This is a genomic window from Streptomyces palmae (assembly GCF_004684805.1).
In the GTDB taxonomy this organism is placed as follows: domain Bacteria; phylum Actinomycetota; class Actinomycetes; order Streptomycetales; family Streptomycetaceae; genus Streptomyces; species Streptomyces palmae.
Window position 1 is genome coordinate 1 of sequence record NZ_SRID01000001.1, and the last position, 98,564, is coordinate 98,564.

General features: G+C 70.0%; 68 protein-coding genes, 1 tRNA gene and 5 pseudogenes. 46 read left to right on the forward strand and 28 right to left on the reverse strand.

Features of this window, described 5'->3' with window-relative positions; genetic code table 11:
• Window positions 1-31: 31 nt before the first annotated feature.
• From E4099_RS00005 to E4099_RS00015, 3 genes are all read right to left on the reverse strand, one after another.
• Window positions 32-436 carry a DUF7144 family membrane protein gene (locus E4099_RS00005; protein WP_135336772.1) on the reverse strand — a complete coding sequence of 135 codons (405 nt, stop codon included), beginning with the start codon at window positions 434-436 and terminating at the stop codon, window positions 32-34.
• A 51-nt stretch (window positions 437-487) separates the two neighbouring features.
• A complete protein-coding gene (locus E4099_RS00010; RefSeq protein ID WP_135336773.1) occupies window positions 488-901 on the reverse strand; it encodes an SHOCT domain-containing protein in 414 nt (137 codons plus the stop codon).
• Between the two features lie 607 nt (window positions 902-1,508).
• Entirely contained in the window at window positions 1,509-3,707 is a 2,199-nt protein-coding gene (locus E4099_RS00015) for an MMPL family transporter (RefSeq protein WP_135336774.1), read from the reverse strand.
• 88 nt (window positions 3,708-3,795) lie between these two features.
• On the opposite strand from E4099_RS00015, the gene E4099_RS00020 reads away from it, so the two are divergent.
• Entirely contained in the window at window positions 3,796-4,503 is a 708-nt protein-coding gene (locus E4099_RS00020) for a TetR/AcrR family transcriptional regulator (RefSeq protein ID WP_135336775.1), read from the forward strand.
• A 51-nt stretch (window positions 4,504-4,554) separates the two neighbouring features.
• On the opposite strand, the gene E4099_RS00025 is transcribed toward E4099_RS00020, so the two are convergent.
• Window positions 4,555-6,189: a fatty acyl-CoA synthetase gene (locus E4099_RS00025; RefSeq protein ID WP_135336776.1), complete on the reverse strand. Its 1,635-nt coding sequence runs from the start codon at window positions 6,187-6,189 to the stop codon at window positions 4,555-4,557.
• Between the two features lie 320 nt (window positions 6,190-6,509).
• On the opposite strand from E4099_RS00025, the gene E4099_RS00030 reads away from it, so the two are divergent.
• The 3 genes from E4099_RS00030 to E4099_RS00040 all read left to right on the forward strand — a co-directional run bounded on the left by E4099_RS00030 (window position 6,510) and on the right by E4099_RS00040 (window position 9,340).
• Window positions 6,510-6,728: a hypothetical protein gene (locus E4099_RS00030; RefSeq protein WP_135336777.1), complete on the forward strand. Its 219-nt coding sequence runs from the start codon at window positions 6,510-6,512 to the stop codon at window positions 6,726-6,728.
• Between the two features lie 468 nt (window positions 6,729-7,196).
• Window positions 7,197-7,946 carry a calcium-binding protein gene (locus tag E4099_RS00035; protein ID WP_245244431.1) on the forward strand — a complete coding sequence of 250 codons (750 nt, stop codon included), beginning with the start codon at window positions 7,197-7,199 and terminating at the stop codon, window positions 7,944-7,946.
• A 368-nt stretch (window positions 7,947-8,314) separates the two neighbouring features.
• Entirely contained in the window at window positions 8,315-9,340 is a 1,026-nt protein-coding gene (locus E4099_RS00040; protein ID WP_135336779.1) for an alcohol dehydrogenase catalytic domain-containing protein, read from the forward strand.
• A gap of 136 nt (window positions 9,341-9,476) precedes the next feature.
• Here E4099_RS00040 and E4099_RS35100 read toward each other — a convergent pair whose 3' ends face one another.
• Window positions 9,477-9,746: a hypothetical protein gene (locus E4099_RS35100; RefSeq protein ID WP_386388910.1), complete on the reverse strand. Its 270-nt coding sequence runs from the start codon at window positions 9,744-9,746 to the stop codon at window positions 9,477-9,479.
• Between the two features lie 265 nt (window positions 9,747-10,011).
• Between E4099_RS35100 and E4099_RS00050 the strand changes: the two genes are divergently transcribed.
• Complete coding sequence (locus E4099_RS00050; protein WP_135336780.1) at window positions 10,012-11,148, forward strand: LUD domain-containing protein; 1,137 nt, start codon at window positions 10,012-10,014, stop codon at window positions 11,146-11,148.
• A 207-nt stretch (window positions 11,149-11,355) separates the two neighbouring features.
• On the opposite strand, the gene E4099_RS00055 is transcribed toward E4099_RS00050, so the two are convergent.
• On the reverse strand, window positions 11,356-12,069 hold the full coding sequence (locus E4099_RS00055) for a hypothetical protein (RefSeq protein WP_135336781.1): 714 nt from the start codon (window positions 12,067-12,069) through the stop codon (window positions 11,356-11,358).
• A 440-nt stretch (window positions 12,070-12,509) separates the two neighbouring features.
• On the opposite strand from E4099_RS00055, the gene E4099_RS00060 reads away from it, so the two are divergent.
• Both E4099_RS00060 and E4099_RS00065 read left to right on the forward strand, forming a co-directional pair.
• Complete coding sequence (locus E4099_RS00060; protein ID WP_135336782.1) at window positions 12,510-13,613, forward strand: glycoside hydrolase family 113 protein; 1,104 nt, start codon at window positions 12,510-12,512, stop codon at window positions 13,611-13,613.
• Window positions 13,614-14,059: 446 nt separating this feature from the next.
• Window positions 14,060-14,133, forward strand: a tRNA-Pro gene (locus E4099_RS00065).
• A gap of 195 nt (window positions 14,134-14,328) precedes the next feature.
• Here the strand turns inward: E4099_RS00065 and E4099_RS00070 are convergent.
• Entirely contained in the window at window positions 14,329-15,546 is a 1,218-nt protein-coding gene (locus E4099_RS00070) for a tyrosine-type recombinase/integrase (RefSeq protein WP_135336783.1), read from the reverse strand.
• Window positions 15,546-15,812: a helix-turn-helix transcriptional regulator gene (locus E4099_RS00075; protein ID WP_135336784.1), complete on the reverse strand. Its 267-nt coding sequence runs from the start codon at window positions 15,810-15,812 to the stop codon at window positions 15,546-15,548. Before E4099_RS00075 ends, E4099_RS00070 begins: the two co-directional genes overlap by 1 nt.
• A gap of 1,932 nt (window positions 15,813-17,744) precedes the next feature.
• On the opposite strand from E4099_RS00075, the gene E4099_RS00085 reads away from it, so the two are divergent.
• Window positions 17,745-18,368 carry a hypothetical protein gene (locus E4099_RS00085; RefSeq protein WP_135336785.1) on the forward strand — a complete coding sequence of 208 codons (624 nt, stop codon included), beginning with the start codon at window positions 17,745-17,747 and terminating at the stop codon, window positions 18,366-18,368.
• 70 nt (window positions 18,369-18,438) lie between these two features.
• On the forward strand, window positions 18,439-18,570 hold the full coding sequence (locus tag E4099_RS34750; protein WP_280923461.1) for a hypothetical protein: 132 nt from the start codon (window positions 18,439-18,441) through the stop codon (window positions 18,568-18,570).
• 16 nt (window positions 18,571-18,586) lie between these two features.
• Here the strand turns inward: E4099_RS34750 and E4099_RS35105 are convergent.
• Window positions 18,587-18,736, reverse strand: a pseudogene (locus E4099_RS35105) (hypothetical protein); the annotation flags it as partial.
• Between the two features lie 216 nt (window positions 18,737-18,952).
• Here E4099_RS35105 and E4099_RS00090 point away from each other — a divergent pair.
• Window positions 18,953-21,286 carry an ATP-binding protein gene (locus E4099_RS00090; RefSeq protein ID WP_135336786.1) on the forward strand — a complete coding sequence of 778 codons (2,334 nt, stop codon included), beginning with the start codon at window positions 18,953-18,955 and terminating at the stop codon, window positions 21,284-21,286.
• Window positions 21,287-21,813: 527 nt separating this feature from the next.
• Here E4099_RS00090 and E4099_RS35110 read toward each other — a convergent pair.
• Both E4099_RS35110 and E4099_RS00100 read right to left on the reverse strand, forming a co-directional pair.
• A pseudogene (locus tag E4099_RS35110) lies at window positions 21,814-22,732 on the reverse strand (IS110 family RNA-guided transposase); the annotation flags it as partial.
• A gap of 379 nt (window positions 22,733-23,111) precedes the next feature.
• Window positions 23,112-23,435, reverse strand: coding sequence for a hypothetical protein (locus E4099_RS00100; protein ID WP_135336787.1), 324 nt, complete (start codon window positions 23,433-23,435; stop codon window positions 23,112-23,114).
• Window positions 23,436-24,089: 654 nt separating this feature from the next.
• Between E4099_RS00100 and E4099_RS00105 the strand changes: the two genes are divergently transcribed.
• From E4099_RS00105 to E4099_RS00150, 9 genes are all read left to right on the forward strand, one after another.
• Entirely contained in the window at window positions 24,090-26,213 is a 2,124-nt protein-coding gene (locus E4099_RS00105; RefSeq protein WP_135336788.1) for a hypothetical protein, read from the forward strand.
• A 14-nt stretch (window positions 26,214-26,227) separates the two neighbouring features.
• The gene (locus tag E4099_RS00110; RefSeq protein ID WP_135336789.1) at window positions 26,228-27,811 is read left to right on the forward strand and encodes an L-threonylcarbamoyladenylate synthase; all 1,584 of its coding nucleotides are present in this window, start codon (window positions 26,228-26,230) and stop codon (window positions 27,809-27,811) included.
• Window positions 27,812-27,887: 76 nt separating this feature from the next.
• Window positions 27,888-28,817 (forward strand): hypothetical protein, encoded by a 930-nt coding sequence (locus E4099_RS00115; protein WP_167828238.1) that lies wholly within the window; start codon window positions 27,888-27,890, stop codon window positions 28,815-28,817.
• A gap of 343 nt (window positions 28,818-29,160) precedes the next feature.
• Complete coding sequence (locus E4099_RS00125; RefSeq protein ID WP_135336792.1) at window positions 29,161-31,977, forward strand: DUF6603 domain-containing protein; 2,817 nt, start codon at window positions 29,161-29,163, stop codon at window positions 31,975-31,977.
• Window positions 31,978-31,985: 8 nt separating this feature from the next.
• Window positions 31,986-34,208, forward strand: coding sequence for a hypothetical protein (locus E4099_RS00130; protein WP_135336793.1), 2,223 nt, complete (start codon window positions 31,986-31,988; stop codon window positions 34,206-34,208).
• Entirely contained in the window at window positions 34,208-37,726 is a 3,519-nt protein-coding gene (locus E4099_RS00135) for a hypothetical protein (protein WP_135336794.1), read from the forward strand. The genes E4099_RS00130 and E4099_RS00135 overlap by 1 nt, the downstream gene beginning before the upstream one ends.
• A gap of 41 nt (window positions 37,727-37,767) precedes the next feature.
• Complete coding sequence (locus E4099_RS32720) at window positions 37,768-40,716, forward strand: hypothetical protein (protein WP_167828240.1); 2,949 nt, start codon at window positions 37,768-37,770, stop codon at window positions 40,714-40,716.
• A 30-nt stretch (window positions 40,717-40,746) separates the two neighbouring features.
• Entirely contained in the window at window positions 40,747-42,093 is a 1,347-nt protein-coding gene (locus E4099_RS00145) for a hypothetical protein (RefSeq protein ID WP_135336795.1), read from the forward strand.
• A gap of 669 nt (window positions 42,094-42,762) precedes the next feature.
• A complete protein-coding gene (locus tag E4099_RS00150) occupies window positions 42,763-43,029 on the forward strand; it encodes a hypothetical protein (RefSeq protein ID WP_135336796.1) in 267 nt (88 codons plus the stop codon).
• Here the strand turns inward: E4099_RS00150 and E4099_RS00155 are convergent.
• Complete coding sequence (locus tag E4099_RS00155) at window positions 43,021-43,674, reverse strand: IS5 family transposase (protein WP_342451889.1); 654 nt, start codon at window positions 43,672-43,674, stop codon at window positions 43,021-43,023. The genes E4099_RS00150 and E4099_RS00155 overlap by 9 nt on opposite strands.
• Window positions 43,675-44,219: 545 nt before the next feature.
• On the opposite strand from E4099_RS00155, the gene E4099_RS00160 reads away from it, so the two are divergent.
• The 6 genes from E4099_RS00160 (at window position 44,220) to E4099_RS00185 (ending at window position 49,243) form a co-directional block, all read left to right on the forward strand.
• Window positions 44,220-44,717: a sigma-70 family RNA polymerase sigma factor gene (locus tag E4099_RS00160; protein ID WP_245244434.1), complete on the forward strand. Its 498-nt coding sequence runs from the start codon at window positions 44,220-44,222 to the stop codon at window positions 44,715-44,717.
• On the forward strand, window positions 44,714-45,379 hold the full coding sequence (locus tag E4099_RS00165) for a hypothetical protein (RefSeq protein ID WP_135336798.1): 666 nt from the start codon (window positions 44,714-44,716) through the stop codon (window positions 45,377-45,379). The genes E4099_RS00160 and E4099_RS00165 overlap by 4 nt, the downstream gene beginning before the upstream one ends.
• Before the next feature lie 565 nt (window positions 45,380-45,944).
• The gene (locus E4099_RS00170; protein ID WP_135336799.1) at window positions 45,945-46,946 is read left to right on the forward strand and encodes a YncE family protein; all 1,002 of its coding nucleotides are present in this window, start codon (window positions 45,945-45,947) and stop codon (window positions 46,944-46,946) included.
• Between the two features lie 1,337 nt (window positions 46,947-48,283).
• A complete protein-coding gene (locus E4099_RS34755) occupies window positions 48,284-48,487 on the forward strand; it encodes a DUF397 domain-containing protein (protein ID WP_135336800.1) in 204 nt (67 codons plus the stop codon).
• Window positions 48,488-48,612: 125 nt separating this feature from the next.
• A complete protein-coding gene (locus E4099_RS32725; protein WP_167828233.1) occupies window positions 48,613-48,765 on the forward strand; it encodes a hypothetical protein in 153 nt (50 codons plus the stop codon).
• A gap of 127 nt (window positions 48,766-48,892) precedes the next feature.
• Window positions 48,893-49,243, forward strand: a complete 351-nt coding sequence (locus E4099_RS00185; RefSeq protein WP_135336801.1) for a hypothetical protein — start codon at window positions 48,893-48,895, stop codon at window positions 49,241-49,243.
• Between the two features lie 12 nt (window positions 49,244-49,255).
• On the opposite strand, the gene E4099_RS00190 is transcribed toward E4099_RS00185, so the two are convergent.
• A protein-coding gene (locus E4099_RS00190; RefSeq protein WP_386388995.1) for an IS5 family transposase occupies window positions 49,256-50,106 on the reverse strand; the annotation gives its coding sequence in 2 pieces (ribosomal slippage) (window positions 49,256-49,761 and window positions 49,761-50,106; 852 coding nt in all).
• A 37-nt stretch (window positions 50,107-50,143) separates the two neighbouring features.
• Between E4099_RS00190 and E4099_RS00195 the strand changes: the two are divergent.
• Window positions 50,144-51,168 (forward strand): annotated as a pseudogene (locus tag E4099_RS00195) (glycoside hydrolase); the annotation flags it as partial.
• A gap of 73 nt (window positions 51,169-51,241) precedes the next feature.
• Here E4099_RS00195 and E4099_RS00200 read toward each other — a convergent pair.
• Together E4099_RS00200 and E4099_RS00205 are read right to left on the reverse strand one after the other, a co-directional pair.
• Window positions 51,242-52,471, reverse strand: coding sequence for a sensor histidine kinase (locus E4099_RS00200; protein WP_135336802.1), 1,230 nt, complete (start codon window positions 52,469-52,471; stop codon window positions 51,242-51,244).
• Between the two features lie 8 nt (window positions 52,472-52,479).
• Window positions 52,480-53,136 (reverse strand): response regulator transcription factor, encoded by a 657-nt coding sequence (locus tag E4099_RS00205; protein ID WP_135336803.1) that lies wholly within the window; start codon window positions 53,134-53,136, stop codon window positions 52,480-52,482.
• A gap of 283 nt (window positions 53,137-53,419) precedes the next feature.
• On the opposite strand from E4099_RS00205, the gene E4099_RS00210 reads away from it, so the two are divergent.
• The 4 genes from E4099_RS00210 to E4099_RS00225 are packed head-to-tail and all read left to right on the forward strand — an operon-like array spanning window position 53,420 to window position 56,971.
• Window positions 53,420-53,953, forward strand: a complete 534-nt coding sequence (locus E4099_RS00210) for a hypothetical protein (RefSeq protein WP_135336804.1) — start codon at window positions 53,420-53,422, stop codon at window positions 53,951-53,953.
• Window positions 53,950-55,077, forward strand: coding sequence for a peptidoglycan-binding domain-containing protein (locus tag E4099_RS00215; protein WP_245244436.1), 1,128 nt, complete (start codon window positions 53,950-53,952; stop codon window positions 55,075-55,077). The genes E4099_RS00210 and E4099_RS00215 overlap by 4 nt, the downstream gene beginning before the upstream one ends.
• Window positions 55,074-55,766 (forward strand): ABC transporter ATP-binding protein, encoded by a 693-nt coding sequence (locus E4099_RS00220; RefSeq protein ID WP_135336806.1) that lies wholly within the window; start codon window positions 55,074-55,076, stop codon window positions 55,764-55,766. The genes E4099_RS00215 and E4099_RS00220 overlap by 4 nt, the downstream gene beginning before the upstream one ends.
• A complete protein-coding gene (locus E4099_RS00225; RefSeq protein ID WP_135336807.1) occupies window positions 55,766-56,971 on the forward strand; it encodes an ABC transporter permease in 1,206 nt (401 codons plus the stop codon). The genes E4099_RS00220 and E4099_RS00225 overlap by 1 nt, the downstream gene beginning before the upstream one ends.
• Before the next feature lie 235 nt (window positions 56,972-57,206).
• Here the strand turns inward: E4099_RS00225 and E4099_RS00230 are convergent, their stop codons facing one another.
• Complete coding sequence (locus E4099_RS00230) at window positions 57,207-57,731, reverse strand: RICIN domain-containing protein (RefSeq protein WP_135336808.1); 525 nt, start codon at window positions 57,729-57,731, stop codon at window positions 57,207-57,209.
• Between the two features lie 210 nt (window positions 57,732-57,941).
• On the opposite strand from E4099_RS00230, the gene E4099_RS00235 reads away from it, so the two are divergent.
• Complete coding sequence (locus E4099_RS00235) at window positions 57,942-58,970, forward strand: winged helix-turn-helix domain-containing protein (protein ID WP_135336809.1); 1,029 nt, start codon at window positions 57,942-57,944, stop codon at window positions 58,968-58,970.
• 14 nt (window positions 58,971-58,984) lie between these two features.
• Here E4099_RS00235 and E4099_RS00240 read toward each other — a convergent pair whose 3' ends face one another.
• Entirely contained in the window at window positions 58,985-59,665 is a 681-nt protein-coding gene (locus E4099_RS00240) for an NAD(P)-binding domain-containing protein (protein WP_135336810.1), read from the reverse strand.
• A gap of 96 nt (window positions 59,666-59,761) precedes the next feature.
• On the opposite strand from E4099_RS00240, the gene E4099_RS00245 reads away from it, so the two are divergent.
• The 4 genes from E4099_RS00245 (at window position 59,762) to E4099_RS33850 (ending at window position 63,416) form a co-directional block, all read left to right on the forward strand.
• Window positions 59,762-60,145 (forward strand): winged helix-turn-helix transcriptional regulator, encoded by a 384-nt coding sequence (locus E4099_RS00245; protein WP_245244437.1) that lies wholly within the window; start codon window positions 59,762-59,764, stop codon window positions 60,143-60,145.
• Window positions 60,146-60,349: 204 nt separating this feature from the next.
• A complete protein-coding gene (locus E4099_RS00250; protein WP_135336811.1) occupies window positions 60,350-60,841 on the forward strand; it encodes a hypothetical protein in 492 nt (163 codons plus the stop codon).
• A gap of 280 nt (window positions 60,842-61,121) precedes the next feature.
• Window positions 61,122-61,577, forward strand: a complete 456-nt coding sequence (locus E4099_RS00255) for a GNAT family N-acetyltransferase (protein ID WP_135336812.1) — start codon at window positions 61,122-61,124, stop codon at window positions 61,575-61,577.
• Between the two features lie 1,143 nt (window positions 61,578-62,720).
• Window positions 62,721-63,416 (forward strand): DUF1266 domain-containing protein, encoded by a 696-nt coding sequence (locus E4099_RS33850; RefSeq protein WP_342451890.1) that lies wholly within the window; start codon window positions 62,721-62,723, stop codon window positions 63,414-63,416.
• Window positions 63,417-63,614: 198 nt separating this feature from the next.
• Here E4099_RS33850 and E4099_RS00265 read toward each other — a convergent pair whose 3' ends face one another.
• The 4 genes from E4099_RS00265 to E4099_RS00280 all read right to left on the reverse strand — a co-directional run bounded on the left by E4099_RS00265 (window position 63,615) and on the right by E4099_RS00280 (window position 70,532).
• Window positions 63,615-67,337, reverse strand: a complete 3,723-nt coding sequence (locus E4099_RS00265; protein ID WP_167828241.1) for a WD40 repeat domain-containing serine/threonine protein kinase — start codon at window positions 67,335-67,337, stop codon at window positions 63,615-63,617.
• A 336-nt stretch (window positions 67,338-67,673) separates the two neighbouring features.
• A complete protein-coding gene (locus tag E4099_RS32730; RefSeq protein WP_167828234.1) occupies window positions 67,674-68,147 on the reverse strand; it encodes a hypothetical protein in 474 nt (157 codons plus the stop codon).
• Window positions 68,148-68,173: 26 nt separating this feature from the next.
• Window positions 68,174-70,042, reverse strand: a complete 1,869-nt coding sequence (locus E4099_RS00275; RefSeq protein ID WP_135336814.1) for an alpha/beta hydrolase — start codon at window positions 70,040-70,042, stop codon at window positions 68,174-68,176.
• 4 nt (window positions 70,043-70,046) lie between these two features.
• On the reverse strand, window positions 70,047-70,532 hold the full coding sequence (locus tag E4099_RS00280; RefSeq protein WP_135336815.1) for a hypothetical protein: 486 nt from the start codon (window positions 70,530-70,532) through the stop codon (window positions 70,047-70,049).
• A 1,015-nt stretch (window positions 70,533-71,547) separates the two neighbouring features.
• Here E4099_RS00280 and E4099_RS00285 point away from each other — a divergent pair.
• Both E4099_RS00285 and E4099_RS00290 read left to right on the forward strand, forming a co-directional pair.
• Window positions 71,548-73,173: an nSTAND1 domain-containing NTPase gene (locus E4099_RS00285; RefSeq protein WP_135336816.1), complete on the forward strand. Its 1,626-nt coding sequence runs from the start codon at window positions 71,548-71,550 to the stop codon at window positions 73,171-73,173.
• A gap of 270 nt (window positions 73,174-73,443) precedes the next feature.
• Window positions 73,444-73,588 (forward strand): annotated as a pseudogene (locus tag E4099_RS00290) (IS5/IS1182 family transposase); the annotation flags it as partial.
• A gap of 285 nt (window positions 73,589-73,873) precedes the next feature.
• Here the strand turns inward: E4099_RS00290 and E4099_RS00295 are convergent.
• Complete coding sequence (locus tag E4099_RS00295; protein WP_135336817.1) at window positions 73,874-74,884, reverse strand: LysR family transcriptional regulator; 1,011 nt, start codon at window positions 74,882-74,884, stop codon at window positions 73,874-73,876.
• 116 nt (window positions 74,885-75,000) lie between these two features.
• On the opposite strand from E4099_RS00295, the gene E4099_RS00300 reads away from it, so the two are divergent.
• Together E4099_RS00300 and E4099_RS33480 are read left to right on the forward strand one after the other, a co-directional pair.
• Window positions 75,001-76,122 carry a diaminopropionate ammonia-lyase gene (locus E4099_RS00300; RefSeq protein WP_135336818.1) on the forward strand — a complete coding sequence of 374 codons (1,122 nt, stop codon included), beginning with the start codon at window positions 75,001-75,003 and terminating at the stop codon, window positions 76,120-76,122.
• A 171-nt stretch (window positions 76,123-76,293) separates the two neighbouring features.
• A pseudogene (locus tag E4099_RS33480) lies at window positions 76,294-77,248 on the forward strand (transposase).
• Window positions 77,249-78,544: 1,296 nt separating this feature from the next.
• Here the strand turns inward: E4099_RS33480 and E4099_RS33855 are convergent.
• Complete coding sequence (locus E4099_RS33855; protein ID WP_245244438.1) at window positions 78,545-78,958, reverse strand: hypothetical protein; 414 nt, start codon at window positions 78,956-78,958, stop codon at window positions 78,545-78,547.
• Between E4099_RS33855 and E4099_RS00315 the strand changes: the two genes are divergently transcribed.
• From E4099_RS00315 to E4099_RS00335, 5 genes are read left to right on the forward strand one after another with little or no spacing between them, the layout of a single operon-like run.
• Window positions 78,935-85,306: a type I polyketide synthase gene (locus tag E4099_RS00315; protein ID WP_245244439.1), complete on the forward strand. Its 6,372-nt coding sequence runs from the start codon at window positions 78,935-78,937 to the stop codon at window positions 85,304-85,306. The two genes, E4099_RS33855 and E4099_RS00315, sit on opposite strands and share 24 nt — an antisense overlap.
• A gap of 8 nt (window positions 85,307-85,314) precedes the next feature.
• Window positions 85,315-89,847 (forward strand): type I polyketide synthase, encoded by a 4,533-nt coding sequence (locus E4099_RS00320; protein WP_135336819.1) that lies wholly within the window; start codon window positions 85,315-85,317, stop codon window positions 89,845-89,847.
• Complete coding sequence (locus tag E4099_RS00325) at window positions 89,837-90,172, forward strand: acyl carrier protein (RefSeq protein WP_135336820.1); 336 nt, start codon at window positions 89,837-89,839, stop codon at window positions 90,170-90,172. The genes E4099_RS00320 and E4099_RS00325 overlap by 11 nt, the downstream gene beginning before the upstream one ends.
• 2 nt (window positions 90,173-90,174) lie before the next feature.
• Window positions 90,175-90,981, forward strand: coding sequence for an alpha/beta fold hydrolase (locus tag E4099_RS00330; protein ID WP_135336821.1), 807 nt, complete (start codon window positions 90,175-90,177; stop codon window positions 90,979-90,981).
• Complete coding sequence (locus E4099_RS00335) at window positions 90,982-92,265, forward strand: glycosyltransferase (protein ID WP_135336822.1); 1,284 nt, start codon at window positions 90,982-90,984, stop codon at window positions 92,263-92,265. It abuts the gene before it with no gap.
• Between the two features lie 377 nt (window positions 92,266-92,642).
• On the opposite strand, the gene E4099_RS00340 is transcribed toward E4099_RS00335, so the two are convergent.
• From E4099_RS00340 to E4099_RS00350, 3 genes are all read right to left on the reverse strand, one after another.
• Entirely contained in the window at window positions 92,643-93,938 is a 1,296-nt protein-coding gene (locus tag E4099_RS00340) for a DUF1266 domain-containing protein (RefSeq protein WP_135336823.1), read from the reverse strand.
• Between the two features lie 46 nt (window positions 93,939-93,984).
• Window positions 93,985-94,482: an RDD family protein gene (locus E4099_RS00345; protein ID WP_167828242.1), complete on the reverse strand. Its 498-nt coding sequence runs from the start codon at window positions 94,480-94,482 to the stop codon at window positions 93,985-93,987.
• Window positions 94,483-94,842: 360 nt separating this feature from the next.
• Window positions 94,843-95,406: a TetR/AcrR family transcriptional regulator gene (locus tag E4099_RS00350; protein WP_135336832.1), complete on the reverse strand. Its 564-nt coding sequence runs from the start codon at window positions 95,404-95,406 to the stop codon at window positions 94,843-94,845.
• 112 nt (window positions 95,407-95,518) lie between these two features.
• Between E4099_RS00350 and E4099_RS00355 the strand changes: the two genes are divergently transcribed.
• Together E4099_RS00355 and E4099_RS32745 are read left to right on the forward strand one after the other, a co-directional pair.
• Window positions 95,519-95,797 carry an antibiotic biosynthesis monooxygenase family protein gene (locus E4099_RS00355; RefSeq protein WP_135336825.1) on the forward strand — a complete coding sequence of 93 codons (279 nt, stop codon included), beginning with the start codon at window positions 95,519-95,521 and terminating at the stop codon, window positions 95,795-95,797.
• A 19-nt stretch (window positions 95,798-95,816) separates the two neighbouring features.
• Window positions 95,817-95,984 carry a hypothetical protein gene (locus tag E4099_RS32745; RefSeq protein ID WP_167828236.1) on the forward strand — a complete coding sequence of 56 codons (168 nt, stop codon included), beginning with the start codon at window positions 95,817-95,819 and terminating at the stop codon, window positions 95,982-95,984.
• Between the two features lie 216 nt (window positions 95,985-96,200).
• Here the strand turns inward: E4099_RS32745 and E4099_RS00360 are convergent, their stop codons facing one another.
• Window positions 96,201-97,124 carry a hypothetical protein gene (locus E4099_RS00360; protein WP_135336826.1) on the reverse strand — a complete coding sequence of 308 codons (924 nt, stop codon included), beginning with the start codon at window positions 97,122-97,124 and terminating at the stop codon, window positions 96,201-96,203.
• The gene (locus E4099_RS00365; protein WP_135336827.1) at window positions 97,121-98,539 is read right to left on the reverse strand and encodes a phenylacetate--CoA ligase family protein; all 1,419 of its coding nucleotides are present in this window, start codon (window positions 98,537-98,539) and stop codon (window positions 97,121-97,123) included. The genes E4099_RS00360 and E4099_RS00365 overlap by 4 nt, the downstream gene beginning before the upstream one ends.
• Between the last annotated feature and the right edge of the window lie 25 nt (window positions 98,540-98,564).

Consider the following 98,564-nt stretch of genomic DNA (forward strand, 5'->3'; position numbering starts at 1 on the left):
GACCGGGACCCCGCCCCCGCCCCCCGCCTGGTCAGCGGGGGGCCCGGACCACGCAGATGGCCCAGATCACGAAGCCGTAGAAGGCGATGGCCACGATGGACCACAGCGGGAAGTAGGGGATGGAGAGGAAGTTGATGAGGATGAGCACCGCGGCCACGATCACCCCGAGGACGCGTGCCCACAGGCTCACCTTGAACAGCCCCACGCCCACCAGGATGGCGACCGCCCCGGCGATCAGGTGGATCCAGCCCCAGCCGGTGGTGTCGAACTTGAACAGGTAGTCGGGGGTGCTGACGAAGACGGCGTCCTGGTGGATGCCCATGATGCCGCGGAGGATGTCGAGGATCCCTCCGACGATCAGCATCACTGCGGCGAAGACCAGCAGGCCGTAGGCCACGGCCGGCGCGCTCTCGCCGTGTCGGGTGGTGGAGGACATGATGTCGCCTCGTTTCGGTCTGCGGCCCCGGCGGGGCCGGCCGCCTCCCGCTCAGTGCAGGATCTTGGCCTTGGCCCGGGCGAACTCCTCATCGCTGATGTCGCCCCTGGACCGGATCTCGGAGAGTTTCGCGAGCTGTTCGGCCTCGGACATGCCCGGGGCGCCGGCGGTCTTGCGGATGTAGGAGTTCACCGCCTCCTGCTGGGCCTGGGCGTGCTGGTACTCGCGCCGGCCCATGCCGTCGCCGCGGGCGAGCAGATAGGCGAGGACACCGATGAAGGGGAGCACGATCACGAGGACGATCCACCCCGCCTTGCCCCAGCCGCCCAGGTTGTCGTCGCGGAAGACGTCCGCGATGACACGGAACAGCAGGATGAACCAGAGCACCCACAGCGAGATCCACAGGATGGTCCAGAAGGCGCCGAGGAGTGGATAGTCGTAGGCCAGGTTCACGGAGCCGCTCATTGGTCTCTCCTTGTTCTGTGGGGTCTCCCGTGCCGCGTCGGCGCTCCGCCTTCCTGCGGGGCGCTGTCGGTCTCGTCGGGGCTGGTCCGGCGCCACTGGCCGGGGAAGGGGGCCGGCGCGGGTGGCCGGCCGGGCCGGGAGGTGCGGCCGATGCGCTGCCGGCGGTGACGGCGCGTCACCGGCGACGTCCGCCGGCAGGCCCGGCGCGCACGCCCGGAAGGCGTTCGGGATCTCGTCCACCGGCCCGGAGGCCGTGCCGGGCCGTCGCCCTGGGCGGCGGCGGGAAGCGACCTGCCGGTCGGAAAACCGATCCCATACCATCCTTACCCGCACGTGCCGGACACCGCCATACGAGGCATCGCCGGCCTTCTCCCCGGCCCTGCGCCCGGCCTTGTCCCCGGCCTTCCTCCGACCGCGCACGGCCCCGTGCCCGGTCCCGCTCACGGGCCCTGTCCGAGACTGCCCTCCGTCCCGGCACGGCCCGTCCTCCGCCCCCGCCTAGGGCCCCGCACAGGTCCGCAGCGCGGCCCGCCACCATGCCGAAGCCGGCCCCACCACGAGGGTGAGGCCGGCTCGGCGGAGTGCGGAGTGCGGTCACGCGCTCCGGTCAGACCCCCGCGGGGACCCGCTGGGGCTCGGCCGGGGTCTCGGACAGGCCGGCCCGGTCGTGTAGGGCCCGCAGCCGGGGCGGGGCGTACCAGGCGGTGCTCCCCAGCAGCCGCATCGCGGCCGGCACCAGCACACCGCGCACCAGCACCGCGTCGATGACGATGGCGAGCCCGCTGCCGAGGCCGAAGAGCATCAGGAAGCTGATGTCGCTGGTGCCGAAGGCGAAGAAGCTCACCGAGAGCAGGCCCGCGGCCATGGTGACGATCCGGCCGGTGCGGGCCAGGCCCTGGGTCACCGCCTCCCGCTGCCCGGCCCCGGCGTCATGGAGTTCCTTCATCCGGCTGGTGACGAAGACCTCGTAGTCCATGGACAGGCCGAAGACCACGCAGAACAGCAGCACGGTCATGGAGGTGTCCAGGGGCTGCGGGGTGAAGCCGAGCAGCGCGGACAGATGCCCGTCCTGGAAGATCCACACCATGGCGCCGACCGCGGCGGCCAGACTGATCGAGTTGAGCAGCAGAGCGCGCAGCGGCTGGACCACACTGCCGGTGAACAGGAAGAGCAGGACGAAGGTGGTCACCGCGATCAGTCCGGCCGCCACCGGCAGCCGCACGCCGATGGTGTGCTTGGCGTCCACCAGCCGGGCGTCCTCACCGCCGACCAGGACCCGGCTGCCCGCCGGCGGGTCCGTGGCGCGGATGGCGCGCACCAGGTCCTGGGCCCGGTCGGACTTGGCCTCCAGCTCGGTGACCACGGTGAGCCGCTGGGCGTCCGGTCGGCCGAGCGCCGCCGCCGTGGGCCCGGGGTGCCCGGGCGTACCGTCGCGGTAGCTGCCGGCGCTGGTGTCCACCCGGGCCACGCCCGGCAGGCGGGACAGCTCCTGGGCGTAGGCGCGCAGCGGCGCGGCGGCCACCGGGCCGGTGGTGACGATCTGCACGGCGCCGCTGTCGTCCTGGGCGAAGTCCCGATCCAGCTGGGTCGCCACGCTGCGGCTGGCCGCGTCCTCGGGCAGTACCCGTTCGTCGGGGGTGCCGAAGGAGACCCCCAGCAGGGGGCTGGCGAGCAGCAGCAGGGCCGCCAGCACCGGGAGCGCGGTCAGCGCCGGGCGGCGCATCACGGCGCCGGCGAGCCGGCCCCACAGCGGCGCGTCGGATCCGCGGGCCCAGGCGGCCCAGGGCAGCCGCCCCTTGTTCACGCGGTGGCCGAGCACGGCGAGCAGCGGCGGCATCACGAACAGGGCGCTGAGTACGGCCACGATCACCACCCCGATACCCGCGTAGGCGAAGGAGCGGAGGAAGTACGGCGGGAAGATCAGCAGCGCGGCCAGCGCGGCCACCACGGTGGCGGCGGAGAAGACGATGGTGCGGCCCGCCGTCGCCACCGTGTGACGCACCGCGTCCGGTACCTCGAAGCCGGCGGCCAACTGCTCGCGGAAGCGGCTGACCAGCAGGAGCGCGTAGTCGATGCCCAGGCCCAGGCCCAGCGCGGTGGTCAGGTTGATGGAGAAGACCGACACATCGGTGAGGCTGCCGAGGACGGACAGCTCGGCGAAGGTGCCGGCGACCGCGATCAGGCCGATGGCCAGCGGCAGCAGAGCCGCCACCAGGCTGCCGAAGACCAGCACCAGCAGGAGCAGGGTCAGCGGTACCGCGATGCTCTCGGCCACCGCGAGGTCCTTGCCGACCTGGGCGGTGACGTCGTGCTGGACGGCCGCGGCCCCACCGGCCCGTACGCTCACTCCGTCCCGCTCGCCGGTGAGGCGGTCGACCAGCGCGGTGGTCCGGTCCGCCCGCTCGCTCTCGTCGCCCTTCACATGGGCCAGCACCAGCGCCTTGTCGCCGCGCTGGGAGCGCAGTGCCGGGTTCCGGGCGTCCCAGTAGGAGACCACCCCGGAAACATCCGGGTCCTTGCGCAGGTCCGCGGTGAGGGACTGGCCGCGCTCCCGCACGGCCGGGGCGTCCAGCCGGCCGCCCTCCTCGGCGCGGACCAGGAAGACCAGGTCGTGCTCCCCGCCGAACTTCTCGTCGATGATCTTTTGCGCGCGGCTGGAGGGAGCGTCCGGATCGTCGAACCCGCCGCCCTTCAGCTTGCCGAACGCCCCGGCGCCGAGCACTCCCATGGCCACGACGGCCAGGGTGCCGAGGATGAGCAGGAGCTTGGCCCTGCGCAGGGCGAGCTCCGTGATCCGGGTGAGCATGATCCCCCATAGAGTTTTATGTTTACGGCATTAACATCGAGCATGGCAGGGGAATGTTAATGCTGTCAACATGGGGCAGGATGGAGGCATGGTCACGAAGCCGGGAAGCAAGTCGGGATACCACCACGGCGACCTCCGCAACGCGTTGGTCGCCGCGGCGGTCGAGCTGGCCACCCAGGGCGGCCCGGAGCGCGTGGTGCTGCGGGAGGCCGCCCGCCGGGTCGGTGTCTCGGCGACCGCCGCCTACCGCCACTTCGACGGCCAGGCCGACCTGCTGTGGGAGGTCAAGGCGCACGCCCAGGTGGTGCTCGCCGACCGCATGGAGGAAGCCGCCCGGGCGGTCGCCGAGAGCACCGACCCGGGAGCGGCGGCGACCTCGCGCTTCCTCGCGCTGGGGCGCGGCTACATCGGCTTCGCGGTGGAGTGCCCCGGCCTCTTCCGCTCGGCCTTCTGCCCGGTGCCCGCGGCCGCGGCCGCGGACGAGGACGAGGGCGGGGACGGGGACGGTGACGGGGATGGGGGCGGTGACGGTGACGGACCCGGCACCGTGAACGGCGGCCGGGAACCCCAGGCCCGCTCCTTCGAGCTGCTCGTCCAGTCCCTGGACCAGCTGCTCGCCCATGGCCGGATGGCCCCCGGTCGGCGGCCACTCGCCGAGGCCGTCGCCTGGTCCGCGGTGCACGGTGTGGCCGAGCTGATCCTGGAGGGACCCTTCGCCCACCTGCCCGCCGAGGAACGGGACGCGGTGATCGAGAGCACCCTGTCGGTGGTGCTGGCGGGCCTGGCCGCCCCCTGACCCCCGGCGGGCGGCCAGGGGGGCGGCCAGGCCCGTCGCGTCAGGCCGGCCTCACGGTGCCGGGGCCGCGGCGGCGCCCGCGGTCAGCAGCCGCGCGTACCGCTGCCGCAGTTCCCGCTTGAGCACCTTGCCGCTGGGGTTCTTCGGCAGGGCGTCGACGAACTCGAACGCCTTGGGCACCTTGAACGGTGCCAGCCGACCGCGGAGGTGGCGGTCCAGCTCCGCGGCGGTCGGCGCGGCTCCCGGCCGGGCCACCACGACGGCCACCACCGCCTCGATCCACACCGGATGCGGCACCCCGATGACCGCGGCCTCGGCGACCCCGGGGTGCTGGTAGAGCGCCTCCTCCACCTCACGGCCGGAGACGTTCTCCCCACCGCTCTTGACCATGTCCTTGATCCGGTCGACGACGGTGAGATAGCCCTCCTCGTCCAGCACCCCCAGATCGCCCGAGTGGAACCAGCCGCCGCGGAACGCCTCCGCGGTCTTCTCCGGGTCGTTGTAGTACCCCAGAGCCGCGTGCGGGCTGCGGTGCACGATCTCACCGACCTCGCCCACCGGCACGTCCGCTCCCGCGGCGTCCACCACACGGGTCTCCACGTGCAGCGCGGCCCGGCCCGCCGCGCCCGCCTTGCGGACCTGGTCCTCCGGTTGCAGCATGACCGCGACCGGCGCCATCTCGGTCTGGCCGTAGAAGTTCCACAGCCGCAGCTCCGGCAGCCGGTCGGAGAGCTCCCGGAGTACCTCGACCGGCATGATGGCCGCCCCGTAGTACCCCTTGCGCAGCGAGGACAGGTCGCGGCGGGCGAAGTCCGGATGGTTGAGCAGCGCGATCCACACCGTCGGCGGCGCGAACAGCTTGGTCGCCCGATGCCGCTCCACCGCCGCCAGAAGGGCCGCCGGATCCGGCCCGGGCAGGATGACGCTGCGGGCACCCAACTGGATGTCGGGCACCAGGAAGCAGTGCTGCTGGGCGCAGTGGAAGAGCGGCATGGCATGGATCTCGACGTCATGGCGGTCCATACCGCCGTCGATGACGCAGCTGGCGTACTGGGTGATCAGTGCCGCGTGCGAGAGCACCGCGCCCTTGGGCCGCGACTCGGTGCCCGAGGTGTAGAGGATCTGCGCCGGATCGTCCGGGCCGATGGCCACCTCGGGCTCGGTGGCGTCGGGGTGGGCCAGCAGCGCGCCGAAGGGCTCCCACCCCGCGGCCCCACCCGCATCACCCAGCACCGAGCGCACCCGCGGCCGGCCGCCGGGCCCGGCCGCCTCGATCGCCTGCTCGGCCACCGGCCGCAGCGCGTCCTGCACCAGCAGCGCGGTCGGCGCGCAGTGCCGCAGGACGAAGCCGACCTCGGCGGCGCCGAGCATGAAGTTCACCGGGACCAGCACCGCTCCGCAGCGGGCGACACCGAAGATGGCGCGCACATAGTCCAGCGAGTTGCGCGACAGCAGCGCCACCCGGTCCCCGGGCCGCACCCCGCGCTCGATCAGGGCGCCCGCCACGGCGCCGGCGTCGGCGTCCAGTTCGGCGAAGGTACGGGAGGTGTCGCCCTCGATCACCGCGACCCGGTCGGGATGCCGGCGGGCCGATCGGCGCAGCAGATCCGCCAGCGACTGCCGTCGGGCAAGGGCGACGGAGGGTTGCGGATCGGCGTCCGGGAGGTGGTGGTCGGGTTCGGGCATGCGCTTCCTCGTCTCTCGTCCGCCGCGGGACGGTACGGCGTGCCGTCCGGCCCCGGCCGTCTTGGGCAGGAGGGGACCGGTGGGATCCGGTCCGCGGACGGCACGACAGGCCGACTGGCTGGTGGCCGACAGAGTACGAGTGCACCCCCCGAGTTTGTCGATGGTCAGGCGGGGGCCAAAAAGCCGGACCGGCGAGGGCCCGGCCTGACCGAGACGCACGCCCCGTCCCGAGCCGCCGGGGCGGACTCTGGGGCGTACGTCCCGCTTCAGGGGCGTACGGCCGAGCTGCGCGAGCCGGTCTTCCGGCGCACGCTGGGCTCATGGCCGTGCATCCGCCCGTGGTGATCTACCCGCCGTCCGCGTCCGGTGGGCGCCGGGTGCGGGTGGACGGGGAGATCCTGGGCACCGCGTACGGCATGCGGGACCTGGCGGAGTTCCTCCGCCGGGCGGGGCTCGACCCCGAGGTGCTCGACCTGGAGACCACCTGGCTGATCGAGTGGCGCGGTGGGGGGCCGGACGAGTGGTCCGAGGCCGGTTAGGGGCGGTCCGCCGTTCGACGAGAGTACGCGGCGCTCGTTCGGAAGACCCCGACCATCGGCGAGATATACACCCTGCGTTAGCATCTCGTTCACCTCGCACCGTCCGAGCCGATCGGTGAACCGGCGCGCGCGGCAGGAAAATCCGTCGAACACGCGACCCGGCCCAGCGGTGCGGCACTCAGGCGTCGACACGCTGTTCCAGCAGTTCAGAGGGGATCTCTGGGGCATTGGCGGGGGAGAGTTCGCCAGACCTTCCCCGGCCATCCGGCGAGCGTTCGGGGGTGCGGTGGCGTGAAGCGACGGGCAACCAAGAGCTGGGGTCGGTCGTCACATGTAGTAGTCATATCGGCAACTCCCGTTGGAGATCATGCGATGCCCACCCACCTCACAAGCCGCCGGGTCTTACACGCCTCGGCACTGGCCCTGGCGCTCGGCACATCAATCGGCCTGGCCGGCACGGCTGGTGCCGTGACACCGGCGGCCACTGCCCAGGTCAGCGACAACGGCCGCGAACTCGCCTACACCGCAGCGGCCGGCCAGACCAACAAGGTGATCGTCCACGAGTCGTTCGACAGCGGCCGCACCCACATCGTCTATGTGATCGACGATGTCGTGCCGATCACCGCGGGACACGGCTGTTCCTACCCCGACGCCGCGGACCGCACCAAGGTCTCCTGCGCGGTCGAAACCGTGGAGAGCCAGGACCCGTACGTCACCCTGCAGATGGACCTGGCCGACGGCAACGATGTGGCCACCGTGCACAATGCCACCGACCAGGCCTACTACGGCAACAGGATCCAGCTGGGATCTGGCAAGGACACCCTCACCGATACCGGCAGCGTCGACGGCAGTTACGTCCTCGGCCAGGGAGGCGACGACTCCATCACGGTGGGCGTGGCCGCCATGGTCTGGGCCGGTGACGGCAATGACCGGGTCGACGCCAGTGGCGACAGCGCCCTGGTGGAGGGCGGCAAGGGCAACGACGTGCTCCGCGGCGGCCCCGGCGAACAGACCCTGTCCGGTGACGACGGCAACGACAGGATCTACGGTGGGCCCGCCGATGACACGCTGAACGGCGGCAAGGGCAACGACGTCCTGTACGGCAACAGCGGCAGGGACCGGCTGAGCGGAAACAGCGGCGACGACAAGCTGTACGGCGGCCCCGGCACGGACACGCTCTCCGGCGGCCCCGGCCGGGACGTCGTCCGCCAGGACTGAGGACTCCTCACTCACCGCCCGGGGAGCCACGAGTGCCACAGGTTCCCCGGGCAACCCGCTCCGGCCCCGGCCGCCCCGGGGATCTCCATCGTGTTTTCGGGCAGGGCCTGGCGATCACGGCAGGGTTGCCGCCGAGTGCCGGGTTGCTAGGCTGGTAGATGATGAAGAGTTAGCCCGTTCATGGGTGCGGGCGGCAGGAATGCGCTGGTCACGGATACCGCATCCGTAGAGACTCGGGCGCACACCGCCCAGGCCAAGGGCCCGACCACTACAGACGGGCCTGAAGGGCACCGTCCCCGGCGGCCTGGCGTCGCGAGTGCGATCAGGCCGCACCCGTGCTCCCACTCCCCCAGGGGAGGCAGTTGAGTATGAGCACCTATCGAGTCGTGCAGGTGACCGGCCCGAACGGCCCGTTCGAGCTGACCGAGCGTGCGGTGCCGCAGCCGGGATTCGGCCAGGTCAGGATCGCCGTGGAAGCGTGCGGCGTCTGCCACAGTGACGCGCTGTTCGTGAGCGGTGGACTGCCGGGCGTGTCGTTCCCCGAGGTGCCGGGGCACGAGATCGCGGGCCGCGTCGAGGAGCTCGGCGAAGGCACTCGGGACCGTGGTTGGCAGGTCGGTGACCGAGTCGCGGTCGGTTGGTTCGGGGGCAGCTGCGGACACTGCAAGCCCTGCCGGGAAGGCGACTTCATCGCCTGCCGGGCCCTGAAAGTCCCGGGATGGGCATACGACGGAGGATTCGCCGAGAAGGTGATCGCACCCGTCGACGCCCTGGCCCGGATCCCCGACGCCCTGGCGATGGCCGATGCGGGGCCCATGGCCTGCGCGGGCGTGACCGTCTTCAACGGCCTGCGGCGGAGTTCCGCCCGGCCCGGCGATCTGGTGGCGGTGCTCGGCCTTGGCGGCCTCGGGCACCTTGGGGTGCAGTACGCCGCCGCGATGGGATTCGAGACCGTGGCCATCGCCCGCGGCCCCGAGAAGGCAGACTTCGCCCAGCAGCTCGGCGCCCACCACTACATCGACAGCACCTCCGGCACGCCGGTCGCCGAGGCCCTGCTGTCCCTTGGCGGCGCACGGGTCGTACTGGCCACGGCCGGCAGTTCCGAGGCCGTCACCTCCACCGTGGACGGCCTGGCCCCGCGCGGGGAACTGGTGGTCATCGGGGTGGACACCGCACCGCTGGGCATCACCCCGGCACAGTTGATCATGGGTATCCATGTCGTCCGGGGCCACGCGAGCGGCACCTCGCAGGACGTGGAGGACACCATGGCGTTCAGCGCCCTGCGGGGCATCCGCCCACTGACCGAGACCGTGACGCTGGACCGTGCGGAGGAGGCGTACCAGAAGATGCTTGCCGGCAAGGCACGCTTCCGGATGGTGCTCACGACCGGGTGACACCCATGTGCCGTAGGCCGCGCCGGATGCACTGGACGAGGTGTTCGGCGTGCTGAAGGCGACGTTGGAGAGCCGGCCGCGTCCTGGGAGCGACCGGATCGGGTCGACCGGGTCGAGGTCGGGGTGTAAGGCGCAATCAGTAGATGGTCAGCCAGTCCCGGGCCGCCGGCCGCCGCCGTAGCTTGGCGGCTTCGTGGACCCTGAGGTTGTCCCAGACGAGCACGATCGGGCCGCCGAGCTGCTGGTGGGCTGCGGTCGGCAGGTCCCGATGCTCGCGCCAGGAGAAGCTCTTGCGGTCACAGCGGGGCCGATGGATCAGCCGGTAGCCGGCCGCCAGATTTGCAAGCAGTCCGGCCGAGCGCCTCCCCGCTGCGCCGGCACCGGGCCGCCGCAACCGGCGTCTCACCCGCGGGCATACCGACGTACCTTCCGGGGGCGGGGCCGCGGCCTGACTGCCTGAGAGCCGGCCAGCGCTGCCGACTGGCCCCGGTTTCCCTGCTCTGTTCCTCGGCGAGCCTGCCGAAGCCGATCAGTCGACCGCGCACGCAAACTCCGGCGTGCAGGTGGTCATGGTGAGACAGCGGCCGGCGGCGGCTCGCCTCACATTCGGCGGGGCCGCGTTGTCGGACTGGTGAAGAGGAACATGCCATCCGCAGGACGGGACGCTGAATATGAACGACTTCCAGGAGATCGCCGACCGCGTCGAGATCGAGGCGCTGCGCGGCGAGTTCACCGACGCGGCGATGATGCGAGACCGCGCCCGCCTTGCCGGGCTGTTCACCCCCGACGGTGTTCTGCGCATGCCCAACATCCCGGTCGAGTTCATAGGCCGGGAGGAAATCCGAACCGGAGGCGAACAGCTGCAAGACCAGTGGGACTTCTTCGTGCAGAACAGCCACCCGGGCATCATCCGGGTCGACGGCGACACCGCCACCGGTCGCACCTACATGCAGGAGATCGCGCGTGTGCTCGACGGCCGCTCGGGCCTGAACTTCGCCATCTACCACGACACCTACCGGCGTACATCGGAGGGATGGAAGTTCGCCGAGCGGGTCTACGAGGTCCGGTACCTCGACACCACCCCGCTGGCGGGTTCGGCGCCCGGTCCCGACGCTCAGGCCCACGGCTCCGGCGAAACCGGGGACACAGGCCGGACAGCGGTTGCCGGTGAGGCGAGCACGTCGGCCACGGAGCGGGCCGACGACTTCAGCGCGCCGGCGTCCGCCGAACGGTTGGACCGGGTGATCGCGGCGCTGCGGGCGAACGGCTTCACCGCCGAACTGCTCGACGACGCCGCGGCGGCCCGCGCCCGCATCAAGGATCTGATCCCGCACGGCGCGGACGTGTTCACCGGGGCCAGCGAGACGCTGCGGCTCTCCGGCATCGCGCAGGACATCGAAGCGAGCGACCGCCACCAGGCCATCCGGCCGCGGGTGCTGAAGATGGACCGCGCCACCGAGTCCGACCAGATCCGCCGGCTGGTGGCCACCCCCGACGTCTTCGTCGCCAGCGTCACGGCCGTCACCGAGACCGGCTCGCTCGTCATCGCCTCGGGCAGCGGCAGCCAACTGCCCGCATCTGCCGGCGGCGCCGCACGGGCGATCTGGGTCGTCGGGGCGCAGAAGGTGGTGCCCGACCTGAGCACCGCACTGCGCCGGGTCGAGGAGCACGCCCTTCCGCTGGAGACCGCGCGCAGCCAGGAGGCCTACGGGCATCCGAGCGCGGTCAACCGTCTGCTCGTCCTCAACGCCGAGCCGCATCCTGGGCGCGGCACCGTCCTGCTGCTGCGCGAGGCCATCGGATTCTGACCTCCCACGCGGCGAGGATGCCGGAACGCCACAGAGGGCTGGCCGCTCGCCCCCGCCTGCCTCGTGAGGAACGCGGACGGCCGGGCCCAGGGGAGCACGCAGCCACCCCTTCGGCCGGCGCGGGCCACAGACCGGAAACGGCGAAGGACCCGGCCACTGAGCGGTCGGGCCCTTCGCCTGCCCTGACCGGGGCGACGGTCCCGCGGGTCACGGGATGCCGTGCAGGCCGTGGGCGGGGCTGGCGTTGATGAAGCGGTGGTCCTTGCACGTCGCGGTGAAGGGTGCGAACTTCTCGGTGGGGTGCGCGGCGTGGAAGGTGTACGTGCCGGTCGGCACGTTGGTCCACATCACGCCGCCGTCCGTGGAGGTCTGCGACAAGGAGATGTCGGGCAGCACGGAGTCGTTGAAGTAGAGCGGGCCCCGCAGTGCGGGGGAGGCCGAGGCGGTGGCGCCGGGTACGCCGTGCGGGGCGAAGCCCATCAGCTCCTCGAAGGACATGCCGACCGCGCGCTTGTCCACGACCGTGGAGACGATCACACAGCCGCCCGAGAACGGGTCCTTCCCCGTCTGGACGGCGACGAGCGCCCACAGCCCGGCGGTGGTCGCCAGATCCGGCGTCTGGAGAAAGACATCGGGGATGTCCTGCTGCACGTTCCGGAAGGTCTGCGTGTACATCGGGTACCAGCCGAGCTTGGTGATGTGCACGGTGGCGTCCGAGCCGACCGGGACGTCGAGTGACCACCGGCCGTTGTCGTCCGACTCGACTGCGGCGCCTGTCTCCTCGACGGCGATGCGGGCATGGGGAATGGGCTTACCCGTGGTGAAGCTGTAGGCGACACCGCCCAAGATGACCGACGACCGCTCCTCGGCGGAGGCCGGCCCCGTCAGTGACGCCCCCACGAGCAGGCCGGCAGTCAACACAAGTGCGGCTGTGTTCGCGTGTCTCGCTCTCTTCGTGCGCATGTGTCTTCCCTCCTTCTCGGGAATCGTCGCGAGTAAAGGGGAGGTCAATGACGAAGTCAAGGCGCTTGCATGCCCTTTGGGGGCCGAGGTGAACAGCCTCGGGCATCGGTTGACCAAGGCCGCTGGACGGGGAAGGCCGCAAGCAGGTCAAGCACGACCTCGACCTCTTCGCGGTCGATTACTTACCGCTCTTCAGGCACTACCGTGGTGTGATCCGCCGCCGTGGGACGCGCACCGAGATGCCGCCATCCGGTGCCAGGATCCGCACCGAAGGTCGGATGCGCAGCGACTTCGGTCGAGGATCGGCGTCAAAGATCGGGTGCGGCAGAGACTTTGGTCGAGGGATCCGCGCCTTTCGGCCGACGCGCCGCCGACCGCACTCCGGACAGGCTGTCCGTATGACATCAGCACCGATCGCCCGCCGAACCCTGCTCGCGGCCACCGCCGCCCTTTCCACCGCCTGCGCCGCCGACAACGCACGTGCCCGTACCACGGCCACCGACGCGGCAGCGTCGCCGCGGACCGCCGAATCGCTCACGTACCAGGGCGTCAACTTCGACACCGACCGCGAAACCTGGCGGACGGAGTATGTCCGCCGGGAGATCGCGGCCATCAAGGAGCAGCTGCACTGCAACGCGATCCTGCTGCTCGGTCACGACCTGGACCGGTTGACGGAGGCCGCGTCGATCGCGGCCGCGCACGGCCTGTTCGTCTGGTTCGAACCGCGACAGTTCGACAAGGACGCCGAGCAGACCCTCGCCTTCCTCGGCTCGGTGGCGCGCGCCGCCGAGCGACTGCGCGCGCGACACCCCGATGTGGGCATAGCGGTCGGCACCGAGCTGACCATCTTCATGTCCGGGTTGGTGCCAGGCAAGGACTACAACGAGCGCGGTCAGGCGCTGGGGCGCCCCGAGTCGGCCGGGTTCCAGGAACGGTTGAACGCCTTCCTGGACCGGACGCTGAAGACCATACGGCCGCTGTTCAAGGGGCGGATCACCTACAGCTCCGGGGAATGGGAGGAGGTCGACTGGCGTGGATTCGACGTCGTGGGGGTCAATCTGTACCGGAACGCGGAGAACAGGGCCACCTACACCAAGGAGCTGCGCGCCCTGCACCGGCACGGCAAGCCCGTGGTCATCACCGAGTTCGGCTGCTGCACCTTCACGGGGGCCAGGGAACAGGGAGGTGCAGGCTTCAACGTGGTGGACTGGCAGCATGAGCCGCCGGTGGTCAAGGACGGCTATGTCCGTAACGAACAGGAACAGGCCGACGAGCTCGGGGAACTGCTGGACCTCTACGCGGCCGAGCGGGTGCACGGCGCGTTCATCTACAACTTCATCGCGCCCGACTCGCCCTACTCGCCACAGCGCCGCAACGACCTGGACATCGCCAGCTTCGCGCTGGCCAAGACATTCCCCACCGGGACGCGGCGCGGCTACGCGGAAACCGGCCAGTGGGAGCCCAAGCAGTCCTTCCATACGGTGGCCCGCCGGTTTCAGTGACACGTGCCGCCACCAGAGCCCGGGCAGCCGACGGCCGGCCTGCCGGGCTGGTCCGGGCTGGTAGACCCGAGGCCGGGGCCGCCAGCAGAGTGGTGCCGGACCACCCCGGGCCCGTCCCGCCGAGGGTCGAGTCTTCGATGTGGGCCGGCGTCGGCCGGAAGCCCTGACGGCCCCGGATCGTGCTGGAGATCTCCCCTTGGGCAGTCCCATGCTGGTTCCGGCACTGCGCGACCCCTCTGAGGAGACAACGTCGTCGTAGCTCTGCTGCCTGGCCCGAGAAGCCCCTGGTCGTTCTGGGAGAGAACAGAGAGAAAGCAGCAGGATCAAGAGGTATCTCGGGGGTACGCCAGAAGCATGCCCGAGGTCGGGACAGGGGGAGCCGGGGGTGCGGAGAATTCGGCACTGACCTGCAGGTATGATGAGGGTGTCGCAGGTTCGCTGGGCACCGGGACGTGGCGCAGCTTGGTAGCGCACTTGACTGGGGGTCAAGGGGTCGCAGGTTCAAATCCTGTCGTCCCGACGGTGCGAAAAGGCCCTCTGGCCGGGAGAAATCCCAGGCCAGAGGGCTTTTTGCGATTCTCTGACGTGACATCAGTTTGATGCTGCGTCAGGCAATCGGGGACCGCTTGGGGACCACGGATCGAAAAATGCCCTGATCAGAGGCTGTTTCTTGGGGACCAAGATCGTTTCTGATCCGCGGGGCGTTGTCCGGTTTCTACAGGGCCCGGAGCGTCGCCGCCAGAGCCTCCGATGGGGCCGGGGCGCCGGACAGATGGGCGCTGAGTGACCGCCCAGCCTCCGCCAGAGCCCGAAGGTCGGGGTGCAGGTACCGCTGGGTGGTCATCAAGGAGCCGTGTCCGGCGATGACTCGCAGGACGTGGAGGGGGACTCCGGCGTCGGCCATCCAGGTCAGGCCGGTGTGGCGGAGGTCGTGCCGGCGTAGGTGTTCATAGCCGAGTTGGGTGACGACCTCGTCCCAGTGGGTGGCGTCCCGCAGTACCGCGGTGGAGATCCGCCCGCCGCGCGGCCCGGTGAACAGCCGCGCGTTGGGGTCGGGTCCGGCTGCCAGGAGGCGTTGGGCGACGATGGGCCGCACCTCCTCGATCAAGGGGATGCGGCGGGCCATCTTCCCCTTGGTGCCCTTGTCGACCAGCCCGCCGGGCGCCGGGGTGGTCTGGCGGCGGACTGTCCAGATCCAGTTGACCGGATCGATGTCCCTCACCCGGACACCGGAGACCTCGCCGATCCGGGCGGCTGTGGCGGCGGCGAAGAGCACCACGCTGCCCCACCCGGCGAACTCCTGGTACGAGCGTGCCACCAGTGCGTCGGCCAAGGTCGTGAGGGTGCCCCAGTCCGGCAGAGCTAGCGAGCGGGGATCATCGAGTTCGTCCTCCGCCTTGTGGTACTCCGCCTGCCAGCCGGTCACCCGAGCGGGGTTGCGGTCGATGATGCCGTCTCGGACGGCCTGCTCCATCACCCGCACCAGCACCGCCAGGCTGTTCTTCACCGACGACAGACCCACCCCGTCGGCGATCCACCCGTACACACTGCGGTCCACCGCACCATTGCTGACCATCGGCACAGTGATGTGTCCCAGGCTGGGCACCACGCGCAGCTTCCACCCCGCCCGATACGGGTCGTGCGTCTTGGCCTCCAGGCCGCGCATCGCCAGCTTCATATTGGCATCGCCGTAGACGGCCAGCGGCTGCGTGGACGTCGCCGGATCGATACCGCGCACAGCGGCGGCGGTCAGGGCGTCGATCCAATCCTGCGCCTCGTCCTCCGTGGGACGGGCCTCAGAGACCGACCGGCGCTCCTTGGTGAGCGGATCAACCCAGCGGACCCTGGCCCGGTAGGACAGGGGTCGGTCCGGACGGTGCTCGATATCGGTGGACAGCGGGACGGCGATGGGGAGCCGCTCTATGTGTGCCATCAGGCGGCCTCACCGGGGTCGACCCGGCGCTGCTCCAGCCACTGATGGACGTCAGCCGCTCGGTAGATGGTGTGGCGCGCCGAAAGCGATATGAAAGGCGGTCCCTGCGGTGGCTGGGCAGTACGCCAGCGGCGAATGGTGGACGGATCGACCTTCAAAAGGCGAGCCAACTCCCTGGTGGTGTAGGTGGCATTAGCGGGAACGGGGAGAGCCGTGGTGGCATCCGCTTCGGCAGCGGATATATGCGGTTGCACTCGGTTGGGCATCGGGATCCTGTTGCGGGTTGTACTGGGCTTGGGGGCTATCGAAAGGGCCAGGGTCGCGGCGATGCCTTACCTGATTGATCACGGCGGACCACACAGCATTGAGGCAAAGGGACTGGAAGTCCACTCCAGTTGGCTAAGTTCTCTGACCGAGAACGCGGCGTTGCTCTGCCGCAGGAGGCGAAAGCGCTCATAACGCATGACGGCCCCCGCTCGCACGCCGGCGGCTCCGGCGCTCAAAGGAACCACTCGATCCCGCTTTCGCTAACCGGAGATCAGCTGTTATCTGTCCTCCGGAGCGCTTCGGTACAGGGGGAGCGCCTGGTGAATCCGGAGCCATGGCCGTGGAACGGGAAGTGATCACGGCGCTTGTGGACACTCCTCTCTGGAAGCTTCGGCAGCGATCCTGCTCGGCTTGAGACGGTCGCCTCCGTCAGCTGCCGGGGAGCCGGCCCCATGGCAGGTTCGCCGACAGGCGGCCGTGCCTGCAGTCGGCACCGGGCAGAGCGCGGTGCCGGCAGATCTTGCAGAAGCGGTCGACGAAGGTCGACCTCGTGCCTGGGTTTACCCGGGACGTGAGAGGGAGCGGTCATCACAGAACCGGCGACTTGAAGCTGCAGCTGCGCACCTCGAAGGACGTAAAGCACGCCCAGGACCTGTTCCGCACGAGCTACGCGGGGGCGTGGAAGATTATCGGTCACCCGGGCCGTGACCTTTCGTGCTGGGATTGGCGATGCCTTTCGATGTGCGGGCAGCTAGTGGCGGTGGACTATCAATGATGCGCGGGATCACCGGTTTGGCTAACCGGCGATCCCGCGCTATATTGCCTCGCTTTTGCACGGCCAAGATGTCGCGGCGGGCTGCCCGTTGTCTGACCCGGGTGCCACCCTGACGCCATAGGCGAGCGGCTTCTCCGGCGCCGATCGCGACGTACCGCACGAAGTCGAGTCTGGGCATACGTACGCCGAGCCAGTGACGAGGGTCCGCTCGACGGCCTCCTGCTCCACATCACGGGCTGGTGCGACGAGGACATCGCCACAGGCGCCACCCTTCCAACGGACTCGGCCAGTTCGGCCCGGGACGGACAGGACATCCACAACCCACGCCCGGGAAGCCAGCTCGGGGACTGGAGCGGGGATACTTGTGCGTCACGACCTTGGGGCACCCGGCGGTCAGTGGGCGCGTGCCAGAGACTGCGCGGTTCATCGGCAGCTTGTGCAGGCGCTCCGCCCCCTCCGGCAGCGGGAGGGTGCCCACGGCCAGCAGCTTCTTGGTCTGCTGGTGGTACGTGGGTCGCACGCCCACTGACCAGGGGAAACGAGTGTCGAGTGATGAGCGATGTCGAGGCTGGACCGTGAATGGTCCGGATCTTGGTCGTCGTTGGCCGTCTGGGTCGGACCCGGCAGGCGCATCACGGGCGTGAATCAGCTGAGGTCGCTCAGGGCTGTTCGCGGGCTTGTGGCCAGGGGGGTGGCGTCGCATGCTCCTGGTCGACACTGCTCGGCGAGCGGCCCCAGGGCAGGACATGGAGCCCTGTGCTGTGGATGAGGCCGGCGTCGAGTTACAGGAGCTGGATGGGGGAGTGGCCGTGCCTGTGCAGCCACATGAGGCGGCGTTGGCGTTCGGCTTGGCTCAGTGTGAGCCAGTGGTCGTAGTGGACGCCGGGGACAGCGCCGGGGTTCTCGTGGGCCCAGGCGCGCACGAGGGCGGTTTTGTCCGGCGCACTGTGCAGGGTGATCAGGGCTTAGGCGGTGTCGTACGCCAGGGTCGGTCCGTCGAGACCGACCCCGACCTGGCCACCGAAGCCCGCGCCCGCCTGAACGCGGCCGGCGCCGACGTCGAGGTCCACGTCGGCGACGGCAACGCCGGCTGGCCGGCGCGCCCTACGGCCGGGTGCTGGCCACCTACACGGTGGAGGAAGTCCCCTGGGCGTGAGTGGCGCAGACCCGCCCCGGCGTCCGGATCGTGCTGCCCTGGGGACGGCTGGGCCACGTCGCGCTCACCGTGGCCGACGACCACCGCAGCGCCACCGGCTGGGTACAGGGGCTGGCCACCTTCATGGGCGAGCGCGCAGCGCACCTGTCGGAGAACCTGCCGACGGAGCAGGAACTGGCCGGCACCGAGGGCGGCTTCGACCATGACCTGGCCGCCCTCCAGGACGGAAGCCTGCTCTTCGCTGTCCGGGTGGTGCTGCCGGATGTGCACATCACCACCACCCAGGCCGGGGACGGCATCACAGTACGCCTGCACGACGGGGTGTCGTCCCGGGCCGTCATCCATCAGCCTGCTGCCGGCCCCGCCGTTGCCCGCCAGGCCGGGCCCCGCCGCCTGGCCGACGAGGTCGGACAGGCGTGGCGCTGGTGGGAGAAGCAGGGGCGTTCCCACGTCTACGACTTCGGCATGACGGTCCGGCGCGATGGCGGCAGGTCGTGTGGTGCCGGGACCCGGCGACGGGCCCGTACTGGAGGGGATGAGTCCCGCAGAGTCCACTGCTCCGCGGCGGCCCGGCCTCTCACCCTCCCCGGCCCGGCCCAGGCCAGTGCCCATGTCGGCGGCTAATCGTAAGGTGGTACCCATGCCCATCGGACCGACCGCTGCACTGTCATCTCCCCTGTCGTGCGCTGACGTTGTGGACTCGGCGATACGCCCACTGATGATGGGGCCGCCGGCCAGCGCCCGGCGCGCTGCCGAGTACACCCGCCTGCTGCGACTGTGGGCCGAAGCAACCCGGGCCCGGGCCGACTGGGTGCAGGCCGCCTGACACCACGCACGCCCGGCTCACCCGGCACACGCCGCACCGGGCCGGTGCCGGACGTCGCCCACAACCGGTCCAGGGCGTCCATCACCGTGCGGGCGGTCACCTCGTCGGCGGCCGCGATGTTCCAGGACGACGAGGCTCGGCTCGTGCCGGGCTGATCGCTGCTCATACCCGTGCCACGAACCGGCGCGGCGGCCGGTTCGGGCGTCTGGTCCACCCGAACGAGCGACACGGCGGCCGAACATACAGCCGCCTGGGCGCGCAGGTGAATTCACCACCGGGCCGCAGCCATCACCAGGCGGATTTACCCGGCAGGAGCGCGGCCGGTGATACTTCTGCCGGAACGACGTGCCCCGACCAGGCACGGGCAAGGGGGAGACGGACCATGACGCGCGAGGAGCCCGACGGCTTCGGGGAGCTGCTGCGGCGGCTGCGGACAGGGGCCGGGTTCAGTCAGGAGGAGCTGGCCCATGCCGCGGGGGTGAGCGTGCGGGCCGTGGCCAACATGGAGCGCGGACGCACCCGGGGACCGCAGCGCCGTACCGTGCAGGCCCTCGCCACGGCGCTGCGGCTCCCGCCGGAACAGGCCGCGGAGCTGGAGGCGAGCGCCGCCCTGGGCCGCCCCCGCCGGATCCGCGCGGCATCCGCCGAGAACCCGGGGCCGGGGCCCGTCGTGCCGGGATGCCTCCCCTTGCCCAGGGACACCCGCGACTTCACCGCCAGGGCCCCGGCCCTCGCCACGCTGCGCCGCCTGGCCGCGCCGCTGGAGTACGGCCAGGCACCGGAGCACACCGTCGCCGCCGTCGCCGTCGTCTCGGGCGCACCGGGCCTCGGCAAGACCGCCTTCGCCGTGCACTGCGCGCACCAGCTCGCGCCCCGGTTCCCCGACGGGCAGTTCTATCTGGACCTGCGCGGCATGGACCCCGAGCCGATCCGCCCCGCGGACGCCCTGGCCCAGCTCCTGAGCGCCCTCGGCGTGACCGGAGGTGCTCTCCCGCCGGGCGCGGAGGACCGCTCGGGCCTCTTCCGCTCCCTCACCGCGAGCCGCCGCCTCCTGCTGGTCCTCGACAACGCGGCCGACGAGGAGCAGGTGCGCCTTCTCCTGCCCGCCTCCGGCCCGAGCCTCACCCTGCTCACCAGCCGCAGTGCCCTCGCCGGGCTGGAGGGCGTCCACCGGGTGGCGCTGCCGCTGCTGCGCCGCGAGGAGGCCGTCAAGCTGCTGTCCCGCGTCGTGGGAGCCGAGCGGGCCGCCCGCGAGCCCCTGGCGGCCCGCGACCTCGCCGACCTGTGCGGGCGGCTGCCGCTGGCCCTGCGCATCGCGGGCCAGCGCCTCGCCGCCCGGCCGCACGAGAGCCTCGCCAAACTCGCCGCCCAGCTCCGCCGGGAGGAACGCCGGCTCGACACCCTCCAGGCCGGGGACCTGCGCGTCCGGGCGGCGTTCGCGCTGTCCTACCGGCAGCTCGATCCCACCGCCCGGCTCGTCCTGCGCCGCTGCGCCCTCGCCGCCGACCCCGGCCGGGGCGTCAGCCCCGAGACCGCCGCCCTCCTGGCCGGTGTACCCGCGGGCGAAGCCTCGCGCCGACTGGACGAGCTGTGCGACCGGGGTCTCCTCCAGTCCGACCCTGTGGCCGAGCGCTTCCGCTTCCACGACCTGCTGGCGCTCTTCGCGGCGGAGCGGCTCGCCGCCGAGGACGACCTCGATGATCGGGAAGCTGCCGTGGACCGTACCGCCCGGTGGATGCTGGCCCGGGCAACCGCCGCCGCGCTCCACTTCGACGCCGAACAGCACGGCACCCCGGCAGGCGACCCCGACCCCGCCACCGCCCCGCGCGGCCGTGCCCACGCCCGTGCCTGGCTGGAGGCCGAACGGGCCCAGTGGCTCGCGGCCCTGCACCACGCCGCCGCGGCGGGCCGCCACCGGGAGGTCCTAGACGCGGCGGAGGCGATGCACTGGTTCTCCGACCTGACCCAGCACTGGGAGCAGTGGGTCGACGTCTTCCGGTACGCCGTCGAAGCCGCCCGCCGTCTGGGCAGCGTCCGGGAAGAGGCCACCCACCTCAACTACCTCGCCTGGGCGTACAACATCTGCGCCCACGACCACCGGGCCGCGCTCGACAGCGCCCGCTCCGCGCTGGCCGTCGCCCGCGCGTGCGGCGACCGGCTCCAGACGGGCTGGGCCCTGGGGTACGGCGCCGGGGCGCTGCGCAGACTCGGCCGGACCGACGAGGCCGTCGCCTGGCTGCGCGAGTCGGTCGACTGCCTCCGGGAGAGCACCTCCTCCAAGGGCCGCCTGGCCGAGGTGACGGCCCTCAACACGCTCGGCGACACCCTGCGCGGGCGCGGCGACGCGGAGGAGGCTCTCGTCCACCACACGCGCGCCCTGGAGATCTGCCGGAAGGGCATCCCCGGCCAGTCCACCGAACTCCTGGCCATCTACCGCGCCCTGACAGATCGCCACCTCGGCAACGACTACGCGGCCCTGGGCCGGTGGCGGGAAGCCGAGGCACCAATGCGACACGCCCTGGAGACGTTCGACTCCTCGCACATCCCGGCATGGAGCGGCCCCACCCGGCTCGAACTGGGCTACGTACTACACCATCTCGGCCGTATCGAGGAGGCGCAGGAGGCCGTGGCCGGTGCGCTGCGCACGCTCACCGCCCACCACCACCCGCGCCAGACCGAGGCCGCCGCCGAACTGGCCGCCCTGGAGACCGCATAACCCCTCCGCTGACCCCGCCGGGCACCGCACAACGGCAGCCAACTCTCGGCCCGGCAGGCGAGGGAGGCCGTCCGCCCTTGGCCGGCTGGTGCCGGCGGTCGCGTCCCTGACGGTCCAGCGCTGCGGATGCTGCGGTGGCCTGGACGCGTACCGGCCGGGCGCGAGATGGCGTCACCCGGCTTCCATCAGGCGCTCGCCGCCGATCGCGGAGGTGGTGGAGTGGCAGACCGCAGCGATGCGGACGCTCAATCTCCGGGCCTAGGTGAAGTAGTCGTCGCAGACACAGACCGATGACGCCACAGGTCGCTCCTCCGGAGAACGTGCGCCCGGCCCACAACCAGCGGCACCGACAGCCTAACCAGGGTCAGCTGACCGGCACGGTCGCGGTGAGGTGGACGAGGACGCCGGGCCCGGCGGGGTCCGCCACGCCCTGTCCCCGGCGGGGCCGGGTCCGCCACACCCGGACCACCGCATGCCGCCCGGTGACCTGCTCCAGGGCGACGAGCAGGGTCCGGTCACTCTCCGGGTCGGGATCGACAGCGCGTGCGACTGAGCACGATGGTGTGCAGGGCGTGGTTGGCGGCGCGGTCGCCGCCGCGGTTGAGCCTGTGACGGTCTCTGCGTCCGGAGGATGCCGGTATCGGGGCGGCGCCGCAGAGGTGGGCGAAGGCGGCCTCGGAGTTCAGGCGGTCGGGATTGTCGCCTGCGGTGGCCAGGAGCTGCCCGGCCACGTCCGCTCCGATGCCTTTGAGTGCCGGCAGCTCGGGGGCCGCCCGGGTGGTGAGCGGCTTCAGTTCGGCCTCCAGCTCGTCGATCTCCTCGGTCAGGGCCAGGATCCGTCGGCCCATGCGGCGCAGGGCGGCCTTGGCCGCCTGGGCGGGGTCGGCGAGGTCGGTGCCCGGCCGGAGGCGGGCGCATGCCTTCACCAGGGCGGCGGTCGTCAGCCCGCGCAGCTGGGCCGCAGGGCTTCCGGTGCGGTGACCAGGAGCTGCCGGGCTTGGTTGATGGCCTGGGTGCGGGATTTCACCGCTGAGCGGCGTACCACCCGCAGGGTGCGGACCGCCTCGACGATGCCGTCCCGGCTCTTCGGCGTGCCGGTGGCCCGGCCGGAAGCGACCGCCTCGGCGGCGGCATAGGCGTCGATCGGATCGGACTTGCCTTCATCCGGCGTGTCCTGCGGTGGGGCCGGTCGACCTCAATGACCTTCAGTCCGGCCCGCCGCAGCGTCCGGGCCAGCTCGGCGCCGTAGGCGCCGGTGCCTTCCACCCCGACGGCCGTCACCATGCCGAATGAGCGCAGCCAGGAGAGCAGTTGGCGGTATCCGGTGCCGGTGGCGGGGAACTCGCGGTCGGCCAGGTGGCGGCCGATCCGGTCGACCACCGCCGCGTGGTGGGTCTCACCGTGGGTGTCGACGCCGCCTGTGACTTCCATGGTCTGGTCCGTCATGCTGGTCACTGCCGTCCTCTCGCTGATTCCGGTGGGGCGGCACGCGCCGGCCGGGCGGGCGGACAAGACAGTGATGGGGCTTCTGGACCAAGCTCCTATGAGGTCACGGACGCCCGTCCGGTCGCGTGCGGTGGCTTCCCCGAGCGGGCCGACGAATCCCCTTGAGGACAGCCAGTCGGCGTCGGTCAGTCCATGAGTCAGACCCACCGGAGAAGCCACCACACATCCTCACTGTCAGTCCTGAATACCCACTCGCCCAGGGGACGGAGATCGACTCAGCGGCCGCAGTGGGGGACTCGGCGCCCAGCCGTCCGCCGGAGGGGGCCGAAGGGCTCACTCGGGCCGCCCCGGCGGCAGGAGAGCAAAGGACTCCAGCCGCTTACTGTGTGGCCTCGGATACTGAAACGGCGCCGTCTGCGGTCACGTTGAGAGCGAAGTGCTGACCGTCCTTGTCGACGCGGTGCAGAGCATGGGGGGAGCTGTCGAACTCCCACTGGCCCTGGATCTGTCCATCGCTGGCCCAGGTCCACAGCAGGCCCTTTTTCGTTTGAATACCGGACTTCTCTTCCGGCTTATCCGGAACTTTGGTCGCGAGTCTCGTCTTCCTCTTGGGTGCCGCAATGGCACTGCCTTTGATGTCGGGTGTGACATATGAGACGTGTTGGTCGCTTTCGTTCATGATGCGCACGTAGTGTCCCGTCACCGTGTGCCTCTCTTCGGATATCTGAGTCGACGTCGGGAGTCCTTTGCAGGGTCCTGCTCCTCAGAAGCGGGGTCGCGCCAGGGCCGGCGGCCACACCCGACTATGACCTTCATCTGCCAGTATGAGGGCCGCCTCCGGCTTCGTCACCTTCAGAGAATGTTCAGGTCCAACTACAACCTGCCACGGTGCGGGAAGTGTCCGGCGATCCCTTGATGGCCGCTCGGCTTCCGGAGCTGGTTTTGCTGGATACAGTGCACGCACCGACTTCGCCGACTCCGATCGTCTCGCCGCGGCAAACGGAACGAGTTCACTTTCGCACTGTAGCCAACGCGCTCCTGGCCGTGCCCGCGCTCGCCGCCACCACAACGGCTGTATCTACAGATTCCGCTTCCGCTGGGCCGGCCCCCGGTGCTGCACCGCGTGCGAGGTGGCCGGGGCGAGGCTGGGGGGAGATGCGTTCAAGCCGACTCGGCTCTAGGCTGAAGAGGGCTGTGCCGTTCTCGTGGGCAGCACACGCCGGCTTGCCGGTTGTTCGAGCTGATGCCCCGACTGCCGTCTCCCCGAGCCGAGTGGGACCACATATTTCCGTATCCGATGTGACCAGCTCGCTGCCCGTGGCGCTACTGACCCGACGACAGACGCCGGAGAGAGACGATGGGAAATGGCGCATTCGCCGATGATGACGCCCGCTCCTCCAGGCCGGGAATAGGCCGGAAGAAGGGGGACGTACTGGATCGGGGCACGTTCCCGGACCCCAAGTTCAAGCGGTACGTCCAAGAAGCGTCGACGTTCTCCGAGGGGAAGCAGAATTATAAAACCTCCAAGGATCCTCAGGGGAAGGACGTTCCGAAATTTGGCTCCACTGTGTCGTGGGATACCAAGCCCTACTGGTACGTCCCTGTGGACGGGCAGGAAGAGGTGTGGGTAGCGGAGGGACGGCCGGAGTGGTACTGGTCGGTGGTGGCTCAGGCCGTCGCCGGTTACCGGAAGCCGTCGACCCCCGACGAAGTCGCCATGCTGACAGAGGGTTTCCGGGTGGTGTTCGCGGCATGCTCAAACTCTCTGGGTATCACCGCTCCTGCGGTGATACCCGACATGGCCCGGCGAATCCGTTACCTGGGCGAGACGGGGCTGGGCCGCCTGCTCGAAATCCGGCCTGCCCAGCCCGCCGGCATCCGGCTGGAGGACCTCGTCAAGCCGGAGGAAATCGGCGCGCTGGACGACGAGAAGAAGGCGAAGGACCTGCGCAGCAAACTGGAGGCCGGCGGCGTGCAGTTCAATCCGCCGCCGGGCACTCCCAACCCGGCTGGGAGCCGTGCCCGGACCGTCGCCCTCATCGAAGACATCCGTGGCGACGATCCGCCGACGAAGGTGGAATACCAGCTGACGCTGCGTGCGAACAACCATGCGAAGGCCCGTCGGCACCTGCTGGCCCACGAATTCATGCACGCGCACTCCCGCCGGGGCAGCGGACTGCAGCGGGGTGGCGATCTGACCGTCGGAGGAGACCAGGTCGACGAGGCGTACACGGAGTTCCTGGCACGGATGGTGACGGACACGATCACAGCCGTCGAGAGGGGCCTGAGCGCCGACGACCTCAAGGAGCCCAAGGGCGGGAAGCGAAAGGAGCTGGCGGAGCAGGTCCAGTACAACGTTTTCTGCTGCGAGAGCCGTGAGGCTGACCAGGCCAAGGGGGCGCTGAGGTACCAGAGCAACATCTGGGCGCTGGTTAAGGCATTCTTCACAGGAGACAAGAGCGGATCGCAGCCGAGTGCGCTGCTGAAGGCTGAGCTGGCCCTGTATCTGGAACGCGACGCGGGGCCGCTTCCAACGGAACTGGATGTGGTGGTCGGCGACCCGGGGGTCGCGCGCACGGCGCGTGCGGACGGCGGCGAGGAAGCTCCGCGTGGCGGCAGGGCCGAGCCGAAGCCCCTGCGACTGGAGCTGTATCTGCCCGGTGACCACGACACTGACTATCACCTGCTGCTCATACCCGATACAGCCGGCGGTCGTACCCGGTCGGTGCTCATCGACGGCGGCTGCTCCGGCGGGCCCGCGACGGCGAAGACCCAGCAGAAGCGGCTGCGTGCTCTCCTTGACCGACTGCCCGTCTCCGGGGGCAGCCGTGTGCTGGACCAAGTGATCATCACCAGCGGCGCCGCACGCCGTTTCAACCTGCTGCCCGCCGTCACCAAGGGCATGAAGATCCAGTCTGTCCACTACGCCGGGCCACTGACGGGCAGCAAGGCCCCGGTGCACGGAGGCGGCGTCATCTCGACCTGGCTGACTGCTTCCGGCGCATGTGCCTTTCCCGCCGGGCTCAGCCAGCCGGACCAGCCTTTCGCCGTCCTGGGGCCGGCCGCCCTGTACGTCCTGGGCGCCAACCTCGGGGCGGACAGTACCGGCGGCAGCGCCGTGCTCATGGTGGCCCTCGGCCGACTGCGTCTGGTGCTGACGTCCGACGCCAGCGCGGCGGCGGCGCGGACAGTCGCCGCCCTGTGCACGACCACGGCCAACGCGCGGATCTTCGGCTCCCCCGCCGACATCACGGTCATCACGGGCCGGCCCGACCGGCACGCGGCGGGCCAGTGGCCATGGTCGGCACCGGCCGGCAACCCCATCCCACTGCCGCTGACCCACGCCGGCCGTCCACTCGGCGGCGTGGGCGGCGCCCGGCGTGTCGCCGCGGTCCCGGTCGCACCGGGATCGCTGCCGCGGACCACCGTGCGCGCTCGGCTGGCCGGCACCACGCTGACGTTTCCCGAGCCGCCGTCCTGAACAGGAGGATCGCGATGAGCGGCCCCACGCACCAGGAGATCCGGAACCACATCACCGACAGTGTCCTGCGCCTGCCGGCGCACAAGCTCGGGGCGTCCTTCGCCGGAGTGTGGGACCATCTCAGCGGTGACGAGAACGTGGTGGCGACCGGCGTCACCACCAGCGGCACGGACACCCTCGTGGTCAAGGGGACCATGAAGCTGCCGCAGCAGGGCACGGTGCAGACGGAACTGCACTTCACCGGGGACCCGGTCACGTCGACGACGCTCCGTCTGCCCCTCCCCGACTGGACCTACAGCGATCCCGAACGCCGTGACGACCTGCGCCCGGTCCGCGAGGCCCTGTACGAACACAAGGCGCTCGGGCCATCGCCCACCGCGGTGGTCACCGCACAGGTCAGCGGCTCGTCCTCCTCGCGTGTCGAACTGCCGCTCAGCGTTCCCGGCGGCACCCGATTCGTCCTCGATCTCTCCCACCAGCCCCACGGCACCGTACTGACCTCCCGCCATGGCCAGCAGCCGGCGAAGCTGAAGGAGCTGAAGGAGCTGGCGGGCTTGCCGAGGCTGAACGCGTGCACGTTCACCGTCCCCCAGGCGGTGCCCCTTGCCGGCGGATTGCGTCTGGCGGCCCTGCAGTTCGTCGTCGATGCGCGCCGCCGGCGCCTGCGCGCCGTAACCATCCAGGTCCAGAGCCCGGACTGGTCTGTGAACAGCGCCGTGCCGCTTCTCGACTTGAAAGCCGTACGGCTCGGCTTCAGTGTCGCATTCCCCGCCGCCCCGACGGCCAGGCCCGAGGTATCGGCGTCCTTGACCGCCGCCGTCTCCCTTGGCGGGAACACGGTCACCGTCGCGGCGACCGTGCCCGAGCTGGGGCTGTCCTTCGCTGCCTACCTTGACAATGCCGCCATGAAGGAAGTCCTGCCGGCCAAGGCGACGGATCAGTGGGAGGAGACCGGGCTGTCCCTGGAGGGCAAGGGCGTGTATGTGTACGGCACGGCCGACCTGAAGGGCAAGACCTGGTCACTCGGATGCCGTCATTCGGGGCCATGGAAGGTAGCGGATACGGTGCAGCTGCACGAGCTGACAGTGGAAGCGTCAGGTCGCGACAGCGAAGGCGTGGTCGTGACCGGCACCGGCACGGTGGCCATCGGCGAGACCTACCTCACCGTGACGGTCCTGAGGCTGGCCCACCCCACCCCCAGCGGCGCTGCGGGGTGGGTGTTCCACGGCACCGTGAACGACGCGGACATCGCCGCCGTGGGCAAATGGCTGGGCTTCGACCTGGACGTGGACACCCTGAGCGTCCTGTACTCGTTCACGTCCCGTGAGTTCACCGCCATGTGCGACGCGACGGTGTCCCTGGGGGGACCGGACCTCCACCTCGGCATGACGGCGAAGAGGTCCTCGGGGGACACGGCACTGGGCGCGGTCCTGTTGATCGACGACGTCAGTTTCCCGGATTCCTTCCCCGTCCAGCTCACCGGCACGTACGCATCCGGCAAGGACGGGAAGGTCGTGGATTTCTCCTACGAGAGCTCAGGCGGGCTGCCTGTTGCCCGCCTCGCACGGCACCTCGGAATCCAGCCGCCCAAGAAATAGGAACACCGCACCCATGTCAAATGGACTTCCCAAGCACCCCATCCTCCCGTACCTTCAACGCCCCCTGCCGCCACATGTGTTCCGCTTCGACCTGCGCTCCCCGGAAGAGATCTTCAAAGACGGGTTCTGGGCCTGGGGAACCGGCCTCGACTTGTGCCGGCATGTGGCCGACTTCAGCGGTTATCAACGCATCAGTGGATTCATCAGTACCGCGTCCGACGTCGCGACGGCCATGAACATGTTCATCAGCTGGAAGGTCAAGAAGAAAGAACTTGAGAAGGCATGGGACATCGACCTCAAGCTAAGACAACTGGACATCCGATGGGATGACATCCGGGCTCAGATAGAAGACAAGGAGTCCCGTCAGAAGATGAGCCTGACTCCTGAAAAGGAGCTGAAGGAGCTCGCCAAGCTCCTCAAGCGGGAATTTTCTGTGCTCAAGAAGGTGCAAAAACCTTTCGAGGACAGGAAGAAGGCGGGCTGGGTCGAGATTTGGCTGTACGTGATCAAGCCGGATCAGTATTACATCAGCATCGAGGAGAACCTCAGGGATGAGCGTCGCAGACACTTGGTCGGAGGTCGAGCCTACCAATTGGCCGGCGAGGCGACGGAGTGGGACGCCGTCTACCACATCCCTCCCCACCGCATCCTGCAGGCCATCAAGGTCAAGTTCACCCGGCTCAAACTGGGGCCGGGTGAACGTGCGGAGCTGGTTCATGACATCGGCCTTGATATCAAGACCAACGAGCGCTTCAACGACGAGGTCCTCTACGATCCGTACGAGCGATCCCAGAAGCGCTTCGTGGGGCTCATCGGATATTGGGCCCCGGTGGACACCAAGTCCTCCCCTAGCAGATACGGTCCCGGGTCCGTGAACTTCGTCAAACTGGAAAAGGATCAATGGGAGGGTAAGAGCGAATACCAGAGGCAGGGAGGACCGCGTCACCCGTTCGGTCGACCAGAGGACATCAAACCGGCCTATCCGGCGTTCGCCAAGAAACCCTGATCGGCAGCCTGCCACACGGCACCGGTAGGTGCTGTGGGTCTTTCTCCAGCCAGGCTGCGTGTGACGCGGTGCTTGGTTACGCTGGAGAGGGCGGGGATCGAGAGCATGAGCGGTGCCCGTCCACACTGACGGCGCTCGGTTCCGGAATTACCCCCCAGGATGGGCTTCCGGCGGCCGCGCGACATGACGCAGGCCCGGACGAGGGCGTCGTGGGCCTCTGATCCCGGGATCTGCCCGACATGCGGTAAACACTCGTGTCGGCCCCGGCGAAGCCGTCTGCCACACACCGACCGCAAGCATCCGGAGCAAAGCCGATGCCGTTGCCCAGGAGTTCACCGTGCCGATGACCAGTGCCGGTATCCGCCTGAGCGTCACCTACACCGACACCGGTAGCGGGGTCGGTGTCGTGGACCTGTTCAAAGCCCTCGGCGTGCCCACCGAGAAAGTGCAGCCACTGTCCGCCCTGCCACGAATGAAGAAGGTCACGTTGACGCATGGCAAAGGCGGTTGGCTGGTGTACGTCGGTGGCACCCGTGGCGCCGACGCGGTGCTGGCCGGCGCGGGCAAGTGGCGCTTGGCACAGATGCGGCTGGCGCTGGACGCCCGTCTCTCCGCCGTCGACCTGGTCAAGGGCGTGTTGCCGGCCGGCCAGGACGTCGGCGTCAGCGGTCTGGCGGCCCGTCACGCGAACGCCAAGGTGGAGGCCAAGGATCTGAAGGCGTGGCACACCTGGTACGGAAAGGGCCCGGGGCAGGACCTGGTACCCCGCACCGACGTGGCCAAGGGAGTCGGTTCCGAGATCACTGTACTGGTGGGCACAGAGGTCCACCGCCTCGTGCTGGACAAATCGAAGCGCCGGCAGCGGTCGGTAGCGGACCTGTATCCCCGGCAGGGCGAGATCACCGGCCTGCCCGCGGCCGTGCCCATCGCCTCGGACGCCAACTCGGACGACTCGGGTGCCGAAGGCGGTGCGCGGCTGACCGTGGACCGGTCGGTGGGCCCGCTGCACGTGCGCGCGGCCACGGTGGAGCTGATGGCATCGCCCCTGAGTGTCGGCCTCGGCGTGGACGCCTCCATGCGGATCGCCGGGGTGGAGGTGGAGGCCCAGGGGCTCGGGCTGGTGGTGCCACTGACCAGTGGTGGGACCATAGCTCCCACCCTTCGCGGTCTGGGGCTCGCGGTTGGCGTCGGAGCGGTGGAGGTGCACGGTGCACTGGTCCGCGGCACACCGCCCAAGGACTCCGGCTTCACCGACCAGTACGACGGCGCGCTGCTGGTCAAGCTGCCCACCGCGACCGGGATGCTGCTGGGACAGATGGCGCGCGGCAAAAACCTGTGGTCCCTGAGCGCCTTCGGCACCCTGGAGTCGGCCGGTGGGGGCATCGGACCTCCGCCGTTCCGGGTCACCGGGGCGATGCTGGGCGGTGGCTACAACTCCTCCGTGCGAGTGCCCGAGCCGTCGCAGGTGCATCAGTTCCCGTTGGTCGCCAGCCTGCACGACCCGAAGATGCGTGCTTTGAAGCCCGCGCAGATGTCCAAGAAGCTCAGCGGCGAGCGCTGGCTGACTCCGGCGGTCGGGCAGAACTGGGTGGCTGTGGGCCTGCAGTTCACCTCGTTCGAGTTCCTCTCCGGCCGGGCGCTGGCTCTGGTGGAGTTCGGCAACGACCTCAACGTCGGCGTGTTCGCCCTGCTCAAGGCGTCCTTCCCAACCCGCGCCGCCGCGGGCGCGGGGGTGTACGCGCAGATAGAGGTGGCGATGCGGGCGCTGTACCAGCGCGTGACGGGGCTGCTGTCGTTCACCGCGCAGCTCACCGAGAACTCCTACATCCTGCATCCCTCGTTCGCCCTGACCGGTGGCCTGGCCGTGTACGTGTGGAGCCCGCCGGAACCGGGGCGGGGCCTGGACCGCAGTGGTGACTTCGCCATCACCCTCGGGGGGTACCACCCGACCTACCCGGTCCCGGACCACTATCCGCGGGTGCCCCGGCTCGGAGCCCGGTGGAGCGTCTCGCACGCGGTGTCCATCAGTGCCACCGCGTACCTGGCCGTCACCCCCGGGTCGCTGATGCTCGGCGCTGGTGCTCGCGTCACGTACCAGCTCGGCGGCGTGCAGGCGTGGTTCCAGGCCGCCTTCGACGGCTACCTTCAGTGGACCAACCCGCCCCGCTACACCTTCGATGTGAAGGTGCGCGTGGGCGTGCGCGCCGAGGTGGGCGTAGGGCCGCTACACCTGTCGGTGAACGCGGAGGTGGGCGCCGACTGCCATGTGTGGGGCGATCCGTTCGGTGGGACCGCACGCGTCAAGGCGGGACCGGTCTCCTTCACCGTCCCCTTCGGCTCCCCTGCCGCCGATCCGCACAAGCCCACGCCATGGGCGGAGGTCCAGCGGCAGCTGCCGCCGCCGGTGGCCGTGACACCCATGGCCGGACTCCTCACCGACCCCTCCACCGAGGCGCCGGAGAAGAAGTGGCGGGTCGCGCCGGACGGCCTGTGCTTCACCACCAACGCCACCGCGCCCGCCACCGAACTGGCGGTTGCCGGCCCCAGTGGCGAGACGACCCTGCGCCGGGCACGGGAGAAGACCCGGATCCGGCCCATGAAACGCACGGGCCTCGACTCACGGCACAAGCTCACCGTTCACCACAACCAGCAGGTCGTGGATCTCGCGGGCGCCGGATGGGGGTGCGCACCCGTCACCGGCGCGGTTCCCGAAGCCCTGTGGGGCGATCCGAAGACGGCGGGCAGGGAACTGAATTTGCTGACAGACCAGCTGACCGGTCTGGAGGTGACCGCCCCCACACCCTCGCGAGGGCCCAGCCCCGGCGTCATCACCCCGCACGCCCTCAGCCACAAGGAAGTGGACCTCGTCCCCGGCAAGCGCGACGAGAAGGCCCGCACACCGCTGGGCGACCGCACGCCCACCGGGACGGTACTGGACATCAAGAGCACCGCGGTGCAAGACGTCACCAAGATCAAGGACACGTCCGTCGTCACCGCCCGCGGTGGCCTGCTGCAGGCGCTGGCCGACGCGGGCGCAGGCGTCATGGTCCATGGCGAGGGCGACGCCAAGCGCCCCTTGGACAACCCGCCCCTCACCGCATACGGGCAACTCGCCGCCACCTCCTTCACCGACCCACCCCTGACCCCCCGCTCCTCATAGGTTGTGCCGTGAAGACGTCCCATCTCTCCGAGGAACCGCTGGACCTCACCTTCCATGACAACCTGCAGCCAGGCCTCAAAGGCGGCGAATACTGTGTCACCGTCGAACAGAACCTGTGCGACAACGGGAAACCAGTCGACGGAGGCGCCTACTTCAAGGCACTGCGGCAGGAGTTCACCGTCGTCGCACCTCGGTTCACCCTGGAACCTGCTCTCGTACACGCCGTCACCCCCGCTCCCGGCGCCACGGGCGACTTCACCGATCTCCTGCCCCACGTGACGCTGAACCTGCCGAGCCTGCCGTGGCTGCGCCGTATCGGCATCACCGGGGACGACGACAAGCCGTGGATGGCGTTGCTGATCCTGCGCGACAACGAGATCGCCGACGACCCGCAAGCCCAAGGAGAGACCACCGCACGGACCGCGGGGACGCTGCACGACCCCAGCACCGAGAAGAACGTTGCCGCACCGACGCTTACCCTCTCCACACAGGAGAAGGCCGTGGCCTGCCGGACCATCGACGTGACCCGCGAAGCCTTCACCGACGTGGTGCCACGCGCCGACGAACTCCGGTACCTCAGCCATGTACGCGACGCCGAACCGAGACTGCTCATCGAGCCAGTACACGGGGAACGGCTGCAGGCCGGCCACTACGGCGTCGTGCTCTCCAGCCGCCTGGCACGGCAGACCGGTTCCTTCGTCGCCCACCTGGTCTCCCTCGAAGGCCACGGCACCCGTCTCACCGGCAGTGTGGAAGACGGCATCGAACGGGTACGTCTCATCTCGCTGTGGTCGTGGACCTTCCACAACGCGGGCCGCTCCAGCACCGCGCACTTCCCCTCACTTGCCCGCGGCCTGGTCCTGAAGGAGAACAAGAAGACCAAGCAGCAGACCAGGGACGACCTGCTGCTGCGGCGGCCCGTCCCACCACCCGACGAACACAGTGACACGGCCACCCGGGAGGTGCGCCGGCGCCTCTGTCACGGATACGTGCCGGTGGCGCACCGGCTGGCATCCGGTGAAGAGTCCTTCGCGTGGTACCGGGGCCCGCTGTCACCGGTCATCCCCCAGCCCCTGCCCATCAGGAGCAAGGCTCCGTCCCTCACCAGCGACCACCTGTCCGCGTACCTCCCTGCCCACGGGGTCTTCGACCTCAGCTACGCCTGCGCCTGGACACTCGGCCGGGCGGCCGCCATGGCCGATGCCGACTACATCGCCGCTCTGGTGCGGTGGCGTAACAGCTGTCAGAACCTGCTGGCCCGCACCGTGGCCACCGCCCGGGAGCGGACCGGCGACCGCGCCCCGGAGATTCCCGCGCCGTGGCCCCAGCGGCTCCTGTCGCTGTGTTCCGACGGCTCGGTGGAGAACCTGGCCACTCGTCTCGCGGAGGCGCCGGCCGGCCACGAGCCAGCCCCCCCGTCTCAGGCCGCGCCGCCGACACGGCCCGCAGAGCTGGTGAGCGGACACGGCGCCCATCTCATCCGCGCCGTACGCCAGGCGCAGAGTGAGGACGACCAGGACCTGCTGGCCATGAACGCCTGGCTGGAGCGTCTGCGCCTGCTGGGGCCCGTACCGTTCCCCTACCTGGTGCCCGACGCCGACATGCTGCCGCCGGAAAGCCTGCGGTTCTTCCACGTCGACCAGGACTGGATCGACGCGCTGGAGAGCGGGGCACGGTCCGTGGGGGCGGCCACCATGACCGACGCCCTGGCGGACGAAGCCGCTCTGGACCCCGACGACGAGCCCGTCGTGCCGCAGGCCGGCCTGCTGCTGCGGTCGGCGCTGGTCTCCGGGTGGCCCGACCTGGTGATCGAAGCCCAGAGCAAGACGAAAGTCCCGAACGTCTACAAGCCCGTACCGGCGATACGGCGCGACCAGCTCGCCGAAGATGTCCTGCTGTGCCTGTACGCGGACGTCCCGGACAAGGTGGTGCTGCGCGAGCCGCCTCAGGGGCTGCACTTCGGCTTCGACAGCGGCGACACACTGACTCTGCGAAACCCCCGGGGCGAGGGCTGCGGCACGCTGTGGCCGGACAAGAAGCTGGTCAACGTCACGACCTACCTGAGGTGCCCTGGCCGCTGCGTCTTCGACATCACCTGCCTCACCGCACAGCTGAAGGCCGAGCTTGAGAAGACGGCCGGAAGCCTTCCGCCATTCGGGCCCGCCGACCTCGCCGTTCAGCTCTTCAACGCCCCGTATCAGTTCACCTTCCACCCGCCGGGAGGCACATGATGACCGCGGCCTCGACCCTGCTGGTCCCGATGTCCGTGGAAGCCCGCGTCACGCTCACTGCCAAGCGCAAGGACCCCATACTCCGCTGGCGCCCCGACTTCGACGACATGCTGACCAAGCGCATCGGTGCTGAGCCGCCGCCGTACGAGGACAACGCCAAGATGACGGCGGATGACGACGGCATATGGCTGCACTGGCTGCTGCCCGAGGCACTGCGCCGCTCCCGCCCCGACCCGCGTACCGGCCGCCCGGTGTTCCCCCTGGTACCCAACCGGTGGCTGGTGGCCCGGCACGCGGCCGTCGAGGGCGGCGGTACGGCCGCTGCCGCCTGGGTCGTGGAGAGCGACAGCGTACGCGAGGAGGACGACTTCGACCATGACGTGGACCCGGACCGGGAAGCCGCTCGTTACGCGACCCTCGACGACGAGGGGCGTCTCCAGGCGCCCCGGTGGATCGGGAAAGCCGTCCGGCTGAGCGCGCAGAGCTGGACGGAGCCGCGCGAGGACGAGGAGCAGTTCCTGACCGCTGTGGGGCCTGCGCTGCCGGCCTTCGCCGTCTTCCAGCCGTTCAACACCCACGTGTTCTCCCTGCACGACCGGCTCCTCGACATCGCCCCGGAGAAGCCGGCCAGCGTCAGTTACGCGGTGGCGGGTTGGTACTCCTCCGCAGATGACGACATCCTCGGCCGGTACACCCCGCCCGAGCTGGGGTGGCAGGCTCCGCAGGGCACCGAGCCCAGCCGCTCGGTGTTCACCGGTACCGCTCTCGCACTGCCGTGGGACCGGAAGAACGCCCCGCCGGACCGCACCCCCGACGGTGAGAACGTGGTCAAGGCGGCGCTGGGCAACAGCGCCAGCGACGCCCTCCAAGCGCTGTGCGATGAGTTGGGACATGGCAGCACCGACGAGGCACACCTGCTGACGGCACTCCAGCACGGCCTGCTAGGAGAACTGGATGCGTTCGGCGCGACCGAAGGAGCACGGCACCGGCTGCACGACGAGTGGTTCACCAACACACCGGCGGGACACGCCTGGAAGTACGCCGAGGAGGAAGCTCCCGCATGGGGTACAGCGCCCGCGGCGGGGTCCACCGCCCGAGACCGCATCACGGCGGACGACGTCAGGAAGTTGAACGCCATCGAGGAGCAGCTCCAGGAAGCGCAGGTGAACCTGGCTGCTTTCCAGACTCACCTCTATCACCTGTGGTGGATGGCGAACCTCCCCACCGACAAGCACAAGACCGAACAGGAGAAGATCAAGAAGCAGCTCGACCCGACGGTTGGCACCACCGTCGCCGGCCAGGTGACCTCACGGGCGCAGCGCGTCAAGCAGCTGCGCGAAACCCTGCCGGTTGGGGAAGACATGGCACACCTGCCGCTCCCCGGTGTTCTTCGGCGGCTTCCTCGCGGATACCACCACCAGCCGAGCGACCCCGTGGTCCTGCTGTGCGGCTCCCGCGGCCGCGGGGAACACGTGGAAACCGGACCTCTGCGGTGCCGAACCGCCGACACCCTGGTTAAACGCATTTCAATCAAGGGAAAGTGGGTGTCGCCCACGTTCCCGACAAGCGGCTGGGACAAGCTGCCGGCCATCGGACCCGGTCACCCCGCGGCGGCCGACGTCTGCAAGGAGCTGCTCCTGCTGCACCGCGCCTGCCACGAGAAGTCCTCCGCGCCCCAGACCTATCCCACACTCCTGGAAGAGCTGTGCGCCAAGGCCGACCTCGCGGACGGCACCATGCCGGCGCTCACACAACGCTGGACGGCTCAGCCCTGGTCACCGCTGTACCTGCTGTGGACCGTCAACGTGTACGCCCTGCCATACCCCGCCGGACAGCAGGGGAGCTGGCACCTGCGGCCCGACGGCACCTTCACCTGGAAGAAGAAGGAGGAGGAGTCCGCGATCATCCGGCCGCCCGTCAGGGAGTTCTCCGGCCGCGCTTTCCTCAGCGACCAGGTCCCTCAGGTGCTGCAAGGACAACTGGAGCACTACAGCGACGGTCTGGCCGGGGAACAGCGGCAACGCATACGCGACACGGCGTACGCGCTGGGATGCACGGACCTCCTGTCCCAGACGCTCAAAGGCCTGCACGACTGGCTGCTGCTCCGCGGGGATCCCACCCACGCCATGCCACACGGCTACGACACGGTGGAACGCCCCGAGATCGCGGACCTGGTCACCGACGCGCACCGCACCATTCCGGACTGCGACGCGTCCCGCACGTTCCAGCCGCTGCGCGCCGCCCAGGCGATCATCACCCGGCTGACCGTGGTGGACCGCTTCGGGCGCGCGCAGCACGTGATCACGCCGAACAACCACAGAAGCCGGCAGCTGGCGATATCCCGAGCGCTGAAGCCGGACGACCCGCTCATCACCGATGGGCGGAAGAAGTACTTCGAGTTGCCGCCCCGGCTGCTCCAGCACGCCCGCCTGCGCTTCGACCATCTCAGCGCCCACGACGACACGCGCCCGGTGGACCCGATGACCGATCTCGCGGACCAACCCACTCCGGTGATCGGCTGGCTCCTGGTCAACCGGCTCGCCAACTCCCTCCTCGTCCACCATGCGAACGGCACCCCGCTGGGGGAGCTGAGCTCGATCGTCTCCCCCCAGGGCACCCGGGAGGTCAGCTGGCGGAACCTGCCCTTCGCCCCGGATATCAATGAGAGCACCGATCCCCATCTGCACGCATTCGTAAACCGGTTGAGGAAGCAGTCGCACGACGCCCTCACCGCGCTGATCGCCTGCATCGACAACGCCGCTTGGACCACCGCATCGGGCACCACCGGGCACGAGGCGAATCTGACCCTTCTCCTGGGCCGCCCCCTCGCCCTGCTCAGGGCCAGGCTCCGCGGCGAACTCGCCGGCCCACCGGTGATCGACCCGCACTGGAACACGATCACCCCGCCGGTGGACGGCAAGCCGCCCTTTACCGCGGCCCGCTTCCCTGTCCGGCTGGGTTCAATGCCCCTGCTCTCCGACGGCCTCGTCGGATACTTCCATGGCCGCGACTACTCCCGGCTCTACGTCGTGGACGATCCCCCCCAGGACAGCGACGGCTACCTGTCCGGCGCCGGCACCGACAATAACGTCCAGGTCACCTTCACTCCGCCGCCTGAGGTGGGCAATGCGCCGGACTGGCCCCTGGACGCACGGGTGACGCTGCTCGCCGACCCTTTCGCCGCGGCCCACGCCACCACGGATGTGGTGCCGACCGTCGCGCTCACCCTTCCCTCCTTCTTCACAGAACCGTTCCTCCACAACGAGCAGGCGTTCTTCCAGCTCAATCCCATGCTCGCGGGGCTGGTCCACGCCGGAGAGCTGAGCATGCCGCAGCCGGCCGCCTGGACCGGCCAGTGGTCATGGACCGAGCCCCGCGCCGACCGGAGCCCGGCCTGGGCCGAGTTCGGCATCCACCCTCTCGACAACTCCGCCCACCTCAGCGACGCGACCCCCGACAGCGGGCGCCCCGCGGCCCGCGACGGCTTCCTGCACCTGCGGCACCGCAACGAGCGGTGAGGCACCACGATGACGACCCGCCCCTGAACAAGGGAGCTGCCATGACCAACCATCTGCTCACCTACACGCCCTTCACCGACCCCATACCGCTGACCTGCGACACCAAGGGAGCTTTGGTCCGCATCGACGTCCACAAGAAGCCGGAGGTCACCTGCAGCAAGCTGCACTTCCGCTTCCCTGTGGGTGACGGCCCGGAATGCCTCACCACGCTGAAGGCGGTGCAGGACAAGGGCCTGCTGCCGGTCGAGCCCACCGGCTGGAGCGTCAAACCGGTCGAGGGGAAGCCGGGGGAATTCGTGGCCCTCCCCAACGGCACGATGAAGGAGACCACCAGCTTCAAGTGGAAGAACATCACCGTCCACCCCAAGCACCACCCGGTCACCGTCTCCGTGGACGAGGAGACTGCCACCGGTAGCGGGAAACCCAGCGTCAAAACCGCCGCGGTCCGTTACGAGAAGATCTCCCCCAAGGTGACCTTCACGGCCCTGGAGGCGAAACCGCAGCACGTCACCCGCGGAGACGACACCGTCCTGAGCTGGAAAGGGAGAGCGGACGCAAGCTACACCGTCTACTACGGAATCGACGGTGTAATCCCCTCTGAGCAGATCACCTGCAAAGACGGAACCTGCAAGACCACTGCCAAGAACCTCCGCTCCGCCACCACCTTCATGGTCGCCGCGTCGGCCACTGAAACCGGGCAGGGGCCGGTCCACTACAACCAGAGCATTCATGTCACGGTCGAGAAGCCCGACGTCGCGGTGGGGCAAATACAGGTCCAGTCGACCGCCGGCATCCTGGGGTCCGTACAGGCGTACCAATACACTTACGAGGACCGCTTCGGCGCTGTCGCCCCCACCGACGGACTGCTGATGCTGCAACCGCACTACGCGGGCGACGACCGGCGCGCTCCACTGCCCACTGTGGAGGTGTTCGTCGACGTCCACCGCAAAGGCTCCCTCTCCCACTCGCAGCGACGTACCGCCCACAAGACGGGTGAGACGCCGCAGTTTCCCACCTTCATGTGCGTTCCCGTGCCCGCCGGATCCAAGTTCCTCATCAACCGGCGAGGCGGTAAACCGTCGACGGGCCGGCTGTACTGGCTGCCTATGGGAAGCCACGGAATTCCCAAGCCTCAGCTCGCCACAGAGGCCGCCGACACGACAGAGGCTGATGTCGGAAACCTTCCATCGCTACTGCAGTACTACTATCATCCGACTGCCCTCGACATCACTAACTCACCCGACGGAAAGATCGACATCCGGGTGGACGCTCTCGATCCGAGCATCACCTGTGACACCGTGACGGTCAACGTGCCCGTGGGCACCGGTAAAGAGCACCTCACGAAACCTGACACGGCCGAATCGATCAAACCCAGCAGCACATGGCAGTCTTTCAGGAAAGGTACCCAGGCGGGCGAATACGTTGCCAAGCCGACGCGGAAGAAGGTCTTCTATCACACCCCCGCAACCCTGACTCTCTCCGGCATCACCGTGAACACGCCGGAGGATACGGCAAAACTGGAGATTTACGAGACACGTGAGAAGAAGAAGGGCGTGTCGGTGTACCTTCCGGTGCGCAAGGTCCGCCCCGGCCTGAACATGCGCGACTTCGCCCCCGACGACCGTGCGGTGCGCAACGGTGGCACCACAACAGTTCGTTGGAAGACCACATATCTCAGCGGAGTGGAGTACCGCGTCCAGTGGGCTGGGCACGACGAGCCGGTGCAATCAGGGGAGTACGAGAAGAAGGTCGGGCCCTTGTACCGGACCACCCCCGTCTATCTGACCGCTTACGACACAACGACGAAAGCGGAGCTCAACACCCTGACGACCACGGTCACCGTCACCGATCCCGACCTGACGGCACGCAACCTTACCGTAGTCGAGAGCTGCACCCTCATGAAGGTGCCCCAGGTGTTCAGGCCGTCGTTGGAAAAGGAGAATTTCAGCGGCAAGGCGAATACTGACGGCCTGCTGGTCGTCTCCGCGAAATGCGAGAAGGCCAAAGAACCCACGACCGTCACCGCGAAAGTGACACCTCCCGGCGGGACACTTGAGTACGAGGCCAAAGCGCTGGCCGTGCTCCCGGAGGACGGCGACGGACTGCCTGCCGGATTCGCCCTCCCCATAGCGAAGGGCGCGTCCGTCACAGTCGCCCGGACACCCACCAGTAGCACCTTGACCACGACGGCGAGCTGGCTCCCCTTCGGGCTGGGAGGTCTCAACTCGAACCAGCGGCCGGAGAGCACCGAACTCGTCGAGGCGTCCTCCGACACGGCCGAGGCACCCGCGCCGGAGGGGGCGACCACCGCTCCCCCCATCTCCAGCTTCCGTCCCGATCGGCTGAGCATCGCCAGCCAGGAACCGGTGACCCTGCGGTGGGACGCGGTTCCGAACACCCACCTGACGCTGACCTACCGCGACCACCGAGGCGCGACCGTCAACGAGAAGGTCACGGGGAAAAAGGAACACACCGTACAGGGACTCACCCAGGACACGGCCTTCGCCCTCCGTGCCACCGAGAAACCGGACGGCCAAGGCAGACTCCTAGCAGCCCTGACCGCGACCGTGACCATCACCAACCCCGACGCCGTCTTCTCCACACTCGACCTCACAGGCGGCGCCGCCATGATCGGCCCCCCAGAGAAGATCTCCTACGGTTTCACCGGCCAGGCCAGCAAAACCGTGACGACGGACGGGTTCCTCACAGGATGGATCAAGGACACTTCGACGGGCGGCAGTAAAGTCGTCGCCACCGTGTCCCGATCCAATAAGGAGCTGTACAGGGCGGAGGTGTATTCGGCCAAGCCCCCGGCACCGTGGGGACTCAATTCTGATGCCGCAAAGTGCTTCTTCGACAACTTCTTCCTGCCCGTCCCCAAAGGGGCCACGCTGGCCATCCTCCCCGCCACCAGTCACAGTGGTGGAAGTATCGGCGATGGAAGTCGCGAAGCAAAGCTGGTCTGGATACCGTTGGGACAGGGCCGTTAGAGAAAGAGAAGCGAGAAGGAGATAAAAGTCATGGGAGCGACTGGTTCCGCACGCGTAGACCATGCGTTCAGCCTGAAGAAGGCGATGGTGTACGACCCGGGTAACAAGAAGAATCTGGTGGTAGAGGGCCTGGTGGCTCTCGTGCAGAACGGTACCGCTGGACTTGCCAAAGTGGTGAACGGAACCCCTCAGTGGTGGGTAGCGGGCCCCCAAAGAGGGTTTCCTTCGGTGGATTTCGCTCTGTCGGCGTACCGGAATCTTGGTGATTTCAAATCCGGCTTCGACACCGTCTTCCCCGACTACGACAGCAAGAAGGGCGTATGCTGGGTCACCCGCGGTGACCAGGTGATGCGGTTCGACTTCGCCAACGACCGCGTGGATAAGGAGAAGAAGCGCATCACCTCCATGTGGTCGGGAGTCCCGGAGGGATTCAAGAATGGTTTCGATGCCGCTCTGCCGAACGGAGAGAGCACCGTCTGGCTGTTCAAGGGGAAGAAGTGCGTCAAGCTGACGAAGGCCGACACAGACGCACCACAATTCGGAGACCCCGAGGACATCGCCGATGAATGGAAGCTGAATGGCAGCAGTAAGGTGCCACTCATCGAAAGCGGCATCGACGCCGCCATTCACATTCCGGGAACGACAAAGGGATACCTTTTCCGCGGCGACCGGTATGTCACATGTGACGTGAAGGCTGCCACGGTCACCGTAGGCGCCGCGTTGATCCGAACCTACTGGCACGGCGTCCCCTACCTGTATCCAGTGCCCGACTGCTCCATTGCGGTAGGCAAGGGTGGTTCGATATCCGCGCCCCGTTACTTGTGTTACGGGAAGTACTGCGTGCCGGTGAAGGCGGGAAGGGAAGGGCTGTCGATCCCGGCAGTCGAGAAACCGAAACTTATCGAGCAGGCGATTCCGGCACTCAAGGGAACACACTTCGCCAGCGGCATCGATCACGCCTGCACTTTCCGTTCCGACAATGACCTATGCAATCACCTGTTCCGTGGAGGAAAGCACGCAGAGTTCAAATCCCAGGCAAACGCCATTGGCAAACTAGGGCCAGTGCCGGGCAAGAGCAGCGATAAAATATTGGGAATTACGCCCACCGTCAACTCCTATCGATGGGTTTACGACCGAAAGCCCGATGCTGTGATCCAATTCCCATGGGAATCCGGGTATCTTTATGAGAAACCCTGGGAGGATGCCGGGAGGCCACTCCGCTCTTCCCTCCAGCTTCATTACACTACGCTGGTGGTTTCGGAAGCGCGTCGGGTGTTCGACCTGACCATAGATTCGCGCGGGAACCTTAAAAGGATGAATGGTCCATCAGTTTTCAACTGGGAGGTGGAGTGGCCGGAGGACGCGGGACGTACCTGATCCAGCGACGCCGGCAGCAAAACGTTCAGCACAGGTTTGCGAAATAGCATGCGGCACATTCGTGCAATGTCACCGTATGCGGGCCCTGCTCAGCCAGGTCCTCAAAGCCGACTGAACGGCCACCGGCACGCCCTGGCCGGTCCCGCCAGCCCGGAAGGCGATGGAGTCGTGGGCGAGCACGACAAGGACCAGGGCGCCGACCCGGCGCGACCGCCGCTCACCGCGGACCGCGCCGGTTGACGAATGCCGCCGCCGACCGAGTGGCAGCACGCCGACAGAGCGACTCCCGCAGGTGCGGGGACGACCTTCATGCCGGACCCGAGGGGCTGGCAGGGGAGGGACGACTTCACTCTAAAGAGTGATGGGGTGATGGATACCGCGAGTGGGCTTTCGTGATGGCAGGCGATCTTTCGCGGTGCGTGTGATCGCTTCGCTCCATTCTTGATTCTTTTGTTCCGAACTTGGCTTGGGTGTGACAGGGCGGTGGCGGTAGTGAAGCGACATATTGGAGTTCCCCGTTCCGTTTTCACGAATATCAGCAGTTCCTGCTGCTCGGCCAATGGGCCTAGTGTCCCAGTAGGCACGTAAAAAGGGGCTCCGAGATCGATTGGCGTCTGCCTCGAAGCCCCTCCTTGCGTGCCGGATCTGCGCATGCCCCAAGGAGAAGCCATGATCCAGCACGTTCACCGAAAGCTCGCTAAGAGCCTTCCGGCGGTGCCAGAGGTTAGCATTCCGATCTCAAGTCTTCTGCAAACCACTACGGAGAGCGTTCTTCATGTGCGACTCCGCTTCGGTACCGTGCTTTTGGCCGGCCTGATCGTCATGTCCGCAGTGCGGCCGGACTCAATCCCCGCCCAAGTTCTGATCGCCGCCCCGGCGCCCCTCTGTTTCGACCGAAGCGGGCTGATCTACCTCAAGATCCGCCGCCTACGCTGACGAGGTATTGCAGCCGACCGCCCAAGCCATGGGCGGTCGGCCATTCCGTGTTCTCCAACCGCCGTCGGCCCACACCTTGGTCACGCTCGGATGGGCCGCCGCCAGCTCGGTCAGCGCCTGCTTGCCGCCGGCGGAGTCGTGGACGGAGGCGGCGGTGACCAGGACGGTCAGGATCAGGCCGAGGGTGTCGGTGATCAGGTGGCGCTTGCGCCCTTTGATCTTCTTGCCGGCATCGATTCCTTGACTGGCCTCGGCCACATTGCCCGAAGTCTTCACGCTCTGCGCGTCCACCACGGCCGCGGACGGCTCCGCTGTCCGGGCGTTCGCCCGGCGGCTCCTGTCCCGCAGCAGATCGTGGACCCGCTCGGTGGTTCCGTCCGTCTCCCACTTGGCGTAGTAGTCGTAGACGGTCTTGTCCGGCGGGAAGTCGTGCGGCAGGTACTCCCACGGAATCCCGGTGCGATTGACGTAGAGGATCGCGTTCACGATCTCCCGCAAATCGTGGGCCCGGGCTGCCGTGCCGGGGCCGGTCCGGCTGGCCCGCCAGGCTGTGAAGACCGGTTCCATCAAGGCCCAGCGGGCATCGGAGACATCACTGCGATACGGGCGACGATCACTCACACCTCGTTCAACGACCACCCACACTGGCAGTCACAAAATCACCCTGAACTACCAGCTATCCAGATCAGATGCCCTCTAAGCTGTGGAACGCGGGTTCAGGGGGCATTTTTGGTGCGCATGCGGTACGCACATGTGCGCGCATGTGCGCACGCCAAGGCGGGGGCGGGGCATGCGACCGTTGTTGGCATGCATATGTTCTTTTTGGTGAGCCGGGGTCGGACAGGGGCTCCACCGCCCGGCCGGCCGGCCCCCAGGTGCATCGCGCGGGACGGCGAGCCGGGGGTGCCCCCGGTGCCGCCGCGATCCGCCCGGCGTCGCGGCCGGTACGGCAGGAGCGGGTGCGGAGTTTCCGGGCGGCCGCCATTTTTCTTCCCGTCGTTTCAACACACGCGGTGGGGCGCGCGTATCCCGTAGCGAACATCGTCTCGGGAGATGGGAAAGCACCATGAACGCCTGGCGCCGAACGGATGCGAGCAGCCGTGGCTGTAAGCGGTAAGCCGCTGCGGTGGCTTCGCGGACGGACTGCGACGACCGCCCCGGAGCCTGTCAGATTCCGGACGGAGCGAGACGTGGGGGCCGCCTACGATCTCTACGGCGGCGAACTCTTCGGGTTCGCCTTCAAGGCGCTGGACGACCGGCAGCTCGCCGAGGACGTGGTGCAGGAGACCTTTCTCCGCGCCTGGCGGTCGCCACGCGGCTTCGACCCGGGGCAGGGCAGTCTGCGGACCTGGTTGTTCGCCATCGCCCGGAACCTCGTGGTGGACGCCATGCGGCGGCGCAAGGTCTGTGAGGGGCCCGGCCGTGCGCCGTGGGACGTGGCGCCCGAACCGTCGTCGGCGTTCGACGACATCGATCAGCTTCTTGACCGGATACAGCTCGGGGAGGCCCTGGAACGGCTGAGCCCGCAGCACAGAGAGGCGGTGGTGGGGGTGTACCTCGGCGGCCGTACCTGCGCCGAACTGGGGGAGGAGCTGGGAATTCCGGCTTCCACCATGCGCAGTCGCCTGTACTACGGAGTGCGGTCGCTGCGGCTCGTCCTGGAGGAGAACGGGTGGCTGGCGCCATGAACAAGGAATGTCTTCCCCACCGCGCGCTCCTCACCGAGCTTCTGCTGCTCGGGAGGCCGCTGCCGAAGGAGCTCGCCCGGCATCTGGTCCAGTGCCCGGACTGCACACGTGAGGCATCCGAGACCGAGGACGTGGTCCGCACACTGCGGCGGGCGAACCCGCGCGGGTGCTGGGAGCCCGCACCGGGTGCCGGACCGCAGGCGCGCCCTTCGTGGGGGCTCGGGCACCGCATCCGCCGGGAGGCGGCCGGCGCCAGGACCGCCCGGTTCCGTCCCTGGCGGGTGGCCGCGGTGGGCGTCGTCGTCGCCTCCGCCGTGGCTGTCGCGGTGATCATCCCGCTCGGCGTGGCGGACCGGGCGGGCCGCACGGCCGACGCGGCACCGGTGGTGATGGAGCGTCAGGGAAAGATGGTGGACCGCCCCGGGGGCACCGAGGTCCCGGTGACCCTGTCGGGCCTGGCGGCGGGAGAGACCTACCAGGTGATGACCGTCAACGCCCGCGGTGTGCGCATCTCCGCCGGCACGGTACGGGCCGAGAGCGGCGGGCGGGTGTCCTTCCGCATGGTGACCGCCATGCGGAAGGAGACCATCACCGAACTGGTCGCAGAGGATGAGAACGGGCACGTGGTGAGCCGCTTGCCCGTGGGCCCCTCCCCGGACTGACAACCGCGGGGGCAACGGCCGACGGGGCGGCGTCCCCGCCGGGCGTTGCCCGCCCCTCCCGCCTGGCGGGTCGGCGAAGCCCCGTGAACGCGCGCTGTTCTCCGGTCCGTACGCTCCACGTGCGGACGGCGGGGCCTTCCGGGAGCGGACAGTTCCGTGGGTCCGGCGCCGCCTCTCCCGACGATCGGGCGGCCTTTCGTTCAACGCGATGCGGTGCTGGTGCGTATCCCTCATGAAAGCAGTCACCGGGCCGGCGGAGAGCGCGAGTGGCAGGCAGCAGAGCCGCTCTCCGGATGCGGCCGCGGTCATGTCGCGCCGAGACGGGCGCGGACCGGAAAAGGGTTCACGCACCTCGGCGAAGCCTCCGGTGGGAACCGGTACGGCGAAAGCCGCCGGTGACCTTGTCCGTACAGGTTCGGGGACTCGCGTCGTGCAGGGCCGTACAGGCATCCACAGCGGGTGGGTGCCCTGAAACAAGGAGATATTCCAGGTGAAACACGCCAAAGTAACTCGTCGGATACTTACCGGCGCCACTGCCGCTGCCGTCCTGACCATCCCGGCCGCGATGGCTTCGGCGGACGAGAGCCCGGCCGCGGTCCCCGCGCGGCACGCCGCGGTACCGGCGTTCGGCGCCTACAGCGGAACCCTCGGCGGAGCCCCCAAACCGTTCGACCCGCACATCAGGAACAACACCATGGCGCTCAGCCCCAACCAGCGCGTCGCGGTGGTCACCAACTCCACAACGGACCACCTCGTCGTCATCGATGTGCGCCGGGGCCGGAAGGTCACGGAGATCAACGGATACGTCAGCCCGCGCAACATCCTCTTCGCCCCGGACGGCAAGACCTTCACCGTGTCCGACAGCACCCTCGGCGTCGTGGACCGGATCTCCCTGAGAAGTTTCCAGGTGGTCAAGCGCCTCCCGCTCGGCGCCGGAGTGTTCGGCACCGCACAGTCCACGGACGGCAGGTGGCTGTACGCCAACAACCAAGCGGCGGGCACGGTCACGGTGGTCGACCAGGCCGGCAGCAGGGCGGATGCCGTCCTCACCGGCTTCGCCGAACCACGTCAAGGGGTCAAGCTCGCCCCCGCTGGGGACAAGCTGTACGTCACCAACTACAAGGGCGACCGGATCACGGTCGTCGACATCGAGACCAGGAAGACCCTGCGGCAGATCGAGGGGTTCAAGGAAGTCCGGGGACTGTCCATCAGCCGCGACGGAACCCGGCTCTACGCGGCCAACAGCGGGACCGACACGGTGTCCGTCGTCGACACCGCGTCCGGCGCGACCCTGAAGCGGATCACGGTGGGGAAGAAGCCCTACGGTGCCGCACTCTCTCCCGACGGGAAGGTCCTCTTCTCCGGGAACCTGGAGGGTAATTCGCTGACCGCCGTCAACCCGGCCGACGGCGAGGTGCGCGGCACGGTGAAGGGTCTGAAGGGACCCCGTCAGGCCATCAGCTTCAGCGCCGACTCGAAGACCGCGTGGGTCCTCAACGAGGACCTGACCGTCGCCGAAGTCGACGTGGCCGCCCTCAAGGTGACCCGGACGCTCGGAACGCGCTGAGCCTCAGTGGCAGGCGGCCGTGAGGCCGCCTGCCACGGCGCGACAGTCAGGGCGGTCCGCTGCGGTCCCGCCCGGCCCGGGTGAGGCCGGTCCCGGCAGTCCGAGCCGCTGCGGCAACGCTGTTGTCGGCCAAATCCGCCAAGGTGTCCGGGAGCTGGTATCCAAGGGAACCGAGGGACGCCGCCATGCCGGCGGGCGCCGGAAGCGCTTTGTCGCAGGTCATCGTTGGTCTCCGCCTGCTTCCCGTCCCGGACGGCGGGGATCGGTGTGTGGCTGCTTCGGAGAATGCCTGTTTTCAGGGGCGTCGCCCCTGGTCATCCGCACTGTGCTGGATCGGCGCCGGATACCGGCGAAGCCGCGGCGGTCCGGCCGGCCGGCAGGGGCCCGCGCGGTGAGGCGCGGAGGGAACCCAGGCTCATTTGTCGACAGACCACGGATGGCCGAGTTAGGGGCACTGCGGGTCACTGGCAGTCACGCTTCGAGCGCAGGCTGGCCGTTGCGCCGCCGGAAAAGGTTGCTTCACGACAACGGGGGAAGAGAAATGGTCAGTACGATCAGAGTGTCCGAGAGCGCCATACCGCGTTCCGCGACCTCTCGGTGTGAAGCGCGGATGGCGGCGAACGTAGCGCCCGCGGCAGGACACCGGTCACCTGTCACTCTGCTGTGGCCTGAGGCACCGCTCTCGGCCTCGCTCTTCACCAGCCGCCCTTGCGGTGTGCTGATTGATGGGTTCTGGAGACAGCGACCCTGCTCATCCGGCGCCCCGCGCCCTGATGCCCCGGCGTCCGAAGGCGGCGGCGCCGCGACGTCCGTGTCCGGATGTCCGGTGCCCCGGGCAGGTACGCGCAGGCGTGAGCGACAGCAAGGTGCTGGAGCCGAGCCCGAGGCCGCGCCGTTTCGTCGGCCTGCGCGCGGGCACCGTCGCCGCGGCAGCGGGCAGCTTCGGCTCGGAGCCGTCGGTGGTGATGCCCAGGCACCGGCGAGCGCCGCCGGTCGCGGCCGCCACGGCGGCGAGGGCCTGCGCCAGCTCCAGATCAGCGCTGCCCAACGCCCCGGCGAGGGGTACTCCAGCCGCCCGACTGCGCGATGTCCGCGAAGTGGCAGGCGGTCTCCGCCGCCAGCTCGGCGCGCCGCTCGACCCCGGGCGCCGCCCGTCCCAAAGCGGCTGTCGCACAGCCAAGCAGCGGGCGGTGGGGTAGAGCGGCCAAGGCGTGAGAAGGGTTCCCCTGGACGTGACCCGGACGTGGGGAACCCCGCCAGCCACCATGTTGTCTCACCGTCTCGGGGAAACCTTCAGTTGAGCACCATGGCTTTTCTAGATCAAGTGGAAGGTAACGATGGTGGGTACACAGCGGCGTGCTACAGCCTGGAGAAAGAGCTCATTCTGCCAGCCCAGCGACTCTCACTGCGTGGAAGTCGCGGTTCGGGCCAACGGCTGGGTCGCTGTACGCGACTCCAAGATCGCGGACAGTCCAGAGCTCACCTTCTCCGCGAAGGAGTGGGCTCACTTCGTCAGCTTGTTGAAGGCGGGCACGGCGTAGGCCTCGGGGCGAGGCTCTGGCAGGCTGATCCTGAGGAGACGGCTCTGCAGGGGTGGACACCCATCCGGTGCGTGTCCACCCCTGCAGATCAGGTCCGCGACTTGCAGCGAGCTGGAGGCCGGCAAGTGACCGAGAACCCCGAGGAGAAACTCGCCGACGCGAAGAAGCGGCTGAGCCTCCCGCATATCATCGTGATCTGCGACTCCACCCGTTTCATGACCGAGATGACCGAGGCCGATCTGCGGGAGACAAAAGCCGGAAACAGTTGTCCGCCATAAGCGGCTCACACGTTGTGTCCTGCGTACCCTCTCCCACACCCTGCTAGGAGCTCTCTTACGGATCACTGCCAGAGAGATCGCAGGGCCTGCTGGTGGCGGAGAAACTATTGCCTGCGACGATGCGCCTGTGAGCTACGACCTTGCTGTGTGGGACGGCGACCGTCCATTCGACAACCGTGCTGCGAGCTCGACGTATGACGAGCTCTACGAGCGTTACCTGGAGTCGGACGATGTCGCCGTGCCTCCGGTGCCGCGCATCATGGCGTACGTAGAAGCCCTCGTCGCGCGATACCCGGACGATGTCGACCACGATGTCGTGTGGGCGTCGACACCAGCCATCGACGAGGCATCGGGCCCGATCGTGTACCTGCTCATGTCCTATGGCAAAGCCGAGGAAGTATCCGAGTACGCCGCTGCACTGGCCCGCGAGCACGGCCTGGTCTGCTTCGATCCGCAGGGAGAGTGCCTTCGGTCGTGAGCTTCCTGTTCTTCAGCGGGCGGACCAGAGGAAGATGCCCGCGACGAGGAGACCGGCACGGTAAACGGTGGCGGTCTTCTCGTAGCGGGTGGCCAGGCCGCGCCATTGCTTGAGGCGGTTAATGCAGCGTTCGACGGTGTTGCGTTGCTTGTAGGCATCGCGGTCGAATCCGGGTGGTCGCCCGCCGCCGCAGCCCTTGCGTTTGCGGTTGGCGATCTGGTCGGCAGGCTGCGGGATCACAGCCCGCACTCCGCGTCGTCGCAAATGATGCCGGATGGCTCGCGACGAGTACGCCTTGTCCGCCAGCACCGCGAAGGGCCTGGTCCTGGGCCTACCAACTCGACGCGGCACCCGGATGGCAGCCATCACGTGCTCGAAGGCCGGCGCGTCTCCGGCCTGGCCGGGCGTGAGCACGAAGCACAACGGACGACAGCGGCTGTCAGCGGCGAGATGGACCTTCGTAGTCAACCCGCCACGCGACCGTCCGATCGCGTTGTCGGCGGGCTCACCGGCCGGAGCCCCTTTTTGCGGGCCCCGGCGCCGTTCTGGTGGACACGCACGATCGTGGAGTCGACCGCGACGACCCAGTCCAGGTCACCGTCGGCATCCGCTTGAGCGAGCAGCGCGGTGAAGACACGTTCCCAGGTGCCGTCGATGGCCCAGTTCCTCAACCTCGTATAGACGCCCTTCCACGAGCCGTACTCAGCGGGGAGGTGCACCCACTGAGACCCGGTCTGGAACTTCCAGGCGATCGCATCGATCACCTGGCGGTGATCACGCCACCGACCGCCCCGACGCGGCCTCCGATCAGGCAACAAAGGTTCTATTCGCGCCCACTGCGCGTCGGTCAACGGCACAACCAGACCAACGATCCGATGATCGCAAAGAAACGCCCTAGTCTCCGGGAAGCTGGTCTACTCGGCCCACTTCTACGGCTACACCGGCCCCCGGCACACCGGGGCCACCGGGGTGGGCGAGACCAGCGACCCGCGCTACCAGGACCTGACCCGCGACCAGCTGTACGCGGCGCTGCGCGAGGAGGCGCTGTACGTGGCCGACGAGTCCGGGCGGCACTTCACCGCGCCGGTGTGGGTCAGCGAGTTCGGCATCGGCGCCGGGGAGACGGGGGCGGCCGCCCGTACCTGGTTCGACAACCTCACGGCCTATCTGGCCGCCAGGGACACGGACTTCGCGTACTGGCCGCTGGTGGGCTGGAGCACCGACCCCCAGGGGCGGCCGGCCGGGGACGACTGGGCCCTGCTGCGCTATGACGCCGCCGGCCGGCGCACCGGCATCCTGGACGGCGCGGACTGGCGGGCAGAGGCCTGGAACCGGATGCTCGCCGCGCCGGAGCGGACCGGGCCGGTGCCCGCGGTGGACGCCTGGCACATGCTCACCACCGACCACGCCGACGCCGTCCGGTCGCTGCGCACCCGGGCCGCGGGCGACTGGGACAGCGGGGCCCGCAAGGCGGTCTGCCCGGACGGGGAACGCCTGCTGGGCGTCAGCCACACCCAGGGCCGCGGGCTGTGCACCGGCACGGGAACCGGCGGCGACCTGCGCTCCGCCGGCGAGGGCCAGAGCGTGGTGCGCGACGAGCGGTACGTGCCCGCGGACGGCGACTGGGCCACCGGCTACCGCAAACTCCAGTGTCCGCGCGACCAGTTCCTCATCGGCTACAGCCTGCGCGGCGCCACCGTCTCCGCGGCCCTGTGCGTGCCGGCCCGCCACCCCCTGGGCAGCACCGGGCGCACCGTCTGGTTCGACCGCGGCGACAACCGCCCGCCCGCCGATCCCGGTGGGGAGTTCGCCCAGGGCGCCTACCAGGGAGAGTGCGCCCCACCGAGTACGCGGCCGGGATCGCCTTTACCACCCGCGTCGGGCACCTGGGCCGGCCCGACGCGCTGCTCTGCCGCACGCTGTGACGTACTTCTTGGGATGCGGCCGGATGACGGAAGCGTGGTCCTTGGTGCCGGATTCGCCTGAGGAGAGCCCCTATCACTGCTGCCTGGGTGCTCGGTCGGGGTGGTGAGGAAGGGTGACGGTGACGGTCAGGCCGCCGGTCCCGTTGGGCTGGGCGGTGACGTCGCCGTGGTGGGCGCGGGCGACGGCGCGGACGATGGACAGGCCGAGGCCGCTGCCCTTGGCCGTGCTGAGGCGTTCGGTGCCCAGGCGGCGGAAGGGCTCGAAGAGCCTGGGGACCTCATACGCGGGCACGTCGGGGCCGGTGTTGCGCACCTCGATGTCGACGCCCTGGCCGGCCCGGGTGCGGCTGACGATGCGGACCCAGCCGCCGTCGGCGTCGATGTTGTGCCGGATGGCGTTGTCCAGGAGGTTCTGCACGATGCGCTCCAGGAGCATCGGGTCGCCGGCGGTGACGGCGGTGCCGGGCTCCGCGTACACGATGACGCCGGCCTGTCGCGCCTCCTCGGCGCTCTGGGCGACCACGTGCGTCACGACCTCGGCCAGGTCGACCGGGGTCGCTTCGGGAAGGTGGTGTTCGGCGCCGGCGAGTAGCAGCAGGCCCGAGATGAGCCGCTCATGGCGGGCGTTGACCTGCAGAAGCTGTTCACCGAGGTGCTTGACGTCGGCGGAGGCGCTCTTGCGGTGCATGGCCATCTCGACGAGGGCGCGGTTGAGGGCCAGGGGGGTGCGCAGCTCGTGGGAGGCGTTGGCGACGAAGCGGCGCTGGCCGTCGAAGGAGCGGTCGAGACGCTCGATCATGGTGTCGAAGGTGTCGGCGAGGTCCTTGACCTCATCCTCGGGGCCGGCCAGATTGATGCGTTCGTGCAGGCCGCGGTCGGCGGCGGGAGCGGCGGCGATGCGGTGGGCGGTCGCGGTGACCTGGTGGAGGGGTGCCAGCACGCGGCCGGCGATGAGCCAGCCCAGGCCCCCGGCGGCGGCGCCGACGACGACCAGGGCGATGCCGCCCTGGGTGATCAGCGAGGTGACGGCCGCGTCGTTGAGCCGCCGCTGTTCCTTGTTCTCCCAGGACGCGGTGGTGGGCCCGGGGCTGCCGTCCGGAGGTAGGGTCCCGGTGCCCTCGCCGTGCACGCTGAGGCCGGAGCTGCCGCTGGTCAGCTGCTGGTTGAACAGTAGGTACGTGGCGCCGAGGAGTACCATGCCGGCGGTCAGGAACAGGCCGCCGTAGACCAGGCTGAGCCGGGCGCGCAGGGTGAGGCGGTGCGGTCGCAGCCGCCCCAGGGCGCCGCGCGGGCCGCGGGTCATGACGGGAGTCACGGGATCCGATACCCCACCCCGGTGACGGTACCGATGACGGGCGGGTCGCCGAGCTTGCGGCGCAGCTTGAGGATGGTGACGCGGACGACGCCGGTGAAGGGGTCGATGTTGTCGTCCCAGGCCTTCTCCAGCAGCTGCTCGGCGGAGACGGCGGCGCCGTCGGCGGCCAGCAGTTCGGCCAGCACCGCGAACTCCTTGTTCGTCAGTGCGACGGGCCGGTCGTCGCGGGTCACCTCCCGGCTGGTGGGGTCGAGAGTGATGCCGGAGCGGCGTAGTACCGGCGCGGCGGTGGAGCGGGTGCGTCGGCCCAGGGCGAGGACGCGGGCGGCGAGCTCGGGGAAGGCAAACGGTTTGGTGAGGTAGTCGTCGGCGCCCAGGGACAGCCCGGTGACGCGGTCGGTGACCGTGGCGGAGGCGGTGAGCATGAGCACCCGCGCCGGGGAGTCGGCCTCGATGAGCCGACGGCAGACCTCGTCGCCGTGGACCCGCGGCAGGTCGCGGTCGAGGACGACGACGTCGTAGTCGTTGACGCAGGTCCGCTCCAGGGCCGTCGCGCCGTCGTGGGCGACGTCGACGGCGTGCGCCTCCTCGCGCAGCCATTCCGCGATCGTGTCGGCGAGCAGCGGCTCGTCCTCCACCACCAGTACCCGCATCTCCCGTGATCCCTTCGCTTGGGCGGGGCCCTCCTCATCCCGGGCAGCAGGGCCCCTCGCCGGCCATGGTGAGTGAGGTGGATGTTCCTCCTCGTTAATGACCTCGGCAATGACCACGACCGATCTGCCGCCCCGCCGGTTTCACCTCCCGCCATCCGAGCGCGGCGCAGGCCGAAATCGGGGGCACCGGGGGGCTGTTGCGTAACGCCGGGTTAACACCCACTCGTGTTCTCTCACCACCGAGCGCCGGCACCCGGCTGGCGGTATGCGAGGAGAAGACGAGATGAGGATCCGCACCCGCGCCGCGCTGGCGGCCGTCCCCGTGATGCTCACCCTGGTGTTGACCTCCTGTGGATCGGACGGTGGCGGCGACGACGTGGCATCGGCCGGCGGCGGCAGGAAGGACAACAACCCCAGCGGCAAGGCCGACCTGAGCCGGGACGAGATCACCAAGATGAACCTCAGGTTCGCCCGGTGCCTGCGCCGGCACGGGCTGGACGTCGAGGACCCCAAGCCCGGCGAGGGCCTGGGGCTGTCCGTCAACGGCGACAACAAGGCGAAGGCGGACCAGGCCATGGAGGCCTGCCGTGGTGACGCGCCGCCGGCGCCGTCCGATGAGGGCAATGCCAAGGAGCGCGAGGAGATGCTGGAGTTCGCCCGCTGCATGCGCGAGAACGGGGTGGAGAGCTTCAAGGACCCCAAGCCCGGCCAGGGCATCGGCATCGGCCCCGCGCAGGGCGAGGACCCGGACTACAAGAAGGCCGTGAAGAAGTGCGGCGGCGTCGGGGACACGAACAGCAGGAGGGCCGTCCGGTGACCGGGCAGCACGTCCTGGACGCCCAGGAAGACCAGGCACCCCCCGTGGGGCGGCGCAGGCGGCGCGTCGCGAAGATCACCGTCACCGTGTTCGTCCTGGCCACAGCCGGCGCGGTCACCGTCGCCGCGCTCGGCCTGGGCGGCGACGAGGGGGACGGCGGCGCTGCCGCGAGCCAGCTGCCGCCGAGCACGGCGAAGGTGCTGCGGCAGACGCTGAGAGACACCCAGAGCGAGGACGGCGTGCTCGGCTACGGCCCGGTCAGGACCCTGTCCGGCCGGCTGCCCGGCACCCTCACCAAGGTCCCCGCCGCCGGCGCGCGGATCTCCCGCGGCCAGGAGCTGTACGCGGTCGACAATCAGCCAGTGGTGCTGATGTACGGCCCGCTGCCCGCCTACCGCACGCTGAGGAAGGGCGCTGAGGGACCGGATGTGAAGCAGCTGGAGGCCAACCTCGCCGCGCTCGGCTACACCGGTTTCACCGTCGACGAGGAGTACAGCGACCGGACCGCCAAGGCGGTCGAGCAGTGGCAGGAGGACCTGGAGTTGAAGAGGACCGGCACGGTCGAACTCGGCCGACTCGCCTTCGCCCCCGGCCCGGTACGCATCGACAGCACCGAGGCCGACACGGGCGATCAGGCCGCGCCCGGGCAGAAGGTGCTGGCCTACACCGGCACCGCCAAGGCCGTCACCGTCGAACTCGACAGCGCCGACCGACAGGTGGCCAGGAAGGGCCGCACGGTCGGCATCCGGCTGCCTGACGGCACCAGGGTGGACGGCACCGTCAGTTCGGTCACCAGCTTCCGCAAACCTGCCGAGCAGGGCAAGGACGCCCGGACCAGACTCAAGGTGGTCATCTCCCCGGCCGACGCCAAGGCCCGCCGGGCCGTCGCCGCATACGACCAGGCCGGTGTGCATGTGGACTTCACCGCCGGCGAGCGCGAGAACGTCCTGACCGTGCCGGTGGCCTCGCTCCTCGCGCTGGCCGAGGGCGGCTACGGCGTCGAGGTCGTGGGCGGCTCCGGCACGAGATACGTGCCGGTCCACACCGGTCTGTTCGCCGGCGGCCGGGTGGAGATATCCGGCGCCGGCATCACCGAGGGCACCACGGTGGGGATGCCCAAGTGATCACCCTCAGGGACGTCACCAAGTCCTACCCCGGCGGCGTCACCGCCCTCGCCGCCGTCTCGCTGACCATCCACCGGGGGGAACTCGTCGGCATCGTCGGCCCCTCCGGCTCCGGAAAGTCCACCATGCTCAACATCCTCGGCACCCTGGACCGCCCCACCGCGGGCCGAGTGCACCTCGACGGCCACGACGTCGGCGCCCTGCCCGACGCCAAGCTGTCCGCGCTGCGCGCCACCCGCATCGGCTTCGTCTTCCAGCACTTCCACCTCGCCGCCGGCACCCCGGCGCTGGACAACGTCGCCGACGGCCTGCTCTACACCGGCCTCAGGGCGGCGGAGCGGCGCCGCCGCGCCACCGCCGTGCTGCACCGCGTCGGCCTCGGCCACCGCCTGGACCACGAACCGCAGGAACTGTCCGGCGGCGAACGCCAGCGCGTCGCCATCGCCCGCGCCGTCGCCGGCGCGCCCGCGCTGCTGCTCGCCGACGAGCCGACCGGCGCCCTGGACTCCGCCTCCGGCGCCGGGGTGCTGCGGCTGCTGCGCGAGCTGAACACCGCCGGCACCACCGTCGTCATCATCACCCACGATCGGGATCTGGCCGGGCAACTGCCCCGCCAGGTCAGCATGCGTGACGGCCGCATCACCGCCGACACCCGCGGTGATGCCACCGTGGCAAGGGGAGCGCGCTGATGGCCACCGACACCCTGCGCCCGGCCCGTATGCGGCCCGCCGACGTGGTCAAGGTAGGCGCCGTCGGTCTGCGCACCCGGCCGCTGCGCGCTTTCCTCTCCGCGCTCGGCATCGCCATCGGCATCGCCGCCATGGTCGCCGTCGTCGGTATCTCCACCTCCTCCCGCGCCGACCTCGACCGCACCCTCGCCGCGCTCGGCACCAACCTGCTCACCGTCACCCCCGGCGACACACCGACCGGGGGCAAGGCGAAACTGCCCCTGACGTCGGAGCGGATGGTCGCCCGCATCGGCCCGGTGACCTCCGCCTCGGCAATCGGCAGGATCGACGACGCCGACGTGTACCGCACCGAGGAGATCCCGGAGGCCGAGACCGGGGGCATCGTCGCCTACGCCGCCCGCACCGACCTGCGCGCCACCACCGGCGCAACACTGCGCAGCGGCACCTGGCTCAACGCCGCCACCAGCCGCTACCCCGCCGTCGTGCTGGGCGCCGACGCCGCCGACCGCCTGGGCATCGGCCACGCCCGCCCGGACACCCGGATCCTCGTCGGCGGCCGGTACATGACCGTCATCGGCATCCTCCGGCCCGCCCCTCTCGCCCCCGATCTCGACACCGCCGTCCTCGTCGGCTGGCAGGCGGCCAAGGACAAGCTCGGCTTCGACGGCCACCCCACCACCCTCTACACCCGCAGCGACGACGCCGAGGTCAGATCCGTCCAGTCCGTCCTCGGCGCCACCGCCAACCCGCGGAACCCCAACGAGGTCAAGGTCTCCCGCCCCTCCGACGCCCTGGCCGCCCAGCAGGCGGCGAGCAAGGCCTTCACCGGCCTGCTCCTCGGGCTGGGCGCGGTGGCCCTGCTCGTCGGCGGCGTCGGAGTGGCCAACACCATGGTCATATCGGTCCTGGAACGGCGGGCGGAGATCGGCCTGCGCCGCTCCCTGGGCGCCACCCGCGGCCAGATCCGCACCCAGTTCCTCGCCGAATCCCTGCTCCTGTCCGCCCTCGGCGGCATCGGCGGCGCCCTCCTCGGGGCCGGGGCGACCACCACGTACGCCCTCTACCAGGGCTGGCCCACCGTCCTCCCGGCGTGGGCGGTCGCCGGCGGCATCGCCGCGACCCTGGCCATCGGCGCCCTCGCCGGCCTCTACCCCGCCATCCGCGCCTCCCGCCTCTCCCCGACCGAGGCCCTGGCGACCCCGTGAGCCCGGGGAGCGCGGTCAGGGCCGCCAAGGACCTCTCAGCCTCGGCGACCCGGAGTGCACCGGAGCGCCTCGGCCTACGTCCTCCCCGAGATGCGGATCGTAGGACCGAGGGGCTCCGGTCTCCCCCATGGAAGGGCAGCCCCGGCTCCGCTGGGCCGCCCGGCGTGGGCAGGCGGATCCCAAGGGTTGTGGAGCGCGGGGTGCCGTGTAGGTTCGCCCGTCGCGGAAGCGCCGGTTACCAGGTCTTCAGTGCCCAGCGCTGTCCGTCGCTGCCGGTGTTGTCCCACTGGATGGCATGGGCACCGTTCGCCGTGCTACTCGACCCGATCGCCAGGTACTTCCCGCTGTTGAAGTTGATGATGTGGCGGTCGTTGTCGGAATACCAGAGCTGTCCGAAGCTGTCGAGGCAGTCCCACTGGATGGCGTGGGCGCCCTCCTCGATGCTGCTCGAACCGATGGCCAGGCACTTGTCGCTGCTCTTGTTGACCAGCTGGTAGACACTCGGATCCTTGAGGGCGGCCTGGTCGCTCGCCGCGGACCTGGTGGAACGGGCGATCGTCTTCAGCATGCGTTCGAACTTCTCGGGAGCGCGGCTCTTGAGGTTCGCCAACTCGGCCGGCGTGAGGCGCTTCACCATCGTGCCGGAATCCGCCTGCGGAGTCGGCCGGGAAGACGCCGTCGAGGCTCCGACGGCCGGGGTGGTGACCGCGGCCATCGCGACCGCGGTCACGGCGACGAATGTCTTGGCGATACGGGACATGTCTGCCCCTTCGGTACGGTGCCGGATCCCACCCACGCGGGATCCGTCGGGTTCTCAGGTGTCGTTCCATCCGCGCGCCGATGTGTCCGGCGCTCGATACGTGAGTCTGCGCGCCGCCGGGGTCGCTGCTCGACCTGATTCGGTTTGGACCGAACTCCGGCATCCAGGAAGATCACCCCGGCTTGTGTCGTACGGCGCTCGGGGGACAGCGTGTATCGCATTCACTTCACGGTCGAGGATCTGGCACGCACGAGAGTCGCCCAGGCCCCGCCACCGCTGTGGGAACTGAGCGTCGCGGTGCGCCATCTCCAGGAGGACAACAACTCGGTGCGGTTCGCGGCCTGGCGGCGGCGTGCGCTGGCCGGGCTGCTGCCGCAGGCCCGGCTGGTTCTCGAGCTGACACCGATCCTGGGATGGTTACCCACCTTCATGGCCCCGGCCGAACTCGGCAGCCCACAGGAGATGCTGGAGCGGGGCCGCTCCACACCCCGCTCCGAGATCCGCAGGAGTCTGGCCTCGGTGGCCGAGCGTCAGCCGCTGCCCGCGTGGACCCAGCACCTGGCCGGCGACCACCGGCTGCTGCGGCAGTTCCTCACCGGCCTGGAGAACGTCCACAACCAACTGCTGGCTCCCTACTGGCCGCAGGTCACCACGCTCACCACGGCCGACCAGACAGCGCGCCTGAGGGAGGCGGCCACCAGCGGCATGGAGCGCATGTTCGCCTTGCTCAGCCCACGCCGCATCCGCTGGAACCTGCCCGTGCTGGAGATAGCGATGGTCTCCGGCCGCGAGGGAGAACTCCACCTGGAGGGCCGGGGGCTGCTCATGGTGCCGTCGGTCTTCAGCTGCGGAGCGCCCCTCATCGAACCCCACGCCCAGCCCCAGCCGACCCTGACCTACCCGGCCGGTCTCGCCGAGCAGTCGCGCGCACTGCCCCTGTACTCGCCGCCCGCACGGCCCGCGTCACCCGCAGCGCCGTCCTCGCTGGCCTCGGTCCTGGGCCGCACCCGCGCCGATGTCCTGCACACCATCGCGGAACACCCCGCCTGCTCCACCAAACAACTCGCCGCCCTCGTCGGCATCGCCCAGGCCAGCGCGAGTGAACATGCCACCAGCCTGCGCGAAGCCGGCCTGGTGCACACCGTTCGGCACCGTAACGCGGCTCTGCACAGCCCCACCAGCGTCGGCATCGCCCTGCTGAACGCCTCGCCCGCGGTCCCGAGCGGCTACCGCGCCTGACCCGCTCGGTCGGCTCAGGGCTCGTCGTCGATCGCCCCGGGGGCGATCGCCGGGGCCGGGAAGGCATGGCGGGCCTCGCCGCCGGACCACCAGACGCCGATCGCGAAGACCGCAGTGGCTTCCAGCAACCCTGCGCGGTCGAGGCCCCCGCAGGCCATCGGGTCGCAGCCCATAGAGATGACCAGCTCGGACACCAGGGCGGCGGCGGGGGAGTGGTCCGTACAGAAAGGCACGGCCAGTGGCGCCCCCTCGAAGGCGGGTCGCGGCAGGGTCCAGATGCTCTCGTGGCAGACCCCGAACACCTTGGCGACCCGGGCGGCAGGGGCGGCGGCCGCTATCCGGGCGGCCGCTAACCAGGCGGCCACCGAGTCCGTGCCACCCACCGTGGTAAGCACCGGTCCGGCGGCCCCCGGCGCCATCGGCACCGTGCAGTCCAGTACGGTCCGGTCGGCCAGGGCCGGGGCCAGTTCCGCGGCCAACTCCGGCGCGACCTGCGCCGGTACGGCCACGAGCACGGCCTCGCCGTATCGCGCCGCCTCGGCGAGTCCGCCGTGCCAGGCGGCCCCGATCCGGGCCGCCGTACTGGCGGCGGCCCCGCTGTCCCGCCCTCCCACCAGGACCTGGTGCCCGGCCCGTACCCAGGCCCCGCCCAGCGCCGCGGCCATGGCGCCCGTACCCAGAATGCCGATACGCATCGTGATGCTCCTGTTCACGTCGTGGATGCCGTGCCCTGGACGCTAGAAGAGCCGATGCACACCGCACGGTAGGCATCGGCCGGACAGGATGCCCGTATGGAACAGCCGGACGAGGTGGTCGACATGGTGGGGGACGTGTTCGCGGCGGACTGCCGGGCGCGGATCGCCTTCGAGGTGCTGGCCAACCGCTGGGACAGCGTGGTGGTCTTCATCCTCGGCGAGAGCGGCCCGATGCGGCCCAGGGCGATGCTGGACCGGATCGGCGGGATCAGCCCCAAGGTGCTCAACCAGGCACTGCGGCGGCTGGAGTACAACGGCCTGGTGCGGCGGCACCGCTACGCCGAGGCGCCGCCTCGCGTCGACTACTCCCTCACCGAGGCCGGCACCGCGCTGATCGGCCCGATCCGCGCGATGGGCGCCTGGGCGGCGGTCTACGGGGACGCGGTGGTGTCGGCCCGGGACCGGGCGGACGGGCTGTAGCGGCGGGCCCGCGCGCCGCGGGAGGGCGCGCTGGGCCTGCCGGTGGTCAGCCCAGGATCGGGATCAGGCCGAGGGCGAGGACCATGGAGAAGTCGGCCGCCACAGTGAGTCGGGTGGGGGGAGCCTGCGGGCGCGCACGGTCACCAGCAGGTGGACGATCGCGGCCATGGTGATCGGCCCGGACCACACCAGGGCGTGGTCGAAGTGCCACGTGGTGAACAGCCGGCCCAGGCCTCGGCCCTGCTGTTCGACGAAGCCGATAATGCACGGGTGCCGGTCACCGCGCTCGGCGACATCCGCCCCGGCAGCACCATCGTTTTGCCCAGCGCGTACGGCGGCCACGACGCTTACGGCTGGAGCGGCACCCGCACCACGCCGACCGTCGACCTCGGCGACTTCCCACCAGGCGTCGACAGCGCGCCGACCCGCCTGGACAGCCACCTCTTGGCCCTCCTTGGCGACTTCGGCGAAGACACCACCGCATCCATCGCCACCGCCCTCCTCGGCCTCCCCATGGAGCCCCGGGGCGCCCAGCAGGGCGGGCGTCGGATCGGCGGTGGGAGGGCGCGGCACGGGCACGGCAGCCGAGCCGAGCGGGATAGCACGGTCCGGGCAGCGGACCGGCGCAGCCCGGCGGACCGGCGCGGGCGCACGGCACGGGCCGGCGAAGCGGGCCGGCAGGACGGACCCCGCTGACCGGGGCCGGAGGGCGACGACGGCGCGCAGGCGCGGCCGGCGGAGACGTGGGACGGTCGCGGCCAGGGCGCGGGCCCGGCACCGGGGCGGCAGGGGCCGGGGCCGGCGGCGGGCAACAGTGGGATCCACGCTGACCAGGCTGAGATCGCCGTCGTCGCGTGCCGCGACCTCGGGGATCACCGCTTCCATGAGCGTCTGGAAGACCCCGGTGGGCGCCCGTAACACCTGATCGTGTGAATATTCGCATGACGTCCGCGCGGAGATCCGCTAGGGATGTCCCATGCCGATTCGTGTGCGCCTTGACGACCTGTGCCCGGAGACCTGGGAGGAGGTGGCCGGCCTGACGGTGGCTGACGACCAGCGCGACCTCATCGCGTCCAACCTGTACTCGATCGCGGAAAGTCGCTTCTTGCCGGGCTTCGTGACCCGTGCGGTGATGCATGATGAGCGCGCCGTGGGCTTCACGATGTACGGTCCCGATCCCGACGACGGTCAGATGTGGCTCTACCGCTTGATGATCGACAAGGATCACCAGGGAATGGGCCTGGGACGAGCCGCTCTCCAGCAGGTCATCGCCCACGTGCGGGACGCGTTCGACGCGCCAGTACTGCGGCTGGGGGTACGCGCGGACAACATCGCGGCCAGGGCGCTCTACACCTCTGCTGGGTTCGTTCCCACCGGTCAGGTCCTCGACGATGAGGACATCCTGGAGTTCCGTCTGTCCACGACCGACTGAGCGGCGCGGAGTCTCCGTTACCCCATTCTCAGTCAGCCCCTGACGCCAGATCCCCCGCTGCCCGCTCGATTGCCCGATACGCAGCGGGCCACTCCAAACGGCTCGGCCAGCTCGGCGCTGGGGCACTCGGCCCCCCTTGTGCAGCGCCAGGCGATGCGCTTCCTGCCGAGCGTTCGGCTCCGGTTTCTTGCCGCGCAACTCCCGCCACCCATACCCGGGCGACGAGGGCGGCAGCGGAGACCGGGCCGGGCGGGCACGCACGGTGGGCGACAGAACCATGGCCCGGACGGGCCGACAGCGCACGGTGCCGACGCGGGCCGCGGACGGCCAGGTCCTCATCGTCCAGCGCGACAGTGCGCTGGGCCCGGCGGCCAGGCAGTGACTGAAGCACAGAGCAGCGGCAGCGGGGCGGACCACAGCAGAGCAAGCCGCGGCCGGCGGCGAGCAGGCGGGGTCCGCGGCCTGGACAGGCCGGGCCGGGGCGGGGCCCGGCGACGGCGCGGCGCGGCGGCAGGCCGGGCCGGGCAGTGGAGCAACGGCGTGGTCGACCGGATCTGGACTCGTTGGCGGCGCTCAACTGGATGGCGGGATCGGGGCCGCACGCCGAACCACTGGTCGGCGCCCCACTCCTCGAACCGGTGCACCTCGGTGAACTGGCCGCCGAGCCTCCAGCAGTCGGCCCTTGTCGTCGCTGAGCGCGATCACGAGGGGGCCATGGTGTTTGTCCGCGTGGCCACCACGGAGCGCTGCCGACGGGCGGGACGCGGGCGCCGGGCCGGACAGAGTCGGCCATCCTCTATGAGGCCGAGTTTCTGGCCGTGCCTGTCCACCGTGGTAGCGCTGGCCTCCTTCTCACCGGTGGCCGGAGCGACAGTGCGCACCAAGCGCCGCGCGTTCCCAGCGGCGTACAGCTCATCCGGCCGGCTCCGTGGTGTCCGCGTTGCCGGCCGTCCACCGCGGCGACCGGGGACCTGGGTTGTGCCCCGGCCGGCTGCTGCTGTGGATCAGGTGCGTGGAGCTCCAGCAATCGATCGCGGACAGCCCCTACGGGTATCCCGGCTGGCGCAATGTCCCGTACGTGGGCGAGCCCCAAGCTGCGGGCCCTCAGGATGTATTGGGCCATTTCGGCGCTCGTGGAACTCCATGGCCCACCACGGCATCGGCTACAACGACGAGAAGCGCAGGCTCAAGGAGTGGTGGGGGGTGACCTCCCGCCAGGAGTGGGCCGGCACACAGAAACGTTTGCTCGAGGCCGGCATGGTCAGCCCGGTGTGGGAGTTCGCCCTGCGCATCCGCCGCTCCCTCGCCCAGGACTTCGCAGGTCCAGTCGAACTGGATCACTGGCGGCACGTGGCCGAGCGCGTCCTGCGGTACAACGCCGCCCAGGGCGCGCAGCCCCGGATCACCCCCGATGGAGTCACCGCGGCGCGCCCCCGCAGTACCGGCGACGTCGAGGCGGAGGTCGCCAGAGTGCAGCGGCTCATCGGGCGGATCGCCCGCTATGAAGCCCGGTTCCGCGCCGACGGGCTGCTGGCCGCCAACGCCTTCGTCCGCTCCGTCGAAGCCTGGGACTGCGGACGGGCCTCCGGCATGGCCCGCTGGGGTATCGCCGCCCGCTATTGGACCCTCCAAGAGGCCGAGCAGGCCGTGGTCGCCGCCGGCCGCGCCAGTGCCCGGAACTACCGCTCCTGGCCGGAGTTCTCCGCCGCCTACATCCTCGGCCGCTGTCTGCACTTCGACGAGGAAGAGTTCGGCAGCTGGTACGAGGACATGCTCACCGCCCACCGCGCCCTCACCACCGACCCCGCCAGCCCCTGGCTCACCATCCCTTGGAACTGATGCCCGGAAGGCCACACATGGCCGCACCGAGCCGTGCACGTGGGCAGGAACGAGGAATGAGGTCGGGGACTCAGCGAGACTCAGAACAACTCACGGGGTGTCGCACACTCCTCCTCGTCGGTTCAGTGGACGACCGTCTTGCCAGGGTAGGGTGCGCCCAGCCTGGTCGGGACGGTAGACCCAAGGGTGATGCAACGCTCAGCAGACCCTGCGGTAGGGCGCTTCGGGTATGTACAGTCGCCATTCCTTTGGGGTGATGTCGCGGCCGGCCTTGCGGCAGACGGCGGCGGCCAGACTGTCGGGATTCAGGTTCAGCGCATGGACACGGCCGTCGCCGAGGATGCGCAGTGTGTACCCGTCGAAGGCCATGGCATAGATGCTGTTGCCGGAGGGTTTGAGCGGTGCCCCCAGGGCCAGATAAGCGGTGAGGTCCCATATTTGGACGGAGTCGTCGTTGTTGGTTGCCAGGAGGGTGCCGTCTGCGGAGAACATGGGATGGGACCGGGTGGAGTTGGAATCTTCTGGGCTGCCTCGGGTGGTGCTACCGGGCATTCCTTTCAGGCGACTTCGCGCTTCGCCGTCCCACAACTCCACCCAACCTGACGCCTTCACGACCGCGAGTCGTGTGCTGTCGGGAGAGAAGGCCACGTCTCTGGTCTGTTCCTGGGTGAAGTTGGCGTTTCGGCTGTCGCCGGATTCCAGGTCGAGAACATCGCCGCGTGTGGTGACCAGGAATCGCCCATTGGGGCTGAAAACACCGTAACCGTCTCTGTCCTGGTAGTGGTGCACCCTTTTTTTGGTGCGGGCATCCCAGACGTCAATGACGTCGTCGTCTGCTGAGGGTGTCCCTGGAGGTTGGTGCGACACTGCTACGTAACGGCCGGCCGGGGAGACAGCCAGATCCGACACCGCACGCTGGGGAGGCAGTGGGATGCGGTACAGCTCTCTATGCCGTTCTATGTCCCATACCACAACGGATTGTTTATCGGGGTTTGCGCCCTCGAAATCCGTGAAGGTGAGGAATTTTCCGTCGGCGGAGAAGGCGTGGCCCTCGTCCGTGCCGGGGCCATCACCTGCGACCGTGTTCTGCATGATGGGTTGGCCGGACTGGTCGCCGGTCCGCATATCGACAAGGTCCTGCCGGCTGCGGTAGGCCCCCCACTGGGGATTTGAGAACATTCCTAATTGGCCGTCGGGTGACACGGCAACTGCTTCACCCTGATGGTATCGGCCGGAAAAGGACAGGGATGCTGCCGCGTCGAGCCGAATGACCTGGTTGCCTTGCTGGAAATCGTAGACGACCGCCTTGGATCGCTCATCGAGCACCAGGCGGCCCATCAAATCACTGCGTCCGGGGCCATCCTGGTAAAATAGGGCTGGACCGCCCTCGGCTCTGTACACGAAGATGTCACCGTTCCGCGTGTAGCCGAACACATATCGGCCGCTACTGCTCAGCTCCGCCGCGTCGATACCCCCATACCGGGCGCCCACTGTTCCCGTCTCACGCCCGTTGTCGGTGGTCCAGACCGTCACCGCATCGTCCGCCCGCACGGCCACGCGGCGGCCGTTGGAACTGAAACTGATACGTGAGGAGCACTCACTTCCCTCCTCGAAGTCGGTTTCGGTAAGAAAAATGCCACGGTCGTGTTGGGATCCGGAGGAGCTTAGATCCCACAACCTCAATAAGCTGTCTTCACCGGTGGTGCACAGGGCGACGTACCTGCCGTCTGGGGAGAGCACCGCCTCGGCGGCCCAGGACCAGGAGGCAACAAGCCGCCCCGAGGAATCGAGGAGGCGGAAGTCCAAGTCGTCGCGGACGAAGAGAATCTGCCCCTTGTCGGTTAACTGATCCGGCGCGAAGCCGTCCGGTCCACGGAGCGGAGCTCCGATCGCTTTCCCGTCACGGGTGGAGACGACTTGGTAGAAAGTCCTCTGTCCGCGTTTGACCGGTACGATGAGAAACTGCCCGTCATGGCTCGCTATGGGCGGCTTGATGCTCTGCCTGCCGCCTTCGATAGCGACGTTCTGGTCGAAGGCGGCGATCGGCTTCCCGGCTCCCTCCCGACCGTGGGTCAGGTCCCAGATCTGGGAGCCGACCGGGCTGTAGGTCAGCTGCCGGTGTCCATCACCCAGGAGAGACACGCCTGAACCTTCGCCGAGCGCGGGCTGAGGCAGGTCGATCACCGAGGTCTGCCGCTGGGTCGCCGCGGCGGCGAGTGCTGCCCGTGATTCCGGCGTCGAGGCGATCCGCCACGCCGCCAGGCTCAGCAGCAGAGCTGTCTGCGGCTCACTGTTGCGCAGACTGTCCGCGGCCCGGGCAGTCGAACGTGCTGCGGCCTGAGCACGGCGCAATTCAGCTGCGGCCCGCTGGTGCCGGGTCTCGCGGGCCTGGAACCAGCCGAAGACGCCCGCCACCAGAGCGAGCACCGTCAGCACCGCCAGTGCGGACAGCAGCCGACGGCGGCGCCGGGTCGAGCGGGTGGCCTCGGCGCGGGCGGCGGCCAGGAAGCGCACCTCCAGTGGATTGGGGCGCAGTTGCAACGGGGCGGTGGTCAGCCAGTCAAGGCAGGTACGTAACGCGGTGCCGTGCAGCAGGTCGTCGGGGCGTTCGCCGTGTGCCGTCCAGTCCAGGGCGGCTTGGCCGATTCTGCGGTGGATCAGCAGTCCGGGGCGGTCAGCGTCCACCCACGCACGCAGGCGGCGCCAGGCGGGGATCACCGCCGCACTCGAGGGGTGTACGCCCCCTTCGTCGGTGATTCCCAGGATGCCCTCCTCAGCCAGAGCGGCGACGGCTGCGCGAAGCCGCTTCCGCTCGCCGTCCGGGCGGTGTGCGTACAGTTCGGCCTCACTCGCGGTGCGCACCGAGTCCTGCGAGCCGTCGGTCGCGTCGCCGGGTACGACCAGGCGCAGCATCACCTCTTGGGCGGCAAGCCGGGCCGCGGGATCAAGGGTGCCGAAAGCGGCCTCGGCGCGCTCGCCCAACGGTATCGGGGCCGGAGTCCTGTGCGTGTACGTGTCGGAGCCAGCCGCGCGCAGGGCGCCGGCTTCCAGCAGGGCGAGGCGGGGATCGGCGGACCTGGGCATGCCGCCGATCAGGCCGAGCACCAACTCCTGTGCGGTGGGCCGTAGCCGCGGATCCTTGGCCAGGGCAGAAGCGACCAGTGGGCGGATATCGGCGGGGATTGCCGACAGGTCGGGGTCGAAGGTCGCCGTACGGTGGGCGACCTCGCCGAGATGTGCGCCGCGGAACGGTTCCGTGGCGCTGGCCGCGAAGACCATCACCGCGCCCCAGGCGAAGACGTCCGACGCCGGGGTGGCACGTTGCCCCGAGAAGACTTCGGGAGCCATGTAGCCGAATGTCCCCATGATGGCGCCTGGCGCGGTGACGGACATGTCCGGCGCACGGGCGATACCGAAGTCGATGATCCGAGGGCCGTCCGGGCCGAGCAGGATGTTGCCTGGCTTGAGGTCGCGGTGGACCACGTGAGCACCGTGGATCGCGGCGAGTGCCGTGGCGGCACCGGTAGCCAGACGAAGCACCGCGTCGGGCTCCAACGGGCCCTGTTCCTGGACGCGGGCGGCGAGGGTGGGGCCTGGGATGTATTCACTGACGATGTACGGGACCGTCTCGTCGGCGTCTCGGCCCGTCGACTCGGCCTCGTTCCCGGTCGAGGGCCCGGAGACGGAGATGTCGAGGATACGGGCCGTACAGAACGACGGCACCTTACGGGCCGCGGCCGCTTCCCGTCCGAAGAGCGCTCGGACGAACGGCTCGGCGTCCCGATGAAGCGCCTTGAGCGCCACCCGCAGGCCTTGTGCGTCGTACGCCTCGTAGACCACACCTTGGCCGCCGGAGCCAAGCCGTGCGGCCAGCCAGTACTTACCGAGCCGCTCCGGGTCATCCGGGCAGAGCGCAGTCACCAGCTCGCCTCCCCTCACATATACATCGGTTCGTCCGACGTCCGCTGGATGCGCGGTTCCGATCCCCGGGGCGGGCCGGCCCAGGGAAGGAAAGGTGACGAGCAACCGCGGTGGGGGCGCGACGCAGCGGGCGGGCCCGGGATCGGGAATCGCCCGTGCGGTCATCGACTGCGCCCAGCAGATGCTCACCGAGGACCATGAGGACGTCGCCGATGTCATGCGCCACCTGGAGGCCGTCGGCGTCAGGCAGGCCCACGATGCGCACCCCGCACCCGCCGGTACCCACCCGGGACGGCGGTGGTGCGCACCGCGCGCGTCGGGCGCGCCACGGACATTTCAGATGCACTCTTGTCCACCGGTCGAGGCCGCCTCCGGAACTGACCAGAACGGATCGAACTGGTCCGGTTCGGGGACCTCCTTGTGGCGGTGGTCGGGGCCGTTCGGCGGGGTCGTGGGTGGGCCTACCTCGGATGGTTCGGCAGGCGGTGTGGTGACCCGGAAGTGGGGCTGGCCCTTCCAGCCGACGACGACGCTCAGCTGGAACCCGTCCGGGGTCACGAAGTAGGCGGCCCGCCCGTCTCGACTGATCGCGAGCAGTGTGTAGCCGCAGCGCGTCCAGTGCTGCTCCACCAGGCAGAGGAGGCCGCCGAGCCGTTCCTCGGCGATGACCGTGGTGACGGCCCTGCGCCGGTCGGTGGTGGACGTCCCTGCCTGACTGTCCCGGTGGGTCCAGCACAGCGGGGGCCGGATGGCGGCGAAGGTGGCGTCGAGGATCGCGTCGGCGCGCTCGGCGGCCTGTTGCATGGTCATCGGCGGATTCGCTCCGTCCAACGGGGTCACTGCGCGAGCCTCGCCCCGGGCGCGAAGAGGTCGTGTGCGCCCCTGGGGGTCTCGACGGTGACCTTGCCGGGCTGGTTGGCGACGATCGCGGCGATGTTGTCGGCCGAGAGCTGGTTCGCCGTCGGGTCGAAGTAGTTCCCGTGGGCCTCGAGGCTGGGCACCATGCCGAAGGTGTAGGGCGCGGAGGTTCCGTCCGCACTTTTGAAGCGGATCGCGCCGAACGCCACGTCGGCCGGGTCCGTACCGTAGTAGAGCTTGCGCTGCCCGGGGTCGGACACGAAGTCACCGAGGATGCCGCCGGCGACCGCGCCTCCGACCGCACCGATCGGGCCTCCGGCGACCAGGCCCAGTACACCGCCAACCTCGGCACCCGACTTCGCCCCTTTTGTCGGCAGGTAGGTGATGATGTCGTTGTCGGCGGCGCCCACCCAGACGTGCCCTGTGGGCACGCCGAGGTCCTCTGCCCTGTCCACACCGATGCCTGGGCTGCCGACGAGGATGATGTCGTCGGCGCCCGGGATGTGGCCCGGGAGCTGGGAGGCCTTGCCGACCACGAGGGAGCCGTACGAGTGGCCGATCACCGTCACGTGCGGGTCGCCCTCTTGGTGGGTGGTCACGAGGCCGTTCATGAAGCTGGTCAGCGTCGGCGCGGCACGTTCTGCCAGGCTCGGGCTCTGGACGGTGTCGAAGTTCTGCGGCGCGTCGTATCCCAGCCACACGATCGAGGCGCTCGACGGATCGAGGACCCGGGCCCCGGACGCGACATCGAAGGCGCCCTTCAGGTCGTTCTTCGCGAAGCTCTCGTCCAGCGAGGTGTTCATGCCCAGGACCGTGGTGGACACGTTCTTCGCGGTGTCGGGGTCCTGCCCGAACGCCACGATCGCGCGACCGTTGCCCTGGTCGCCGACACCGAGCAGGAACATCGGGGGCACGTCGCCCGACGTGAGCTTGCGGTCGATCTCCCGGAGCGCGGCCAACTGGTCCCGGGCCTTGGCGTCGGTCGGGGCCTTCGCCTCCAGCTTGGCGATCAGGATCGGCAGGTACTCCCGGTTTGCCTGGTCGCGCACGGCCGAGGGGATGCCGTCCATGTTCCCGATCACATCGGGGTACGCGGCGAGCAGTTCCGTCTTGGCCTCCTGGTCGAGACCGTTCCACCACTCCAGGCGACCGGCGGGCGGCTTGTCGATGGGGATCTGGGACTTCATGGCGTCTTCGGCGGCCGTGTGCACGGCCGCCATGTCGCCGCTGACGTCGGCCCAGGTGCCGGAGTCGAGCCTGAGGCCCTGTTGCGCCTTGAGTTTCTCGATGGCGTCCTTGTACTGGTCGTTGATCGCGCCTGCCTCGTTCAGGGCGCTCCAGATGGTGTCGGCGAGGGCGCGGGCCCGCTCCTCGTTCGGGTTGTCGCCACTGGGGTAGTCGCCCTTGTGGCCGAAGACGTCGAACCTCGGTTGGCGTCCCCGCACCACTCCGCCCTCCGGCAGCGAGCCACCGGGGTCCGGGGTGCCCGCGGCCGGATAGCCCACCCCGCCGTCGTCGAGGACGGTGAAGCCGAGCTGCCGCGCGTCGTCCAAGGCATGCGTCAACGTGCGCCGGCTGCTCTCCAGTTCCGCGGCCAGACCGGTGAGGACGGTCTCGATCAAGGCGCACTCGGTGTACACGTACTGGAAGTTCTGCTGGACCTGGGCGAGCCGCTCGCACGCGGCCGTGGCGGCCTCGCCCGACTGGGTCTCCCTCAGCGGTTTCAGCATCTCGGACTCGACGCGCCGCTTGGCCGCATGCGCTCGGCCGCTCACCTTCCGCCAGCCGTCGGCCGCCTCGGTGAGCTCGGTCAGCTTGAGGTCCCGCAGGGCGGGCAGGGGCAGCATGCCGTCACCCCTGTCTCGTGCTGAGGCCGCGGACCGCGTCGTCGAGGTTGCGGCCTATCTGCCCGTCGATCTCACCCTGTTGAGCGGCGGCCACCCACAGGGCGTCCACCAGGCCGGCGCACTCCTGCTGGATGCTCTTGAGGCGTTCCTCCCAGGAGAATCGCACACTGCTCAGCGCGGTCACGGCGGAGAGGCCGACCGCGTGCGCGGCCAGCCCCTCGTGGGTGGCCGCCAGGTAGGACAGGTCGTCGGCGATTCCCCGCGCCAGGTGTCCGGACGTCCGGGACGCCGTGGTCCAGGGGCCCTGGGTAACCTTGAGGGTGCCCGAGATGTCAGCGTCGTGCCCGACGGCGCCCAGGCCGTCCCGCCGGACGGCGAGGGGGTTCGTCGTGTCACTCGGTGCTGCCTCGGCATGGTCGAGCCGCGTTCCGGCCGGCTGCCGGCTCAAGGCTTCGGCGACCAGCCCCGTCCACTCCTCGCTGAACGTCATTCGTGGCCCCCTGCCAAGGACGTCACCTGATCGTCCATATCGCAGACCGGGCGCGTTGGTATCAGTTCGCGTCGCGTGCGCGCCTGTTGGCGGATGCGGATGTCGTCCCCGCTCAGCGGCATTGCTCTCCTCCCGTTGGACGTCGATGTGGAGGGTTCCGACCCGCCGGGAGTGCTTCACCCCCGTGTCGAAGCAATCCCCGCGGGCGAGGCAGCCAGTCGGCTGGTGGCGGTGGCGGCCGGCCTCGCTGACATCGAGTTTTCGCTGGCGTGAAGTTGTTGCGCAGCCCCCTTCTGGCGGCGAAACAATCCCGCACACCTCCGCGGTGCTTCGTGAATCCGTCTTGCCGGTTCTGGCATGGCCCGGTTGGGTGTGGATCAGGCAGTCCCCCGAGCGGCGGGGGCCGCCAAGGAGGAAGGAACGGGTGTGGGGCGTCAGGAGAAGCCTCTGTTGGCTGCTCTCAGACAGAGGGAGTGGTGGATCCCACCGGGCTCGAATCGGACCGAGAGGCCATGGAGGGGAAGCTCGCCTCTCCCCGGCAGCAGCACCGCGTGCTCACATGGCCTCAGCTCGCCGGAAGGCCGGCCCAGGGGTGTGCCACGTCCCGGGTGCCGCGATGCTGCGATCCTCTGTACCTGAGCAGCAGTGCGCGGCCCATACTGCCTTGGCGGCATCAACCGCGGCCGGGGCAGTGGACACCTCCCGTCTGGCCGTCCGCTCCCGACGAACCCACTGGCCCCAGGGCTGCCGGGCCAACCTGCCCGCTGAGCTGCCCGTCCCGCTTGGCCCACCGAACTTGCCCGGCCCCCGGGCCTGCTTCTCCTCCCTCGGACGCTGGCCCGGCAGGAGGGAGCCAAGCGGCCCCGCTGTGCCGCAGTGGCGGACCGGAACGGTTGCGGCCAGGCCCTTCCCGGCGGTGAAACAACCCCGCCCCTCCGACGGCGTGAATTGCCCTTGCGGACGGCGCGACCGAACGGTTGATTCGAAGGCTGCCGCAAGGGAAGGCAGGAGCACCATGGGACGGCACGAGAACCCGCTCGACGCCTCGGCGAGCCCGGTCGCCGAGCTCGCCGACGCCCTACGCCGACTACGCCACGCCGCCGGAAGCCCCCCGTACCGCCAAATGGCCCAGCACTGCTCCTACTCTGTTGCCACCCTCTCCCGGGCCGCAGCCGGAAAGCAGCTCCCCACCCTCGCCGTCCTCCTTGCCTACGTCGAGGCATGCGGCGGCGACACCGAGGCGTGGGAAGCACGCTGGCGTCACGCGGCGGAGGCCCTTGCGGCACTGCGCCTCGGCCGCAGCAACCCCCCGTACAAAGGGCTGGCCCGGTTCGACCACACGGACCAGGCCCTCTACTTCGGCAGGGACCGCCTCGTCGACGACCTCTGGGCCCTGACCCGCGAGCGACGGGTTTCCGCGCTGATCGGCATGTCGGGAAGCGGGAAGTCCTCCCTCCTCCGGGCCGGACTCGTGCCCCGGCTGCGGGTGTGGGACGAGGGCCCGCCGCGCCCCACCGCGATCCGCATCATCACCCCCGGCGAGCGCCCGCTCTCCACCCGTGGCCCGCTTCTGTCGTCCACGGGCACCCGTCCGCCCGCCGTCTTCCTCATCGTGGACCAGTTCGAAGAGCTGTTCACGCAATGTCATGACTCCGTCGAGCGGGAGAAGTTCGTCCAGGCCCTCCTTGCGGATCCGAACCCGTCCGGCCAACTCCGCGTCGTCCTTGGGATCCGCGCGGACTTCGTCCCGAGCTGCCTGGACCATCCAGGTCTCGCCTCGGTTGTCCACAACGCGAGCCTGACCGTGACCCGCATGAGCTCCGCCGAACTGCGCCAGGCCATCATCGGGCCGGCGCGGGCGCACGGACTGGTCGTCGAACGCGCGCTGACTGCCCGGCTCACCGCCGACGTCGCCGACAATGGCTTTGCACTTCCCCTCCTGTCCCACGCCCTCCTTGAGACCTGGAGCCGTCGGCAGGGTCGTACGCTCACTTTGGATTCCTACGAGCAGGCCGGCGGGCTGCAAGGAGCCATCGGCCAGAGCGCCGAGGGCGTCTACGCCCGGCTCGACACTGTGCGAGCGGACATCGCGCGGCAGATCCTGCTGCGGATGATCATCCCAGGGGCCGGCGGGGCCCCTGACACCCGCCGCTCCGTCACCCGGGCCGAACTCGAATCCCTCGGCGAGGGCCAGGAGGCCCACGAGGTCCTGGAGTCACTGACCCGGGCCCGGCTGATCACTTCCGACGGGGCCTTCGTCGGACTGGCGCACGAGGCCCTTATCCACGCCTGGCCTCGACTTGGCGACTGGATCGAAGGGAACCGCGAGAACCTGCGCTTCCAGCGGTGGCTGACCGAAGCCGCGGATGCCTGGGACGCGGTCGGGCGGGAACCCGGTGTGCGGATCTCGCCGATACGCCTCGCCCAGCTCGAAGCACACGCCTCACGCGCCAGCCGCAGCGGACTCACCGCCCTCGAAGCGGACTTCCTCGCCGCCGGACTGGCTACCCACCGTCGCACCCTCCGCGCCCGCCGCACAACACGGGCCATGGGCTCCCTGCTCGTGGCCACGACCACGCTCGCCGCGACCGTTCTCTGGAGACAACGACGCCTGCTCCGGGAGCAGCCAGGGAGTCGATAGTCTCAGCCCGACGTCGAACGGCAGTCAGCACATGGTGAGCGGCTCGTGGCCGGGCAGGTCGAGGTGGACGATCCGCCCTCGTAGCAGGACGTCGGCGAGCTTGTGTGTTTCCTGGCACTGAGGACGAAGAGGAACTCCTTGGCGAGTTCGGGGCAGGGGCTGATGTCCACGGTCCTCGGCCCGGTGGTGCCGGCTCAACGAGGCGCAGCGCCCCAGGCGGTGGGCCGGGGCGCCGCGCTGGTGCGGCCGGTGGTCACCGGCGGGCGCTGGGAGGGCGGCTGCCGCCCCATGGCCCTTCTCGTCACACCGGGCCAGTGGGGCGACGCCCCGCGGATGATCGAGGTCCTGGACCGGATCCGGGTTCCCCCCGTTGGGCGGACGGCCCCGGACCCGGCCCGACCACGTCAGCGGTGACGATCTCTGCGATGAGTTCAGCGATCACATCGGGCGTCAGCCCGGTGATCCGCTGGCTACGGATGATCTCTGCACGAGCCCGGTTCCCCACCACGCAATCCATGATCAACGATCAAGGCGTCGACGCGCCACCGCCAACCGTGCACGAGCTCGTTACTCCCCTTCCTCAGCCACCGGGTTCTTGTGCAGGTTCTCGCCACCGTTGTGATCTCGCGCCGTGGGGACGTACTGCTCCTGCTCGTGTCTCATGTCGTGTCTGTGGCACTTCGTCTCAGCTCGGTGGCATTCATTTATGCCGCGTCGTCCCGCCGCTGCTGGTCCGCGTTCCAGGTCTGATGGAACCAGGTGATGACGTCGCTGTTGAACTGTGCTGCCCCGGCGCCTGGCTGGATGGCAGTGTGGCCGCCCGGAGGAGGGCGTCCCGGCATGCCTGGATGGCGGGGTGCTGGCTGCGTCCGCGGCGTACGACGGTGAAGATGCGGCGCGTGCGCTGACCTGGGGGGAGGTGCCGCAGGGCGACGGTGGGGGGCTGTCCGTTCCAGACCAGGTCGGGAAGGAAAGCGGCGGCGTGGCCCTGCTCGACAAGGCGCAGGTGGAGGAGGACGTCGGTGGTCTCGAACCGCACATCGGGTTCGAAGCCGGCGTTGCGGCACTGGGCCATCGCCCAGTGCCGCGCGACTATGCCTTCGGGTTCCATCACCCACGGGTGGTCTGCGAGCGAGCGCAGTGCCGCCATCGGGTCGTCAGTGTCCGGGCCGACGGCGCCTTCGGGCAGTGCGAGGCGCAGGGGGTCACTGAGTAGGTCCTGCTGCTCGAGTTCGACGGGCCGCGGATAGGGGTTGCCAGGGTACTCCTCGGCGAGGACCAGGTCGAAGTCGCGGGCCTGCAGGGCAGGGAGGGCCTCTTCCGGTTCCCTGTGCGTGACGTGGATACGCAGGCGCGGGTGCAGGTCTCGCAGCAGGTCGAGTGCGGTTGGGATCAGGGCCAGGGCGGCCGTCTGAAACGAGGCGATGCGCAGCGTGCCGGTCAGTTCGGTCAGCGAAGTGGCGATGTCCGCCTCCGCGTGTTCCAGCCGTTCGAGGACCGCTTCGGTGTGGGCGACGAGGATCTCGGCTTGCTCGGTCAGCCGCACCCGCCGCCCGACCGGCTCCAGCAGCCGCACGCCGACCTCGGCTTCCAGTTGCGAGAGCTGCTGGGAGACGGTGGAGGGGGCGTAGGACAAGGCGGCGGCGACCGCTGCGAGCGTGCCGCGGTGCTTGAGTTCGCGCAGCAGGCGCAGCCGGTGCAGATCGAACATCGCCAGATTGTTCCCCTCGGCGTCGCGGAACCGCTCTGAATGTTCGGTTTCATCGATGAGTATAGGTCGAAAACATCTGCTGGACCCAGCATCGCGGAGTGCCACACCCTCGTCGCATGTCTGAGAACGCTTCCTCCGTCCCGGTGCTGCCGTGGTTCGCACAGCCCGGTGCCCGTACCTGGCGATGTGAACCCGCACCCGTCGATGCACGGGGCTTCCACGCCTCGCTGCCCGCATACGCACCCACCCCGTTGATCGAACTACCCGCGTTGGCAGAGGAGTTGGGAGTCAGCCGGGTCTTCGTCAAAGATGAGTCGTGCCGCCTGGGGTTGCCCGCGTTCAAGGCCCTGGGGGCGTCCTGGGCGGTCCACCGCACGCTTGCCGAGCGCGCCGCGAGCGGCAGCGAGACGGGCCCGGTCACCCTGGTGACCGCCACTGACGGCAACCACGGCCGGGCGGTGGCCCGCATGGCGCGGCTGCTCGGGCAGCCCGCCCATATCTTCGTGTCGTATGCCGTGCATCCGCGGGCCGTGGCGGCCATCGCCGCCGAGCAGGCCAAGGTCACCGAGGTCTCGGGGCCGTACGATGAGGCCGTGCGCCAGGCGGCGGAAGCAGCCGCCGCCCCGGGTGCGGTCCTGGTCCAGGACACCGCCTGGGCGGGCTACGAGCGGATCCCGAGCTGGATCGTCGAGGGCTACTCCACCCTCTGCGCCGAGATCGACGAGCAGCTGGCGGCGGCGGGAGCCGTCAGGGGGCCCGACCTGGTGTCCATCCCAGTGGGCGTGGGGTCTTTGGCCCAGGCCGTGGTCACCCACTACCGCAGCCGCCCGTCCGGGCGGACTGCGGCGCTGTTGTCGGTAGAACCGGAAACTGCAGCCGGCGTCCTGGCGAGCCTGATCCGCGGTGAAGCCGTCAGCGTCGCCACCGGTGAAACCATTATGGCCGGGCTGAACTGCGGCACCCCCTCCGCACTGGCCTGGCCCTACCTGCGCAGCGGGCTGGATGCCGCTGTCGCCGTTCCTGACGCCGGCAGCGCCCGCGCGGCCGCCGACCTGGCAGCTCTCGGCGTGGCCTCGGGGCCCTGCGGGGCCGCGTCGCTGGCCGGTGTGCGCGCGGCGTTCACCGGCGAGGGGGCCGAGGAGCGGCGTACGGCGCTGGGTCTCGGAGCAACCTCGGTGGTGGTGCTGCTGAGCACCGAGGGACCGGCGGCCAACCCGCACTCCGCCATTGTCCACTGACGTCCGGAATCTGAAAGACCCGGCTTCTCAAAACGAATCTGGCCTCCCAGCAGGTCAGCAGCTCGCCATCTGGCATATGCACTTCGATAGGACAGATCGAGGCACCGTCCGGCGGATCATGTGACGTTCCGACCGGCCGCTCGTTGGTTCGGTCATGGGCCGGGGGGGGATCTGACGAATCGCGAGTGGTCCTCTGGAGCCGCCCCTGCCGCCTTCGGGCAGGCGGGGCGGCCGGTGGAAGGACCATCGAACAGTGGTCAACGGGATCCTGTTCCGGATCGGAACGGGCGGGGACTGTCTGGCTGACGTCGGGATGCTGCGGGCCGAGCCGACTGTGTTCGGGCCGGTCGCTTCCGATCCTACGGTCTCCCGCCTCATCGACACCCTCGCAGCCTCCGGGGACAAGACGCTGGCGGAGATCCGTGCCGCGCGGGCCGAAGCCGCCGGCATGTCTGGCGGCTGGCCGGGAAGTGCCGGATGCGGGCGGGACGGTCACTGTCGACCTCGACGGGGTGCTGGTGATCGCGCACTCCGACAAACAGGACGCCGCACCCACCTGGAAGCGGACCTACGGCCACCATCCGCTGATGCGGTTCGTCGACCACGGACCGGGCGGCACCGGGGAGCCGGTCCCGGCCCTGCTACGGCCGGGGAGCGCGGGCTCGAACACGGCGGCCGACCACATCACCGCCACCCGACTGGCCCTGGCCCAGCTGCCGAAACAGTACCGGCGCGGGCGCCGGACCCTGATACGGGCCGACCGGCCGGCCGATCGCCGAACTCGAACTCCGTCACCGTCGGCGAGCCCGCGCCGAGGACCGCATCCGGGCCGCCCGGGCCACCGGCCTGCGCAGCCTGCCCCTGCACCGCACCGTCCAGAACCGGATCCGGGTTGGATACCGTGCAGATCGCTCTCGACCTGCTGGCCTGGATGCCGATGCTCGCCCTGACCGGCAAAGCCCGCCTCTGGGAACCCCGCCGCCTGCGGTTCCGCCTGTTCACCGCGGCCGGACAGCTCGTGACCATCGGCCGCCGCCGCATCCTCCGCCTCGCCGCCCACTGGCCCTGGACCAGCCACATCACCGACGCCCTCGAACGACTCACCCAACTGTCCGACCCCGGTTGACCAGCACATCCCCCATCCCTACGACAGCACCACCCCACCCCCGGAGCAGTGGGACCCGGCGCCCACCCGACACGACAGTCGGGCCACCAGCCTGCCCACCATCAGCCCACAACGCGAGAACGGTCCACCGACCATCGGCGGACCGTCACGAAACTTCGAGGCCAACCGGGGATCCAGTGTTGTATCTGCCGAGCCGGTAGGCCAGGAAGCGCGGGATGGGCATGAGCGCAGACCTTCGATTCAGGCGTCCTGCGAATGGCCGGCTCATCCCGATCACCAAGGTAGGAACGACTGACCCGGTCACGCAGCGACCTTGAGACGCCGTTGGACGATGATCCCGATGAAACACCGCATTCGTAGTTCGATGCGCGGGTCTGAGCGCATCGGTCTACGGGGTGAGGCCGCAGCGCGATGGGAGCATTCCGTGAATGCCTGCCAGCCAAAGCAAAGGGCTCGCCTGTGGTGACCGCGGTCCCGGACGTGAAGCTGACGATGCCGGATCATGGGATCCAAGAGCTGAGCCGGCAAAGTCATCGCCCTGGCAGGAGGCAGAGGCATGCCCGGACCCGGTGGTCGGGCTCGGCGAACCCGACCGGGGGCCGCGCGGCCATCGGCGTGTCAGTCCTCGCCGACCACCGTCAGGTCGTCGCCCAGGGCCGCGGCGATCTCGGCGGCCCGCGTGTGATCGTCCAGTCGCCGTGTCAGGTAGGCGCAGGCGTGGTGGTGCCGCAGTGACCACGAGAGGTTGCGGGGTGCTGGGTGCGCAGTCGGCGTCGAGTGAGGGGTCGTCGTGTCGGCGGAATCTCCCCCAGCCGGCGTTCCATGCCGAACTCGGCACAGGCGCCCACGAAACCGGCATCAGGGTCACCGGCCGCGATATCGGTGCCCTGCCCGTGCCGCCCGGCCGGGTGCGCCCTCGATGGAATGGCGTGGATTCGCCCCCCATTCCCCGCTCGCTGCTGCGTGATTGACAGACGCATATGCCAGAGTGAAATCACTGCCTCTTCATGCGGAGGAGTCCGCGGAAATGAAGCCCTTACCGAGTAGGGGCAAGGCAGCCTACTTTGTAGTAGGGTCCTACTCGCTCTCGAACGCCTTGCCCCCCACCCTTGAGGCGCTTGATCCGTGGCAGCTCGCCCTGCCCATTCTCAGGGCCGTGTTTTGCGCGCACGCCTTCGCATTTCGCACGAGGCCTGTTACTTGGCTGAACCCTGAGTTCTTCTTTCACGTGCCTCCTTGTTTTATTGGAGTGTTCAGATGCGTATGCCCCAAACCTGTGTAGACGGTGGCAGACCCTCAATGAGGGACCTCGTCCTCGCGGTGCATCCGTTCGGTGTCGCGTCGGCACGGTTCACCGCTGCCGCCGTGCGCGCGGGTGCGTTGGGAGTGCTCGATCTGACGGGTGAAGTCCGCCTGGCTTGTGAACAGTTGGGGCTCGCCGCCCAGTGGTCGCGCGCGGGGTTCGCGGTGCGCGTGGCGGACCACCGCGGCGTGGCAGCTCGGGACCTCCCCGCATGTGTCCACACCGTGGTCCTCGGCGCAGGTGGTACGGCCACCGCGGCCGACTTTCCCGGGCGCCGGGTACTGGCCGAAGTGACGTCCGACGCCCAGGCGCGGACCGCCGCGGCTGACGGGGCCCACGGGCTGATCGCCCGCGGCAACGAAGTAGGCGGCCACGGTGCGGAGTTGAGCACGTTCGTCCTGCTCCAACAGCTTCTCGCGGGTGAGGTGGAAGGCCTGCCGGTGTGGGCCTGCGGGGGCATCGGCCCCCACACCGCGGCGGCGGCGGTCGCAGGCGGGGCCGCCGGAGTGGTCCTGGACATCCAGACCGCGCTGCTCGCCGAGGCGGAACTCCCCGCGGAGATCACGAGCGTGCTCAGCGGGCTCGACGGTTCGGAGACCGTGGTCGTCGACGGCCTGCGAGTACTGCGACGACGCGGCCCGGGACCGGGCGGGCCACCGCCCGTCCTCGAAGTGGGCCAGGACGCGTTCCTGGCGGCCCGCTTCCAGCGGCGCTGGGGCACGTTGGGCGCGGCCATACGCGGCATACGCGGTGCCGTGACCGAAGCCCTCGCCGTCGACGCGTCCGTACTCGGCCCAGAGAGCCTGGGCAGTCGTGCTCTCGGTACCCGACTCCCGGTCGTGCAGGGGCCGATGACGCGGGTGAGCGACCAGCCCGCCTTCGCCGCGGCCGTGGCCGCCCAGGGCGCTCTGCCCTGCATCGCGCTCGCGCTGTCCGGCGCGGAGCGGACTCGCGCGGTGCTGGAGGAGACCCGGAGCGCTCTGGGCGACGTGCCGTGGGGCGTCGGGATCCTCGGCTTCGCCGCCGAGGAGATCAAGGACGCCCAGGTGGAGGTCATCCGGGAGATCCGGCCGACGCACGCCATCATCGCCGGCGGGCGCCCCGGCCAGGCGGCGGCCCTGGAGGAGGCCGGTGTCTCGGCCTTCCTGCACGTGCCCTCGCCTGGCCTGCTGGACCAGTTCCTCGAAGCGGGCGCGCGGAAGTTCGTCTTCGAAGGCTCCGAGTGCGGCGGCCATGTCGGCCCCCGCGCCGGCTTCCCGCTGTGGCAGGCCCAGCTCGACGTGGTCGACGACTTCCTCGCCGGCGTGGGGGAGGGGGCGGCCGCCGAGCTCCAGTTGCTGTTCGCCGGGGGCGTGCACGACGAACGGTCCGCCGCCATGGTCGCGGCCATGACCGCTCCGCTGGCGGCGCGGGGTGCGGCTGTCGGAGTCCTCATGGGCACCGCCTATCTCTTCACCGAAGAGGCCGTCTCGGCGGGCGCGGTGCGACCGCTGTTCCAGCGGCAGGTGCTCGAAGCCGAGCATACGGAACTGCTGGAGACCGCCCCCGGCCACGTCACCCGCTGCGTGCCCAGCCCCTACACCGACGAGTTCGCGGTCCTCAGGGAGGAGCTGCTGGCCGGTGCGGCGCCCAGCCGTGAGACGTGGGAGCGCCTCGAACAACTCAATGTCGGGCGGCTTCGGTTGGCGAGCAAAGGTATCGAACGCGTCGGTGGCGAGTTGCGCGAGGTCGACGAGGACCGCCAGCTCTCCGAGGGCATGTTCATGGCCGGGCAGGTCGCCGTACTGCGATCAAGGGTCACCACCGTGGCCGCGCTGCACGCCTCGGTCACCACGGGTGCGCAGACCGTGCTCGATCGGTGCCGGGAGGCCCACGCGTCCGGCGGGGCCGAGCCCGTGGCGGCCTCCGAGCCGCTGGACATCGCCGTCGTCGGTATGGCCTGCGTCTTTCCCCAGGCGCCCGACCTGGCGTCCTTCTGGGGAAATGTGCTGACCGGTACGGACGCCGTCACCGAGGTACCCGCCTCGCGGTGGGACGCTTCCCTCTATTACGACAAGGAGGGGGCGGGGGAGCGGACCCCCTCGCGGTGGGGCGGCTTCCTGCCCGAGATCCCCTTCGAGCCGCTCGCCTACGGCATCCCGCCCGCCTCCCTGCCCAGCATCGAGCCCGTCCAGCTCCTGGCCCTCGACGTGGCGCGGCGCGCCCTCGCCGACGCCGGCTACGCCGACCGCCCCTTCGACCGGGGCCGTGCTTCCGTGATCTTCGGGGCCGAGGCCGGAAGCGACCTGTCGAACGCCATGACACTCCGCACCGTCCTGCCCTCCTACCTCGGACAGCTCCCGCCCGAGCTGGAACGGCAGTTACCGCGCCTCACCGAGGACTCGTTCCCCGGCATCCTCGCCAACGTCATCGCCGGGCGGATCGCCAACCGCCTCGACCTCGGCGGCGCCAACTACACGGTCGACGCGGCCTGCGCCTCGTCCCTCGCCGCCGTCGACGCGGCCTGCAAGGAGCTGACAGCCGGCACCAGCGACCTGGTGCTGTGCGGCGGCGCCGACCTGCACAACGGCATCAACGACTACCTCCTCTTCTCCTCGGCGCACGCCCTGTCCCCTTCCGGCCGCTCCGCACCTTTCGACCGATCGGGGGACGGCATCGCCCTCGGGGAGGGCGTCGCCTGCCTCGTCCTCAAGCGGCTCACCGACGCCGAACGCGACGGCGACCGGATCTACGCCGTCGTCAAGGGCATCGGCAGCTCCAGCGACGGACGGGCGCTCGGCCTCACGGCACCGCGCGCCGACGGCCAGCGCAGGGCACTCGACCGGGCCTACCGCAACGCCGGGATCTCGCCGGCCGAGGTCGGTGTGGTGGAGGCCCACGGCACCGGCACCGTCGTCGGCGACCGCACCGAGCTGGCCGCGCTCACCGAGGTCTTCACAGAGGCGGGAGCCGAACCCGGCGGCTGCGTCCTCGGCTCGGTGAAGTCCCAGATCGGACACACCAAATGCGCGGCGGGCCTGGCCGGACTGATCAAGACCGCGCTCGCGCTCCACCACGGCGTCAAACCCCCCACCCTGCACCTGCGGCAGCCGAACCCCGCGTGGGACGAACGCACCAGCCCCTTCGCCTTCCACACCCGGGCCAGGCCCTGGCCCGCCCCGCGTTCCGAACGCGTCGCGGGAGTCAGCGCGTTCGGCTTCGGCGGTACCAACTTCCATGTGGTCCTGCGCGCTCACGACGAGGGTGCCCCGCCCTCGCATGCCCGCGACGAGTGGCCCGTCGAGCTGTTCCTCCTCCGCGGCGCCGACCACGAGGGCGCCACCCGGGCCGCCCGGCATCTGCTCGCCCTCGCCGAGTCGGGCGGCTCCGCGTCCGGCGACTCTCCGTCCGGTGTCCCGGAGTACGAGCCGCCCCGGCTGCGCGACCTCGCCCTCGCCGCCGCGCGCCGCGCCGACCTCGACGCCGTACGCGGTCTGCCTCCCCGTATCGCGGTGCTGGCCTCCTCCGTACCGGAGTTGACCGCCGCCTTGCGACGGGCCATGGACGGCGAACACGCCCCCGACGACGGAATCCACCTGGCGGACGGCAGCGAACCCGGCGAGATCGCCTTCCTCTTTCCCGGCCAGGGCAGCCAGCGCCCCGGCATGCTCGCCGAGCTGTTCGTCTCGTTCCCCGAACTCCAGTGCCTCCTGCACCTCGACGAGCGGGCCGCGTCCGCCCTCTTCCCGCCGTCCGCCTTCGACGAGGCCGGACGGCAGGCCCAGGCCGACCGCATCACCGACACCCGCGTCGCCCAGCCCGCGCTCGGCATCACCGGGTTCGCCGTCCAGTACCTGCTGGGCCGGGTCGGCGTGCGCCCGGCGATGACGGCCGGACACAGCTACGGCGAGCTCGCGGCGCTCGCCGCGGCCGGTGCCCTCGGCCCCGAGGAGTTGCTGTGGTGCAGCAGGGCACGGGCCGAGTCCGTCGTCGCCGCCACCGGGACGGGCGACCCCGGCACCATGGCCGCGATCGCCGCCTCGGCGATGGAGCTCACCGCGGCCCTTGAGGAAGTGGGCTGTGCGAAGTCCGTCACCCTCGCCAACTGCAACTCACCCCGTCAGACGGTGATCTCGGGCTCCACCGAGGACGTGACGGTGGCGGTCGAGCGGCTGCGCGAGCGGGGCCTCGAAGCCAAGCGGATCCCGGTGGCCTGCGCCTTCCACAGTCCTCTGGTCGAGGCCGCGGGTGACACCTTCGCCTCGTCGCTCGCCGCGGTGTCCTTCGAGGCGCCGAGGATCCCGGTGTGGTCCAACCGCACAGCGGCCGTCTATCCCACCACGCCCGAAGGGATACGCGCCGAACTGGCCGCCCAGATCGGCTCACCGGTCCGCTTCGTCGAGCAGATCGAGGCCATGTACGAGGCGGGCGCCCGGACCTTCGTCGAGGCCGGCCCCGGTGCGGTGCTGACCCGCCTGGTCACCGAGATCCTCGGCGACCGCCCGCACCGCACCGTCACCCTGGAGGCCGGGCGCCACTCGGGCCTGTCCGGCTTCCTCGCCGCCCTCGCCCGACTGGCTGTCGCCGGGACGGACGTACGCACCGGCTGGCTGTTCCAGGGCCGTGACGCGGTCGATGCGGCCCATGCTCCCCGCCGCAGGCGCGCGGGCTGGACCGTCGACGGCCATCTGGTCCGCACCGCCGACGGCGCCATCCCCGCTGCGGGCCTGCACCCCGCCCAGCGCATCCCGGAGGTACGCATGACCGCTCAGGCAGGCAGCCCCGGAAGCGCGCGCGACGCCGCCGGCGAGGGGGCGGCGATCGATCGCGAGGCCCTCATCAGCGAATTCCTCCGCACCAGCCGGGAGATGATCAGCGCCCAACGAGACGTGCTGCTCGGCTACCTCGGCACCGGCTCACGAGCCCTTCCGCATCCCCTACCCCTGGAGCACGAACTCCCCGAGGCGACGACCGCTCCGATGGCCGCGCCGGACCCCGCGCCGGCCGAGCCGACCGATCTGAGCGATGCCGCGGTGCTCGCAGCCGTGCTGGAGGTGATCGGAGAACGCACCGGCTACCCCGCGGACATGATCGAGCCCGATCTGGACCTGGAGGCCGACCTGAGCGTCGACTCCATCAAGCGGGCCGAGATCGCCGGGCAGCTCGCCCGGCGGCTCGACCTGCCCACCACCCAAGGCACCGACATCGAGGCGCTGTCCAGGGCGCGTACGGCGGCGGGCATCGCCGAACTGATCGTCGCCGCGCGGCCGGACGACACGCCGCCGCCCGAGCCTCCCGCAGCGGCCCACGGCTCGCCCGAGGTGGACGCCGAACCGGTCATCACGGCCCCCAAGCGGCTGCTGATGAAGGAAATCGACCTCCCGCCCGCGGCCCCGGCCCCTTCGGAACTCACCGGACGCGTCTTCCTGATCGTCGGCGAGGGCCCGCTCGCCGAGTCCGTCAAGGAGAGGCTCGACACGTACGGAGCCCGGGCGGTGACCGCCATGGGGATACCCGACGGCGCCGGATTCGACGGTCTGATCCACCTGGTCTCCCCGGACGGCGGCCCGGCCCCCGAGCCCGTACTGCCGGGTGCCGTACCCCTCTACCAAGCGGCCCTGGCCAACGGACCGCGCTGGCTGCTGGCCGCCGGCGCCTGTGCCGGGCTGCGCGGACTCTTCCGCTCGCTGTCCCGGGAATACCCGCGGACCATCGCCCGCGTCGTCGAACAGCCCGCCGGAACAGACCCGTCCACCGCGGCTGACGCGATCATCGCGGAACTGAGCTGTGCGGACCGCGAGCCCGTCGTGCTGCGTGAGGGCGAGCAGCGGCGCGGCACGCGGATGACCGAAACCGGCCTCGGCACCCTGGGCAGCTCCGGAGCCGGACCCGCCGACGACGGCGCCGCGGAGGCCGCGGCCCTCGGACTCGACCACGAGTCGGTGCTGATCCTGGTCGGCGGCGCGCGGGGGATCACCGCCCGGTTCGCCACGGCGCTCGCCACCGCCACCCGCTGCCGACTGGAGATCTTCGGCCGCACCTCGATGCCCGACGTCGAGGAGGCTCCCGCCATCGCGACCGCCACCACCGACACCGAGCTGCGCGCCGCCCTCATCGAGAGCGGACTGACGTCCCCGGCCGAGGCCGAGCGGGAGATCGGCAGGATCCAGGCCGAGCGAGAGGTGCGGGAATCCGTCCGCCGACTCACCCGACTGGGCAGTCCCGTGCGCTACCACTGCGTGGACGTGCTGGACCCCGAGGCCGTGCACCGTGCCGTGAAGAGCGTGCACGTCGAACACGGCAGGGTCGACGGGGTCGTCTACGCGGCCGGAGTCATCGAGGACAAACTGTTCGCGGAGAAGTCCCCGGACTCCTTCCACCGGGTTTTCGGCACCAAGGCCGATGGCGCCAGGACCGTCCTGGACGCCGTGGGCACGCTCCCCGGCGGCCCGCGCTTCGCGGTGCTGTTCGGCAGCATCGCGGCCGTCCTGGGCAACCGCGGCCAGACCGACTACGCCGCCGCCAACGACGCCCTGGAGGCCATCGGCCGCGACTGGTCACAGAGCACCGGTCACCGGGCACTGACCGTCCACTGGGGTCCGTGGGCGCCCACCGGCACCAACAACGGCATGGTCACCCCGGAACTGATGCGTGTCTACGCGGCGCGCGGTGTCAGCCTCATCGACCCCGCGGAGGGCGCCGTGAGCCTGCTGCGCGAACTGGCCTGGGGCCCGCGGGACAACACCGCCGTCGTCTACACGGCCTCGGGGTGGTGACCGCCGCGATGCCCGGATCCTGTCCGATCGCCATCGTCGGCATGGCGGCCCTGTTCCCGGGCGCCCCCGACCTCGGCACGTACTGGCACAACCTCGTCCACGGAGTCGACGCCATCACCGAGGTCCCCTCGGCCCGCTGGGACGTCGACTACTACGTCCCGGACGGCGAACGCGAACGCCGCGCCGACCGCGTCTACTGCCGACGCGGAGGGTTCGTCGACGATCTCGCCGAGGTCGACGTCACGGCCTTCGGGATCATGCCCACCTCCGTACCGGCCACCGAGCCGGACCAACTGATCGCGCTGCGGGTGGCGTCCCAGGCGGTCCAGGACGCCGGCGGCGCCGACCGGCTCTTCGCCGACCGGCGCCGCACCGGAGTGGTCCTCGGCCGTGGCGGCTATCTCACCCCGGGGCTGGTACGCCTCGACCAGCGGGTGCGCACGGCCGGCCAGCTCGTGCGCACACTGCGGGAACTCCTGCCGGACCTGGAGGCGGAGCGGCTCGACCAGGTGCGTCAGGCCTTCACCGCCCAGCTGGGGCCCGAGGCGCCCGAGTCGGCCATCGGCCTGGTCCCCAACCTGGCCGCCTCCCGACTGGCCAACCGCCTGGACCTGCGCGGGCCGTCCTACACCGTGGACGCCGCGTGCGCCTCCTCGCTCATCGCGGTCGACCACGCGGCCCGCGAGCTGGAGTCCGGTCGCTGCGACGTCGTCCTGGCCGGGGGAGTCCACCACTGCCACGACATCACGCTGTGGAGCGTCTTCTCCCAGCTCGGCGCCCTGTCGCACAGCGAGCGCATCCGCCCGTTCCACCGGGACGCCGACGGGGTGCTCATCGGCGAGGGCACGGGGGTGGTGGTGCTCAAGCGACTCGCCGACGCCGAGCGCGACGGCGACCGTGTCTACGCGGTGATCACCGGCACCGGGGTCGCGGGCGACGGCCGCGCCGGTGGTCTGCTCAGCCCGGACTCCGCGGGCCAGGCCGAGGCGATCCGGGAAGCCTGGCGCAGGGCCGGTCAGGACCCCGCCGCGCCCGGTGCCGTCGGGCTGCTCGAAGCCCACGGGACCGCCACCCCGGCGGGCGACACCGCCGAACTGGCGACGGTCGCCGCCGTCTTCGGCCCGCCCGGCGACGCACCCCGCGGCGTGATCGGCTCGGTCAAATCCATGATCGGGCACACCATGCCGGCCGCCGGCATCGCCGGACTCATCAAGGCCGCACTCGCCGTGCACCACGGCGTCCTCCCGCCGACCCTGCACTGCGAGGACCCGCACCCGGCGCTCGCCCGCACCCGCTTCACCACCGTGGACACCGCCGTCGCATGGGATCCCGCCGTCTACGGCCCGGTACGCCGCGCCGGGGTCAACGCCTTCGGTTTCGGCGGCATCAACGCCCATGTCGTACTGGAGCAGCCCGGCACCGCCCCGGCCGCTGCCGCCCCCGGCACCGGCGGCCCCGTCGTCACGGTGCACGAGCCCGAGCGAGTGCTGCGACTGGCCGGGGCGAGCCCCGCCGAGCTGGCACGTCTCCTCGACCGCGACGACGCCGCCCTCCTCGCCTCCGTGACGGACGAGACCACGCCCGAGCCCGCCGGGCCGGTCCGACTCGGCGTGGTCGCCCCGACGCCCAAGCGCCTGGCGCTCGCCCGCAAGGTGGTCGACCGGGGTCGAGCCTGGCGCGGCAGGAACGACGTGTGGTTCGTCCCCGATCCGCTGCTCGGGAAGGCCGGCGGTGGCCGCCTCGCCTTCGTCTTCCCCGGCCTCGAAGCCGACTTCGACCCCGACTGCGAGGACGTCGCCCGCCACTTCGGCCTCCCCTGGTCGCTGTCCGGGACGGATGCCGCGGTCGGCGACGTCGGCCGGCAGGGCACCGGAGTCTTCCAGCTCGGCCGCATCCTGCACGCGGCCCTGGAGCGGATGAACATCGTGCCCGACGCGTACGCGGGCCACAGCCTCGGCGAGTGGACGGCCATGGCGGCCGCCGGGATCCACGCCCACGACGAGGTCGACGCCTTCCTCGCCTCGTTCGACCCGGACGCTCTGCGCGTGCCGGGCCTCGCCTTCGCGGTGATCGGCGCACCCGCGGACCGCGTCCTCCAGGCCCTTCGGGGACAGACGCGGGTCGTGCTGTCGCACGACAACGCCCCCCGACAGTCCATGATCTGCGGACCGGCGGAAGCGGTCGAAGCGTTCGTCGACCGCTTCCGCGAACAGGGCGCGATCTCGCAGGTGCTGCCGTTCCGCTCGGGCTTCCACACCCCCATGCTCCGCCCCTACCTGGACCCCATACGGAAGGCGGCGGAGACCTACACGCTGCGCCCCGCACGGCGACCGGTCTGGTCCGCCACCACGCTGCGGGAGTACCCCTCGCGACCGGAGGCGGTGCGCGAACTGTTCGTCCGGCACCTGCTGGAACCGGTCCGCTTCCGGCCGCTCATCGAGGCCATGTACGCGGCGGGCTTCCGCGGATTCGTCCAACTCGGCGTCGGCCGGCTCGGCTCCCTGATCGGGGACACCCTGCGCGGCCGCGACCACCTGGAGGTCCCCGCCCACGCCCCGCACCGGCCCGGCCTTGCCCAACTGCGCCGCGTGGCCACCGCCCTGTGGACGGACGGAGCCGACCCCGACCAAGCCGCCCTCCGCCCGGCGGGCGCCCCCGCCCGCACGGTGGTACGCCATCCGGTCCGGCTCGACCTCGGCGGCGCGCTGATCTCCCTCGACGAGCCCACCCGCGCGGTGGTCGGCGCCGCCCTGGCCCCACGGCACCGCACGGCGCGAGGCGAGTGGACCTCCCCCCTCGACGCGCTCGGCGCCCGGGACCCGCTGGCAGCCGAGTTCACCGCGCTGCTCGACGACACCGCGGCGCTCGTGGCGGACGTCCTCGCCACACACCGCCCCGGCACCCCGCGCACCACCGCATCCACCGAACCCCGGGCCGTCCCGCGCGGTCCGGCGGCCCGACGCGCCACCCCGTGGCGAGGCACCCCCGGTGACCTGCACACCTCGCTGCGGATCTCCGTCGAGACCATGCCGTACCTGCTCGACCACTGCTTCTTCAAGCAGCCGCCGAGGGCCGACCCCGCCGATCGCTGGCCGGTCGTACCCGGCACGACCGTGATCAGGCACCTGATGGACTTCGCCGAGCGGGCCGCCCCCGGCCTGCACGCGGTGGCCGTCCACGACGTCCGGCTCCACCAGTGGATCACCGCCGTCCCCGCGGTCGACATACCCGTCCACGTCACCCCCGAGCCCCCACACCCCTCGGGCACGACCCGGGTGACGGCCACCCTCGGCCCGTACGCCCAGGCCACCGTCGAACTCGCCCGGGCCGGTGACGCGCGTCCGCCCGCCCCGTGGACCTTCCCCCGGGACGGGGAGCGCCCCTGCGAGCTGACCGCCGCCGAGCTGTACACCCGGCGCTGGATGTTCCACGGCCCGCGCTTCCAGGGCGTCACCGAACTGACCGCGATCGGCGACGCGCACGTACAAGGGGTCCTCACCACTCCGTCCGCACCGGGGGCCCTGCTGGACAACGTGGGCCAGCTGCTCGGCTACTGGATCATGTCGCGGCTGCCCACCCGCACCACCGTCTTCCCCGTCGGCATGCGGGAGATTCGCTTCCACGGCGCGCACCCCGCGCCGGGCGAGCGGCTCGACTGTCTGATCCGGATCGTCTCCGTCAGCGAGACCACGCTCGAAGCGGACATGCAGCTGGTCAGGGAAGGCCGGGTCTGGGCGGAGTTCAACGGCTGGCGCGACCGCCGCTTCGACAGCGACCCGCGCATCCGCCGGGTGGACCGAGAACCGGAGCACCACACCCTCGCCGAGATCCAGGACGGTGGCTGGACCCTGGTCCACGAGCGCTGGCCCGACCTTGCCACTCGCGAGCTGATCATGCGGAACATGCTGGCCGGCGAGGAACGCGGCGCCTACCAGGCACAGGTCCCACGCGGGCGTCGCCAGTGGCTGCTCGGCCGGATCGCGGTCAAGGACGCGGTACGACAGCTGCTGTGGGACGCCGGGAGCGGCGGGATCTTCCCCGCCGAACTGCGGGTCGCCAACGACCGGGCCGGGCGCCCCTACGTCACAGGCGCGTACGGCCGTACCCTCCCCGACCTCCACGTCTCCCTCGCGCACCGGGCCGAGGCCGCGGTCGCGATTGCGAGGAGCGTTCCGTGCGGTATCGACATCGAGGAGGTGACCGAGCGCCCGGAGGGGACCCATGAGGTGGCGCTCGGCGCCCGCGAGCGGAGCCTGCTCGCTTCACTGGTCCGCGACACCGGCGAACCCGAGGCCCTGTGGTTCACCCGCTTCTGGGCCGCCAAGGAGGCCGTCGGCAAGGCACGCGGCACCGGCCTGGCCGGTGCCCCGAAGCGCATCGAGATCACCGCCGCCACCGACACGGCACTGACGGTCCGCACCGGCGGCGGCACCCACCACGTCCATCACCGCACCGTCGCGAACCCCCCAGGACTGCCGTCCCGTGACTACGTCGTGGGCTGGACGGTCGCCCATGAAGAGGAGAGCCAGGATGACTGCTGAACCACACACCGCCGTACCCCCCGTCCCGGACGAGCGGACCGTGTTGGACACGGTGACGGGCATGCTCCACGAGGTGCTCGGTGAGTACGGGCTCGACGACGCCGAGATCACCATGAGCACGCGGTTCCACGACGATCTCGAACTGGAGAGCATCGACCTGGTCACGCTCTCCGCGGCGCTGCGCGACCACTACGGCGACACCGTCAACTTCGCCGCCTTCATCGCGGACCGCGGCCTTGAGGAGATCATCTCGCTGACCGTCGGCGACCTGGTCAGCCATGTCCTCGCCGCCTTCTCCACCGCGCCCGCGACCGAGGCGGTCTGAGCATGCCGAAGATCCGCGTCGGTGAACTGGACGTCCATGTGCAACGCATGCCCGCGGCCGGGCCACCGGTCGACGGCCCGCGGCCCCTCGTGGTGCTCGTCCACGGCATGCTCATCGACAGTCTGGCGAGCTACTACTTCTCCCTCGGCCCCGTCTTCGCCGAGCGGGGCATGGACGTCCTCATGTACGACCTGCGCGGGCACGGGCGAACCACCCGGCCCGCCACGGGCTACCGCCTGGAGGACTTCGTGACGGACCTCGACGGACTCCTCGACGCCCTCGGGGAGGGCCGCCCGGCGCACGTGGTGGGCAACTCCTTCGGCGGCGCCATCGCCTACGGGTTCGCCGCCACCCGCCCCGACCGCGTCCGGTCGGTCATGGCGATCGAGGCCGAGCCGCCGGTGCGGTCGTGGGCCGCGAAGATGGCCGAGGGCCTCACCGGCGAAGAGGGCGGCCTGGTGGTGAAGGAAGTGCGCACCTGGCTCCTGGAGGACCCCGAGCGCAACGCGCGACCCTTCCAGCTCGCCGGGCGCATCCTGGACGCCACCACCCTGGCCGAGGACATCCCGCGCAGCCGCGTCCTGGACGACGGGCTCGCCGCCATCCGCTGCCCCGTCTTCGCCCTGTACGGCGCGGACTCCGAACTCTCCGGCCAGGCCGACCACGTGGCGGCCACGCTCGCGTGCTGCCGCACCGCGGTCCTGCCCGACCAGGGGCACTCGGTGCTCGTGGAGCGGCCCAAGGAGACGGCCGACCTGCTCCTGGGCTGGCTTGAAGACGACATCCACACACCCCTTGAGGCGGGCTAGATGAGCCGGATCCTGTGTGTCGTGCCGCCGCTGGTCGGCCACATCAACCCGGCCGTCGGCACCGCCGCCGCGCTCGCCGCACGCGGCCACGACATCGCCTGGGCCGGGCCCGACGAGCTGGTCCGCCGCCTGGCCGGACCTGGTGCCCGGGTGTTCCCCTGCGTCTCGTCCGACCCCGGGCCGGACCCTGACGCGAAGATCGCGGTCCGGACCGCCGGGCTGAAGGGCCCTGCAGCCCTCCGGTTCCTGTGGGAGAGCTTCCTGATCCCACTGGCCGACCACATGGCCCCCCGCATACGGGCGGCCATCGAGGAGTTCGACCCGGACCTCGTGGTGGTCGACCAGCAGACCGTCGCGGGCGGCATCATCGCCGAATCGCTCGGCCTGACCTGGGTCACGTCCGCGACCACCTCGGCCGAACTGGTCGACCCGCTCGCGGGCATGCCCAAGGTGGCGGCCTGGGTGGACGGCCTCCTCGAGGCGCTGCGCGGCCGGATCGCGGACGGCCGCGGCGAAGCCGACCCGAGGATGTCCCCGCACGGCGTCCTCGCCTACACCACCCGAGCCCTGCTGGGCCCGGTCGCCTTGGCCGAACAGGTCTGGTTGGTGGGCCCGTCCGTGACCGACCGCCCGGCGCCGGCGGACTTCCCCTGGGAGTGGCTGGCGGGAGCGGAACGCACGGTCCTGGTCAGCCTGGGCACCGCCAACGCGGATGCGAGCGCGCCGTTCCTGAACGCGGCGGTCGAGGCGCTGTCCGGCATGGCCGGGGTGCACGCCGTCGTCGTCGACCCCGCGGGCAGCGTGACCGGGGCGGGCGAGAACATCCTGCTCCGCCCGCACGTGCCCCAACTGGCGCTGCTCACCCGCGTCGACGCCGTCGTCTGCCATGCCGGGCACAACACCGTCTGCGAGGCGCTGTGGCACGGCGTTCCGCTGGTGGTCGCCCCGATCAGGGACGACCAGCCCATCGTCGCGGGCCAGGTCACCGCCGCGGGCGCGGGCGTCAGACTGCGCTTCGGCCGCGCCGACGCGCAGCGCATCAGGGACGCCGTCGGCACCGTCCTGGACGAGGCGGCCGGGCACCGTGCGGCGGCGCGCGCCGTCGGCCGTTCCTTCCGCGAGGCGGGCGGGACCGAGGCCGCGGCCGACCGCCTCGAAGCGCTTCTCAAGCACCGAAAGGCGGAACTTCGCCGACCGCGGCGGCCCCGAGGTCCAGCGGGACGACCGCGGGGAGTACTTCCTCGAAGAGATCCCTCTCACCCCTCGGGGCCCTCGCCGAACTGAACTTGCCGCCCGAGGAGATCTCCGTCGTACTGCGCGAGGCCCTTGACCGACGCCGTAGCTCCACCGCCGGGCCCGGCCCGCCGCCGCGCCGCGTCGCCGCCGGGCCCACCCCGGTCCGCCCTGTCCGGGCTGCCCACCTCAACCAGCTCGCCGCTCGCCTCGGCCCGCGCCGCCGCCGTGTACTGCTGCTGTCTGTCTGCTCGGCTTCGGCTTCGTACCGATCACACCCCGGCCACCGGCTGACCGGACAACCGGCCAAACCTGGGAACGGCCCGCCCGGCCCCGCCATCTGGTAGCGGGAGAGTCACCCCTGTCGCCCGACTTCGTTCCTGCCACGTGCACGGCCCGGTGCGGCCACACGTGTGGCCTTCCGGGCATCAGTTCCAAGGGATGGTGAGCCAGGGGCTGGCGGGGTCGGTGGTGAGGGCGCGGTGGGCGGTGAGCATGTCCTCGTACCAGCTGCCGAACTCTTCCTCGTCGAAGTGCAGACAGCGGCCGAGGATGTAGGCGGCGGAGAACTCCGGCCAGGAGCGGTAGTTCCGGGCACTGGCGCGGCCGGCGGCGACCACGGCCTGTTCGGCCTCTTGGAGGGTGCAATAGCGGGCGGCGATACCCCAGCGGGCCATGCCGGAGGCCCGTCCGTAGTCCCAGGCTTCGACGGAGCGGACGAAGGCGTTGGCGGCCAGCAGCCCGTCGGCGCGGAACCGGGCTTCGTAGCGGGCGATCCGCCCGATGAGCCGCTGCACTCCGGCGACCTCCGCCTCGACTTCGTGGGTGCTGCGGGGGCGAGCCGCGGTGACTCCATCGGGGGTGATCCGGGGCTGCGCGCCCTGGGCGGCGTTGTACCGCAGGACGCGCTCGGCGACGTGCCGCCAGTGGTCCAGTTCGACTGGGCCTGCGAAGTCCTGGGCGAGGGAGCGGCGGACGCCCAGGGCGAACTCCCACACCGGACTGACCATGTCGGCCTCGAGCAAACGTTTCTGTGTGCCGGCCCACTCCTGGCGGGAGGTCACCCCCCACCACTCCTTGAGCCTGCGCTTCTCGTCGTTGTAGCCGATGCCGTGGTGGGCCATGGAGTTCCACAGTTCGCCGTTCTTGACGAAGAGCAGCGCGGCGCAGGCAAGGCCGTGCGCGACTGGGCCTTGGAGCGGTCCGCCCACGGACAGGCCGCGTACTTGTCCGTGCGGGTGGGCGTAGCCGCAGCCGTCGATATCGTCGGTGTGCCGTCGCCAGACGGCTCTGACCTGCGGGTTGGCGGCGGGGAGAAAAGCTTCGCAGGGGGTGCCCGGGTTGATGGCGACCCAGGGCGCTCGCTTCTCGTTCCAGTCGCTCGCGTACCAGTCCAGCGTCAGGGACTGGAAGACCATCTCCGGATCGGGCGGCGGAAGAATTCCCTCCGTGAACAGGGCCACGCATTCGGCCTGCACATGCGGGTTCCACTGCCGGGTGAGGCGGAACATGCCAGGCTCGGCGTCGGCCAGCGCCCGCTCATCGGCGAAGAACAGGTCCGTGTGGAGGACCACTTCGAGATATCCCGCCCAGTCGCCGCGCGACTTCGCCTCCAACAGCCGCCGCTCGATGGCACTGGGCGGCTGCCACCGCTGCCAGTCCCATTCCTGCCACCCCCACACCGGCTGCTGCGCGGCGGGTAAAGATCTCTTCCACAACCCCATGCCGAACACGATATCGACGCGAGATCACCCGTTGTCGAGAAGGGTTTCAGTGCTCCGCGCGGCATACGACGGTGCCCGCGGCCTTGTCGTGAAGGCACTGACGGTAGGGGCCCCAGGCACACCGCAGCAGGTTGACGATCCACAGGACGGGCACGGCGCATCCGATCAGCACGCAGACCCAGCGCCACAGCGCCCGGCCGAAGCCCGGCCCGCGCCCGTCCCCGCTCCGGACGACCCGCAGCCCGCACAGCCGCTTGCCCAGCGTGGCCCCGTACACCGAGGTCAGCGCCGGCTCGTACCCGCCGACCACGGCCACGAAGACGAGCGCCAGGAAGACATCGCCGGCGTAGTCGGCGAGGAGGCTCGCCAGGAATATGGCGGCGACCAGCACACCCGTGTCGAGCAGGCGGGCGGCCAGGCGAGCGCCGAAACGGCCCACCACATCCTCGTCCAGCCCCGCACCCTGGGGCTCGCCCACGTACGGGACATCGCGCCAGCCGGGATACCCGTAGGGGCTGTCCGCGATCGATTGCTGAAGCTCCACGCATGTGATCCAACAGCAGCAGTCGGCCGGACCACAACCCAGGTCTCCAGACGTCGCCGCGGTGGACGGCCGGCAACGCGGACATCACGAGCCGGCCGGAAGAGCTGTACGCCGCTGAGAACGCGCGGCACTTGGTGTGCACCGTCGCGCCGACCACTGGTGAGAAGGGGGCCGGCGCTACCGCAGTGGACAGGCACGGCCAGGAACTCGGCCTCATAGATCATGGGCCGACTCCGTCCGGCCCGGCGCCCGCGTCCCGCCCATCGGCAGCACCCGTGGTGCCCCACAGCCTGGTGCTGCGGGATCTTCGACTCCGCCCCCGACCCCCCGGACGAACCAAGGTCGAGGACAGCTCGGGATTCAGGAGTCGAGGATCAGGCCGGCGGCACGGTCGAGAACCTCCGCCCGGGTGCGTCCTTCATGGTCGGCGGCGAGGGAGTGCTGTCCGATCGCCATGCAGAAGGCGATCAGGCTGCGAGCCTCGACCTCCTCGGGATCGGAGCAGAAGGTGCCGATCATCTCCCGCAGCAGGGCCATTCGCCGGTTGTCCACCCGCCGCAGGCGCTCGGCGACCGCCTCGTCACGCCGGGCCCAGTCACGGACCGCGAGGTCGATGGGGAGCAGCCGGTCACTGGAGAAGGTCAGCACGCCCGCGCGCCGGATCTTGGTCCTGGGGTCGCCGCCCTCGTGTTCGACCCGTTCGATCACCTCGTCAGTGCTCTCCCGTTCCCAGGTGTCGAGCATCGCCTTCAGCAAAGCGTCGCGGTCGTCGAAGTACCCGTAGAACCCGCCCTTGGTGACGCCGAGCCGCTTCGCCAGCGCCTCGACTCTCACGGCGTCCGGGCCTCCGTCGGCCAGCGCCCGCAGACCTTCCTCCACCCATCTGTCGCGTGGTGTCCGGGAAGCGCCCACGATGTGTCCCACCTCACTCACCCACCGAATATACGCAGCCGTATATTCGATCTAGTCTTACGTTATACGCCAGCGTATAATGCTTGCGGTGACCTCGTACGCCCGAGGAGCGAAGGAGAGCGTCATGAAGATAGGAATGGTGGCCTACCACTATCCGCACCCCGCCTACCGCGATGAGTTCATCTCGCGCGTCCATCAAGTCCGTGAGGTCATGCTGCGCACACCGGGATGCCTCTCGGGTGAGTGCTGGGTGTCCGGCGACGCAGTGATTTCGATCGTGCAGTGGGAGTCCGAGGAAGCGCGCATCGCGTCGCTCGCTGCAGTAGACGAAGCGGGAGTGGACGTCACCTACGACGAGCGCGAATCACGCCCCCGCACGGTCGTTCCGCTCCAGGCGGCCTGACCCACTCCACCACCTGTGGTTGCCTGTCCAGCGGGGCGCGGGCGAGCAGGACCGGGTCGCCGAGGACGCCGCGGCCGTCGTCCCGGCTCCCGCCCGGGTGGCGGGGCGGGCGGTCCCGCTGGACGGCAAGCTGACCCGAACCCGGCGGCGCACCAGCACGGCCTGGACCGAGGTCCGCGAGGGGTAGGCGAGCCCTGCCGGCGTGACGGCCGCCCGACGCCCACTGCGATGCGAGGCCGTCCGATGGTCGGGTTCCTCTGCTGAGCGAGGCGACCGCAGGGATCGGCTGACCGGATCCATCCGCGTCGGGGCCCGAGGCGGCCTGTCGCCGGCCGTCCGTACGGCTGACGCTGGGGGCGTGACACGAGCACTGATCGTCATCGACGTCCAGGAGTCCTTCCGCTCACGGGCGAGTGCGAGGGCCCGCGGTCTCCAGTTCTCCGTGGGCCGGCGCGAGCCGCGCGGGCGGCCGGACATCGACCATGCGCCGCTCCGGGCCGCTGCGCCGCAGCACGCGGTACCCGAAGAAGGCGGCCGGACCGAAGAAGATCTGAGCGGGCACGATCTCGGGAAGATGCCCGGTGAAAGCCTCGATCGTGATCGGCGTCAGAGTCGGTGCCAGCGCGCCGAACACGGCGACCAGGCAAAGGGCCAAGGCCAGCCCCTGACGTCCGTACGCCTTGTAGGCCACGGTGGTGAAGAGGGCGTAGACCAGGAGATCGCCCATGCCCACGACGGCGCCGAACTCACCGATGCGCACCCCGGCCGACGGTGCGAAGGCGTAGCCCTGCACCGCGCCGAACAGCTTCTGGGTGAGCGGTACGACGGTGGCGAAGAAGAGGTCGTACACGGCGAGCGCCAGCGCGAAGCGGGAGACGTGCCGCAGCTTCAACCCACCTTGCGTGTTGAGGTTGGCCGCGCCGACCGCCATCAGCAGGATGACCACACTGTTGATCAGCCAGTACGGCAGCGCGTGGGTGGGATCGTCCTCGGCGCTGCGCGCGGTGAGCCAGTCGGCGGCCATCAGGCAGATGATGAGGGACCAGCGCACCAACCCCCGCCGCACGACCGCCCCGTAAGCGACGCTGAGCCCACTGGCCAGGGTCAGACCCAGTACGGGCGGCAACAGCCAGCCCGGAAGGGCGAGATAGAAGAAGGGCAGTGCGATCACGAAGCACATCATGATGACCATGTCGTTGCCGTTGAAGACGCCGACAGGGGGACGGGGCAGCGTGACCTTCCGGAAGTAGCCGACCGACGCGAGTGAGACACCCAGTGCGATCGCGAGGGTCACGAGGACGAAGAACACGTCCTGTGCGGCGGTCATGCGGCACCCCCGATGGAGGAGAAGCTGTGCTCGAGCAGATCGCAGCGGAGGCGGCGCAGTCGGGCGCCTTCCACCGGTACGACGTCGACCGTGGCATCCATGCCCGCATCGGCGAAGTAACGCGCGATGCCGGTCGTCTCCGGTATCGAGGAGGCGGCCACCGTGACGTGCAGCCGACCGTCCACCACCTCGGCGCCGTAGCGCATCGGCCAGCGCGCGCCGGGCAGCGCATCGAGGACCTCGACGATGTCGCGCGAGGTCACCGGACCGTCCTGGGTGCGCAGCACATGGTCCGCCTTGCCGAGGATGTGCGAGGTCGCCGGCACGTTCTGCATCTCGCAGTCGAGTGGTGCGTCGGGTAGCTGCCGCACCAGGTCGCGGGTGTCGTACCGGAAGACCGGCATGCACTCCCGGTAGGGGTAGAACGGGGTGGCCACGATCGTGCCGAGTTCTCCGGGCGCGGCTTTCCTCCCGGTGTCGAGATCGCACACCTCCACCAGTCCGACGCCCCCGTCGATGTGGAGATGCCGCTGCCGGCAGAGCGCGCCCGCCACCGGCGAGATCTCGGTCATGCCGTAGAGGTCCTCGACGGCGGCGCCGAAGGTGGCCTCGGCAGCGGCCGCGAGTGCGGGTGAGAGTACTTCGCTGCCCACGGCGATGCTACGCAGCCGGAAGTCCGCGGGTCCGAGCCCGCGTTCGCGAGCCAGGCGGACCAACTGGCCGAGGTAGCTGGGGTAGGTGACCATCAGAGTCGGCGCCGATTCGTCGGTTCCCGCCGTGACGTCCAGCGTCTCGGCGGGCGGTATCAGGCCCACCATCCGGATCGTCGCTCCGGCCATGCGTGCCACCTGCATCTCCGTGTACGCCGTGCCGGTCGCTCGAGAGCTGACGTTGAACTGGATCATGTCGGTGGTGCGGATGTTGCCGCGCACTACCTGGGAGAGGGCGACGAGCGCGGGCCACAGGCGCTCCTCGTAGCGGGAGTACCAGACCTCAGTGGGCCGCCCCGTCGTCCCGGTGGTGCGGGATGCGAGGAAGGGCTCGCTGCACAGGAAGTCCCGCGGCCGCTTGACCAGGTCGGTCTTGGTGGTGACGGGCACGGTGCCGATGTTCTCGAGGCTCAGTGTGGCCGGGTCGACGCCCGCCGCGGCGAAGTGGTCAGCGTAGAAAGGCGATTTCGCCGCGAGGCGTTTCGCGGTGCGGCGCAGAGCCCTGTTCGTGAGGTCGGTGCGCATCTGTGCTTCACCGGCGGCGGCGCCGTGCAGCAACTGCTCGACGTCCTCACCGGGCGAGCCGAACTCGGCGAGCGTCGCGAGGGCGTCCTCGACGAGCCGCTCGGCGGAACGCACATTGATCGGTCGGCCGAGCACCATGGCCAGCGCCATCCGGAACTGTCGTATCCCCGCGTCGAACATGGTCCCTTTCCACCCTCACCCCGCC

Coding starts and splice junctions, on each gene's coding strand:
- E4099_RS00005 (WP_135336772.1), bottom strand. CDS start 436: ATGTCCTCCACCACCCGACACGGCGAGAGCGCGCCGGCCGTGGCCTAC.
- E4099_RS00010 (WP_135336773.1), bottom strand. CDS start 901: ATGAGCGGCTCCGTGAACCTGGCCTACGACTATCCACTCCTCGGCGCC.
- E4099_RS00015 (WP_135336774.1), bottom strand. CDS start 3,707: ATGCTCACCCGGATCACGGAGCTCGCCCTGCGCAGGGCCAAGCTCCTG.
- E4099_RS00020 (WP_135336775.1), top strand. CDS start 3,796: ATGGTCACGAAGCCGGGAAGCAAGTCGGGATACCACCACGGCGACCTC.
- E4099_RS00025 (WP_135336776.1), bottom strand. CDS start 6,189: ATGCCCGAACCCGACCACCACCTCCCGGACGCCGATCCGCAACCCTCC.
- E4099_RS00030 (WP_135336777.1), top strand. CDS start 6,510: ATGGCCGTGCATCCGCCCGTGGTGATCTACCCGCCGTCCGCGTCCGGT.
- E4099_RS00040 (WP_135336779.1), top strand. CDS start 8,315: ATGAGCACCTATCGAGTCGTGCAGGTGACCGGCCCGAACGGCCCGTTC.
- E4099_RS00050 (WP_135336780.1), top strand. CDS start 10,012: ATGAACGACTTCCAGGAGATCGCCGACCGCGTCGAGATCGAGGCGCTG.
- E4099_RS00060 (WP_135336782.1), top strand. CDS start 12,510: ATGACATCAGCACCGATCGCCCGCCGAACCCTGCTCGCGGCCACCGCC.
- E4099_RS00070 (WP_135336783.1), bottom strand. CDS start 15,546: ATGGCACACATAGAGCGGCTCCCCATCGCCGTCCCGCTGTCCACCGAT.
- E4099_RS00075 (WP_135336784.1), bottom strand. CDS start 15,812: ATGCCCAACCGAGTGCAACCGCATATATCCGCTGCCGAAGCGGATGCC.
- E4099_RS00090 (WP_135336786.1), top strand. CDS start 18,953: ATGACGCGCGAGGAGCCCGACGGCTTCGGGGAGCTGCTGCGGCGGCTG.
- E4099_RS00105 (WP_135336788.1), top strand. CDS start 24,090: ATGGGAAATGGCGCATTCGCCGATGATGACGCCCGCTCCTCCAGGCCG.
- E4099_RS00110 (WP_135336789.1), top strand. CDS start 26,228: ATGAGCGGCCCCACGCACCAGGAGATCCGGAACCACATCACCGACAGT.
- E4099_RS00125 (WP_135336792.1), top strand. CDS start 29,161: ATGACCAGTGCCGGTATCCGCCTGAGCGTCACCTACACCGACACCGGT.
- E4099_RS00135 (WP_135336794.1), top strand. CDS start 34,208: ATGACCGCGGCCTCGACCCTGCTGGTCCCGATGTCCGTGGAAGCCCGC.
- E4099_RS32720 (WP_167828240.1), top strand. CDS start 37,768: ATGACCAACCATCTGCTCACCTACACGCCCTTCACCGACCCCATACCG.
- E4099_RS00145 (WP_135336795.1), top strand. CDS start 40,747: ATGGGAGCGACTGGTTCCGCACGCGTAGACCATGCGTTCAGCCTGAAG.
- E4099_RS00150 (WP_135336796.1), top strand. CDS start 42,763: ATGATCCAGCACGTTCACCGAAAGCTCGCTAAGAGCCTTCCGGCGGTG.
- E4099_RS00165 (WP_135336798.1), top strand. CDS start 44,714: ATGAACAAGGAATGTCTTCCCCACCGCGCGCTCCTCACCGAGCTTCTG.
- E4099_RS00170 (WP_135336799.1), top strand. CDS start 45,945: ATGGCTTCGGCGGACGAGAGCCCGGCCGCGGTCCCCGCGCGGCACGCC.
- E4099_RS34755 (WP_135336800.1), top strand. CDS start 48,284: ATGGTGGGTACACAGCGGCGTGCTACAGCCTGGAGAAAGAGCTCATTC.
- E4099_RS00200 (WP_135336802.1), bottom strand. CDS start 52,471: ATGACCCGCGGCCCGCGCGGCGCCCTGGGGCGGCTGCGACCGCACCGC.
- E4099_RS00205 (WP_135336803.1), bottom strand. CDS start 53,136: ATGCGGGTACTGGTGGTGGAGGACGAGCCGCTGCTCGCCGACACGATC.
- E4099_RS00210 (WP_135336804.1), top strand. CDS start 53,420: ATGAGGATCCGCACCCGCGCCGCGCTGGCGGCCGTCCCCGTGATGCTC.
- E4099_RS00225 (WP_135336807.1), top strand. CDS start 55,766: ATGGCCACCGACACCCTGCGCCCGGCCCGTATGCGGCCCGCCGACGTG.
- E4099_RS00230 (WP_135336808.1), bottom strand. CDS start 57,731: ATGTCCCGTATCGCCAAGACATTCGTCGCCGTGACCGCGGTCGCGATG.
- E4099_RS00240 (WP_135336810.1), bottom strand. CDS start 59,665: ATGCGTATCGGCATTCTGGGTACGGGCGCCATGGCCGCGGCGCTGGGC.
- E4099_RS00245 (WP_245244437.1), top strand. CDS start 59,762: ATGGAACAGCCGGACGAGGTGGTCGACATGGTGGGGGACGTGTTCGCG.
- E4099_RS00255 (WP_135336812.1), top strand. CDS start 61,122: ATGCCGATTCGTGTGCGCCTTGACGACCTGTGCCCGGAGACCTGGGAG.
- E4099_RS33850 (WP_342451890.1), top strand. CDS start 62,721: ATGGCCCACCACGGCATCGGCTACAACGACGAGAAGCGCAGGCTCAAG.
- E4099_RS32730 (WP_167828234.1), bottom strand. CDS start 68,147: ATGACCATGCAACAGGCCGCCGAGCGCGCCGACGCGATCCTCGACGCC.
- E4099_RS00275 (WP_135336814.1), bottom strand. CDS start 70,042: ATGCTGCCCCTGCCCGCCCTGCGGGACCTCAAGCTGACCGAGCTCACC.
- E4099_RS00280 (WP_135336815.1), bottom strand. CDS start 70,532: ATGACGTTCAGCGAGGAGTGGACGGGGCTGGTCGCCGAAGCCTTGAGC.
- E4099_RS00285 (WP_135336816.1), top strand. CDS start 71,548: ATGGGACGGCACGAGAACCCGCTCGACGCCTCGGCGAGCCCGGTCGCC.
- E4099_RS00295 (WP_135336817.1), bottom strand. CDS start 74,884: ATGTTCGATCTGCACCGGCTGCGCCTGCTGCGCGAACTCAAGCACCGC.
- E4099_RS00300 (WP_135336818.1), top strand. CDS start 75,001: ATGTCTGAGAACGCTTCCTCCGTCCCGGTGCTGCCGTGGTTCGCACAG.
- E4099_RS00320 (WP_135336819.1), top strand. CDS start 85,315: ATGCCCGGATCCTGTCCGATCGCCATCGTCGGCATGGCGGCCCTGTTC.
- E4099_RS00325 (WP_135336820.1), top strand. CDS start 89,837: ATGACTGCTGAACCACACACCGCCGTACCCCCCGTCCCGGACGAGCGG.
- E4099_RS00330 (WP_135336821.1), top strand. CDS start 90,175: ATGCCGAAGATCCGCGTCGGTGAACTGGACGTCCATGTGCAACGCATG.
- E4099_RS00335 (WP_135336822.1), top strand. CDS start 90,982: ATGAGCCGGATCCTGTGTGTCGTGCCGCCGCTGGTCGGCCACATCAAC.
- E4099_RS00340 (WP_135336823.1), bottom strand. CDS start 93,938: ATGGGGTTGTGGAAGAGATCTTTACCCGCCGCGCAGCAGCCGGTGTGG.
- E4099_RS00355 (WP_135336825.1), top strand. CDS start 95,519: ATGAAGATAGGAATGGTGGCCTACCACTATCCGCACCCCGCCTACCGC.
- E4099_RS00360 (WP_135336826.1), bottom strand. CDS start 97,124: ATGACCGCCGCACAGGACGTGTTCTTCGTCCTCGTGACCCTCGCGATC.
- E4099_RS00365 (WP_135336827.1), bottom strand. CDS start 98,539: ATGTTCGACGCGGGGATACGACAGTTCCGGATGGCGCTGGCCATGGTG.